The following is a 113,756-nucleotide window of genomic DNA, read 5'->3' as shown; positions in this document are numbered from 1 at the left end:
CGGCGGTTACAGCTTCCGCAACGGCATGCCCGGCCCGATCGTCAACCTGCGGGTGGTCGACCGAGGCTGGGGTTACGGTCCGGTAGACCACAGCGGCACCTGCCCGTGGGACGCGCGACTGGTCACTGTGGACAGTCAATTCCGCATCCTCAGCACAGGTGCCGCTATTCGATGCTGAACAAGGGAACCGGCGAGGTTAGTTGAGCTGCAGGGAGAACGGGCCGGCGGTGGTGATGTAGTCGCACATTCCGTTGGGGTAGCACGCCGATTCGAAGGAGACCCCGTCCACGGCCATCCAATAGGTATTGGCCGTCACCGCGTCGAACGTGACGTCGATGGCGTCGCCCTGATCGTCGGAACCAGACACGATCCGGGTGAGATCGCTGAAGGCCGGCTGCGTCAGAGCCCTTGGCGCGCTGTAGATTGCGAGGCAGGTCAGCTGTACGCCGCCGAGCCGCGCCCGCACACTTTGATCGGTGGACGGCTCCCACTTGTACCAGACCGATGCCCTCGCATACACATCACCGCAGTGAGCCTGCTCGCCGAACTGGTGCGTGGAACGCAGGTTGGATCCGCTGCGGGCCGCGCCGTTGGCGAAAATGGTGTCGGGAAACGAGACCGCGTCGGCGATGTCGTCGTTGGGCAGGTTCCAGGTCAGTTTGGCGTGGCCGGTCGCGGTGAATCCCGTGGTGGTGTCGAGCTTGCCGTCGATCGCGATCTGGATCCTCTGCCCGGCGGCGACCCCTACCGCGACCCGGCTGGTCGAGATGCCCATGGCCTCGTCGTCGTTCTCCCCCAGCACGGCGAGGTTGCCCATGGCGTCGACGGAGTAGACCGACAGCAGCGTGTCGAAGTCGCTGCCGTCAGTCGTGATGACGGCGTTGATGGCCTGACTGGCAGTCCACTCGTACCAGACAGAGGCGCCCCCGGGATCGCCGGCATGGCCGGTCTCGCCCGGCTCGCTGCCTGCGGTCCAGGTGGTTTGGGCGAAGCGGCCGCTGGATCCAATGAGGACAGTTTTGTCGGAGCGATTGTCATTGGGTACCGGTGCCGCCCTCCGCACCGCCGAAGGCAGATCCAGCCGGGGCCGGGTGAGGCCCGTGCGCGGGTCCAGGATCTGCACGCTGGAGGTGGTCAGCTGAATCTCCCGGTCCAGAGCCGACGAATTCGGGGCCGCCTGTTTCAGGAGCGCCACGGCTCCGGCGGCATGCGGGGAGGCCTGCGACGTACCCGTCATCGTGATCCCGGCCGCGGTGATGCCGGTGCCCGGCGCCAGCACGTCCACCATCGGCCCACCGGCCGTGAAGCAGGTGATCTGATCGAAGCTGATCGGGGCCTTATCGGTGCAGTTCTCCCCCGGCTGGTCGTCGGTCTCGTCGCGGGTGTGCACTGCTCCGACCGCGATCGCCCCGGCCGTACACGACGGCACCGACACCCCGGAAGTGAAGGTGGGATTGTGCATGGCGTGGTTTCCCGCCGACGCGACCGGAAGGACACCGGCCTGCCGCATCATCTGGAAGGGCGACGTATAGAGGTTGAGAAAACCTGCTCCGCCGCAAGGCGAGTTGAAGTATTGGTCGAAGCCGTAGCTCATGTTCACCGCGGCGATGTTGTAGACGTAGTGTTTGCCCAGCACCCAGCTCAATGCCGCTATCGCGTGCCGGTCCCAGATGTAACGGCCCTCGTAGACATCGATCGGGATCACGTTGGCGCCCGGGGCGACCCCGGCCACGATCGCTGCCACGTTGGTGCCATGCCCGTGATCGTCCAGCGACCTGTCGTCGGGCGCGATGTCGAACGCCACCGGCACCCTGCACCCGGCCGGAACGCCCGGCGCGGAACACATACCGAAGGCGACGTCCGTGTAGTCCGCGCCGGTGTCCAGCACGACCACCGAGGTGCCGGCCCCGGTGAGGCCGCTTCCGGTGACGACCTGCGGTTGCCTGACGCGCGGCAGGCTCTCGTCCAGGTGCAAGACGTTGGGCCGGTCCGGCGCGAGCGACAGCACATGCTTATGGTTGATCAGCCGCAATGCCAGCTCGGAGTTGAACAGCTCGGTAACGAAGGCCGGTACCAGTTCGAAGAGCTGTGTCGGTTTGACCGGCACCGTTTTGAGAACATCCGTGCGCATCTGCTTGATCAGCGCCGCCGCCCGGGCCACCCCGGCTTCGTCCCCTTTCCCGTAGGCGTCGACCACTTTGGACGGTTCGAATTGGACAATGGCGACAACTCCCTTGCCCGCACGAATCTGCTTGACCATCGTCGGCTCTATCACGCCGAACTCGGCCGCCTGATCGAGGCTGTCGAACACCTGATCCGCGGGCGGGAGTCCCTCCGCGGAAGCCGCTGATCCCACTAAACCAGCAGCTAGCAGGGTCAGCGCACTCGTCACAACGAGCGCGCGCCCCCAGTACGATCGTGAAAGCCTCGAATTCATGTCTGCACACTGGTACGCGACGATCATCCGCGCCACCTGTTGTCGGCAATACGTCGCCTGCCCTGCTAGCCGCCGGATGCCCGGAACGCGGCGTCGAGTGAGTTGGCCATGTCGTCATGGCCGGAAAGGTTCGGGTGGGGGCAGTCACCGGTGTATCGCTGCCAGATAGTGTTGCCCAACAACGACTTCTGCCACGCCAGAGGTACCAGCCGAGGCGAGACGACCAGAGCTGTCGGTCAGAGTGCGGCGGCGCCGAGCACCCACGGTGTGGTCTGGGCGATGAAGTCGGCTGGGAAGCCGAGGCTGAACCCGGTCGTCGTCTCCAGGCGGACGACCAGTTCCGGCGGCAGTGTGACCGCGGTGCAGCCGAGGTTGTCCAGCAGCTGGTCGACTGTCCGCGCACCGATGATCGGAAGCACCCCGCCGCGTTGTCGTGTCCACCCGAGAGCCACCTGGGCCGGGGTGACGCCCAGTTCGCTGGCGACCTCGTGCACGACCCGAGCTATACCGAGGTCGCGTTCATTGATCGAGTCCCGGCTCAGCCGCGTCCTGTCTTCGGGTTGGCCGGCGTTGTACTTGCCGGACAACACGCCACCGCCCAGCGGGCTCCAGGCCGTCACGGTGAGGCCGTACGCCTCGGCCATCGGCAACAGCTCCCGCTCGGCGTCGCGGTTGATCAGGCTGTACGGCACTTGCAGGCCGGCGAACGGGGTCCAGCCTCGCCATTCGGCCAGCGTGTTCGCGCGGGACACCATCCAGGCCGGGGCGTCCGACACACCGACGTAGAGCACTTTGCCGGCGGTGACCGCGTCGTCAAGCGCCCGCATGGTCTCCTCGATCGGCGTGTGCCGGTCCCAGATGTGCACCCAATAGACGTCGATGTGGTCGGTGCGCAGCCGGCGCAGGCTGGTCTCCAGCGACAGCCTGAGGTTCTTGCGGTGGTTGCCGCCGCCGTTGGGGTCGGCCGGGTCACGGGTAACCGTGTATTTCGTGGCCACGACGAACCGGTCGCGCCGTCCGGCGAGCAGCTCGCCCAGAATCTCCTCGCTGGCACCGCCGCGGTAGTTGATGGCGGTGTCGACGAAGTTTCCGCCGGCCGCGGCGTAGGCGTCGCAGATTCGTCGACATTCTTCGATCGGTGCACCGACGCCGCCCTGTTCACCGAATGTCATCGCGCCGAGCACCAGCTCGGACACCCGCAATCCGGTTCGGCCGAACGTCGTGTATCTCATGCGAACATCGCCGCCACATGCGCAGCCAACTCGTCGGCGGGGACATCGCGCAGGTGCCGGTCGATCGCCCACCGATGCCCGGACGGGTCAAGGAACTGCGCGGTGCGGTCGCCCCAGAACGCATCATGCGGCGCCTCGAACGCGGTGGCCCCGGCGGCGATCGCGCGAGCATAGGTGGCATCGACGTCGGGCACCGGCAGATGGAACGCGGCCGGGCTGCCGCCCAGCACCGCCGGCGTGCGCAGGCCACGGTCCGGCCATTGCCCCGCCACGGCCAACACAGTGTCACCCACCCGCAGCTCGACCGTCAGCGGGCGGCCGTCGGGCAGCGGAACGCGGCTGGTCTCCCGAGCATCGAGCACCTCGGCGTACCACGCGGCAGCGGTGTCGGGATCGTCCACCACGAGGTGGACAGCAATCTGTGTCATGACCGGACCATACAACCTGTCCGGTCATGCCGTCTAGATACCTCGTACGGTAGATTCGAGCCGTGACAGCCCGACGCAATGAGCCCGAACAGAGCGGGACTGGCCTGCGTGAACGCATCCTCGACACGCTTCGCGAGCTACTGCGCGAGCGCACGTTCGACACCCTCAGCGTGGCCGAGATCATCACCGCCGCCGGAGTCTCACGGGCCAGCTTCTACTTCTATTTCGCGGGCAAGCAGGCGGTGCTGGCCGAGCTGGTGCGTCGCGCAGTCGGTGCCGGCCACGAAGCTGCCCAGCCATGGGTCCAGGCCAAGGCGAGCCCGCGCGAGACACTGAGAATGGGCATCGACGCCGGCGCCGGGCTGTGGCAGTCCAATGCGGCCGTGCTACGAGCGATCGTGGAGAGCTGGGCGTCCGACCCGCAACTGCGCGAGCTATGGCTGGCCCAGATGGCGACGTTCACGGAGGCCGCGATCACGCGCATCGAGGCCGATCGGCGAGCCGACCCCACCGTCCAGGCCCGGCTCGACGGCGTCGACGTGCCTGCCCTCGCCGCATCGTTAACGTGGACCGGCGAGCGGCTGTATTACCTTGCCGCGTGCGGAGTACCACCGTTCGACGACCGGGCGGTGCTGGTCGACACATTGACCCATTTATGGGTGTCCGCACTGTACGACTAAGCAGCCGCGTGCGCCGACGGCCGCTGATAGTAGTCGATGGCGGCGCCGAACAGCCGCTCGTACCGACTGTCATGCACGTCTGCCAGCGTGTGTTATACCGGCAGCGTGTCGAATGCGTTTGTGCAGAGCATGGCTCATAACTTCGAACAGGCGCTGCGCCTGATGCAGGCGGCGCTGACCGACTGCTCCGAGGACCTGTGGCAGACCGACCTGTGGCCGGACAAGGCGCCCACGGCTGCGGCGCCGCACGGAGGATTGCACGGCTCGGCGCCCTGGTTCCTCGGCTACCACGCGCTAAGCACACTCGACTACGACCTGGCCGGCGAGTTCGAGCCATGGGCGCCGCCACCACCATTTGACGACAACACCTACGGCTTCCCCAACCGCAGCTTCACCAAGCCCGAACTCCTCGGGTACGTCGACTGGTGCCGCGATCGCGTAAGCCAGACCCTTGCCGGCCTCACCGAGCAGATGGCCGCTCGGCCACTTCCCAGCACGCATCGATACCACGGAACGCTATTCGCGGTGATCGTCGGCAGCATGCCACTGCACGTCGTTGAACACGCCTCCCAGATCCGCCAGTTCCTCACCGCCACCGGCCTCACCGTGCAACCCATGCCTGGCGACCGCGGGTACTGATTCAGCATGGCGCCATGGTGAGGGCGACGTGATCTTTGCGGATCTCACCGACCATGGCGAATTCGGACCGGTCGACATCGCAGCAGAAGCGGAGGTCCTCTGATAGGTCAACGCGTTCGGACTCGGGTAGTTGTGCACGGTTCCGGGTGTGCTCGGCGGCGCCGTCCATGATGGCCGCAACCAGGTCTGCCCGTGGCGGCGTTGACCCGCCAAGAAGGTCACCCAGGTACCTTGCACAGGCCCAGTCCTCCGCGGTCCGGCCGGTGCAGATGAGAGTCCACGGAACATCGGCGTGGTTGCTCGCGATCCATCTGGCGGTGGCACCGACGTTGCGCGCCGACACCGCGAGCAGGGCCGCTGGGTCTGGACACCGGGCGAGCCCGAGCGTGCCGTTCGTTGTCGCCTGGATCAAACTTCGGCCGTCAAGCTGAGCCGTCGACATCTCAAATGGTGAGTTCCCGAAATCGAAGTCGGCGGGCTTGAGCCCATTGGTCTCCCCGACCAGAAGGCTGTCCCGGTGTTGCCGCCGCAGCTCTCTGCCGATATCGGCCGTCGGCGCACAGGCTATCTCCATCGCGCCTCGCTCAAAGGCCACCGCTGCCGTCGTGAAGGCACGAATGACATCGATGACAACGACGACCTCGCCTGACGGGATTTGGGCATTCATTCCTACGATCGGCACAGCACTCGATCATTCGCCGCAAAGGCCCGGCCTGCAAGGCATTTCGGATCGCTGTCGTCAGGCATTGTGAACAGACCATTGACTGAACCGTGTACGGCGGATGAAAAAGTGTTGGGGCACAAGGATTCCGGCACGATCGGATCAACGACATTGAATTTTATTGGGGCGGCTTCTCGAGAATTCTGGTTCCGGCGGGTGCCGACGCTCGCCATCCACGACACGGGAGGTCACATATGTTTCGACATGCAGCCCGGGCGGCGTTCACCGTCGTTTTCGCTGCGACGTCCGCGATGGTCGCCACGGCGCCGGCGCAGGCGGCTCCGAGCGCAGGGATCGATCCGGCCACTGCCGTCTCCGACACTGGAGTCACCGCAGATCCGGCAGTGCTGGCCAGCCGCATCGACGCCACACTCGTCAAGGCGGTGGCACCCGCCCAGCATCGCCAGCCCGACGGCGCGGACCATACGGCTGCGGCCAAGGTGGAAGGCACGATCCAGCCGTTCGTCGGTGTCCAGGACATCGTCGGCGGCACCGACGAGCGTTACCAGACCACGCCCGCCAACTGGTGGCCGGCGAGCTCAACGGTGGCTATCACCCGTACCACCGGCGGGGTCACCCGCGGACACTGCACTGGCTGGATGATCGGCGATGACACCTTGGTCACCGCCGGGCACTGTGTCTATCCGCGCAACGGCACCGACTGGTACAACCGCGCGGAGTTCACCGTGTGGCCGGGACGCGACGGTGGCAGCACTCCCTTCGGTTCCTGCACCGTCGCGAGCTTGCATTCCGTGAGTGGTTGGACTAGCAGTTTCATGAACGGGTGGGACTACGGCGCCATGAAGCTCAACTGCACTGTCGGCGTCAACACCGGCACGTTCGGCTTCATGTGGACTTCGGCGAGCCAGAACGGCACCTCGACCTACAACCGCGGATACAGCGGTGACAAGCCGTTCGGCACCCAGTGGGCGAGCTTCGACTCGATTCGGGTGACCCAGGACCGGGAGCTGTTCTACCAGCACGACACCGCCGGCGGCAACAGCGGCGGGCCGGTCTACACCTACAGCAATCCCAACTGTGGCGGGCCTTGCGGCGTGGCCGTTCACGCCCACGGGTTCCACGGCTCAGGTGCACCGAACAACAATCACAACAGCGGCCCGCGCATTGTGGAGCCGGTGTTCAACAACTTCATCTTCTGGCGTGACCTTTAGCTGACGAGACGGTCCCGGCCACCGGGAACCTCCGGTGGCCGGGTGCCGTCGGACCTTGCGAGCGATGGGAGGGCTATGGGACAACTTCGCCACATCGGTGTGCCGCTCCTGCTGACAGGGCTGCTCGCAGGAGCGTGCGCCGCCAACAGCGGCACCGAGCCGAGTGCCGCGGCGACACCGGGGCCAGACACCGCAGTATCCGATGCCACAGCTGCCTCGGCCCGGCCCGGGGCGATAGCCGGGCGGGGCACTGCGGTGATTGCCGTCAAAGACAAGCTCTCCGGCCAGCCGCTGTCCCTTATGGCGGTGCAGGTGCGCACCGTCGGATGGCCGATGCCGGCAGAGCTAGCCATCGACATCGCTCGCATGACCGATTCCCGAGGCGAATATGTCTGGCCGCAGCTGCCACCCGGCGTATACGAATTCACCGTCTTAGCCCCTGCCACGCAGGCTAAGACCTCCAAACAGGCCATCATAGCGGCAGACCAGACCACCCGGATCGAGCTCGAACTTACCCAATAGACGACCGCATGCTGGCAGACTGGGCTTCAAGCAGAAGAGGGAGTCCGGGTTATGTCACTGACTCGTGTCCAGCAGATCTCAATCTCGCTCGACGGGTTCGCCACTGGCGACGGCCAGAGCCGCGACGCACCGTTCGGGCACGCCGGTGAAAGGCTGCACGAGTGGATGTTCGCCACCAGGTGGTGGCACGAGCGGGAGGGCGAGCCCGGCGGCACCGGCGGCATCGACGATACGTTCCTGCGCCAGTTCGCCACCGGGATCGGCGCTGAGCTCATGGGCGCGGGAAAGTTCGGCCCACCCGGATGGCATGAGGATCCGGATTGGAAAGGCTGGTGGGGCGCCAACCCGCCGTTCCACACACCGGTCTTCATCCTCACCCATCACCGGCGCCCACCGATCGAGATGGACGGCGGCACGACATTCCACTTCATCGACGCGCCACCGGCCAAGGCGCTGGAGGCGGCCCGCGAGGCTGCAGGCGGCCAGGATGTGCGCATCGGCGGGGGTCCCACCATAATCCGCGAGTTCCTTGCCGCCAGGCTTATCGACCACATGCACATCGCGGTGGTCCCGATCCTGCTCGGCCGAGGCGTGAGCATCTGGCAAGGGCTGGAGGGCCTCGAGAACGACTACGACATTGAAGCCACCTCGTCACCGAGCGGAGTCACCCACATCACCTTCACCCGAGCGGGTCTCTGAACCAGCCCCAGTGTTAGTCGGCGGGGAGCAGTTGTGCCGCTGGCTGCGGCAGCGGGATGTTGCCGTCGATTCTGAGGACCAGCCCGTTGTCCCATTCCAGGTGGATCGCAGGGATCTGTTGGGGGCCAAGCAAAGCGGGTTCTCCGTCGCGGATTTCGCCATCGAGGTGTCCTGACAGCCTGACGCAGTTTTCCTGCGCACGTGACTCGGACACGGTGAATCGCCACCGGCCGGTGGAGCGGCCTGCTTCACGGTGCGCGTATTCCTTACTGCCGTAGCGGTTGCGGTAGAACCTGGCGCCGAACGCCTCGTCGACATGGCGCAGTTGGTTTAGCGACATGTCCTGCACGTGTCGATAGGAGCCGGGCCCGGTACACATCCTGACTCCGTGGCGAATATGAAACTGTGCTCCGCTCAAGACGTCTGCCAGCAGCAGGTCGGCCAGTTCCGGTGCCCAGTCGCGCGGCATCACCTGCTGCAGTGCCTCCTGTAGCACCGTTTTGGCGTCGTGGGGCAATGGGCCGCCGAGCACCGGAAGGCAAAGCAGGAAACGCTGGGCATAGGTCAGCGTCTCATCTGCCATCGCGGCCACTGCGATGATTCCTTGCCAGCACATGCCCGGCCCGACAGTGTGCCCGCGGCCGGCCACCGTCGCTGCTTGGCCGCCCAGCTCCCAATCGACAAGGAAGTCCATCCCCATGTCATCGCTGAAGTTTCGGTAGACGATCCGCAGCCAGTGGCGGGCTGCCAAGCCGACCGAGATCACCGGCCATTCTTCCTCTTTGGACAGAACATCGCGATACAGCTGGTTCGCTTCAGGAATCGCGATCGCCGCCTCGTCCCAGTTCATAGTCGAGGCGAAGTACGCCGGCCAGAAACCTGGATGACTCAGCAACGATCCAGCGTCAGCAAGACGGCTACCCGGTTGCGCCGGGTATCCATGGATTCGCACATCAGCGCCTAACACGCCCCAGATCCTACTTAGACCTGCCCAGCAGCGCTGCACCAGCGACCCGGGGGCTAGCCCTACCATGGATTGGGCGGGCTCCGGGATCGCCGCGAAGCAGCCCAGTTCGTAAGCATTGAGCGCATGCGAAGTAACAGCAAGGCTCCTGCCGCCGTGCGAAAAGCGTTCGCCGCGTGGCTGGTCGCGATCGGCGCCGGTGTGTTCGAGACGATCCTGGTCGTAGTGAGCGGACGAGCCGGCGACGGTGCGGCTGCCGGTGTGGCCGTGCGAGCGGTGGTGTTCGCCGCCGCCGTTGTGGTGGCGCTGCGAATGTTGTCCGGGAGCCGATGGGCTCGGTTGACTCTCACGATTGCGCTGGGGATCGGCGGCACCCTGTCGTTGACAGTGAGCCCGATTCTGTGGCTGGCGCACGGCAATTCGCTTGCCCACCTGATGGCACAGGCTACGGCCACCGACATGGCATTCGGGGCAAGCCGCGTTGTTCACATCGCGGCTGTACTTACCGGCTGCGTGCTGATGTTCGTGCCCTCGGCGAACGAATACTTCCGAGCTGTCATAGCTCGGTCGCCGTGACCAGGCGGCGTGCCTGCTCCGGCGTACCGGTCAGCCGCTGCTGCTCCTGGGCCACAATCATCCGGGCCAGCTGGACCTCGGAGATGTCCACGGCGCCCGGGGCGGCCTGCGCGATGGTGCTGTGACGGACGTAGGCGTCGAAAAGCTGCGCCTTCGAGCCGAGGAGCTCGATCATGCGCTCGTCGACCGAGTCGGCGATCAGCAGGCGGTGTACCTGCACGGTGCGCACCTGTCCCATCCGGTGTGCCCTGGCGATCGCCTGGGCCTCGATCGACGGCTTGACCTGTGGCTCGCACAGGATCACCACCGAGGCCGCCTGGATGTTCACGCCGACCCCGGCGGCTTCGATCTGGCACACGAGCACAGCCGGGGTAGGCGAGGCGGTGAACTCGTCCACGATGCGCTGGCGGTCGGCGACCGACGTCGAGCCGGTGATCGGCCCGCAGGCGTCGGCGCCGAGCGAGGCGCCCACCATGGCCAGTACATCGCGGAAGTAAGAGAAGACCACAACTTTGCGATCGTTGGTCATCGCCTCCCGGACCAGTTCGAGCAGGCGGGTCAGCTTCGCAGACTCCTGCGGGCGGCGCACGGCGAAAGCGGCCCGGCGCATGGCCATGAAGTTGCCGTCGCGCACCGCTGCCCGGTACGCGGCCCCGTCGTGGGTGCCGAACTCCTCCCACTCATCGACCTGTACCAGCTCCGGCAGTTCGGTGAGCACATCGGGCTGGTTGCGGCGCAGGTACACCGGTGCCGCCGCGCGCCGGAACGCCTCCACGCTGATCGCCGCGTGCTCGGGCCCCATGCCTGCGGCGATCTCCGGCCGAAGATGCTCGATCAGCGCCCGGAACTCGTCGATTCGGTTCTCCATCGGCGTACCGGAAAGGAACAGCACCCGGTCGGACTGTGCCGCAACCCGATTGACCGCCTGCGACCGCTTGGCGTCGGGATTCTTTACATAGTGCGCCTCGTCGACGATTAGCAGCGCGGGCCTGGGCGGGGGAATCCCGAGCGCGCCGAGCGAGCCGAACGTGACCACACCGACGCCGCCCTCGTCGCGCCATCGGGCCGCCGCCCGCGCCCGGCCGTTGCCGTGCAAGCTGATCACCGAAAGCGTCGAGTGCCGGGCAATCTCCCGAGCCCAGTTGATCAGCACACTGGCCGGGCAGACGACCAGGAAGTGGGTGGCGCCACGGGCCGCCAGATGCGCCATCGTGGCGATGGCCTGGACCGTCTTGCCCAGCCCCATCTCGTCACCAAGCACAACCCGCCGCTGGACCAGGGCGAACCGGGCGCCGAACGACTGGTAGCCGCGTAACCGGAGGGTGTCGCGTAACCGTGAGGTGTCCAGCTGCTGCGCGCCGACCCGTTCGACGATGTCGGCCGGCAGGAAACCTTCGCTCGCGGCGACATCGCCGCCGAGGCCGACGACCTGGCTGAGCAGGCCGTAGTAGTCCGCCGAGTGCAGCTCGAAGTCACGCCAAATCTGCTCGTCGGTGGGCGGCCGGACCGCGCGTAGCTGCTGGGCGGCCCGCAGCAGGCCACTGGATTCGGCTGTTTCCACCATTTCCTGGGTACGCCGCGCCGCGCCGTCGGCAACGGCCTTGTCCCCGGCCCGCATGAACAACCGGCGCAGCCGTCCCGCCGCGGCCGGTTCGGCGATCCGCCGCTGCGTGGCCAGCTCGGCGGCCAGCTGCGGGGCGTTGGCCTCGTGTATCCCGGCTGCGCGCCACACCGCGTCCCAGTTGGTCAGTGCCCGCAGCAGCCGGGTCATGTCCGGGTTCTTCGGGTCGAACTCGATGCGGAACTGCACCGAATCCCGCGCCGCCCGCTGGAGCTGCTCGGCGGCGTGGATGGTCTTGCGTGCCGTGCCTTCGCCGATGCCGGGCACGCCGACCAGCCCGTCCGGCCCGGCCCGCAGAACATCAGCGACCGTGTAGATGCCGTGTGCCGGCAGCTCGTCCAGCCGAGCACGACCGTCCACAGTGTCCTTGACCGTCTCGATCGACATCTTTCCGATCGCAGTCCACACCTGCGGCTCGCGTGCGATCTCGTACGCCTCTAACACCTGCGCCCGGGCCGAGCCGACGATGTCGGCAATCGCCTCGGCGTCGGCCTGCGCCTCGGCCGCCCGGGCCAGCAGCGCGCGTGTCTGCCGTCGACTCGGTGCCCTCATCGCGGCGGCAAGCACAGCAGGGGGCCCGCAACGCCCAGCCGGACGGCTGGCCGCTGTAGCACCGTGGAGTACCGCACAGACATGCCGTTGAACGTACCCATAGATCGGCCGTAGCACTCGGTACGCCGCTTGGTACATAACGGACAGCTGACGGGCGGGGCGCTCAGTAAGCGAGCGGCAGGACTGAGGTGTATGACGATGCACGAATCTTCAAGACACGCGCTGTCCGCTGTGCGAATCTTGCGCCATGGCGACCGCTATGCGTGACATTGACATCAACGCTCCCGCCGCCCGGGTCTGGGAGCTGATCAGCGACTTCCACACGGCCCCAATACGCATGGCGCCAGGCTTCGTCGTCGACAGCACACCCGGCGGGCCCAACCTCCGAACGGTCACTTTCGCCAACGGCTTCGTGGCGCGGGAACTCCTGATTTCAAGCGACGAAGCCATGCGCCGCACCGTGTTTTCCATCGTCGGCGGCACCGTCACGCCGCAGCACGACAACGCGTCCATGCAGGTCTTCGACAATGAGACCGGTGGCAGCCACTTCGTCTGGGTTCACGACGTATTGCCAGACGAGCTCGCACCCCAGTTCGCCGCCGCCATGGAACACGGCCTAACCGTACTCAAACACACCGCCGAACAAGCGAACTTACTGTAGGGCGTTGACCGCGCGGGCGATGACCAGTGCTACCAGGACCAAAGAGCTGGCCGATTGCAGCAGCATCGTCATCTTGGCCCAGCGCGACAGCGGCAGCGTGTCTGTCGGGCTGAAGGCGGTGGTATTGGTGAAGGAGAGATACAGGTAGTCGACGAAGGTGGGTTCCCAGTCCGGCTTGGCCAGTTCGGGTGCGGTCATTTGTGGGAAAAGGAAATCTGGGTAGGGGTTGCGTCCGCTTGCCCTGGCGGCCGGACCGCCGCGGTCGAATTCCCAGTACCACAGCGCAGCCACGATCACGTTGGTGAACCAGACAGCCGCCGCCTTGAGCAAGACCGCGACCGGCTCGTCGCCGAGCGCCCCATCGATCAGGCCGCTGGCCAGACGCCAGCCCGACCAGAGCGTCGCTATGCTGGCGATCGCGACCAGGGCCAGGCCAAGCGGTCGTAGGTGTGCGGACTCGCGGGTGATCCGCACGGGGTTGGCGATCAGGAGCACGACGAAAATCGCCGCTTCCAGGGCTGGCAAGAGGTACCTGGGCTGGAACGCGAGATGTGTGGGCATTGCCAGCTGAAGCGCAATAAGCGCGGCGATGGCCACCGCTACCGGTAGGCGATGCTCGCCCCGGGTGCGCCGCAGCCACGCGGGCAGGTTCAATGGATCGACCTCGAAGCCCAGCAATCGCTCCAAACGCGACAGCCGAGCTCGGCTCGACGTTTCCGAAGAGCCAGCAGCATCCTCGTTCATGCCCATATGGTAGGCGCAGAAACGAAATCCGATACTCGGGCCAGGCCTCAACTGTCGCGCTGCGACGGTCGCCCGGAGGTCGTGTCGGTTATTCCCGGATCACCTCAGCCCTTGCCGTCCAGTATGGACAGTCAGTACCGCGCCATTAGGCTTGGCGGCATGATGCCAGCCCGTGCCGCCAGTGCCTTCGACTCGCTGCGCCTGGACGCCGTACCCGACCAGGAGACGCTGCGCCGGACCTACGAACTGCCCAGCGAAACGGCCGTACGCAAGCAGATGACCGAACTCACCGAACAGACCCGACAGCTGATCGGCTGCTCGTCGCTGGTCTTTGTCGCCAGCATGGACGCCGAGGGCAACTGCGACGTGACCCCGCGCGGCGGCCCGGCCGGGTTCGTCAGCGTCTTGGACCCATGGACGGTGGCGATACCGGACGCGACCGGCAACAAGCGTCTGGACACCCTGCAAAACGTCATCGCCACCGGACGGGCCGGGCTGCTGTTCGTCATCCCGGGGCGCACCACGACGCTCAGGATGAACGGCCGGGCCTGCGTCTCCACTCGCCCAGAGCTGCTCTCGCAGCTGACCGCCGTGGGCAAGCCACCGGCCAGCGCGCTGGTACTGGGGATCGATGAGGTCTACCCGCACTGCCCCAAGGCACTGCTGCGCAGCGGAGCCTGGAAGCCGGAGCAATGGCTGCCCGCCGACGCCCAGCCGACCTCGGCCGAGGTGATGCTGGCCCAGCTGCGGATGCCGGAGCTGACGATCGCCGACATCGAGCAGTCGGAGGCGGACTCGCTGAAATACCGGTACGAGTGACGAGGCCGCTGGGAGCGGCTTTCCGGCTTACAAGGCCAAGGTTAGGCGCAGGTCCCGGTCGAGGATGGCTGCCAGGCGGCGGGTTTCCTGCTCGATCGCCTTACGGGGCCGGCGTCGCTCGTCGAGCCAGCTGACCGTGATCTCGTCGTCCGCTCGGGCCCATGTTCCGCGGACGACACCGCCGGCGATCACCGGGTTGGCCTTGCGTGTCATGAGGTCTCGCCGCGCCGGCGGAGTGACGTGGACGTCTTTGGTGCCAGGACCCATCACCCACTGGTCGTGCCCGGGCAGGAACCGCACCGCCTCCGACGGACGTGTGCCAACGAGGGCGTCGATGTCCTCGCGCGCGACATACCCCACGCTCCCCTCGACGTCGACCGCCACTAGCCGGTCGGCGAGCCCTGCGAACCAGGAATCGAGCCGCTTACGCCCCGCGCTCAGGCCTTCGCCGAGCCAGTAGTGAAGATTGTCGATCGTTGCCGGCCCATACGTCCGGAAGTACGCCAAGACGGCACGCGGTCCCGCTTCCTCGAGGTCTGGGATGCCCCGCCACCTCGGATTGCTGTCCAGGCGCTGCAAGGTGCGCTTTCCGTCGCGCGGCGGGCCGAAGCTCAGGTCTCCCTGCCACGACAGCGGCTTGATCAGCGTTCCCGCGCCCTCGTCGAAGACCGGCTTCAGGTGCCGATATGCGCGGTTCCTCGACAGCGCCTGCCCCAGCTCGGCGACGGTCAACGGCCCGTCGCTCAGGGCCGCGCGCACCGCGGCCCGGAAGCCCAGCCAGTCCGAGGCGGTGAGCCGGTAGTAGTCCACCCAGCTCTTCAGCTCCCACTGCCGGCCGGCCGATCGGATGGCCAGGTACATGCCGCCTTCCTCGGGACACAGATAGTGCATGGACCCACGGAACGTGAACGCCTTAATCACCTCGCCGTCAGCCAGCGCCTGCGCCAGCTCACCCGGACGTGACGTCGAACAACGGGTCCGGACTGCCAGCTCAGCCAGCGACTCGTCCATCGAGAGCACCACGCCGAGCCGCCTTACCACCTCCGCGACCGGCCTAGCCGCTACTGGGTCCAGCAACTGCCGCTCCAACCGCCAGGCCAGCGCCTGTGACCACGTGACGGAAGCCTCGGTTTTCCTGCCCATGTAGGTAGCCTCGCATCCATTCCGGACGAACGACGTCCGGCTCCCCGAGCTGTGTTTCCCGGGTTCGACGATATTCAGATGCCTCGACGTTGTCGGCCCAGCATGCTTGCTCCATGAGCCCGCTGACTCAGGATCAGGTACACCGCTTCGCCGATGACGGCTTTCTGGTCGCCCCCGGGCTCATTGACGCCGATCGGGTCGAGGCAGCCCTGGCCGTGGTCGACGGCCTCATCGCGTCGAGCCCGCCGCCAGCCGGTCATACCGGGCACCATTTCCATTGGGACCAGGAGGCCATGGCGCTGCTGGCGACACTGACCGAGACGTCGGCATGGGACGCGGCGTGTCAGCTGACCGGTGCAGACCTTCTTGCACCGCAACAGGTCCAGGTGGCTCTGACCTATCCGCCATACCCGCACCTGCCCGGTGGAGGACACCTCGACGGCTTCCATGCGCTAACCGAGCATGGTGGGCCTTTCTCGTTCACGCTTCTGGCCGGGGTGATCCTGTCCGATCAGAGCCGCGACAACATGGGCAACCTGTTCGTGTGGCCGGGAAGCCACCGCGAGATCACCGCCTACGAACGCACCCACGGCACGGGCACCGCGGTCGAGGCCGTGATCGCCAGCGGCACGGCCCAGCCCGCAATGATCCGCAGCAACCCGGTTCAAGTACACGCCTGCCCGGGAAACGTGGTGTTCGCGCACTACTTGCTGGCCCACAACATTGGCGGCAACACCTCCGACATCATCCGAAAGACCATCTACATGCGACTGTCGCGTCCGGGCAACCGGGAGCATTGGCGGGAGATCTTCGCCGACCCGTGGTACGAGTACGACGGTGTCCGGACCGCGGCCGCCTGAAAGTCCACTGTGGACACTCGAGCCGCAGGTGCTGGAGGTCGCGGCGGTCGGTGGTCTGACGCGGCCGGCCACGGCGCGGTTGCGGTGGCCGCAGCCTGCATCGGCGCGATCAAAAATTGAAGGACCGGCGGTTGGTGGGACAGGTAGCGTGGCGGCATGGCGACGTGGCGGCAGTCCGGTGAGGATCCGCGCGGGACCGACGAGTTGTTCCGGGTTGCGCTGACCGAGCTTGATCTTTCGGACGAGGAGCTGCGGTCGGCGACGGCCGCGGTGGTCGCGCTGCAGTCTCGGCCCACCCGCGAGGTGCTCGACCGGGCGTGTGAGCTGTGTCGGTCGGCCGACGTCGACGAGCGTCGGCTCGGCGTTGCGGTGCTTGGCGAACTGCGCGATTTCGCCGACGTGGCCTCTGCCGGGCCGGCGTTCGTCGAGGAGTCTATGCAGATGCTGCTCGCCCTTGCCGCGACGGAGCCGAACACAGATGTCCTGGTCGAGGTGGCGCGGGCGTTCGGCTTCCGGATGGATCCGCGGGCCGTCGAGCCCCTGCTGGCCTGGCGGGGCCACGTTGAGCCGTCGATGCGGTTGTTCGTCGCGTGTTCCCTGCGCAGCTGCCGTACCCCGGACAACGAGGCACGGGTGGTCGATGCGCTGATCGAGCTGACCGGCGACACAGACGGCGAGGTCCGCGACTTTGCCCTGTTCGGACTGCGCGAGCTGGAGGTGGACAGCGCGCAGGTCCGCGAAGCCATGCTGCTGCGGGTAAGGGATCCGGACGTCAGCGCGGCCGGCGAGGCGCTCGTCGGCCTGGCCATGCTGGGCGATGAGCGTGCGATCGCGCCGTTGATCGAGTACCTGGAAGACCCGGATCCGCACGGCGCCATCGCCTATGGGCTGGATGCGGCCACAGCCCTTGCCGACCCACGGCTGCTGCCCACGCTTCGCGCGCTGGAACAACGCCTTGGTGATCGATCCGACCTTCGCCAGGCGATCCTGGCCTGCACCGAAGGATCTTGGCGTGCCGCAGGGTGAGGCGACGCGGCCGGAAGGGCGACCAGCAGGGAACTCGCAATTATCCGAGGCGCCGTAGCGCTGTCTCGATAGCGACCTCGACCCGGGAAGTCATGCCGGGCATATCGACGGGACGGCGCCCGGCGACCTGACTACGGATCCACTTCGGCCCGCTATCGTCATAGTGCAGCAGGGCATACAGGTCCCACCACGGATCGAGAGTCACCCCGGCGATCGACTCATAGAGCGACCGAAGCTGCTCCGACCACTCGGGCGAGTAGAGCGCCGCCAAGTATCGCCGACAGTGCCCGACGTCAATCGCGCGCGACCCCCGATGGATGGAGTTCCAGTCGGTCAGTCCAGTAATCCTCCCGCGCGACCACAGCATGTTGACAGGCAGGAGATCGCAGTGCAGAAAGACGGCGGTGTCCGTTGGCGGTGGCGCCGCCATGACACCAAACGCCGCCTTCCACACAGCCGGCTTCTGTGCGCCGGCCGGCACCTGAAACCCGTCTCGAGGAGCGATCCAAGAATCCGCCCAAGGTCTGAACATCTTCGCGGGGAGATCGAGGGAATGCAGCGACACAGCAATCTCCGCGATCCTCGTCATCCACGACCGAGGTTCCGCCGGATTGAGGTCAAGATGCCCCTGCAATCGTGTCATCAGCAACGATGGCGCGCCCCCCGTCGAAGCACCAGCAACATCGGTAGCCAGGACGATCGGAACCGGGAGCCCGCTTCCCGCCACCACACCAAGGTTGGCGATTTCCTTCTCCAAGCTGAGCCGTAGGCCAAGCCCGCCTGGGTACTGCCGCAGTACGACGAACGTTCGCATTCCACGCCGCTCGACAGTCAGCCGATTCACGGCGGAGCAGACGCCACCGGTCAATCGGCGATAGCCAACGATGCGACTGCCCCCACCCATTGACGCCGCAACCCAGGCGAGAGTCTCCGCGGAGGGCCGACGCTGCCTGAACCCGCCATCCCTCCAGTCGCCGCCGGTCATAAGCGCGAGCCTATTCGGCAGGGACCTACGGCGACACGGGTTTCTAACCCGTAACGGGATTGCGCAGAACTACGGATGTGGGACAAGCGTTGCCACACATAAGTTTCATCGACTGCAACGAGTGGTCGACACCGAAATACTCATCGGAAGGGAACTTATGAACACCAGATCGACTCCATTCGCCCGGCATGCCGGCGGAGCCGTCCGGGCCGCGGCGACACTCCTGCTGACGCTGGCCACCATGGCCGGCCTGCTGGTGGTCGCGACGCCCGCCCAAGCCGCACCTGCCGCCTCGGTCAAGCCCACCCGGATCGCCGTGCCGATGGTGGTGAAATCCAGCAAGGGCGCCGCCGTCGCGGCCGCGGAGCCCTGCGGCACCTTGTACATCACCGTCACGCCGGAAGGCCCCACCCTCCTTCAGGCGCGGCTCTCTTACGGCTTCAGTGTCACGATCGGCAGCAGAGTGATCTACCGGGACATCTTCGTCCTCTATTCCAACGCCGACAGTAACTTCCAAGGGAGCTTCACCGACAACAGCTTCATGTTCAGTTTCGTCTACGACAATTTCAGGGTCGTGAACACGGGTGTTCTCCCCGGGACGATCCTCGCCACGATCGGCGTCACGGTCACCCTTACCGATTTCTCGGTCTGCGTGGGCATTGCCACCGACGACCTCCCCTACCCGTAGTGGTCAACCGAGGTAGGTCAGGCACTACCGAAATCGAGGCGGTCAGCGCTCGGCGGCCGAGCGCTGGCCGCCTCACTCTGACGCACCCACGCGCATAGCGTCCGTCATCCATAATCGGGGCCATGACATCGCAGCTTCCCGAGTGGATGCGCAACCCCCAGCCCGGTCGCACCACCCTCAGCTGGAAGATCCGCCAGGCGTGGCGGCGTACCCCTATCTGGCGGTTCTTTTCGGCAATCAACGCCTGGAACCCGAGGCGCTTCAGGATCTCCCAACGGTTCCCCACGACCTGGGCGATCTTGACTTGGTTCTTTCTTGTCGCCGTGTCGTTGACCATTGCCTTCTGGGCGTGGATCACCTACGGGGAGATCGTCTACTGACGCACCTCGAGGCCCAAGATGCGCGGCGGATAGGCTGCGGCATGCTCATCGACATGGCACCCGAACCGATCAAGGGGGTCATCTTTGACTTCCATGCCACCCTGGTTGAGGGCCGCGACCCCGGTCGCTGGATTGAGGCCGCTTTTCGCCGTCTGGCCGAGCAGGGAAACGCGGCGCCGGATCTGAGCGCCGAGCAGATCACTGGGCTGGGTGAGCATCTTGACCAGATCTGGGAGCACGCCCACACGATCGCCCCCGGAAGCGAGCGCGATCTCAGCCAGGAGCGCCACCGGGACGTCTTCCACAGGACGGTCGCGCTTTATCCCGGCATCAAACCCGATCTGATCGCCGCCCTGTACGACGTCATGCCCGATCTGTGGGTGCTTTTCGCCGACGCCCTGCCTGTCCTTCGAGAACTCAAGTCACGCGGCGTCAGAATCGTAGTGCTGTCCAACATTGGGCTGGACATCCGTCCGCTCCTCGACCGGGTCGGTGTCAGTGGCCTGCTCGACGGCGTGGTGCTGTCCTTCGAGGAGGGTCTGGTGAAGCCCGACCCGGCGATCTTTGCCCGCGCGCTGGAGCTGCTTGCCGTTGCGGGCAGCCAAACCTTGATGGTCGGCGACAGTCCCAGAGACGACGTCGGCGGAGTTTCGCTACAGATTCGAACGTTGATCCTGCCTCGGACCGATGGCCCGGTTCACGGCCTGGGAATGGTTCTGCAGATGGTCGGCAACGACAAATGAACAACACCGAATGGATAACCGCCGACCAGCTTGGCGATGCGCTGTCTGACGCCGGTCTGCCCGCTGGCGGGATCGTCATGGTTCATGCTCGGCTGTCGGCATTCCCCTGGATCGTCGGCGGCGCCGAAAGCGTCGTGCACGCGCTGCTCAAAGCCGTCGGACCGGGCGGAACCATCACCGCATACGCCGGCTGGGAGGACAACCCCTACCATCTCGGCTCCTGGCCGCCGGAAAGGCAGGCCGCGTACCACCACGGCATGCCCGCCTTCGACCCCGCCATCTCCGAAGCCCGCCGCGGCTACGGCCGACTCCCCGAACGCATCCGCACCTGGCCACAAGCCCACCGAAGCGCCCACCCAGAAATGAATCTGGTCGCCATCGGACCCCAGGCCGACTGGCTGACCCGCAGCGACCTCGACGACGACCCCTACGGTTCCGGCTCCCCCTTGGCCCGGCTCGTGCAGGCCAACGCCACCATCCTCATGCTCGCAGCGCCATTGGATTCACTCACACTGATCCATCACGCCGAACGGATAGCCGACGCCGAACCCAAACGCTGGGCCACCTATCGGATGCCGGTCCGCCGTAACGGCGAAACGGTCTGGCATCCCTTCACTGCCATCGATACCTCCCGCGGCGCCTACGACTACGCGACGCATGTCGGCGCAGAAGGCTACATCGATACCATCGCCCGTTCCGCCCTTGACCACGGCATCGGCCGGCAAGCCACCATCTTCGGGGCCGACTGCCACATGTTTGCAGCCAAACCACTCGTCGATCACGCCACAAGCTGGATCGATCAGAGATTCAGCTCCGAGTGACCGAAGTCGACCACGCTGGGGATCGATACCTGTTTCGCGATTGGTGCCGCCGCGATGGGCGGGCTGCCCGGCAGGTCCGTTCAGCCACTTAGGATTCGCCTATCGCGAGCTACCTGCCGACGGCGGCGAGTGCCGCGGCAATCGTCAGGGAGCTGGAGGGTCAGTTGTAGGTCGGTCGGGTCGGCTCGCCGAGCTCTTCAAGCAGAGCGTTTTCGGTCAGGCCGTAGGGGTGCCTGGGGTCGAGCCGGTCGGGTGTGTGCGGGTTGTGGTCGTGGTCGATGGGAAGGCCGGTGACCACCCGCTCGAAGTTGTCCACTCCGGTATCGATGCCGTGCCCGTGGGTGCCGGTTGCTGACGTGCCGTTCATGAAGTCGTAGACGTGCCCGAATTCGTGGTAAAGGATCGTGACCGGCGGCTCCTGCATCTGGCCCCGCACGGCATTGGGGTATTGGTCATAGTGTGGGTTGTAGTCGATGGTGTTGGCGGTGCCGCTGAACGAGGCCGTCGAGTTGTCCGGGTCGGCGGGATTGTTGTATTCGTTGATGGTCAGCGTCCCATGCGAACTTGCCTGGGCAAGCTCCAACCCGGTGAGCATCTCCTGCCCGCGTGGCGACGAGCGCAGCATGTCGAGATCGGCCTGGACCCGCTCCTGAAACTCGGGTGTGCCGTTGACGGTGATGAATCTGGCCGTGTCATTGATTGCCAGGTTGGTACGCCGCTCGACATCGCCCGTGGTGGTGTCGCCCGCCTCGCCGAAGAACCGGTCACGCCCCGAGCCACCGGCGGCGCTGTCGTTGCCGAGCCCGCCGTACATCACGTCATTGCCGGCGCCGCCTCGCAGCGTGTCGTTGTCGCGCCCACCCGAAAGCATGTCGTTGCCCGCGCCGCCGTCGAGGGTGTCGTTGCCCCGGCCGCCTTCGAGATAGTCGCGGCCCTCGCCACCGACCAGACGGTCGTCGCCGCCCAGGCCGTAGGCGGTGTCGTTGCCCATGCCGCCCGAGATCCGGTCGTTGCCTGCCTGACCTTCCAGGTAGTCGCGCCCGGCGCCGCCGGAGAGACGGTCTGCGCCTGCACCGCCATAGATCTGGTCCCGGCCGTCGCCGCCGACGAGTGTCTCGTCGCCACCGCCACCGCGCAGGATGTCTCTGCCCTCGCCACCGGTGATGCTCAGATTTAGCCTGGTACCGGGATCGACCGTGACCTCGTCATTTCCCGCGCCGGCCCGGATTGTCAGCTCAGCGTTGGGCGGATAGCGGTGCTGCACTCCGTTGACGGTCAGCAGCTGCTCGTTCGTGGCCGGATCGACCGAGACCCGCACCGTGTCGTTGCCCGGCCCGGTGTTGACGACGACCCGATTTCCGTCGCGCAACACCATGGTGCCCGCGGCCTCCGCCGGCATCTTGAAGTCGTCCCGGACCCCCTCGGCGACCTTGCGCCACTTGCCGGCGATGTCTACGAATGCCTGGCGCACAGGCCCGAGCCGGGCCAGCTCGCGGGCGAGGGTCTGATCGAGCTGCTCGCGGATGCGCCGGCTGTGTGCGTGCGAGGTGCGCACCAGCCGAGCCTGCTCCTCGGTCTGCGGCTGCCACATGATGGCGTTGGCCCCGGCGGCGGTGTGGTTGACCGCAGACGCTCGGGTCCACTCGGTGCGCAGCTCGCCTTCGGCCCGGCGCAGAGCGGTGACCGCATCGGACAGGGCGTCGACCACCACCTGTGACTTGACCGAGGCGGTGTGCAGGTCCTGGGTCAGCTTGCGGCGATGCCGGTCGTAGGAGTCGGCGCATTCGCCGGCCCACGGCCCGTCGTAGGCTGCTTTGCCGAGCCGATCGACATCGTCGGCGACGGTCTGCGTCGCCTGGCAAAAAGTGCGCCAGGCAGCCGCGGCATTGGTCAGTCGATCGGCACGATCGCGCGCTGTCCAGACGTCGGCGGTGCGAAATGGCGGCGGCGGATTCGACATCGAACACTCCTCAGTGGATGCCGAGACGGTCGAGAACCAGCCGTATGAACTCGGCGGCGGCCCGCTCATCGGCCTGCTGGTAGGCGAAGGCGACCCGCAGGACACGGTCGTTGTCGCCCTCGAGAACGGCCGCCAAACGGCCGAAGGCGACGTCGGCGGCGCCGGTCGTGGTTTGGTGCCCTCGGATGAGATCGTCACCGTGCGAGGTGTTGCCCGCGTCGGTGGACTCCAGTTGCAAGGCGGCCTGCGCGGCCTGCCATGCCTCGGTGAGCTGTTGCGACGATCGCAGCAACTGTTCGGCCAACCGGGCCAGCTCGGCTGGGTCGGCGCGGACCTCAGGAACAGCCATCATGGCACCTCCGTCGCGTCCCAGTGTGCGAGCCGACCTGTCACCAACACCATGGGGAAACCCCTGCGCCACCATGGGGCATTCCCTGTCACCCGTTCGGTTGTGACGATCAGTCCAATGTGGACGGTGTTCGATCAAGCCTCGGGTCACCCGAACGGATTACCGGGCACAGAAGGCAGCGTGGCATCTCCCTATAGTCCATTTCTGACCGATTTACAACTTATATACAACTTGAGCTAGTTGGTCTATAACTGTCGGTAGCAATACGCGGACCTGCCCGCTAACGCGACCGCCGGAGCGAAAATATGACGAACTGGTCACCACCGATGCCGACCGGTATTGGCACCTCCGCCTTCCGCACCCTCCGCGCCGACCTCAGCCCGGATTCCACATCGGACAGACCGAAGACCGCAGACCCCTTCGCCGATCTGTACTGCCCCGAACCGCTCCGCATCGATGAGCCGCTCGGCGAGCGGGTCAACGAACGGGTGCTGGCCTGGGCCACAGAGATCGGGTTTCCGCCGTCGGTGCTCAAAATGTTGCGCACGGCCGGTTTCGGCCGGTTCGCGATGCTCGCCCACCCCGACAGCAACGACGTCGACCGGTTGTTCGCGACCGCGGCATGGACGGCCGCGCTGACCGTCATGGACGACTACTACTGCGACGACGAAGCCCTCGGCGCCGACCCGGACCGGCTCGGCGCGCGGCTGACCCTGGCACTGGCGGCGATCGACCGCGGCCGGCTCGTCGGTGAATACCAGACCAGGCTCGATGCGGCTGTGGCCGCCGACCCGCTGCTGGCCGCGTTGCGCTCCAGCGTTGACGAGCTTTCCCGCTATGGCACGCCGTCGCAACTGGGCCGTGCACTCTTCGAAAACGACCACTTTTTCATTGGTACCACTGGAGAAATGAGCTGGAGAACGACCGGTGAAATGCCGCCGGTCTGGCAATATCTTGCGGCCCGGCAGGTCAATAGCTTTTTGCCGTGCATCACCACCACGGACCTGGTCAGTGGCTACCTGCTACCCGCCGATCTGTATTTCGAGCCCGGGGTCCGCCGGGCCTGCAAGCTGCTTGGCCTGACCACGGTCGTCGTCAACGACCTGTACTCCATGGCCAAGGAGAGCGCCCAGGACAGTCCCGACGGCGGCCTGCCGCTGGTGGTGTCGGCCGAGCGTGGCTGCTCGCTGGAGGAAGCCGCCGCGATCAGTGTCGGCATCCACAACGATCTGATGCACGCCTTCGACGACCAATGCCGCGACCTGGCGGCCGTGCCCTCAATCGAGCTTCAGCTCTTCCTTGCCGGGATCCGCAACTGGGCCGCCGGCAGCAGGGAATGGCACCGCAGCAGTATTCGCTTCCAGCCCAACGAGTAAGGAGAGTCCCGATGACCACCACCATCCAACCCGAACTAGCGTTGAGCGACTACCAAAAGGAGGTCGCCGCCTATTGGCGGGTGCACACCACCGATCCGGTCAACGAGGAGCTCGGCAAAGTCGACGGCCTTTACCATCACCACTACGGCATAGGCGAACCTGAACGGTCGGTGCTCAAGGCCCCGTGGGCAATCCGCGATCAGGAGATCATCAAGGAGCTGCACCGGCTGGAGACCGCCCAGGCCGACTTTCTGCTCGATCAGCTCGGCCCGGTCCTGCCCAGCGATCGGCTCTTCGATGCCGGATGCGGCCGGGGTGGCACGAGCATCATGGCGAACGCCCGCTTCGGTTGTGAGGTCGACGGAATGACGATTTCGGAGGTGCAGGCCGACTTCGCCAATCAGCAGGCCTCCGAGCGGCAGATCGCCGGCAAGGTTCGCTTCCATCTGCACGACATGCTGCACACCGGTCTTCCCGACAATTCCATCCGGGCGCTGTGGACCAACGAGACGACCATGTATGTCGACCTTCAGGACCTGTACCGCGAATTCGCGCGCATCCTGCGCCCCGGGGGCCGATATGTGAACATCACCGGCTGCTACAACGACGTGCTCGGCGCCAAGTCCGCCGCCGTTCGCCAGATCGACAACCATTACATCTGCAACGTGCATGCCCGCAGCACCTACTTCAAAGCACTCGCCGCCAACGGGCTCGTCCCAGTCAAGGTCGTCGACCTGACCCCGCTGACCATCCCCTACTGGCAAATGCGTGAGCAGTCCTCGGTTCGCAGCGGGATAGAGCAGGCGTTCCTGTCTTCCTACCACGACGGCAGCTTCCAATACCTGCTGATAGTCGCCGACCGGATCTGACCCGCGTGCTGCCGGGCGTCTCGCGGGACGCCCGGCAGCACGGTGGTGGTGTGGTTTCAGGAGAAGCGGATCCAGTCGAGGTCGGCGATGTCGCTGCCGTCACCGGCGCGGAAGACCACGGCGATGCTCGCCGTTGCGGTCGGGCCGGAGTCTACGTTGTAGGTGATTTCGTGGTAGGTGCGCCAGTCCCCTGTACCCAGAAGGCCGGGAGATGCCAACAAAGCGCCTGTGGCGGAACCGGAGCGGAACTCGATGGTGAACGCCTGACTGGTGGGCCGCCCGGAAGAGTAGCGGAACGTGACTTGCACCGGGCGGCCACGCCCCGGCGGACTTCTGCTATGCCACCCTGCACCCCTAGGCTGGGTGTCTGCGGCCACCACGCGGTCTGGTTTGGACAGTTCGCTGCCGATCGCCGGGTCTGCTTTGAACCGGCCGACGGCAACATGCGTATATGTCGATGTGATACGCGGCGATGCCCACGATGGTGGCGTGGGCTAGTTTGGTCGGGGGCAACCAGACGGGATTGGCGGTGGCGAGGTGACGGGACAGGTGGGCAGCCGTGGCGGCCCGGCAGCCATGCCGCGCCAGCTTCCACTGGTACCCAGACACTTTGCCGGACGGGAAGACGAGCTTCGCCGGCTGGAGAGCATCGCGCAGGACACCGCGGCGGGCACTTCGCGCATCGTGGCCATCGAGGGCAGTGCCGGCATCGGCAAGACGACCCTCGCGCTGCATTGGGCAAGCAGCATCGCCCACCGGTTCGCCGACGGTCAGCTCTATGTGGACCTACAGGGCGCCGACCTGTCCAGCGATGTGGTCAGCGCCGATGATGCCAGCTATGGGTTCCTGATCGCCCTGGGGATCGCGCCGGACCGGATCCCGGCCTCGCTGACCGAACGGTCCGCGCTGTACCGAAGTGTCCTGGCGGACAAGGACGTTCTCATCGTGCTGGACAACGCGCGCGACTCCGAGCATGTGCGGCCGCTGCTGCCCGCCTCGGCGGGATGCCTGGTCATCGTCACCAGCCGAAGCCGGCTGACCGGCCTGGTCGCCACCGGCGGGGCACACTCCCTCGCGTTGAGCCTGCTCACCCCCGCCGATGCCAGGCAGCTGCTGGGCCACGCCATCGGCCTGGAGCGCCTGGAGCGGGAGCGGAGCGCGGCCGATGACATCATCGCGCACTGCGCCGGGCTGCCCTTGGCGCTGAGCATCGTCGCGGCCCGCGCGACCACCCGCCCGGGTTTCACACTTGCCGCGCTGTCGGAGGAGTTGCGCGACGAGAGCCGCCGGCTCGACGCCCTCGACGGTGGCGACTCAGCGACCGACCTGCGTTCGGTGCTGTCATGGTCGTACAGCAACCTGCCCGCCGACGCGGCCCGGCTGTTCCGTTTGCTGGGCTTGCATCGCGGGCCTGATGTCGACCCGCCGGCCGCGGCCAGCCTCGCCGCTGTGCCCGTGGCCCAAGCGCGCCGGATGCTGATCGAGCTGTCGCGCGAATATCTGCTCACCGAAGTCCGGCCCGGCCATTACCTGTGTCACGACCTTTTGCGGGTGTACGCGGCGGAGCTCGTCCACGCACACGACGACGAGCAACAGCGCCAAGCGGCCATCCACCGTTTGCTCGACCACTACCTGCACGCCACGGTCGCGGCCAGCCTGCAGGTCTATCAGCATCGCCGCCAGGTCGCGCCCCTTCAGCCGGCCCAGCCCGGCGTGGCCGCTGTCCAGTTCGCCGACCACGATCAGGCCCTGGACTGGCTGGCGACCCAGGCCCCGGTGCTGCTGCTGGCGATCCAGCAAGCGGCCGCCGCGGGCCTGGACGCCCACGCGCACCAGCTCGCCGACGCGGTGGCGGTGTACTTCGCCCGCCGCGGCAGATGGCGGGAAATGATTGCCGCACAACGATTCGCACTCGACGCGGCGCGGCGGCTCGACGATCCGGCGGGCCAGGCCCACGCCCACCGAAACATCGGCCTGGCCGCCGCGGAGCTGGCCGACCACGACGAGGCCGGCCGCCACTACCAACGGGCGCTCGACCTGTTCGGGACGCTTGGTGACCTGACCGGTGCCGCGCAGACCCAGCTCGGCGTGAGCCGCGCTCTGGACAAGGTCGGCCGCCACCGGGAGGCGCTCACGCACGCCAAGAAAGCCAGCGACCTTTACAAAGCGGCCGCGGACAGCATCGGTCAAGCCAACGCGCTCAACTCTGTGGGATGGTGCTACTCCCAGCTCGGCGAGGCCAAGCAGGCATTGGCCGCCTGCGAGGCAGCCCTGATCCTTGCCCAGACCAACAAGAATCGCTGGGTCGAAGGCGCCATCTGGGACAGCCTCGGCCGCGCCCACCGCCTGGTCGGCAACTACGACCGGGCCAGCCATGCCCATCACCAGGCCCTCGGCATCTGCCGCGAGATCGGCGACCGCCCACACGAGGCGGAAACCCTGATCCACATAGGCGAGCTGGAGCTGGGCGCGGGCAAAGTCGACTACGCACGCGAGGCGTGGCAGGCCGCCCTGGACATCCGCACCGAGCTCGGCCATCCCGACACGGCCGAAGTCCGATCGATGCTCGAAAGCATCCCCCGCCGCCGGTCACGCTAGCCGCCGCGGCCGCCGCGGCGGCGGGTCACGCCACCGCGACGGGTCATGGCAGGCCTGGGGTTCAGCCGAGCCGCCAGATCTGGTTGGACTGCCCATTGCCACAGGTCCAGATGATCAGCTCGGTGCCGTTGCCGGTGCCCCATCCGGCGGCATCCAGGCACTTGCCCGAGTGCGGGTTGAACAGGGTGCCGTCGGCGCGGTGCAGCCACTGCTGGGCGATCCCGCCCGGAATGCAGCTCCACAGCCACACCTCCGAGCCGTCGGCGGTGCCTGCGCCGCGCACGTCCAGACACTTGCCCGACTGCGGGTTGACGAAGGCGTTGCCGTCGCGCCGCCACTGCTGATTCCAGCGGCCGTGACAGTCCCACAGGATGATGTTGGTCCCGTCGCCGCTACCCCAGCCGGCCAAGTCCAAGCAGCGGTTGCTGCCCTGCCCGCGAATCGGGGTGCTGCCGGTGCCACCGCCGTTGACGGTGAACGCGAACTGGTTAACCGCCAAGCCGGCCCCGCCGATCCACGGCTCGAACCCGGCCTGCACGCTGGTGAGGTACCAGTTGGTGTCGATCTTTCCGCGGGCGACGGCGTCGTTGGTGAACGCCTTGACGCTGAAGTTAGTCATCGTGTTACTGGGTGTGGTGCGCACGTAGGAGATGACGTTCCAGCCGATGTTGCCGAACCAGACGTCCCAGCTGCCGCCTTCCAGGTTGACGGTGCCGACGCGGGTCCCGATCGGCTGCGGGCGGCCACGATGGCTGGCCCAGATCATGACCTCGGCACCGAAGTTCTGCCCGGCGGGAAACGGGTTCGCGTCGTACCAAAGGTCCAGCGATGCGTTCCACTCCCCCGCGTTCGGTGTGCTGATGTGGTACGTGGCGCGCGGATCGCCGAACTGGTTGACCCGCAACGGCAATCCGCTGCCGCTGGAGCAGTTGCCGTAGTGGCAGCCGGCGTAGATCGATGGATAGGCGGCCGGCGGACCGCTGGTGGAGTTGTTGTGGTCGGCCCGGGTCACCCGGAACGAGGCGCCCTCCACGCTGATGCATTGCGTCGTGCTTGCGCCCCAACGATTGTTCTGCACGATGTAGCGGTCACCGTCGACCCGCAGCGAGCCGAACTGATCGCAGATCTCGGTGGCCGCCAGCGCCGCGCCGGGAGGCGAGGCGAGCAGCCCGCCCGAGGCGAGCAGGATGGCAAGCAGCATTGGCCTGAGCTTGGGCATGAAGTCTCCAAAGGACAGACGTGATGGATGAGCGTCTGCCCTCGGCCATATCCCGCGCATTGCCCGGCTCCCGGCGGGCTGGCCCCTAACGCTTCGTTGCGCCGATTGTTCCCTGCCACCCGCTCGCCGCCCCACAGTTTTCGAAACCCGGCGAACAGCCGGCGCCGGTCGCCCACTGTTCGCTCCACATCGCAGCGAGGTATCCCGCACGCGGTGCCCACATGACACTGAGGTATCGAAAAGTGTCGACACCACGGGGAGGGTCCGGATACGTTGCGGCTCCTTGTCCCTCACCGAGAGGAGCCCTTGTCATGGCTCTGCGACGACGGCCGGCCCTGGCCGGCCTGGCCGCGCTATTACTGCTGGGCGGGCTGGCGGGGCCTGCGGGCGCGCAGCCCGCCGCGCCCGCACCCGACCCCCGGCTGCCCGCCGACGACGCCGCCCGCGGCCTGGTCTACCGCGGGCTCTCCGTGGCCGCCAACGATATGTGCCCCAGCGGAATCCGGGTGAACCTGGTCGAGCCCGTCATGTGCACGCACGGGCCGGACAGCCCGCCGCCGTATCTGGCCGTGCATCGCTCCGTGACGCCTATGCCACTCTTGTCCGGCACGGTGTCGGCTGGGCCGCAGGCGCTCGCGGTGTGCGAGGGCGATGGCACGTCGGGGCGGCGGGTGGAGGTGGTCTACGTACACGGAAATGTCAATAGGTATGGCCAATTCCTGGAGACCTTCCGCACCATCGCCGAAGGCATGGACGTCATCTACAACGAGTCGGCCCGGGAAACCGGCGGGCAGCGTCACATCCGCTTCGTCACCGAGAGCGTCAACGGCGCCTGCCGCCCGGTGGTCCGCGACGTCCAGGTAGCACAGTCTGCGCTGGCCGATCTCGGCGCGAGCGTCAACGCCATCAAGGCGCAGGGCTTCAACCGCACCGACCGCAAGTACGTCATGCTGGTCGAGGCCAACGTCTATTGTGGAATCGGCGGCTTCGCCGGTGACACCCGCAAAACCGACGCCAACCGGTCCAACTTCGGGCCCGAATACGGCCGCTCCGACAACGGCTGCTGGAACGCCAGCGTCGCCGCGCACGAGCTTGGTCACAACCTCGGCGCGGTGAACAACAACGCCCCCAACGCCTCCGGCGGCGCGCACTGCACCGACGAGTGGGACGTCATGTGCTATTCCGACGAGCCGAACCACCCGCCGATGCGATTCCTGTGCGGCGACCGGGCTCACGACGCGCGCCTGGACTGCAACCACGACGACTACTACCACACCAACCCGCCTGCGGGTTCCTACCTGGCCAACAACTTCAACGTGGCCGACAACCTGTTCCTCATCCGCGGTGGCGGTGTTGCCGCCCGCTCCATCATCAACCCAGTGTCGGGCCGCTGCTTGGACGTCTCCGGCGGCAGGACCGAAGACGGAACCAAAACCCAGCTGTGGGACTGCCTGAACAACCCCGCCCAGATGTGGCAGCAGGTGGGCAACACGCTGGTGAACCCCAACTCGGGCAAGTGTTTGGACGTGGCCGGCGCAAGCACCGCCAACGGCACGTCGGTGCGGCGGTGGCGCCACCGGCCACGTCGAGACACTTGCCCGAGTTCGGGTTGACCAGGGCGCCGTTGGGCTCGATCCGCCATTGCTGGGCGGGGTTGTTCAGGCAGTCCCACAGCTGCACCGCCGTGCCGTCGGTGGTGCGGCCGCCAGTCGAGCCGCAGGAAGAACTTGGCCTGCGGATTGGCGTTGATGAAATTGATCAGATTGGTGAACTGCCCGGCGTGCTGGCCGTTGGCGAGCTCCTGGGTCACCGCCCGTGAGCGCGCCGCCTTGGCGGACTCATCGCCGCCGGTGAAACCCGGCGGGTTGTCCTTCCAGCTGATTCCGATCTTGACCATCTTTGCTTGCTGGGCAAGGAAACCGGCGTAGTCGCGGTGGGCCGGGTTTATCCAGTTGCCGGACTTCACCTCGTAGTAGACCGAGCCACCGGCGGGCGCGGCGGCGAACGAGGTGTAGTCGTTCCACGACGATTGGGTGGACTGCCCGATGAACAGCAACCGGCCGCTGGCGGGGGCGAAGGTCGCGGCTGCCGCCGGGCCGGCGTCGAAACCGGTCGCGGCAAGGGCGGCCGCGGCCAGCACGACGCCGGTCAGGGCGCTGGCGAAACGTCTCACGGTGAGGCCTTTCGTGGGAGCGGGGACGCATAGATGGCCGCCACGTTACGAACCGGCCCGCCGAAAGCCGTCAGTTTTCGAGAATCCGAGCGTGATCAACACGGATCTGAACCGGCGCTGTCGCCTAGCGGTCAGCCTTGGGATGTATCAGACGGTCTTTCAATTCGCTCATTCCCGCGTGGCTCGGCGAGATCCGACCGGCCACTCCCACAGGGAGGAGCAAGGATTCATGTTGCCCAACAGGTTCACCAGCCGCGCCATCGCGGCTCTGACGGCACTATTCATCGGAGCGGCAGGCGGCGCGGCCGCGACCGGCATCCCGGCCATCGGCGCGCCGGGCGGGTCTGGCGTCGGCAATCCGACCCAGCCGGGCGTGGTGCCGACCGCGGCCGTGCCCGCCGGTGTGAAAGCGGCCCAACCGGTTCGGCCGAGCGGGCAGGGCATCACCGCCGCCACGTTGCCGGCGTCCACCCGGATCGCACGCGCAGGCATCGACGCCGCATGCGACACCCGGGTCAAGGGCAATTTTTCCTACCTGGACCAGAACGCGGTCTGGCACAACTTGATGAACATGCAGGTGCAGGTCTGGGATGTCGATCCGGAGACCGGCGACGATCTGCTCGCGGCCGCCGTGACCGACTACTTTGGCAACTACAACATCTGCTTCGACTCGGCGTCCGAAACCGCACCGGACACCGGCACCGCCGATGTCCGCGTCAGGTTCGTCTCCGAGGTCTCACAGTGGCGCGTGGGCTCCGACGCCGGCCCGTACATGTTTCAGACGGGCACCATCGACGACGTAAAGCCCGGCGCGGTCCTCGACATGGGCAGCCTGACCACCGGTGCGCCAGGCCTTCACCGGGCGCTGCACGCCTACGACATCGTCGACTTCACCTGGCTGTGGATCCCGAAGCCGGTCAACGGCTGCTTCGACCCGAAGGATGCGGTGTGCCGGCAGATGCGGATCCGGTGGACTGAGGATTCGGTCGACGGGCCGTACTACGCGGCCGACACCAATACGGTGCGCCTGGCCGCGACCGACCCGGACACCCCGATGGCCGTGACCCGCGAGCTCGCCAACTCGCTCATGGACGACGTCTACAACGACGCGATGCCCGCGACCCCGAACTGCGCCCCGCACACCGTCACGATCGCCACGTCCACCGGCTGTGCCTGGGTGGAGGGATTCGCCCACTGGTTCACCGCCACCATGTACAACGACCCGTTCGTGCGGCTGCCCGGCGGGACGTCTCTCAGCCTGGAGGGCCAGCGTTGGGGTGACGGCTGGGGCGAGACGGACGCGTCCGAGTTGCGGGTGGCCGGGGCGCTGCTCGACATCACCGACACCGGCAACGAGACGTTGTGGGATCGGGCCGGTGAGGGCTGGTCGAACATCTGGTACACCTTCACCCATCACGTGAGCAACACGTTCGCCGAGTTCTGGGCCCACCGGGCGACCGACGAGTTCAACGTCGCCGAGACCGGGGCGATGGCCTGCCTCTACCAGAACGCCATCGACTACCAGTTCCGCGACCCGCTGACCGACTACACCACGCTGGCCCGGCCACCCGCGGTGCCGTCGCACAACTTCCAGTACCGGACGACAAGCGTTTACTGGTCGGCGGTCGCGTTGCGGCCGGCAGCCGGTGCCGACCACGACCTCTATCTCTTCGATGACCGGGCGCAGACCGCCAGTCTGGGCGGGAGCTGGTTCGGCGGGTCCACAGTGGACATTGTCGCGGTGGACACCAACCGCCGCCCGATGGGCGACTACTACCCGCAGGTTCGGCTCTGGGGCGGTGCAGCCGATTACCAGATCCAGCTGGCCCAGGGCCCGGCTGTCCTGAACCCGGGCAACAGCAACATCCTCGCCATGAATGCTTCGAGCATCGTGCAGGTCATGGACACCTCACTGAGCGCCGGTGTCCCGGTGACCCTGCGAGTCACCCCATCCAACATCGGCCAGAACCCGGAGCTGTTCCTCTTCGGCAGCGACCCGGCCGACCCGAACACGTTCGTCCGCTCCCGGGGACAGGCCCTCGCCTCGTCGACCGCCGGCGGGCCGGGCGCCGCCGAGACGATCACCTTCACCCCACCCCGCAGCGGCTGGTACGGCGTGGTCGTGATCAACGCCGCCGGCGCGGGTAACTACACGATGACCCGAATCTAAAGACGAGCAAGTGCCGGGGACGCGCTACCCGCGCGTCCCCGGCACGATGGTTTCGCGCCATTGAGCGGTGGCGTCGGCGCTCCATTTGGCGTGTTGGCGGCGAAACAGCGCTGCCGCCCGAGCTCCGCTCCAGCGTTCGGGCAGCAGCTCGGCGGGCAGGGCCGGGTCGATTTGCGGAAACCGCCGCCAGGCGTGGACGAGCTGGATGACGCGGACCAGCCGATCCCGGGAGGGCTGGCGGGCGTACTCGACGAGGAACTCCTCGTAGCGTTCCTCAATCGCCTCGAGATCCCACGCCTGGCGGATCATCGTGGCGAGTTCTCCTCCGCCGTGCCGTTCGGCCAGGAAGATCTGGGCGTCTTTGAGAAGACCAGCCTCGTTGAGTACCCGCTGGGCCTCGGCAACCCGATCGAGGTGGGTGCTGATCCACACGCCGGGTGCGGGGCTGCCGAATCCGGCCCAGGTGAGCCGGGTGCGCAGCAGGTGACGCGCGGAGCGTTCGGTCTCGGGCACCCGGACCAGGACCAGCAGCCACCGCCCGTCCCAGCCGACCTGCCGGCCGGCGAAGGAGTAGATCCGCTCGGCGCCGTCGGTGAGCAGCTGGACCGCACTGTCGCTAAGCGACCACAGGGTGCGCCGGCCGTGTCGGGCCGAGACGAGCCAGCCGTCGGCGGCCGTACGGGCGAGGGCCTGCCGGGCGGCCTTCTCCTCGATGTCCAGCCGGCCCAGCACGTCGATGATCGCCGCGGTGGGGATGGGCCCCCGATGCGGCAGGGCGAACTCGCCGAGCACGGTGAACAGCAGGCCGCGGGCTCCGTCGGCACCGGCCGCATGCCGGCGCGACATGGTCGGGGATCCCTCGCCGACGGCGTCTGCGGTGGTCGGCGTCATGGCCCCATGCTACGGGCGCGGCATCTGCGACAAAATATTGATGTACTTGCAAATCTTTGTAGAATTTAGGGGTCACGGCCCGACCCCGGCAGGAGAGGCGATGCAGGTCGAGTTCCGCACCCACCCGTCGCGCTACCGCCACTGGCGGCTGAGCATCGACGGTCCCATCGCCACCGTGGCCATGGACGTCGACGAGCACGGTGGCCTGGTGCCCGGCTACGAGCTCATGCTCAACTCCTACGATCTGGCCGTCGACATCGAGCTCTACGATGCCGTGCAGCGGCTGCGATTCGAGCACCCCGAGGTCGGCGCGGTCGTGATGACCAGTGCCAAGGAGCGCATCTTCTCCTCCGGCGCCAACATCCGCATGCTGGCCGCCGCCCCGCACACCTGGAAAGTGAACTTCTGCAAGTTCACCAACGAGACCCGTAACGGCATCGAGGACGCCTCAGCCCACTCCGGCCAGACCTGGATCGCCGCCGTCAACGGCACCGCCTCAGGCGGCGGCTACGAGCTCGCTCTGGCCTGCGAACACATCATGCTCGTCGACGACCGCTCGTCGATGGTGTCGCTGCCGGAGCTGCCGCTGCTGGGCGTGCTGCCCGGCACCGGCGGGCTCACCCGGCTCGTCGACAAACGGCATGTGCGCCGCGATCTGGCCGACTACTTCACCACCAAGGCCGACGGTGTTGGTGGCCGCCGGGCGGTGGCCTGGCGTTTGATCGACGAGGCGGTCCCCCGCACCCAGTGGGCATCCACAGTGGACGCACGCGCAGCGCAGCTCGCCGCCCGGTCCGCCCGTCCGGCCGGGGCGGGCATCGAGCTGGCCGAGCTGGAGAAGACCCGAACCGACGACACCATCGCCTACCGCCACGTGCGGGCCGTGCTGGACCACGACCGCGGCTGCGCCGAGATCACCGTGTCGGGGCCAGCCTGTGCGCCGCCCGCCGACGCGGCCGGCCTGCACGAGCAGGGCGTCGCGTTCTGGACCCTGGCGATGACGCGGGAACTCGACGACCTCATCCTCGACCTGCGTACCAACGAGACCGAACTGGGCACCTGGCTGCTGCGCACTTCAGGCGACCCGGCGCTCGTCCTGGCCCACGACGCGCTGCTGCTCGACAACGGCGCCGATTGGCTTTCCAACGAAATCATGTTGTACCTCAAACGGACCCTCAAACGCCTGGACGTGACCAGCCGCAGCATCCTGGCGCTGATCGAGCCCGGCAGCTGCTTCGCCGGTTCGCTGCTCGAGCTGGCGCTGGCCGCCGACCGCTCCTATCACCTGTTCGGCCTCTTCGAAGACGGCCCGGCCGGCACGTCGCCGGCCGCGGTCACGGTCGGGCCGATGAACCTGGGCGCGCTGCCGATGGGCAACGATCTGACCCGGCTGCAGACCCGCTTCTTCGGCGACCCCGAGGCGCTGGCCGCAGCCGAGGCGGCCGTCGACATGCCGCTGGAAGCCGAGGCCGCCGAACGGCTCGGGCTGGTGACCTTCACGCCCGACGACATCGACTGGGCAGAAGAGGTGCGCATCGCCGTCGAGGAGCGGGCCAGCTTCAGCCCGGACGCGCTGACCGGCATGGAAGCCAACTATCGCTTCGCCGGCCCGGAGACCATCGAAACCAAGATCTTCGGCCGGCTCTCCGCGTGGCAGAACTGGATTTTCCACCGCCCCAACGCTTCCGGGCCCGATGGCGCCCTGCGCAAGTTCGGCACCGGCCAGCGCGCCGACTTCGACCGAAGGCGAGTGTGAGCATGACCGCCGGCGATTACAGCGAACGCATCCCCAACAACGTCGACCTGCGCGAGGACCGCAGGCTACAAAGGGCTTTGGAGTCGTGGCAGCCCAACTTCCTGGACTGGTGGCAGTTCATGGGACCGACCCTGCCCACCCGCGACGTCTACCTGCGCACCGCCATCAACGTCGGCCGCGAGGGCTGGGCCCACTTCGGCCACGTCGCCATGCGCGACTACCGGTGGGGAATCTTCCTGGCCGACCGCAAACCCGATCGGCGTATCGGTTTCGGCCAGCACAAGGGCGAACCCGCCTGGCAGAAGGTGCCCGGCGAGTACCGCGCCGAGCTGCAACGGCTCATCGTCATCCAGGGCGACACCGAACCGGCGTCGGTGGAACAGCAACGCAACCTCGGCGCGACCGCGCCCAGCCTCTACGACCTGCGCAACCTCTTCCAGGTCAACGTCGAGGAAGGCAGGCACCTGTGGGCCATGGTCTACCTGCTGCACGCCTACTTCGGGCGGCAGGGCCGCGAGGAGGCCGACGAACTGTTGCGCCGCAACTCCGGCAGCGAAGAGTCACCGCGAATCCTGGGCGCTTTCAACGAGGAGACACCGGACTGGCTGTCGTTTTTCATGTTCACCTATTTCACCGACCGCGATGGCAAGTATCAGCTCGGAACCCTCAAGGAGTCCGCTTTCGATCCGTTGTCGCGTACCTGTGAATTCATGCTCAAGGAAGAAGCCCACCACATGTTCGTCGGCACCACCGGCATCGACCGGATCGTCGAGCGGACCGCGCAGCTGATGGTGGAAAACGACACCGACGACGTCGGCCCCTACGGCGCGATCCCGCTGCGCACGATCCAGAAATACCTCAACTTCCACTACTCGGTCTCGCTGGACCTGTTCGGGTCCGAGACGTCTACCAACGTGGCCAACTACTTCACCGCCGGGCTCAAAGGCCGCTGGTCCGAGGAGCGACGCAGCGACGACCACCGTCTCACCAACGACTCGATCATGGTGGACACCGTCACCGACGAGGGCCAGATCGGCTACACCGAGGTCGCCGCGCTGGTGGGGCTCAACACCGATTTGCGCCGCGAGTACATCGGCGACTGCCAGATCGGCCTCCAGCGCTGGAACAGGATCCTCGCCGAAGCTGGCCTGCCGCAACGGTTACAGCTGCCGCACATCGCTTTCAACCGCCGGGTCGGAACCTTCGCCGGCATCGAGTCCACACCCGACGGTCAGCTGCTGTCCACCGAGGAATGGCAGCGGCGCATGGGCGAATGGCTGCCCACCGACGTGGACAAGACCCATGTGCGGTCGTTGATGCGGCCGGTACACGAACGAGGAAAGATCGCCGCCTGGATAGCGCCGCCGCGGCAAGGCATCAACGGCAAACCCTTCGACTACGACTTCGTCCACCTCGCCTGAGCCGGAAGACGGTGCCGCCATGACTGAACCGTTCAACGCCAGCACCTACCTGCTCGACCGCCACCTTGCCACCGGCGACGGCGACCGCGTCGCCCTGACTGGCAGCGCCGGCACGCTGACCTATGCCGAGCTGCACGATCGCACCGTGCGCACCGCAGGCGGCCTGCGCGACGCCGGCCTGCTTCCCGAGCAGCGCCTGCTGATGGTCATGGCCGACGGCCCCGACTTCGTGACCGTCTTCCTGGCGGCGCTGCGCATTGGAGCCGTGCCCGTACCGGTTTCCACCATGCTGCGCGCCGATGCGCTTACCGAGCTGCTGCTGGACTCACGGGCCGCGCTGGTGGCGGTCACCGCCGAGTTCGAGCAGCTGGCCGCCGCCACCGGCACCGAAACCCCCATCGCCGGCCCGGCTCGGCTCGCCGAGCTCGCCGCCGCAGACCCCAGCCACACCGTCTACCCGACCGATGCGGACTCCCCGGCGTTCTGGCTCTACACCTCCGGCACCACCGGCAAACCCAAAGCGGCGATGCACCGCCACGGCGCCATCCGCGTCGTGTGCGAAACCTACGGCGCGCAGGTGCTGGGCATCCATCGCGAAGACCGCTGCCTTTCCGCGGCCAAGGCATTCTTCGCCTACGGCCTGGGCAACTCCATCCTGTTCCCGCTCGCGGTGGGCGCCACGGCCGTCCTCGAACCCACACCGTCCAAACCGGACACTCTCGCCGAACGCGCCCAGCAGTTCGGCGCCACGTTGTTCTTCGCCGGACCGACCTTCTTCGCCAACATGCTGCGAGCCGACCTGGCAGCTGACGCCCTCGCCGGTGTTCGCCTGGCCGTCTCCGCCGGTGAACCCCTGCCGGCCGAGCTCTACCGCCGCTGGACCACCCGATTCGGCATCGACGTCATCGACGGCATCGGCATGACCGAGATGCTGCACATCTTCTTGTCCAACCGCCCCGGCCAGGTGCGCCCCGGCACCACCGGGGTCGCTGTACCCGGCTACGACCTGCGCATTCTCGACGACGATGGCCACGACACCCGCACCGGTGTCCCGGGCACCCTGTTCGTGCGCGGCGACTCGACAGCCACCGGCTACTGGGCCCGCTATGCAGCCTCACGCCAGGTGTTCCAAGGCGAATGGCTGCGTACCGGCGACACCTATGTCCTGGACGCGGCCGGCTACTACACCTGCCTCGGACGGACCAACGACATGCTCAAGGTCAGCGGCATCTGGGTGGCACCGGCCGAAGTCGAACACCGCCTGCTGGCCCACCCGGCGGTGGCCCAGGCCGTCGTCGTGGGCGCTCACGACAGCGATGGCCTGGAGAAACCCGTCGCCTTCGTTGTACCGTTCCCCGACGCCACCGCCACCGAGGAGGAGCTGATCGACTTCTGCCGCGACGGCATCGAGTCGTTCAAACGCCCCCGCCGCGTGGTGTTCGTCGACGCCTACCCCACCACCGCCACCGGCAAGGTCCGCCGGGTCGAGTTGCGTGACACCGCACGGCGAGTGCTCGACCCGGACACCAGCACGGTAAAGTGACCTAGTTGGCCTGTCCGTTGATCAATGGGGATACCGTGGCGAGCACAACTATGGGGCAAGTGCTGCTGAAACAGCGCGTCTTTGTGAGCCATACCGCCGACATGGCGGACTATCCCAGGGAGGTCTCGTATGTGCAGGCCGTGATTGCCGCGGCCAACCGAGCCGGGCTGGTGCCGGTGGACATGAGTCACTTCCCGGCGCGCGAAGGCAAACCCGTCGACTACTGCCTCGAGAGGGTGCGCGAGACCGAACTCTACGTCGGTGTTATCGGGTTCCGTTACGGCAGCCTGGTTCCGGGCACCACGATTTCGTTCACCGAAGCGGAGTTTGATGAAGCCGGAATCGCCGGCCGGGAACGATTCATCTTCTTGCTGGACGACAACGCCCCGATCCCGACCAGCCTGGTCGACCCGGATCGGCGCAACGTGGAGGCTTTCCGCCGAAAGCTGCGAGACAACGCCAACGTGATCGTGGCCACCTTCGATACCGTTGCCAAGCTGGAGTTGGAGGTGCTTCACGCCTTCACCAGCTATTTGCAGCGAACGGGCGCCGCCACCCTCAACGGTGGCATCTCAGCGGAAGCAAACAGCGCCGACGAGGCGTCCTACATGGACCGCGTGGCGAAGGCGACCTACTTCAGCTCACGACGGGTAGCGGACTTCCGGGCAAAGATGCTGCCCGACATCGCCGGTAATATACCGCAGTTGATGGAGGCGGAAGAGTTCCTGCAGCAGTCAAACTTGTATCGCGACGGCCACCTGACCAACGCCGGGGTTCTGCTTTTCGGCGAAGACCCCGAGGCTGTCATGCCACACGCGATGGCCCAATGCGCAAGGTTCGACGGTCTGACGAAGACGTCTCCACTGGAAGCCAGAAACATTCGCGGAACGGTGCCGGAGCTCATCGAGCAAGCCCGTGAATTCGTTGCGGCGCAATGCCTGCGGGGCCAGGCGCCGAGCAGCACCGATGCCTACGCCGGACACGTCTACGACCTTCCCATGATCGCCGTTCGGGAAATCATCGCGAATGCCTTTGTGCACCGCGACTATGAGCGGACAGACTCGTGTGTCCACATCAGAGTGTTCGCCGATCGCGTCGAGGTGGTCAACCCGGGAACTTGGGGATATCCGCAAACCGTGCCGGACGGCAAGTACAAGCTGCACCAGCTCATCCAAGAACCCAGCAGACGCAACTTCCGGCTCGCCACGGTGCTGCGCTGGTCCGCGCTGGTCGAAGGCGAGGGCACCGGCGTCATCCGGGCCATCGAAGACAGCAAACGCTCCGGGGTGCCGGAGCCATCGGCGACCTTGGCGAACAATCTGGTCACCGTGACGGTGAGCCGTCAACAGCACAAGCCACCAAACCGATGGCTGCAGTACCGCCGCCGGCTTCCGTTTGCGGTCGCCGGGCTCGCCCTGAGCGTCGTTCTGGCCCTTCTTGTTGTTCCGACGTGGTTCGCCCCCGCTCCCCCGGTCTTCGGCTCAACCGTCAACATAGGAGTTTATTCATCCTCACCCGGATGGAGCAGCCAGGATCAGGCCGGCGGCCGCAGCGGTTTCGACTACGACTTGGCCAACTGGCTTGGCCAGTATCTAGGTTTCACCCCGGTCTTCGTCGATGTCACCACCTCGTCCCGCGAGAGCAAGCTGCAGACCGGTCAGGTATCGCTGGTGATAGCGAACTACGTCATCACCGACAGCCGCCGCGAACAGGTGGACTTCGCGGGCCCTTACATGATGACCCCGCAGGGTCTCCTGACCAGGGCCAGCGACCAGGCGAATTACCGCGATCTTGCCGACGTCACCGGCAAGACGATCTGCGCTGTGGCCGGCACCGTCTCGCAGCAAATCCTGCCGGCCGGCGTCGCGGTCAAGGCCCAGTCCACTAGAGATCAATGCCTGAACGACCTGCGAGTTGGCAGGGTCGATATGGTCACCTCCGACCAGCTGCTCCTCTACGGCCTGCAGCGCACCAACGGTGACCTGTCCGTTTCGGATCTCAGCTTCGGGCCTCCGGTGCGCTACGGCGTCGGGCTGCCTAAAGGCGACATGAGGAAATGCCGGGTCATCACCGATGCACTCAAAGCCTTCATGGACAACGGTTACTGGGACGCGATCTTCGCCAAGAACCTCCCCGGTATCGCCCCACAAAACTACAAGCCCAATTCCGCGGTACTCGACGTATGCCGCTGAACACTGGGAAAGCAGCCGCCGCCGCGAGCCTGATGCTTGAGTGGCTCGCGACGGCGGGTGGGTGCCGGTTAGGCGTAGGGTGCCGCGGCCTTGCCCGCCGCGTACATCAGCATGGGTTGTAGTTTGGGCCAGAAGGTACTGGTCTGGCAGGAGTAGGCGGGAAGGAACCCGCTGCAGCTGCCGCTGTTGGGGCCGATCTCCCACGTGAAGCTGGGCGTGCCGAGCTGGTCGTAGATCCAGTCATCGCTGGTGCCCGAGGCGTTGTAGAGGACATCGCCGGGCTGGCCGGATTGCCAGCCGCTGCCGGCCAGTGTCCTGATCTGCGTCGCCATCGCGCGCAGCTTGGCGTCGTTGCCGGTACGCACGGAGTTGCTGAAGCCCCACGGGAAGAGCACCAGGTTGGCGTAGGAGTGCAAGGTCACGAAGATGCCCTTGGTGTTCGCCGATGCGGCTGCGGTGTCCCCTGTCCCACGCGTGTCCGCAAAGAGACTGCGCTGCAACGCTTCCAACGCCCGGGTCTCGGTCTCGGAGTCGGCGGCGGTGCCGCGGTAGGTCTGCGCGCAGCGGTTGGTGGAGGTGCTCGCCCCGCCGTAGTGTGAACCGGCGTTGCGGTTGAGGTCCACACCGGACTGGCTGCTGCCGGTCAGGCCGCAGTTGGTGCCGCCCACGTCGTCACCGTTCTTGCGCTGCAGGAATGGCGAGTTGCCGCCCTGCTGCACGATGTCCACACCGTCCGGGTTGGCGATCGGGATGACCCACAGCTCGGTGGTGTTGAGCAGGTTGGTGACGGCCGGTACGACACCGTAGTTGTTCACCAGATAGTCGATCCAGCGGTAGGCGACATCGCCGGTGGTGAGCTCGCGCGCGTGGATCTGCGCCATGAGCAGGAAGCGTGGTTTGGGGGCGCTGGTCGAGCGGGCACAGTCACCAGAACTGATCTTCGTGATGCAGATAACCCGCAGGTCGTAGCCGCCCCGGTTCTGGGTCTTGCGCCACGACTGGCCGTAGGTGTAGACCGTGGCCAGATCGGGCCGGGCCGCCGCCACTGCCGCCAGGTGGGCATACTGGGCGTTGACGGTGCGGTAGCCGCCGTAGAAGGTCTCCTCGGCTAGAGCGTTGAAGCCCTCGGTGAGCAGGGTCGGCTCGTCGGCTTGCCACCGGCGGGCCACCGGTGTCCACTGTGGAGTCTCAAGCACCTGCTCGATGACGGCCGGGAATCCCGCGGCGCGCATCTTGTTGCCGGCGATGCGGTCGCCCATGACGAACAGGTCCTGCCCGTCGCGGCCCTCGAGCACGTCAAGGTCGAGGGCGAGCAGCTTTTCGGTGGCCGCGCCGAGTGGGGCGTTGACGCGGTAGACGTAGGTCGGCCCCTTGGCGACCGGGCCGGCGGCGGTCACCGACGATCCGGACGCCGGGCTTAGCAGCAACGCTGCTGCAAGGAGGGCGGTGGCGGTCGTGAACGCGACCGCGTAACGATTTCGGGACATCGATGGATCTCCTTGACTGGAGGTCGGGTTCCCTTGTGGGGGTTCACGAACGCTACCATCGACATATTTCCAATTCCACTGGCGACGATCCCGTCGCATCATCTCGCGTTTTCAAGTACTTGGCGGCGCGGTACGAAAAATAGGCAACGGGCCGGCCGGCGCGGGAGCTAGACTGGAGAGTGGCTTTGACGCATAAGGAAATCTTCGAACGGTACATCTACGCCGGCGCGATCTCCCGGAACCCGGAAGCGATCGCCGCAATGTTCACTGAGGACGGCGTCTACGAAGCGCCCCTCGCCCCCGACGGTCATCCGCTGCATCGGCCTCTGGTGGGCCGCGACGCGATCCGGGCCGGAATCAGCCTGTACCACCAGCAACCGACCTATCAGGGCACGGTGAACCTGCAACGGACCACCGTCGTCCTCCACGACACCGCAGACCCTGACGTCTTCATCGCCGAGATCGACGTCGCCTTCGACGAAGCCGACGGGCGGCGCACGACCATGTCGCTCGTGCAGATCTTCCGCCTGCGCGACGGGCAGATCGCCATGCTTCGCGACTACTTCTCGGAGCTGCCGAGCTGAGTGCTACCACCCTCAAATTTCGATGCCGCTGTTAAATTCGAGCAGTTCCTTGAGGGGGATGACATCGCGAGACACGTGGTTCAGATCCTTGCCCTCCACAGTCGATGGCGGCGGAAAGACGTGTATGCCCTGATCGAGCCGGGCCGCCGCCGATTCGGCTTCCCAGCCTGTCCAGCGCAGCGAGCTGTAGAACTCTGTCATCGCACCGCTGAGCATGGCGTGAAGCCAATCGGCGTAGCCTCGCTCGAGATCCTCGTACTCCAGAGTGTCCAGGGCGAAGTAATGAATCGTGGGTGGCGCCCCAGGCTCGGCGGCCGTCCACGTGAAATGACCGCCCAACACGTCGTAGGCCACCAAAACCAGGCCCTGCTCCGGCTTGGACGCGGACACCACGTCGGTCTGCAGGTCGGTTCCGCTGCCGAGCACCCGCAGCCAGCCGTGATCGATCGTTAGCCCACCGCTGTTGAGGGTCACCGCACCCAGCCACGAGCGCTCCGAGATTTCCAGCCGCGCCAGGCATTCTCGCGCACGGCTCGGATCGGCCGGCAGCACCTGCACCGGGTAGGGCGCCGCGCCTACACACTCTATGATCTCGTCCCACGCCGACTCCGCCACGCACGGATCTTAGCGGATCATCTGATTGATTGATGCCGATCAGGCTCACACAATGTGGGAGCGATCCCACGCCGGTGTCGCCCGGAGCGCCGGGTCGATAGAAGGGGCCGAGGCGGATGTTGAGCATTGCCATGGCGGCCTACAACAATGGCTTCATCCTGGAGCTCACCCTCGAATCGCTGACCCGCCAGACTCTGCCGGTCGACGAGTTCGAAGTCATCGTCGCCGACGACGGATCGCAGCCGCCGCTTGCCCCTGTGGCGCAACGGTTCGCCGACCGGCTGCCGCTGGTGTGTCTGCGGCACGAGCCGAACCGGGGCCGGGCCTATGCCCGCAACCGGGCCATCGACGCCGCCCGGGGCGAGGCGGTGCTTTTCCTCGACGCGGACAGCTACGCCCACCCAGATTTGTTGCGGCAGCACCGGGACTTTCACCGCCAGCGCGCCGGGCGACCGGGTGTTCTGCTGGGCCGGCGGTACGAGATCGACTGGGCGGCGCTAGGAGCGCTGCGGGCGGGCCGGATCCCGCAGCCGCCGCTGGTCGGCGAATACCGCGACGATCAGCGCGACTACATCTTCGCCTCGCCGTACAGGCGCCGCGACTGGGTGAAGGTGCCCTGGGTCTATGCGTTCACGCACAATGCCTCGGCGGATGTGGCGACGCTGCGAGCTGTCTCCGGTTTCGATGAGCTGTTCGTCGGGTGGGGCGGCGAGGATCGCGAGCTGTTCTACCGGGTGTTCCATTGGTACCACCGCGATGGTGAAGTGTTCGCGATCAGCGATGACGCGCTGTGCTACCACCTGCCGCACCATCGGGCCTGGCCACAGCTGCTCGGCGAGCTGCTCGCCAATCACAAGGTCATGCTCGCCCGCCATCCCCGGTACGACATGGAGCTGGTCGGGGCGGTGCTCGGTCATTCCAGTCAGCTCACCAAGCGCATCATGTGGTACGACGGGGCGATCGAGGCCTGCCGCGAGCTGGACCTGGGCCGGCCGTCGATCCTGCCAAGCCGCTTGGCCGATGCGCTGTCGGATGACCCGGGTGTGCTGATAGCGCTGGGAGCCGCCAAGCTCGCCCGTCACCGCGATGGGGTCACCTGTGACTACGACGCCCCGCTCACCGAGTCCAACTCTCATCTCGCGCTGATGAAAACGGCATTTCCCGACCAGCGTTTCACCAGGGTGGTCAATGTGGATCTGTGGCGCTTCCTCACCCCAGACGACCTGGGGGGCCACCTCAACGAGGCGCTGCGGGTGTCGCCTCAGGTGGATCTGGTGGCGACCACCTGCTCGCTGCGGGCCGAGCAGATGCTCCCGCTGCCGTTCATCGAGGACCTGGAATACCTTCAGTGGATGCTCGCGGCGCATTTCGAGGTCGTCGTCGCGCACACCGGCGCAGCCACCGTGCTCACGGTGCGGCGCGGCCCGGCGAAGTCGTAGAAATCGCCGGGCCGCAGCCACTAGTTGCTAGTCAGCAGTCCGTCCGGGAGGCCTTCGAGCTGTGTCTCGACCGCAATGGGGCGCCAGTTCTTGATTTCGTGGTAGCGGCGCAGCTCCGCCAGGCCGGACAGCGCACCGAGCCAGCCGTCGTAAGGCGGCTTTGCCTCGTCGAATCCACTGTGGACAAACGTCAGCTGGGTGCGGCCTTCCGAATCGGCCAGTTCCCAGGTCTGGACCATCTCGCCCCAGTCGATCGACATCGAGTGCCCCGGCTGGATGTCGATGATGCGCGCGGGGTGGGGGTTGGCTTCGAAACCGCCCATCGCCCAGCGGCCGCCCGGCTTCAGCTCGGCTTCGACCATCACGCCGGACCATCGGGAGAACTGCTCCGGCTCGGTCAGCGACTCGTAGACCGCCAGCCGATCGGCGTCGATCAGCACCTCGTGGCGCAGCACCGCACTGGTGAAGTCGCACAGCGCCAAGGGTTCGCGCCCCTCGGCGTAGTCGGCCAGGTTCGCCAGGACCAACGCCCAGTAGGTGTGCATCAGGCTGCGGTCGCCCGGCGTGGTCAGCATTTCGGGCCAGCCCGGCACCTCGGTCTGGGTCAGCGTCAGCAGGGTCGATCCCGACTCGGCGATCAGTCCAATCTCGACGGCGGTGGTGACGCCGTCGAGCTCCCAGTCGAAGCGCAGCGAGTTGTCGTCGGAATGCTTCAGGTGCTGGTGCGGCGCTTTGCCGTCGGGGGTGAAGCGACCCCAGAACTGGTACCGGTCGGGCAGACTCACCTCAGCATGTTCGGCGAGCCAGACCTGCAACGCCGCCGGGTCGGTGAGCGCACGGCGTACCTCGCCCAGCGGGGCAGCGATCCGGATGCTCTTCTTCATTGTGGCCATCAGTTTTCTCCTTGCAGACTTTTGTCTTGTACGTCGTGGGGCCGGTCGGGATAACAGGCGACGGCGAGTTTGAACGCGTCGCCTTCAGCGCCGCCGTATCGGGTGAACAGGTCTTGCAGGGCAGCCTTCAGATCGGCCATGAATTCGGCGCGACGCTCAGGTCGCACCCGGATCTCGCCGGAGACGCCCAGCGAGGGCAGGTCCGGCTCGTCGGCGTGGCGCCGGGTGGCTCGGCGAGACGCTTTTTGGGCCGCTTGGCGGTGCAGGACGGCGACGTCGGATTGGACCTCCTCCATGAGGTCGAGGAGGTAGCCGAGGCTGGCCTCATCGCGTTGCTGGCGCTGGCCGATCCGGCCGACCAGGCGCGGCGAGAGCCAGTAGGCGCGCGCGCTGGCCTGGTAGACGCCCTCGTTGATGCCGCGCACCCGGCGCTCGGCGACCTGCGTGGCGAGGCCGTGCTCGACAAGCCGCTTGACGTGGTAGTAGACGCGCTGCTGGGTCTGGTCCAGGCGAGTGGCGAGCTCGGTGCAGGAGGCAGGCTCGGCCAGCTGCCGCAGCACTTCGATGCGTTGTGGTTTGAGCAGCGCCTCAGCCTGCTCGACGCGCTCCAGGTACATCAGATCGCTCATCACAAAAATAATCCTGTACGCAAAAAATGTTTTTGTCAATCGCGTACGACTTGAGTCGTACGCGAGATGCAGCCTTGAAGTGGACGCGGCCTGTCCCCCGCCCTCACTACCGTCGGCGAACATGACGTTGTCTGTGACCGGCTTGACGAAGGTGTACGGAGCGGGTGACACCGCCGTTCGCGCGCTGGACGGCGTCAGTGTCACCTTCGGGCAGGGGCGGTTCACCGCCATCATGGGCCCCTCCGGGTCGGGCAAGTCGACGCTGATGCACTGCGCCGCCGGGCTCGACACGGTCACCGGCGGTTCCGTGCTCCTCAACGATCAGGACCTCACCAAACTCAGCGACACCGCCCTGACCCGGTTGCGGCGCACCCGGATCGGGTTCGTCTTCCAGTCGTTCAACCTGCTGCCCACGTTGACGGCGAAGCAAAACATCCTGCTGCCGCTGGAATTGGCCGGGGCCAAGCCGGATCCGCGGTGGATGACAACGGTGATCGACACCCTCGGTCTGGCCGACCGGCTCGGGCATGTGCCGAGTCAGCTTTCAGGTGGGCAGCAGCAGCGGGTGGCGTGCGCGCGGGCGATGCTGCCGCGTCCGGATGTCATCTTCGCCGACGAGCCCACCGGCAACCTCGACTCCCGGACCGGGCACGAGTTGCTGGAGTTCTTGCGGCGCAGTGTTCGCGAGCTCGGCCAGACCATCGTGATGGTGACGCACGACCCCCACGCGGCCGCCTACGCCGACCGCGTCGTGCTGCTGGCCGACGGGCGGATTGTCGACGACATCGAGAACCCGACCGCCGACGCGGTGCTGGGCCGGCTGCGGACGCTGGGAGTCTGACGATGTGGCGGTTCACCTTCGCGTCCCTCACCAAGCACGCAAGGCGGCTGGTGGCCACGACGATGGCCGTGGTCCTCGGCGTCGGCTTCACCGCCGGGACGCTGATTTTCGGCGACACCGCCCAGGCGGGTTTCGACGAGACGTTCGCGCGGACAGCGAAGAACGTGGACGTGGTGGTGCTGGCCGGCGACCATCCGCTCACCGCCGAGCAGCTGCGGGCGGTGTCCGGTGTCGGCGACGTCGACCACGCCGAAGGCCGGATGGCGGCCTCGCTGCCGATGCTCGGCTCGAGCGGCAGGCCTTTGCTCAACAACGGCCGTTCTGGGTACGCGGTCTCCGTCGCCGAAGACGAGAGCCTGCGCGGTTTCGACCTCGACGGACACGCGCCCGCCGCCGGGGAAGCCTTGCTGGACTTGGAAACAGCCGCCCACGAACATCTGTCGATCGGCCAGAGGATTCAGGTGCTCGACAAGTCGGGCGCCATACAGTCGTACACCATCTCAGGCCTGGTGGATTTCGGTGTGTCGAAGAAGTACTCCGGGCTCAGCGTCGTCGGGCTCCCGCAGGCGGAGATCACGCGGCTCACCGGGGAAAGCGGGCTGGAGGAGATCGTGGTCCGGGCCCGGCCCGGCACCGATCAAAATGAGCTGGCCCAACGGGTGCGGTCGGCGCTGGCCGACGGCGTGACGGTCAAGACCGGTGCCCAGCGCCGCACTGACCTGGCGAACGAGGCGACCTCGGTGGCCACCCAGTTCACCTTCATCCTGCTCATTTTCGGCGTGATCTCCCTGGTCGTCGCCATCTTCGTCATCTACAACACCTTCGCGATCCTGCTCGCCCAACGTGTGCGCGAGACGGCTCTGCTGCGGTGCATCGGCGCGACGCGGCGGCAGATCTTCGGTGCCACCCTGCTCGAGTCGGCCGCGATCGGGCTCATCGGCGGGGCTTTCGGCGTTCTGGCCGGGATCGGGATCAGCTATGGGCTGCCGCTTCTGCTCAACAACGCGCTGCACTCCGGGGTGCCAGATCATCCGGTGGTGGTGCGTGCGGCGCCCGTCCTGATTGGACTGACGCTCGGCGTGGTGGCGACGATGGCTGCCGCGGCGATTCCGGCGCTGCGGGCCACCCGGACCAGGCCGCTGGCCGCCCTGCGGGACGTGCCGAGCGCGGCCACCACCAGCCGCCGTTCCAAAGTGGTGCGGGCCATCGTCGCGCTGGCCGCCGGGGCGGTCGGGGTGTTCATCACCGTCCGGGGTGGACAGACCGACGACTCCGAGACGGCCACGTTCATCGTGGTGGGTGGCGGTGTCGTGGTGTTCCTTGGCGTGCTTGCCGCGTCGCCGCTTTTCATCGGGCGGCTCACGGCTCTGGTCGGGCTGCCCGCCGGTCGGCTCGCCGGGCCGCCCGGGCGGGTGGCCGTCGCCAACGCCCGCCGCAATCCGGGGCGGACCGCGGTCACCACCGCTTCCCTCATGATCGGTGTGGGGCTGATGGCCATGTTCAGCATGCTGCTGGGCAGCATCAAGGAAACCGCCAAAGACCAGCTCTCAAGCCACTATCCGGCCGACTACATGGTCGCCGCGGTGCGCGACGGCAAGACCGGGGAGCCGGGCCGGATTCCGATGGCCTACGCCGACCAGCTCAAGGGGCACAAGGAACTCGCCACCGTGGCGACCATCCGGAGCGCGAAGGCGAACGTCGACGGCAAGGTGCTGCACCTGGGCGCCATCGACCATCCGGAACTGTTGCCACAGCTGCCGGGAGGGCTCACCGACGGCGCGATCGTGGTGGACGACAAGCAGCCCGACCCGAACCTGCCGTCGCTGAGGACACTGGCCGCCGCGGACACCACGATTCCCGGCGCGGGCCGCTTCGACGGCATCGTGACCTGGAGCCAGTTGGAGAAACTGGCCGGCCCCGGCGACGGCAGCCTTGTTCTGGTGAAGGCGGCCAGCGGAGTCAGCCCGGTCGAGTCCAGAGAAATCCTGGATCGTGTCGGCTTGGCGTATCCATTGACCGTAGTGAATAGTGTCGCGGATCTGTCCAGCGGCCTGGAAACTGCGGTGAACGGCTTGCTCGGGCTGTTTGCCGGCCTGCTGGGCACCACGGTTCTGATCTCCTTGTTCGGCATCGCGAACACGCTGTCGCTGTCGGTCATCGAGCGGACCCGCGAGTCGGCCACATTGCGTGCGCTGGGGCTGACCCGAGGCCAGCTGCGCGGGATGCTGCTGGCCGAGGCGCTGCTGATGGGCTTGGTCGGCGCCCTGGTCGGGATCGTTTTCGGCCTGGTGTACGCGCCACTGGTGCTCCAAGCCGCATTGCGTGACGTGGTGCCCGTCATCGTGACGCCATGGGACTGGCTGGCCGGGCTCGTCCTGCTGGCCGCCGCGGCGAGCTGCCTGGCCGCAGTGCTGCCCGCCCGCCGGGCCGCCCGCGGCGCCATCGTCGCCGCCATGGCCGACCGATAACCGCGCGGGCCATCGTCGCGGCCATGACCGACGCGGGTGGCCGCGCGGGCCACCGTCACGGCCTCGGCCGACGCGGGTGGCCGCGCGGGCCACCGTCACGGCCTCGGCCGACGCGGGTGGCCGCGCGGGCCAACGTCGCGGCCTCGGCCGACGCGGGTGGCCGCGCGGCGAGGCCTAAGCGGGCGGGCGGACGAGGCCGGATTCGTAGGCCAGGACAACGATCTGGGTGCGGTCGCGCAAACCCAGCTTGGTCAGCACCCGCCCGATGTGGGTCTTCACGGTCGCCTCGGCGACGACGAGCTTCGCCGCGATCTCCGCGTTCGACAGGCCCTGCGCGACCAGCAGCACGACCTCGCGTTCGCGTTCGGTCAACGTGGCCAGCCGCGGGTCGGCGGTCGCGACGACGAACCGTCCGGCGAAGTGGTCGAGCAGCTTGCGCGTGACCCGAGGGGCGACCACGGCGTCGCCGGCCGCGACGGCGCGGATCGCGCCCAGCAGCTCCTCCGGCGGGGCGTTCTTGAGCAGGAAGCCGCTCGCGCCCGCCTGCAGCGCGGCGAACGCATCCTCGTCGGTGTCGAACGTTGTCAGGACAAGCACTTTCGGCCCGTCCGGCAGCTCGGCGAGCTGACGTGTGGCGCTCACGCCATCGAGGATGGGCATGCGGATGTCCATCACCACGACATCGATCGGCTCGCCGCGGCGGGCAAACTCGCTTACCTGAGAAATGGCGGCCGCACCGTCTCCGGCCGATCCGGCCACCTCGATGTCGGGCTGCGAGGACAGGATCATCTCCAGCCCGGTCCGTACCAACGGCTGGTCGTCGACAATGAGCACCCTCATGCGGCCACCGCCGCCGGCAGCATGACGGGCAACGGCAGCGATGCGCGTATCTGCCAGCCACCGGCCGGCGCCGGACCGGCCAGCAGCGTGCCGCCGTGCACGCCGACGCGTTCGCGCATCCCGGTCAGGCCGTGCCCTTCGTTGTCGAGCAAGCCGCCCCGGCCGGTGTCGGTGAGGATGATCACGACCTCGTCGCCGTCGCGGCGCAGATCCAGGTTCACGGCAGCGTCCGGTCCGGCGTGCCGCAGCACATTCGTCAGCCCTTCCTGAACGATCCGGTAGACCGCAAGCTCGACCGCGGGAGCGTCCACCGCCCCGAGCCCGTTGGCCACCGTGACCTTCAGTCCCGCCGAGCGGGCTCCCTCGACCAGCGGATCCAACTCTGCCAACGTGATTGGGCGGCGGCTGGGCGACCCGTCGGCGCTACCCCGCAGCACACCCACCAGCCTGCGCATGTCTTCCAGCGCGGCGCGCCCGGTCTCGGCCACGGTCGCCAAGGCCTGCCGTGACTTCTCCAGATCGGCGTCCAGGGCATACCGGCCGCCGTCGGCCTGCACGACCATCACCGCGAGGCTATGGGCGACAACGTCATGCAGCTCACGGGCGATCGCCGCCCGCTCGTCGGCCACCACGATCCGGGCCAGGTGCTCGCGCTCGCGCTCCAGGCTCGCCGCACGTTCCTCCAAGCCCGCGACATAGATGGCGCGCTGTCGCACCGTGTAGGCCATGAGCCAGATGCCGCCGCAGACGCAGACGTAGAAGAGCGCGAGCTGCCACCAGGCGCCGCTGGCATGCCGCATGATCTCGATGGCGATCCCGATGGCCACGACGCCACCGGCGATCAGGCCGCCGCGCAAGGTCCGGGAGTACTTGACGGCGCTGTACATGCCGATGAGCACGGCAACGTCGAACGGGAGCGGCTCATAGCTCAACGGCCAGAACAGAACCTGCATCAGGGCCAGCACCGAGATGACACCCATGCTCCACAGCGGGCGGCTGCGCCGCACCAGCAGGGCGGCCGCCATGATCATGCCGAGCCACGCCAGCGAGCGAGGCGTCTGCCGAAGGAGAATCTCCAGGGTGGCCAGGCCGGCGACGCCCGCCGCGACGAGCGCGTCGAACGCGAGCGACCTCCGATTACGCATGCCCGCCAGCCTAACCGCGCCGTGGGTGGCCGCGCTTAGAATGGCGGCGTGGGTCAGCGCATCGCGATGGCGACCTCGCCCGCGGGCACGCGGATCGGGTATGCGGTGACCGGATCCGGGCCGCCTCTGGTGTATGTGTCAGGTTGGCTCAGCCATCTCGAGCTCAGCTGGGCGTTGCCGGCCGAGCGGGCCTACTACGAGGCGCTTGCCGATGGACGCACGCTGATCCGGTACGACAAGCCGGGCTGTGGGCTCTCCTCGCCAGCCAGTTCGGCGCCTTATTCGATGGCACTGGAGATCGAGGCGTTGCGGACGGTGATCACCGCGGCCAAGCTGGATCGCTTTGAACTGATGGGTGCTTCGCTCGGGGCGGCGGTCGCGGCCACGTGGGCCGCCGATCAGCCGTCGACCGTGTCGAAGCTGGTGCTCTACGGCGGCTGGGCCTACGGCCTGGAGGTCGCCAGCCCGCAGATCCAGCGGCACGTACTCGGCCTGGTGCAAGAGAATTGGGGCCTGGCCACCGACCTGCTGGCCGACATCTTCGCGCCCGACGCCGACGCTGCCACCCGGGCCGCGTTCACCCACTACCAGCGTGAATCGGCCACTCCCGAAACCGCCGTCGCGATGCTGGAGATGGCCTACGGCGTGGACCTGCGCCCGATCCTCGGCCAGATTCACGCACCGACTTTGGTGATACACCGATCCCGGGACAGGGCAGCCCCGCTCGCGCAAGGACGACGGCTGGCCGACGCGATAGTCCCGGCCCGGTTTGAGGAGATCGGTGGCCGATCGCACCTGCCCTACATCGGCGACGCGGCCACGCTGACCCGCACGATCCGCCGGTTCCTCGGCCTGCCCGCCCGGCGTCGGGGGGTGCTGCCGGCCCTGACCGCCCGGCAGCGCGAGGTGGCCGCGCTCATCGCGCAGGGCTGCACGAACCGCGAGATCGGCCAGCGGCTGGGAATCGCCGAACGTTCAGCGGAAGCTCACGTCGAGCGGATCCGGCTGCGCATGGACTTCCGGTCGCGGGCGCAGATCGCGGCCTGGTACGTCGCGACCGGTGGACCTAACTGAGGTATTTTCCGGCCTGTGCCGCGGCCGTCGCGCGACGACGATTTGGGGTATGACCAAACGCCTCGCCATCGCGACCTATGCCGTTCTCGCCTACGCGGCCTTCCTGCTCAGCGTCGTGTGGGCGGTCGGGTTCCTGGCCGGTCGCGGCGCCGTGACCTCTGTCGACGGGCCGGCCGCCATCCCGGCCGCGGCGGCGCTGGCCATCAACGGCGCGCTGTTGCTGGCCTTCGCCGCCCAGCACACGATCATGGCCAGGGCCGGTTTCAAACAGCGCCTGGCCCGGCTGCTCCCGCCGGCCGCAGAGCGCAGCACCTTCGTACTGGTTTCAAGCCTGCTGCTGTTCGCCCTGTTCGGCTGGTGGCAGCCCGTGCCGGCGACGATCTGGCATGTTGGCCCGCCATGGTCGGCGGTGATCTGGCTCGGGTACGCCATCGGCTGGGCCATCGTCGTGTGGTCGACGTTCATGATCGATCACGCGGATTTCCTTGGCCTGAAACAGGCTTACCTGAATCTGCGCCGGCGCTCCCACGGCGAGCCGGCCTTCACCGAGCGCTGGCTCTACGCCTGGTGCCGCCACCCGATGATGCTCGGCCTGGTGATCGCCTTCTGGGCCGCCCCGACCATGACCGTTGGCCACCTGTTCTTCGCGGTCTCGTCGACGGCGTACATCCTGGTCGGCATCCGCTTCGAGGAACGGGCCCTGCGAGCCCAGCTCGGCCCCGTCTACGAGGAGTACGCCGGCCGTGTCCCCGCCCTCCTGCCCCGCCCGCCGTCCAGCTAGAGCATCTGGGCAGTGGGCGATGCGGCCGCTCTGAGCCGATCGGCGAGGGCCGCGACCTCAATGCGAAGGGCGTCAGGCTTTTCGATGGTGAAAGCCCAGCCGAGGCCGGCGAGGAGTTGGGCCATGCCGTCGAGCCGGTCGGCGCGAGCGGTCAGCCGCACGCCGCCGGATACCGGGGTGAGGGCACCGACAGTCAGCGGCAGTCGCCGCCGCGCCTCGGCAAGGGTCGTGTGAAGTTGGACAACGACCTCGTGTTTCCAGCCTGCGGAACCGATCCCGGCCAGAACCTGCGCGGCCGAGTCGAATCCGGGCGGCACTTCGTAGGTGCCGTCGGCCGGCCAGGTCTGCGCGATGCGGTCCAGCCGGAACGTGCGGACTTCGCCGCGGCTGTGGTCGTGGCCGGTGACGTACCACCGTCCGGAGTGGAATACGAGACCGTAGGTGTCGAGCGCGCGCTGGCTGACGCGCCCATCCCACGCGGTGTAGTCGATGGTGACCGTGCGGCGGTGCTGGGCAGCTTCAGCCAGTTCGAGCAGGACCGGCACACCCGGCGGCACACCCGCCCGGCTGGGCGTGGTGAACTCGACCGTGGACAGCAGCGAGGCCAGCCGTTTGGCCAATGCGCTGGGCAAAACGCGTTGCAGCTTGGCCAGCGCGCTGTCGGCTGCGGCCACCTCGTTGGCGAGCAGTCCGGAGCGGCGGCCGACGGTGAGTCCGAGCACGACAGCCACGGCCTCGTCATCGGTGAGCATGAGCGGTGGGAGCTTGTAGCCGCGGGCCAGCTGGTATCCGCCATACCGGCCCCGTCGGGCCTGCACCGGAATATCGAGGTCAGCAAGGTGTTCGGCGTAGCGGCGCACGGTTCGCTCATCGACTCCGAGCCGCTTGGCAAGCTCCCCCACGGTCGACTGCCCGCCCACCTGTAACAGCTCCAGCAGGGCAAGCACGCGCGCTGTAGGCCGGGTCATAAAACTCTCCACTAAACCGGGCGGATCCTGTCCAGTATTGACCCTACGTTGAGGGCATGACAACTTACGTACTGGTTCCCGGATTCTGGCTCAGCGCCTGGGCCTGGCGCCCCGTGACCGAGACCCTGCGTGGCCGGGGGCACGACGTGCGCCCCGTGTCCTTGACCGGCATGGGTACACCCGTAAACGAGGCGCGACCCGAGATCGATCTGAACACCCATATCGACGACGTGGTAAACCTGCTGCAAACCGAGGACCTCAACGACGTGGTGCTGGTCGGGCACAGCTACGCCGGCCTGGTAATCACTGGTGTGGCCGATCGGGTCACCGAACGTATCGCGCAGCTGGTCTATGTCGACACCGGCCCCCTGCCAAACGGTATGTCGCAGAACGACTTCACGCCTCCGGAGCAGCAACGCGCCAACGCCGGGCTCGTCGCGGAACACGGCGACGGCTGGCAGTTGCCACCACCGCCCTGGGCTGCCCTGGCCGCAGACTTCCCCGATGTCGACGACGTAGCGATCGAGGCGCTCACCACCCATGCGGTCCCTCAGCCCTGGGCGACGGCTACCACGCCGACCGACCTGACGGGACGTTGGGAAAAGCTGCCCCGACTCGGCATCTTCTGCAGCTTCACCGTCGAGCAGGTACGGAGCATGGCCGCGATCGTGCCGGCCTTCCGGCACATGGCCGACGACGGTTGGCGGTACGTGGAGCTGCCCACGTGGCACTGGCCGATGTTCAGCCGGCCGGCCGAGCTGGCGGACATCCTCGACAATGCCGTCAGCCGACCTGGACTTGGGTTGGGCTCCCGTTCACAGGCGTAGTGTCTGCCGCCCCTTGTGCCCGTGACTCGGGGCCATGCCTTGCCCCCAGTCGCGGCGCGTTGGGCTCGGCCAGGGTGCGAAACAATAGCCAGCTCAATACGGGCATCACCACGAGCGGGGCCAGCGCGGTGCGCAGGGAGGTCGCGTCGGCGAGGCTGCCGACCAGGGGGCTGGCCAGGCCGCCGATGCTGACGGTGAGCCCGAGGGTGATCCCGCTTGCGGTGCCGATCCGCGACGGCAGATAGTCCTGGCCGAGCGTGACCTGAAGCGAGAACGGCACGTACAGACCCGCCGAGGTCATGGCCACGAACACGTACAGGGCCGGGCCCGGGGCGACCAGCACGCCGGCCACCGCCGCGATCGTGATCAGGTATGACCAGCGGGAGACTGCCACCCGGCCCCAGCGACCCGCCAGCGCGCCGCCCAGGACGGAGCCGACCGCGCCGCCGAGATAGAGCACGAACAGCGCGGCGGTGCCCGCCGCGGTGCTGCCGCCCATCCGCTGCGTGGCATAAAGCGAGATGAAGGTGCTCAGTCCCACGAACACCACGGAGCGGCACACCACGGCCAGTGACAGCCGCACGAATGACGCGGTGTCATCCGGCCCGGCCGGGGCGACCGCAGCGGATCCGGCGACCTGCCGCTTGCCCAGCTCGCGCAGCACCGGCAGGCACAGAACGCAGGCCGCGAGCGCCGGCAGCACCAGCACTGGCGTCAGGCGCAGCCCGCCGGTGGCCACCACCGCGCCGACCATGAGCGGGGCCACCGCGAAGCCGAGGTTGCCGCCCGTGGAGAACCAGCTCATGGCGCTGTGGCTGCCCTGGCTGGCGATCCGGGCGATCCGCGCGGACTCGGGATGGTAGGCGGCCACACCGATCCCGGAGATCGCGACGAACAGCAGGGTGAGCCCGTAGGAGCCGCTGACCCCGGCCAATGCGATGCCCACGCCGCCCAGAAGCGTGCTGACCGGCAACAGCCAAGGCATCGCCCAGCGGTCGGTCAGCGCTCCGAACAACGGCTGCACCACCGAGGACAGCAGGGACGCGGCCAGCACTATGCCCGAGACGGCGGCATAGCTGTAGGCGCGTTCAGCGACGAAAAATGGGACCAGCGACGCCACCGCGCCCTGATAGACGTCGACGCAGGCGTGCCCGACCGCGAGCAAGGTGATCGATATTCTCCTTCGCACCCCCTCATGGTTGGGGACTGCCGCCGTGTCGCGCTTCCGATAAACTGACGGGTGATGACGCAAATCCGCCACATGTCGGTCGCTCCCACCCGCACCCAGCGGCTGGTTTCCGGCGGCGCGATCGATGCGCATCGCCACGACGATCACCAGATCGTCTACGCCGCAAGCGGAGTGCTGACCGTCACGACCAGCGCGGGCACCTGGGTCGCGCCGGCCACCCGAGCCATCTGGATACCGGCCGGAATCGTTCACGCCCACAAAGCCCACGGAGAGCTCGACCTGCATCTGGTCGGGCTGCCCACGATCGACAACCCGCTCGGGCTGGCGGCCCCCACCGTGCTCGCGGTCGGCCCGCTGCTACGTGAGCTGATCATCGCCTACACCGGCGCCCCCGACGACGACAGCGCCGAACGGACCCGGTTGCGCGCGGTGCTGCTCGACCGGCTGCGCGCCTCCCCCCAGCAGCCATTGCACCTGCCCACACCGGCCTCGCCCCTGCTGCGCACACTGTGCGAAATCCTGCAGGCAGACCCGGCCGACACCCGAACCCTTGCCCAGATGGGCCATCAGGTCGGCGCGAGCGATCGGACCCTGTCCCGGCTGTTCCGCAGCGACCTCGGCATGACCTTCCCCCAGTGGCGCACCCAGTTGCGGCTTCAGCGCGCTCTGGTCCTGCTGGCCGAGAAGACCCCGGTGACCACGGTGGCCCACCGCTGCGGCTGGTCCTCGACCAGCGCGTTCATCGACGTCTTCCACCGCACCTTCGGCCACACCCCGGGCTCGCACCCCACCGCCTCCACATAGGAGCCGGTCGCGGCGCGTCATCGCGCGGGCCCCCGGGGGGCTCGCGGCACAGCTTCCGCGAGACGCATGGCCTGCACGCCTAATCGCCCAGGACACCCCGACGGCTCGCGGCACAGCTTCCGCGGGAGACTCATGGCCTGTATCGGGCAAGCCGACGGGAGACACGGGTGTGGCGACGGTTCGGGTTGAAGCGACCATTAGCGTTGCCGCACATCGGGTTTGGGATGCCGTCGCCGATGTCGGGGCGGTCCATCGCCGGCTGCTGCCGGGACGGGTCGCCAACGCGCGGATCGAGGGCGACATCCGGATCCTGACCATGCCGGACGGTTCGCAGATCCGTGAGCTGATCGTGTCGATCGACCATTCCTTGCGCCGCATGGCCTACACGGTCGTCGAGGGGCAACGGCTGCCGCTCGCCTACCATCATGCGGCCTTCCAGGTTTTCGACGATGGTGAGCGCTGCCGTCTGGTCTGGCTGACCGATGTGCTGCCGCACGCCATGGAAGCCGCGGTTCGCGCCCGCGTCGAGCGTGGCATAGCGGAGATCGCGCAGACCCTCGAAGCCGGCGACGCCTGACCCACCCGCCCGGCCCTTGCTTCCGGAAATGTTTCGCTCCATACTGCGAAATGTTTCTTTCGATCGCGGCTTATCGATGCTGTGGCAGGTGGTGGAGGCATGGCCCACGCCCTGGGCCACATTGCACCGCTCGGCATCGGACGGCCGCCGCTCCCACTGAAAGGGCCACCCAATGTTCGGAAACCTCCGTCCTCAATGGTCTAGCCGCACCGCCAGGCTGGCCGTCCTCGCCGTCACCGTGGCGATGGGCGGCGTCGCCATGGCGCTCACCGCCACCCCGTCCAGCGCCGCGACCTGCAACGGTTACGTCGGACTCACCTACGACGACGGGCCCACCGGCAGCACCAGCGCCCTGCTGAATGTGTTGCGCGCCAACGGCGTGAGGGCCACCATGTTCAACGTCGGGCAGAACGTCCAGAACAACCGGTCAGCGGCTCAGGCGCAGGTCGCGGCCGGCATGTGGGTCGGCAACCACAGCTGGAACCACTCCCACATGACCTCGTTCAGCCAGAGCCAGATGCAGTCCGACCTGTCCCAGACCAACCAGGCCATCCCAGTCGGCCACCGGCTCGGCGCCGCGACTGTTCCGGCCGCCTTACGGGGAGACCAACTCCACCCTGCAGTCGGTCGCGTCGTCGCTGGGCATGCGGCAGATCATCTGGGATGTGGACTCCCAGGACTGGAACGGCGCCAGCGTCAGCGCGATCGTGTCGGCCGCCGGCCGGCTCCAGAACGGGCAGATCATCCTGATGCACGACGGGATCCAGAACACCCGTGACGCGGTACCGCAGATCATGGCCAACCTCACCAGCCGCAACCTGTGCCCGGGCATGATCTCGCCGACCACCGGCCGCGCGGTCGCCCCCGACGGAACCACCCCGCCCACCGGCGGCCCCACCACCCCGCCGCCCGGCGGCGGCAGCTGCACCGCGACCATCACCCCCGGCACCGTCTTCGGTGACCGCTACAACACCTCGGTGACCGTCACCGGCGCCAACACCTGGGCCGTCGTGGTGGCCATCACCGCGCCGCAGAAGATCGTCACCACCTGGAACGGCAACCCGACCTGGGACAGCAGCGGCAATGTCATGACGATGCGGTCCAACGGCAGCGGCAACACGTTCGGCTTCACCACCATGTTCAACGGCAACAGCAGCGCCCGACCACAGATCCGGTCCTGCACGGCCGGCTAACCCGCTGTGCCATGCGCGGTCATCCTGTTTGGTGGCCGCGCATGGATCTTGCGATTTGTGCGCCTCCACGTACCGTGTAGCGAATGACGATCGTCCGTCCCTATCGCGCCGAGGATCGCGAGGCGGTGTACGACATCTGCGTCAGCACCGCGCACCACGGCGGCGACGCCCGCGGCCACTACCGCGACCCCGGCATTCTGCCCGAGATCTTCGCAGGCCCCTACCTGTTCTTCGAGCCGCAGTTCGCCTTTCTCCTGGCTGACGAGAGCGACCGCCCGGTCGGCTACGTCCTGGGTACCGGCGACACCGCGAAGTTCGTCAAACGTTTCCGCGACGAGTGGCTGCCCATGGTCAGCGACCGATATCCGCCACCGCAGGACGAACCCGCCGACGCCGACGGCGCGATGCGCCACGAGCTGCACCTGCCCGAGCGGATGATCGTGCCCGAGCTGGCGGCCTACCCGGCGCACCTGCACATCGACCTGCTGCCCGGCTACCGCCGCCAGGGCCACGGGCAGGCGCTCATGCGAAGACTTGTCCAGGCTCTGGCCGATGCCCGGGTTCCCGCGCTGCACCTGGCCTTGGTCACCGCGAACACGGGGGCGCGCGCCTTCTACGACAGCATCGGCATGCATGTCATCAACGTGGCCAGCCCCGGTCGGCTGACCTACCTAGGGCTTTCCATTGGCCCGGCTACTGTTTGAGCTCACTTTCCAGGCGGGGCTTGAGCCAGGCGAGGAAACGATTGAGCATCTCGGGTGTGCGCGGCCAGGTGCGCCTTCGCTGATCGGTGCCGGGACTGAGCGCCAGGTGGGCAGTCCGTTCGCCGGCGTTGTACAGGTCGTTGAAATTGTCGATCCTCTTGATCATCGCTGGTTTCCAGTCTTCCAGCCAGGTAACGGTTTTGGCGGCGTCAACCTGATACGTGATGCCGTATGCCGAGCAGAAGGTCTGGAACCGCTTGCGCACCCCACCGGTCTTGGGATCGTAGAAGGAACTCAGCGCCTGTGACAGCTTCATGTTCTTGCCCGGCTTGAGGTTCTCGGTGAAGCCGTGGGTGTCCACATCGCCCAGCAGATCCTCCGGAGACGCCGAGATGTTCCAGTAGTCGTCACCGGTCAACCGCTGGCTTGACTTGGGCGCCTGCGGGTGCGGGCTCAGATTCTGTTCGGTCCGTTGCGGATCGGCCGCCTCCTCGGCTCTGGTCTGCCACACCGAGGCGATGCCGACATCGGCTATCCAGCCGGTGATGTCCAGGCCGGACACCCCGTAAGAGGTATAGGGATCCTCGATGCGCGGGTGCAGGATCGCTTCTGCCCCAAGCACAAGATGCCCGAAGTCGATGCGTTCCCCGCCGGGCAGCAGGATGAACGGCGACGGGTTCTTGATGTTGAGCGGTTTGTACTCCACAGCCTGGCTCTTGAGCCGGGTCTGAGCGTCCTGCGGCGCCTGGTCGATGGTCATCATCGAGGGGTACACATCCCGCGCCCGCTGCTCGGGAAAGGCGCTGTTCCAGCGGACGCCGCTGTAGTAGAGGCTGCGGATCCGGGTCAGGATGCGGTGCGGGTCATCGACCGGATAGGCCGCTTCCACGGCGGCGATGTCCTTCACCAGCTGGTCGAGGGGGATGACGCCCTCCTCGGCGGCGGGATCCGGAGCGCACTGGATCATGGCCGTGGACCTGTCGTGCTGTTCCACGACGTGGGCCAGCTCATGGGCGAGCAGCTGCGCCCCCTGCGCGCTGTGTGGCGAGTAGCGGTCACGGGCGAAGGCCACCTCGGAACCCATCGTGAAGGCCTGGGCCCCAAGGGTTCTAGCGCTCGCCTGCGCCCGGGCGTCGGTGTGGATGCGCACGCCGGAGAAGTCGAAACCCAGCCGCGCACCCATCTCCTGGGCAACGTCTGTCTCCATGGGACGGCCGGGGTCCTGCTCCAAATCGTTGATCAGTTTGGAATGGACCGGCGCGGAAACAGGGGTCTTAGGAGCATGGACCGCCTCATCACCCATCTCTTGACGATAGTGCCTAGGTGGTGGGGGTTCCCCCGACGGAAACCCGACCGAGCTACCTAGGCCGTATCCACACGAAGCAGAACCACGCCAGCAGCAGGCTGACTATCGCGAAGATGACTGTCTCGTAAGCCTGAAACAGCCAGAACCGCTCCGCCGGATGGTAGGTCACGGACTGCCGGTAGCCCTCGGCCGCGAGCCGTTGCAGGCACTGCTGTTGGACGGCTTCCCCCATCGGCGAATCCGGCGGCGCGCACCCGGCGGCCCAGGCCGGCAGGGCGACGACGGCGTGCCCGGTGGCGTCCACGGTTTCGTTGCCGAGCATCCAGGCGCCCGGCGGGCCCAGATCCACCAGCAGCCCACGAATGGTGCCGTCCTCGGCGAGGTCGAGGCCGCCGACGCGCTCGTTGGTGGTGATGGCGGATTCGAGGCGCTCCGGTGCGGCCAGATGGGGCCGGACAAACGTCGGCACGAGGATCAGCACTGCCACAAGGACGGCGAAGGTGACGGCCATAGCGGGCAGGGTGCGGCGCAACAGCAACCCAGCGGCGGCGCCGAGGGTCAGGGCGAAGGCCGAGTGCCCGATCACGACAATCCCCCGGGCGTCGAACACGATCGGTGTCATGCGGTTGAGGCCGGTGATGGCCGTGGCGTCGAGCGGATGTGACCACCAGCTCACCGCCACCACGGTCAAGGCCGCGGCCGCGATCGTGGCCAGGCCGACCAGGCCGAGCTTGACGGCCAGCCAGCGGCGGCGCGAAACGCTTTGCTGCCACACCAGATCGTGCGTGCCGGTCTCGAACTCGCGGCCGATCAGGGGCGCTCCCCAGAACATGCCCACCACCACGGGCAGGACGGTCACGAGCAGGATGAGCCCGAAGTAGGCGCCGACGTGGGGGAAGAAGAAGTGGTCGTAGGCATCCCCGATGCAGGTTCTTGCACACCGGGTGAGCAGGGCGTCGTACTCGCGGTACAGGTTGGGGCCGGTGATTGCGAGGGCGAGGGCCACCGCGCCCAGCACGCCGAACACCGCTGACGCCGAGGCCCGGAACTGTCGCCAGGTGAGCCAGATCATCGGGCCATCTCCATCGGGGAAAGGTTCGCCGCATCCGCCTTCATGTACGCCAGGACCAGGTCTTCCAGGCCGACCTCGGAAACGGTCCAGGCCGGGTCGACCGGCTGATGCGCGCGTACCAGCAAAGTGGTCTGCCGCTCGGTGTGGCGCTCGGTGATCACCTCGGCGCCCGGCAGCGTGGCGGGGTCACGGCGTGGCCCGACCAGCTGGCGGTGGGATGCGAGCAGCTCGTCGATGCCGCCCGCGAGGCGCACCCGCGACGCGACGAGGATGACGAGGTGGTCGCAGATCCGCTCGAGATCGCTGATCACGTGTGAGGAGACGATGACGCTGACGCCCGCATCGACGGTGGACTCCATCAGGCCCTGCAGGAACTCGCGGCGCACCAGCGGGTCGAGGGCGGACAGGGGCTCGTCGAGAACCAGCAGATCCGGACGCTTGGCGACGGCCAGGGTGAGGGACAGCTGCGCCCGTTGCCCGCCGGAGAGCCGCCCGGCGCGCTGCCGGGGATCGAGGCCGGCGCTGTCGAGGCGAGCCCGTGCGGTCTTCCAGCACCAGCGCGGGTTGAGCCGGTCTCCCAGCATCAGATGCTCCTCGACGGTCAGGCGTGAGTAGACCGGTGTGGACTGCGCGACGTAGCCGACCCGGCTCAGCTGCGCCGCGCTCGCGGCGGGCCGCCCGCCGAGCACCTCGATGCCGCCGGTGGTCGGCTGCAGCTGGCCCACTGCCAGCCGCAGCAGGGTGGTCTTGCCCGCGCCGTTGGGGCCTACCAGCCCCACCACCCGGCCGGCCGGAATGTCCACTGTGCACTCCGACAGCGCCCATCGGCGCCCAAATCGCTTGCCCAGCCCGGCGGCCCGCATCACCGCGGTCATGTCATGTCCTCCTTGCTGGCGGCTTCTCGATGGGCTGCCCGGAATGTCGTCCAGAACAGCGCCTCGATGCTGTCGTCGTCGAGGCCCTCCCCGCGTGCCCGATGCAGCCAGGCGCGCAGGTCCACCCGCAGCGGCTCGTGCGCGGCGACCGTGTCGTCGGCGAGGCTGCGCAGCACAAAGGTCCCGGCCCCGGGCCTGGGTTGCACCAGACCTTCGTGTTCGAGCTCCCGATAGGCCTTGAGCACCGTGTTGGGGTTGATCGCCAGCTGGGCCACCACCGCCTTGATGGTGGGCAGCTGATCGCCCTCGCGCAGCACGCCCAGCCGAAGCGCCTGGCGCACCTGCTGAACGATCTGCAGGTAGGGCGCGACGCCAGAGCCGGGGTGCAGCAGGAACTCGATCACCGATTACTCCATTGTCTTAACCTGTTAGCACTTTAAGGAAACTGACCGATCGACGTCAAGGGGCAGTTCGCGGCCCGAGCGGAGGTGTATAACTTCCAGATGGCTCAGAAGATCTGCATCGTCGGTACGGGATACGTCGGCCTCACCACGGGAATCTGTCTGGCGTTCCTCGGTCACGAGGTCACCTGCGTCGACGTGGACCAGGCGAAGATAAGCGCGCTGCACGCCGGCGACGTCCCGATCTACGAGCCCCACCTGCGCGAGCTGATGGCCCTCGCCGCCGAGAACCTCAGCTTCACCACCTCATATGCCGACGGCGTCGCAGATGCCGACGTGGTCTTCATCGCGGTCAACACGCCCACGGCCGCCGACGGCAGTCCCGACCTTCGCTACCTGCGCGCCGCCGCGCAAAGCATCGGCGAAACCCTCGGCGACAGGTTCACGGTGGTGGTGAACAAGTCCACCGTGCCGATCGGCAGCGGCAACTGGGTCGGCGCCATCGTGCGCGACTTTTTCGAGGCCACGCACCCCGGCACGCCCGGCAACTTCCAGCTCGCCTCCAATCCCGAGTTCCTGCGCGAGGGCACCGCGATCGGCGACACCCTCTACGCCGACCGGGTGGTGGTCGGCTCCGACGATCCCCGGGCGCTGGAGGTGCTGTCGAACGTCTACCGGCCGATCCTCGACCAGACCTTCACCCCGCCGGCGTTCCTGCCGCGGCCGGAGAACTTCGGCGTGGTCCCCCTTGTCTCCACCGATCTGGCCTCCGCGGAGCTGATCAAGTACGCGGCAAACTCGTTCCTGGCCTTGAAAATCAGCTACATCAACGAGATCGCGCAGCTCGCCGAGCGGGTGGGCGCGGACATCGCCCAGGTCGCGCTCGGCACCGGCCTGGACACCCGCATCGGGCGGCGATTCCTCGGGGCCGGCATCGGATGGGGCGGCTCCTGCTTCGGCAAGGACACCGCGGCGCTGATCACGACCGCCCGCGAGTACAAGCTCGACATGCCGATCGTCGCGGCAGCGCGGGAAACCAATCAGCGCCAGCGCGAGCTGGTGGTGGAAAAGCTGCTGGAAGAACTGCGCATCATCAAGGGCTGCACCATCGGCATCCTCGGGCTGGCCTTCAAGCCCGACACCGACGACCTGCGCGACGCCCCCGCGATCGACATCGCGCAGCGGCTCATCAGCCGCGGCGCCCGGGTGCGCTTGCACGATCCGGTGGCGATGGGCCGGCTCGCCCGCGAGTTCCCGGAGCTGGCCGACTGCTTGCGCGACGAACCGGCAGAAGTGGTCACCGGCGCGGACGCGGTGGTCCTGGCCACCGAGTGGGCGCAATACCGCCAGCTGGACTGGAAGGCGCTGGCGCCGCTGATGCGCTCGCCGATCCTGCTCGACGGCCGGCACACCCTGGACAGGCAACGCTTGACGGCGGCCGGCTTCCGCTACATCGCGGTCGCCGCGTGGAATCCGCCGCGCTGACCCGGGCGGGCTATGGCGCTCGGAACTGACTGATCAGCCGCTCAGTTCCGAGCCCGCTGATGGCCAGTCGCTCCTTGCGGTTGTTGAGCAGCTGCGCGGTCCAGTCGGTCAGGCCGCCGTCGGTGAGCAGAAACCGTTGCCGCTGAGGCGTTGTGGCGTGGATGAAGAAGCAGGCGTCGCGGTAGTAGCCGCGCCCGGCCTGCCGCGAGTCGTCGAATTCGAACGTCACCGCAGGGAACTCATCCGCAAGCGGCGCAACGACTTCCCGCTGCAGCAACGGCTGGCGCGCACCGCCGGTCAGGTCCGTCAACGACACCGCCACCGCGTCGATGGCGAGCCCTTGCCCGGTTGCCGCCTCCAGCAGCCGCAGATGGGCCAGCACATGCTCGCGCAAGGCCCGCACCTCGAATCCGAAGGAGTCCTCGGCGCGGCCCGCGGTGGTCAAGGCCATCAACCGGAAATGCGGCAGCATCCCGGGCCCGTGGAAGAGCTGGCCGCGTACCAGCCGATGCGAGGCACACAGCCGCACCAGCTCCCGGCTGCGCGGGTCGCGGCGCAGCAGCGCCCGGCGCCGTGACGCCGCTTCCAGCGCCAGCACATTGGTGGAGTCGGCCAGCACCTCGCTGTTGCGGCTCGTGGTCAGCACCTTGTTCTGGTCGACGGTCGACACCGCCGCGACCGTGCCCAGCGGGCTGACCGGGGACAGCTCGAGGCCGTCAAAACCCAGCTGCGCCAACAGCGACAGCCATCCGGCGTCGAAAGCCGACATGGCCGCCGCATCCACCACCGCCACCCCGGCGAACCGGCTGCTCTCGAACGCCTCCAGCACTTTCGCCGGCGTCAGGCCGGCGGCTCTGCGCCGGTAGACCTCCAGCAGCAGCGAGGTCAGGTCGGCCGGTGCCAGCCGCTGCGCGAGCACATCGACAAGGTCGGCTATGCCGCTCTCGCGAGCCAGCCGCTCCAGATGGCCCTCATTCACCCGGCCATCGTGCCAGAACCCCACATCGGTGATAGTGGGTGGTATGCGTCTGGGGATAGCCGATCATTTCGGGTGGGCTGTGGCGGTGACGGCGTCGGCCCAGCATCGGGTGGTGGACCGCCGCCGGCTCGAGCTGATCGAGCCCGGATTGCCTGCGGCGCCAATACATTACGAGGGCTCACGCCTTGACGCCGCGGCAACGGCCACTCTGGTGGCGAAGGTGCGGGCCTCGGTCGTGCGGGCGGCTTCGGCGGCTTTCGATGAGCTCGCCCATGCTCTGCCGGGGCCGGTGGTGTCGATTCATCTGCGGTCGTGGCCGATGGACTTTCCCGCCGACATCGCCGTGCAGCGCCGCGCGCCCTACGAGAGCCGCGCCGACGCCATCATGTACCGCCATGTGCTCGCCGAACTGGCTCACGGCCGCGGCTGGCAGGTCCACTTCTACGAGGCCAAAGACGTGGAAAGCCAGGCGGCCGGCCTGCTGGCGGGCCGGGCCGACGAGATCCTGCGGGGCCCTCGGGCAGCGCTGGGGCCACCGTGGACGAAGGATCATCGGGTCGCGCTCGCCGCGACGATCGTGGGCGGCTGACCCTTGTATCAAGGGGTTGACACAAGCGGTACCCTTGTATCAACCTCTCGATACAAGGAGCATCTCTCATGCTGATTCGCCTCCTGGGCATCGTCTTGGGCGCGGTCGCTGCTTGGCAGTTTGCGCAAAGGCTTCCCCTCGGGCGTGGCTATGCGCTGGCCGGGCCGGTGTTCGCCGCGGTGCTGCTGTGCACCGCCTTGCTGGCGCAGCGATTCGCGCCGCGGCCCGCAGCGGCCGGCCCCAGGTCCGCGTCGCTGACGATCCGCAGAATTCGCGACTATCTGCCCCGCTTCCCGGCCTACGTGGCGGGCATCAGCACCGTGCTGCTCGTTCTTCTTCTGGTGGGTACCACCACAGCAGGCGGCCCCGACTCAGAAGGCCGTCTCGGGCGCGCCTTCACTCGGGTGTGCGGCGAATTCTCCACCACCAACGGCCCTTGGCCCGGCAGCTACTACTCGATCCCGATCCTCACCGCGACCGGCGTTTGCCTTGTCCTGACGCTCATCGCGCTTCAGGCGGTCGCCCGGCGGCCACGGCTGCCAGGCGATGAAGGCACCCGCCGCCGCGCCGCGGAAGTGATCGTCAGCGGGTACGGGATCGCCGTGCTCACCCCGCTGGCCGGATGCGCCGCGCTTACCGTCAACGTCATCAGCGCCGGCCAATGCGGCCTGCACCGCCTCGACGCGCTGGCCGTCGCCGCGGGCACGGGTGTCGTCCTGGTGGGGCTGTTCTGGATCTACGTCGTTTCGGTGTTGCTGTTCGGCCGCAAGGCGCCGTCGTGACCGAGCCCTTGGAGATCACGGTCGATCCGGGCCTGCACGTGCCGCCCTACGAGCAGATCCGCCAGCAGCTGGCCGATCTGATCACCGGCGGTGTCCTCAAGACCGGTCACCGCCTGCCCCCGATCCGGCAGCTGGCCGCCGATCTGCAGCTGGCCGCGGGCACCGTCGCCCGCGCCTACCAGGAGCTGGAGACCGAAGGCCTGGTCCAAACGCGACGCGCCGCCGGAACGGTGGTCGCCCCGCGGCATCCGCCGACGACCGAACACCGCACAGAAACCGTTGCCCGCCAATATGTTGAGGCCGCTCAGCGACTGGGGCTGACCCTCAGCGAGGCGACCGAGGCGGTCAAACGCCACTGGCACCCACCGCGCTGAGTCGCCGTGCCGTGAAAAGCCGGTGGCGCGATCCGGCTCGGACGGCAAGGATGGGGGTATGTCTGCTGTCAGCTCCATCGACGTGACCGTCGACCTGGTGATCAAACGTCGACCTATCCGTTGGAGCGCCAGGAGAGACAGTGAAGAATACGCAAACGTCAATCGAGCATGCCCTCGAGATCGCGTGTGACGAGTCGGGCTGGGAAGGTAGCAACCTCGCAGCCGCAAACTCCGACGTCATCGCGCACGCCAGCATCCGGCTGGACATCGATGCGGCGGCGGAGTGGATCCGCGCGCTGCGTCACCGATCCGGGCATGACAGCTACGAATACAAGGCCTCACACCTATTGCGGGCCAGGGGCGGGCCGCGCCTTGCCGAGTTCCTCGGCCCGTCCGGCCCGGTGCACGGCCAGGCCCGGGTCCATCTGACCCACAAGTTCTGCTTCATCCTCGGCCGGGTGCTCGACCTGTTCCTCGGCGGCTTCGCCGACACGGCGAGCCTCGGTCTGCGCCCGGACCCGAGCCTGGCCGACGCGGCGGCCAGGCTGTGCCGGGCCGGCCCCGGCACCTTCGGCCCCGAACCCTGGCAGGCGTTCCTGGCAGCGACCAACGTGGTCCTGCGCGCAGACCGCGGCTGGAAGGTGCGTCCTCCGGTCGACGCCTTCTTCGGCCAGGTCGAGGTGCTGCGGACCAGCAACGCCGACAGCCCGGTCGGGCAGGTCCTCGATGACCTGCGCGAGCTGCGGCGCAGGGATGCCTATTCCGCTCGCGAACGGCTGCTTGAGGGTCATGTCCTACAACCCGTTCTGGAGCCGCTGCTGCCCGCCCTGGCCGGCACCGTGCTGCACTGGAGCCGGGGACTGCATCCGGTCGCGGTGGTGCACGACGAACAGTCCGCGCTGACCGAGCGGCGGATGCGGCTTCTCGAACAGATCCTGGCCGCGCCGCCGCTGGAACTGATCCAGCTGCCGGCTCACGGTCACTTCCTGCACTTCCGTCAGACGGATTCGCGAACCGACCCTCGGGTCCAGGTCGCCGACCTGCTCGCCGGGGTGGCCCGCAAGATCGCGTCCGACGAGCTCGCCGGCCGAAGCGATCCGCAGCTGACCGCGTTGCTACGGCCCTACCTGGATCCGGCGTCGCGCTGGTGCGCCGAGCTCACCGATCCAAGCCTGCGGGCCGCGGGCTAGCACGAGCTGAGGGCGCCCCAGCCGCGGGCGCCCTCAGCTGCCGAGCACCAGGGTCAGCTCGCGAGCGGCACCGTTGTTGCGCGGGTAGACGTCGTACTCGTAGTAGGTCGCGCCGGCGGGGAGCTGTCCCTCGCGGTTGTAGAAGCGGCCGCCGGCGAAGTTGTAGAGCCCGTTGCTCCACCTGTACCACGCCCGCGTGGTCGGGTAACCCTTGGCGGACCAGCCCGACCTGGCCGTGCGCGCATCGGCGCAGCGCGAAATCGTGCAGCTGGTCGCACAGATCACCCCAATCCATCGACATATATGACTTGAATTTGCCGTGACACCCCGGCATCCAAAAAGGATCGCCGTCGAGGTGACGGGCGCATAGCAGACGCAAAGCATCCGCAAAGCACAAACCACGATGCTCGAACCCAGCCGGGACAAGCAATCCCGGCCGACGACCCACGACCAGTGGACCAAGTGGACAGGGAGAGGCTAACTATGCGTGCCATCCGCTCAACCATCGCCACCTTGGGCATCCTCGCCGGGATGCTCGTGGCCGTTTCCGTGGCCGGCCCGGCGTCGGCGGTACCCGCCAAAGATGCCCGTGGCGGACAGGTTCTCACCGCTCCGGCGGCACCGCCTGGTGCCCTGGCCAAGGGGGACATGGCGATTGCCGTGGTCGAGCCGACCACCTACCCGTCCGTGACGACACACCCGGTCGCGCCGGGCGCGATCTACACCTGTGGGGCCGGCTATTTCTGTGCCCTGGTCTGGAATCCGGTGACCAACCTGTGGAAGGTCTTCTTCTTCTACTACTGCCAGACCCAGTATGTGTACAACTGGCTCGGCGGCGGCGCCTACCTCAACAACCAGAACCCGCCGGTCCAGCCGACGCAGATCTACGGCCAGTACGGCGAGCTGCTGGCCGCTCTCGTGGTGGAAAACCCGCGGCGGCAGCGTGACTTCGACTGGAACCCGGTCTGGTCGCTCAAGCCCTGCTGACATCGCGCGGATCGGCCGCGGTCAGCAACGACCGCGGCCGATCCGGTTGCTACTTGAGCAGGTCGCGGGTGGCCTTGGCGACCGCCGCGGCCTGACGGATGCTGGAGCGCACGGCGAGCAGCTTGGCCTTGGCCCCTGCCACGGCCGAGCGGATCCCTGCGGCATCAGGCCCCGGCTTGACAGCCAGCAACCCGTCGGCCACGCCGGCCAATCCTTTTGCGGCGGCATCTATCTGGGTACGAAGCACAGCCAGCTGTGCCTTGGCGGCGCTGACATCCTTGCCGGCCTGCTGCGCCGCCTCGATGGCGGAAGAGAGCGTGGCATAGGCGTCCTCCAGGGCCGCGATCGCGGAGCCCTCCACATCGGCGACGATGGTCAGGCGCACCTGTGGAGTCACCAGAAGGTAGACCCGGTAGCCGTCGACCATCACCCTGGTGTCGTCCTTGACCGCCGCCAGTGTCGTTTCGCCCTGCACCTTGGAGCGCAACGCATTGAGCCCTTCGGTGCTGCCGGCGAGGATGCCCTCCAGAGTCGACTTGTGACCGGCGCTGAGCCGCGTCGCCGCCCGCACGGCCACACCTTCGGCCTTGAGCGTGGCGAGGCGTCCGTCGATGCGCGCGACGGTGACCTTCTTCGCGGCATCCAGCGCGCCGTCGGTGGCCGCGGACGCCGCCGCGGCCGGGCTCGCGGGTGCGAGCAGCAACACGGCCGCAACGGCGGCCAGAATCCGTGTCATCATGTGCCTCACTCGTCTGCATCCGGGGTTTTGTCCGCCTCGGTGAGCTGCTTCTCCAGCTCGGCGAGCATGCCGTCCACTTCGGACAGATTCACGGCCACCTTGCTGGAAGCCACCTGCGGAGCCAGACCCGCAGCCGGGGTCGGGCTGACCACCGCGGCGGGCCTGTCGGCGGGAGTGGCTCTGTCCTCGCGCGCCCGGCAGCCCGCGGCCGCGAATGTGGTCAGCAGCACCGTGACGATCACCAACGTGCGTTTCATGCCCGCACTCTGACCCGCTCGGGTGAGCGGCATGCTGGCCTTGTGTAAGGGTCACGCAAATTGGATCCGGGCCGCCGATCCTGTCACCATGCCTGGGTGACTTCCTTCATCTCCCACACCAGCGTGGACTGTGCCGACGCCTACAAGCTGTCGCGCTGGTGGCAGACCGTCCTGGACTACGTCGAGAACCCCGATGATCCCAACGAGCCGGGGCACGAAGAGTGCATGATCTACTCGCGCGACGGGTCGCATCGCCTGCTGTTCATCGAGGTGCCCGAGTCCAAGCAGGTCAAGAACAGAATCCATTTCGACCTGCGCCCGGCCGAGGGTTCACGCGACGCCGAGCTGGCCCGGCTGACCGAGCTGGGGGCAAGCATGGTCGCGGATCGGCGCAACCCCGACGGAACAGGCTGGGTCGTGCTCGCCGATCCCGAGGGAAACGAGTTCTGCATCCTTCGCAGCAAATCCGAGGTGGCCGCGACGCAATCCTGAATTGCCCGAAAGATCGAGGTCAACCAGGTTAATGTGGCTGGTGCGCGGCAACGAAGAGGAGAGCACCATGCCAGCCCTGATTGACCTCGACACTCAAACGACCTTCGTGACCGATCCGGTCAGCCCCTGCGCGAATGCCGACTTCACCGTCTCGTGGCGGGAGAAGAACGTCGGCGACGAGGCGTCAACGGCTTACGAAGACATCTTCGACATGAACGATCAGGGCACTGGTGCCAGCCAGAAACTCCCGTGTGAGGCGTTGCAGCCCGGCGATGCCGCGATGCGGTCGCTGACTTTCAACCTGCAAGCGGGCAACTACGACATGAACCTGGTAATCAACGGCCGGGGTCCGGTCTTCCTCGGCAACGTCAGAATCGGCGAGTGCGTCTGACATGGCCGGTCAATTGGAGTTCGCCGAAGACTTTCCACAGCTCCTGCCCGACCCGCCGCAAGCTCACGTCCAATTCTCGGTGAAGTGGAAATGTGAGAACACCGGCGACGAACCGACTCCCGAGGCCGGCGTACAGATCGATGTCCTTGACTCAAGCGGCAATCCGCTACTCACCTCCATCGGGAGGAACGTTGCGGCACTGTCGCCGGGCCAGACCGACGAGGACACCGTTGGTGTCGGCGCGGTCGGCAGTGGCAGCGGCACGGTAAGGGTGACGATCAACGGCCTGGTAGCCACCATTCCGATAACGGTCAACTGAGCGCTACTACACGGGCGCCCATGTTCCTGCCTGTGCGGTCATATCCACCAGCGCGCCTTCGATGAGGCGTGCGTGGTTGTAGACGCCGGTGACGCCCAGGCAGCACATGGCCTGCAGCTGGGCGCGGGCCGATTCGCGGTCGCGGTGCCCGAGGAACGCCAGATGCAACAAAGTCACCGCGTCGGCGGCGGACCCGTCCGCGACGCTGGCCGGCCCGTTGGCCGGCTCGAACCCGGCAGCGAAACGCTTGACAGTGCTGGCGTTGGGCAGTGTCTCCGGCATCGCTGACGGCGCTGCCAGCCAGGGCAATGGTGCGATGATCCCGTCTGCGGCGGCACCGGCGACACGGTGCAGCTGCGGGCCGACCGCCTCGGGAAGGACGAACACCGGGCCGGTCCATCCCGCCGTCCGCGCGTCACGCGCCGCGGGCCCCGCGAAAGGGCTCGGCGCGTTGACGATGAGGGCTTGCGGGTTCTGCGCCACCAAGGCTTTCACCGCGTCGACGAAGGAGGTGGCGGTCGCCGCGAACGTCTCGATCCCGGTGATGGTCACCCCCCGCGCGGCCGCCTCGCTTTCCGGCGTTGGCTGGCCTTCCAGCGACAGCACAGCGACTTTGTCATGCTGAGCGTTCTTCACCGCGAGCATCAGCGCCCGGTCCACCTGCTCACGGGTCGGGCCGGCCTGGAAAAGGTAGGGCATGGCCGCGCCTGGCACGGGCACCGTGCTCACCAGCGGGGTACAGGCGGCCTGCGCCTGGGACAGCACAGCCAGCCCGGCAAGTGTGGTGCTCACCAGCGCATGGACGCCCGCGTCGAGCAGCGCTGCGGCGGCCTCCCGCGGATCGGTGATTTCTTCGCGAGTCAACAGCTCCGCCGCCGGTCCATGTTCCGCGCTCGCTTCGAGGGTCCCTACGCGGTAACGGATACCCTGCAGCTCATTTCCGATCACGCCGATGCGCAGCGGCCCGGATGAAGCCATCGCTCGGCCAGCCAGCACGGATGTCGCGAGAGCCGCGACGCCTCCAGCAAGTGCGGCTCGCCTGGTCAATGAGTTATTCATGCCACCAATATGTCGGCATTAGCCCGATTTTCACCTAAATAGTCTGATAGCAGACACAGGTCAAGGCCTTGCTCGCACCTTCCACTGAGCTTCAGCCTCCACGGACACCACGACCATGCCCGGCTCCAGATCGCCGAGGGTCAAGCAGCGCTCCCCATACTCTGAAAGGCTGAGATGGGAAAGGATTCCCGTCACCGGCTGACATTGCTCGGCCCAGCCTCGCGAGCGCAGCATCTCGCGTAGCTCTGCGGCTGTGCGGTCGGTGCGAAGAGTCACTTCGCGGACGCACGTCGCGCCGTCCACACCGCAGCTCGGTTCACCGGCCTCCACGACAGACACTCCGGCCGATAGCAGCGCGGCGTCGTTGGCGGGGATATAGACGCCCTCGCCTTCCATCGCGATCGTCAGCGTTGCCAGGCCGGAGACCACAAGCGTCACCACGGCGAGGGCGACCGCGGGTCCAAGCCGCCAACGGCGAGCGGCCACCATCGCCACGACGCAGATCACGATGGCCCCCGCGGTGTAAGGCAGTAGCCAGTCGATCGGCGAGGCGACGGGTCCCTGGCTGAACACCACTCGCGACAGCCACATGCAGGTGACCAGCAATGCCACCAGCAGCCCGGAAACCCACCAGCCGCCGGTCGGTCCGGGCGCCGCGAACGCCCATGCGGCCAGCGGGGTCAGCACGATGACCGCCGTCATCAACGCTGACACCGCTTCGGAAGATGGCGGCCAGCTGTCTAGCAGGACCAACAAGACGACGACGATGACATCGACCGCAATGACAATCCGGCGCCAGGTCATCCCCGGATGCTAGCGGGCTCTCCGGTTTCGGGTGGCCCGCTGCACCCCTGGCTGGATGTTCTTGACAGTCTTGGGATCCGCCGCAATACTTAGGTATGTGCCTAAGTATCAGGAGGGCCTCGACCGGCTGTTCCACGCCCTGGGCGACGCCAGCCGCCGGGCGATGGTCGAAAGGCTGGTTCGCGGCCCGGCATCGGTGAGCGAACTGGCCCGCCCGTTCGACATGGCGATGCCCAGCGTGGTTCAGCACCTCGGTGTGCTGGAGGCCGCCGGGATCGTGGTATCCACCAAAGTCGGCCGGGTCCGCACCTACCAGCTGGCACCCAACGCGCTCAACCCGGCCGCCGAATGGATCGGCAGGCAACGCCTGCCCGCCGAGCGCCGCCTCGACCGGCTCGGCGCCTTCCTCGACCCAAGTACTGACAAGGAGAAATAGTCATGAACGACATCACCGAACGCAGCCAGACGCACGCCACGTTCGTCGTCGAGCGCACCTTCCACGCACCGCTCGACGCCGTCTGGCACGCTCTGTCCGACAACGACGCCCGCGATCAATGGTTCGGCGGCGGGCCCGCATTCGACGTCGCCAACAAGGCGCACGACTTCCGCGTCGGCGGGGGCGGCATCGAGGAAGGGCAATGGCACGGCGGCCCGCGTTCGCGGTTCTTGTCGACCTATACCGACATCGTCGATCGGTGCCGCATCGTGTTCACCTATGACATGTGGGTCGACGACAAGCATCTGTCCACCTCACTGACCACCATCGCGGTCGAGCCAGACGGCGACGCCACCCTCCTGACCTACACCGAACAGGCCGTCCATTTCGACGGCTTGGACAGCGTCGAAGGCCGCGAAGAAGGCACTCGGGGCATCCTTGACGGCCTCGGGGCCTTCCTGAGTAAAGACGCTGCGCATGACTGACACCGAAATCGAGCCGGCCACGACACCAACCACCGCCGGCCGGCTCGCTGTCGTCTCCGCTGCGCTCACCGGCCTGCTCATCGCGAACCTGGCCATCTACGCGGCAGGGCGCGCATTTGGCGGCACGTTCGTCTACCTGCAGAACGCCACCCCGGTCGAGGTCGGCCCGCTCGCGATCACGATCATGTCACTCGTGCCGCTGGCAACCGGGCTCGCTGTGATCGCGGCACTGTCGCGCTTGTGGCCGGCCGCTATCCGCGTTGCCCGCATCGCCGGCCCCACACTCGCCGTGGCCACCATCGGCCTGATGACTGTCCCGGCCGGATTCGATACCACAAGCGCGGTGTCGCTTGCCGTCATGCATCTGACGACCATCCCGGCGACGCTTATCGCGCTCAATGCCCTTGCCCGCCAATAGCCGGAGTCAGGCCTGCTGCTCGAGCCGTTCGTAAAGGTCGATGACGTCCTGCACGGATGCTCCGCTGGGTACCGGTTCCAGCTCGGGATTGTCCTCCGCCATCGCCAACGCGGGGGTGCCCGGCGGCAGCAGCTGCAGGAACCAGACAATCGTCTCGGCCCAGTCCTGCGGGCTGCCCTGGGACAGGGTCAGGTGGCTGCGGCTGACGTAGGTGCCGTAGCGGGGCATCCCGCCGACCACCACATCGAAGCTGAGGTAGGAGCCGCCGGTGACCGCCGAGGACGGACGCTCGAAGCGGGCATTGGGCCACCGCCGCCGGATGCTGGCTTCCGCGTCGTCCAGATCGATCGGCCAGGTCTGGCCCTCCGGAGCGGCCACGTACAGCTTGCCCATCAATGTTCCCTTCGTCGGCCGCAGCCTACTCGACGACCCGCACGTTGGACGGCAGGTGGTTCTTGGCCGCCAGGAATTGCCAGTACCCAACGGTGGAGGCGTCGTTCGTGTCGATCTCCACGTACTGCGCGTGGTTGTCCGGATTGGAGATACCGGCCGCGTACTTGCGCATCTCGTTGTCGTCGTCGGCCAGCATGAGGCCGGTCCGGAAACTGTTGGAGGTCAACCCTTCCAACGTTCGCGGGCTGCAGTCGAGCTGGCGGACGTGCTTGGCGTCGACCAGCGCGCCGTCCTCGGGCCGGAATCCGTCGGCCCAAATGGTGGTGCCGTTGGCTCCGGTGACGAGGCGTTCGGGTGATCCGGCCACCCGCAGCTGGTATGCCCGGTCCTCGGGCGTTCCGTAGTTGGGGTCACGCGAAGGCAGGGTCTGCGCCCAGGTATTGGCCTCGGCGGCCTCCAGCGGGCTGTACATCCGGAGGTTGGGTGGCATGACGAGGGGCGGCGCGATCGGATCCCGTGCCGGAGTCAGCGCGGCCGCTTCGGCATCGCTGGGCGTCAGCAGCGTGCCCGCCCCCGCTACCAGCGTGACCCCGGCCGCTATCTGCGTGATCGTGGCCGCGGTCTCGGCGGCCGCTCCCCTGGCCGCGAGGGCGATGATCTGACCCTCGATCACCGGTACCGATTCGGCTGCGGCGATCGCCACCGTGTCAGTGACCACGGCCGCCTCCAGCGCGGTGACGGTCGCGGCCGCCTCGGCCACCGCGGCGGCATCCGCGGCCGCGGCGGCCGCATCGGATCCGCCCAGGGTGAAGACGGTCAGCGCGATTCCGGCCGCGGTACACACCGCGATGACGACCCCGATCTCGATGAGCTGCCTGCGCACGCTTTCGGTGTGCTGCGCGAAGTTGTCGCACATCTCGGCGAGCCGGCGGGCCTCCGCCGAGAGGTTCTCCAATATCGGCCGGCCGTCGTTGACTTCTGTTGCGCCCGAAGGAAAGTCGGTATACAGCGACTTTCCGAACTGCTCGAAGGCGTCGATCGCAGGTCCGTCGCAGTTGACGGTGACGATCTCCTCGGCCTTGAAGGCATTGCGCTGGGCGTCGTCGATGAGTTCGGCGACCTTCTTCCAAACCCGTTCGGCCACCCGCAGTTTCTCGACGTTGGCCTCCGGCCAGTACTCGCCGATGAGCCACATGTCGTGCACCTGACGCGAGCCCGTCACCATTTCCAGAGCCCTGTACGACTCCTCCGGCTCACAATTGACCTTCGACTTGGCCAGCGGCGAGGCGGCGTTGACCCCCTGCATGAACATCCGGCTGATTTCGTCTTCTATATAGAGGTAGTTAAACGCCATGTCCAGAAGCCGGCTAGCGATCGCGGCCATCGCCTCGCCCGCCTTGCCGATTCCCTTGACCACCTCCGTGGCCGCCGGCTCGTACCGGCGCGCGAACTGGTGCGCGGCCGTGTTGTCCCCGGCCATGCCCTTCGTCTGCGCCAAGTCGCCGGCCAGACCTGCCGCGATGGCGAACAGATAATTCTTGACGTCGAGGTACTTCGTCGACCCCGTATAGAGCACGTCCGAGTCAGCTTCGAAGCCACCGCCGGTGTACTGCCGGCTCTGCAGCGACGGAGTGGGTAGATACGACATGTTTTCGGCCGAGTCAATCGACATGCACCAACGTTAGCGCCACGCGCAAACCTGCGGAACATGCCCATGCCGCGTTCCCAGCGGGGTTCGGCGACGCGCTCGGGCTTCGCAGCCGACCGATGGCTATCTGTGCGTCAATGTCGGTACATGGCAAGCGCTCGCTGCTGCTGCCTCCTGCCGTGTTCGCGGAGGTGATTGAGCTCGAGCGGACAGACGCCCTTACGGCGACCGTTTCCCGGGGGCAGCGATGATGCCGTCTGTTCCGTTGACGCCGAGGATGCCCGAAACGATGCTGAGCGTCCCCGCGTCGAGGTCCGCAACATCCGCGTAGGTCTTGGTGATGCCGTACTTCCGCAGAATGCCTTCTGCGATCGCGACGAGCTCGCTAAGCCCCGGGCCTAGCGGCCCTCCGTTGGCGATTTTGATGTCCTGGTCGTCAGCCCCCTTCAGAAGGTCGGAGATGATGTCGAGCCCGAGCTCCTTGCGGGGCTCCGGTCCGGCGCCCTGAGCCGGGGTCGCCAGGAGCAGGGGCATGGCCGCGAAGGCAACGGCTCCTAGTACCGCGCGTGGCTTCATGTCGTGATCAACGATCAAGGCGATCGCGAGATACACCTAGCCGTTACGCGAACACCGTCTTGCCTGCACCTAGCGGCGGTGACGAAGGATCGGCCAGGTCCTGGGGACCGAGCCGATGGCGCAGCGTCAGTCTCCGCGAACTAGTGCGCCACCGGTTGCGGCTATGGCGTGGAGCACGGCGGCGGAACGGTGCCCGTGACGTGGTTGGACGCCGACGGCGTGCTTGTCGAGCTTGGTTTCATCACCAGGTCGTAGGGCTGTCCGATGGGTGTTCCGGTGTCGAACCGGCTGCCCACATCGACGGACACCGTCCTGGATTGGCCGGGCGCAAGTGGCGAGCCGCCGATCGGCTGGGGGTTCTTCGTGAGCTGAGCTCCTCCGGTGACGGTGAACTGGCCGTATACGGTGGCGCCGACGAAATCGGCGGTGTTGGCCCAGCCGCTGAAGACCGTGGCGGTGCCATGGAACTCGGCAATGGTGCCGCCGGAACAGCGCACGGTGCCGGAGACGGTGAAGAACAGCCCGGTGCCGCAATGCGGGATGCCGTTCCAGGATCTGCTTGCCTGCATGGAATTCGGCGCGGTGGACCTGACCGTCGCGCTGCCGTTGCTGACCGAGCTGGTGCTCGACAGCTGAATCGTCTTCTGGCCCGCCTCGGTGAACGACAGGGTCTTCGTGCCGTCCGAACCACCGTTGATCTCGGTTTGCAGGCGAACCTCGGCCGGGCCGGAGACGGTCACCCTGGCGCTGATGGTGGCCTTGCACGAGGGCCCGTCGGCGACGTTGGACAGTACCTGGATCGCGGTGACCTCGCCGACCACCGGCGCGGCCGATCCCGACGCGGCCGGGCTGGGGGAAGCACTGGCGCTTGGGCTTGGGGTGTCGGAAGGGCTCGGTGACGTGCTCGGGCTTTGGCTCTGAAGCGGCGCGGCCGTGCCGTTCGCGCCTTTCCCTCCATCTAGGACCTGGGTCAGCACAACCGAACCCACCAGCAGCAACACCACGGCCAGGGCGACGGCCAGCACGATGCGGCGGCGATCCAGCTCCTTGGGCGGTAACGGTTCCAGCTCAGCATTGTCTTCGATGATCGCGGGCGCCCAGGCCGACCCCAGCGGTATTTCCATCGGTGGCGGCAGCGGCACCGCGATCGGCGTCGCACGCGGCGGCGGCGGCACCGCGACCGGCGCCGGAGCGTCGGAACCCGGGAAGTGTTGCTGCACATGCGCTTGGAGGTCGGCCAGGGTGGCCCGTTCGCGCGGATCCTTGATCAGCAGGCGATCGATGATGCTCGCCATCTCGCCGGCCCGCTGCGGCGGGTCATGCTGCCTGATCGCCGGCGCGAAGGCGCCGGTGACCGGATCGTCCGACGCGAACGGGCTGACTCCTTCGGCCGCGAAATACAGGGTCGCGCCCAGCGCGAACAGATCGGCTTCCATGCCCACGACCCCGTTGAGGATCCGCTCGGGGGCGATGAAGCCGGGCGTACCCAGCAACATCCCGGTGTTGGTCATGGTGCCGCTGCCCAGCACCTTGGCAACCGAGAAGTCCGTGAGCAGCGCCCCACCGGAATCCGGAATGAGCACATTGGACGGTTTCACGTCGCGGTGGATCAGGCCCGCAGCATGCGCGGCGGACAGGGCACCGATCATCCACGACGCCAATTGCGCCACCCGCTCGGGCGCCCAGGCTCCTTCCGCATTGATGATCTGTTCCAGAGATCGGCCCTCGACCAGCTGCATGACGATCCACGGCCGCTCGTTGTCGGTCACCACGTCCTGGACCCGCACCACGTTGGGGTGATCGATCCGGCCGGCGTGCGACGCCTCGGCGACGGCACGCTGCACCACCTCGGCATGCTGCTCGTCGGTGAGGCCCTGCGAGAACCGCAACTCCTTGATGGCGACAACCCGATCCAGCAGCATGTCCTGGGCACGCCACACCGTGCCCATCCCACCGGCCCCGAGTCTGGCCTCCAAACGGTACCGGCCCGCGACGATTTGCCCGATCTCACCCATCGATGCTCTCCCCTGGCACGAATCCAGCCAAAGGCACTGTGCCATCGACCAAGCCCGCTGGGAAGGCACCGGTTCGTTTTCCGCCGTCGGTGGTCTACATGGTGACAGCGCAAACCGAACAAAGGAGCCCATCCATGCCGAGCATCCAGTCTGAAGCGGTCCGAAGGCATTGGACAGCGTCCCGCTACGCGATGCAGCGGCGGGGCAGCCCGCAGCCGGACGGCTCGCAGCCCGACGGCGAGTCGTGGGGTGACCTGACAGCCGAGCCGCGTGAGGTCGACTATCTGGAAGTCGACGCGGGCGGTGTGCCCGCCATGTGGGCGACGCCGAAACGTTGCGCGCCCGACCGTGTCCTGCTGTGTATGCACGGCGGCGGGTTCATCAGCGGCTCGATCTACACGCACCGCAAGATGTTCGCCCATCTCGCCAAGGCCGCCGGGGTACGAGCGCTGATCTTCGACTATCGGCTGGCTCCCGCGCACACCCATCCGGTTCAGGTACAAGACGCGACCACCGTCTACCAGTGGTTGCTGGACCAAGGTTTGCGCGCCGACCGGATCGCGTTCACCGGCGATTCCGCGGGCGGCGCACTGGCCATCACCACTCAGCTGGCCGCCCGGAAGCGGGGCCTGCCGTTACCGGCTGCGGCGATGCCCTTCTCGCCCTGGGTCGACCTGGAGGTGCGGGGAAAGTCGTACGACACCAACCGGGACCGGGATCCGTTCTTCGATCGCGAGACCGTCCGCCAGATCGCGGCCACGTTCCTGGGCGAGCGCGGCGACCCGCGAGATCCCCTGGCCAGTCCGCTCTACGCCGAGCTTTCCGGCCTGGGGCCGATCTACATTCAGGTCGGCGGGGACGAGACGCTGCTCGACGATGCCCGAAGCCTGCACGCGCACGCGAGCCGGTGCGGAGTCGAGGTGCGGCTGGACGTCGTACCCGCCATGTTGCACACGTTTCAGATGGCCGCGGGCCGAGCACCCGAGGCTGACGAGGCGATCCGGCAGATGGCAGGCTGGGTCCGGACCAAACTGGACCTTCACCACGAGGGACAATGCGAGCGGTGAAAGCGACTTCCCAGGCCGACGAGTTCGCCAGCCGCGCCGAGCCGTTTCGGCGCGAGCTGATCGCGCACTGCTACCGCATGCTCGGATCGGCCGACGAAGCCGAAGACCTGGTCCAGGAAACGTATCTGCGGGCGTGGCGGTCCTACGCCACCTTCGAGGGGCGCTCCTCGCTGCGGGTCTGGCTGTATAGCATCGCCACCAACGCCTGCCTGACCGCGCTGGACCAGCGCAAGCGACGGGCACTGCCGTCCGGGCTGGCCGGTCCCACCGGCGATCCCGATGCGCCGCCGGTGGCGGCCCCCGACATCGCCTGGCTGCAGCCGATTCCCGATTCCGCTGCGGATTGGCAGTCGGCTGATCCGGCGGCGATCGTCGCCGGGCGGGAGAGCCTGCGCCTGGCCGTCATTGCCAGTCTCCAATATCTGCCGCCGCGCCAGCGGGCCGTACTGATGCTGCGGGAGGTGCTTGCCTTTCCCACAGCGGAAGTCGCCGCCATGCTGGACACGACGACGGCAGCGGTCAAAGGCATGCTGCAACGGGCACGCCTGCGTCTCGACGAGGTCGCCCCCCAGCGCGAAAAGCTCTGCGAGCCGACCGAGCCACGCGCCAAGGAGCTACTCGACCAGTACATCGCGGGCTTCGAAAACGCCGACATCGCCGCGCTGGAGCGAGCGCTGCGCGCTGACGCCGCCATCGAGCTCGTCGGCACCAGCACCTGGTTCTCGGGTCGTGGCACATGTCTGCGTTTCCTCACCCACGTCATCGGAACCGCCGGAGATTGGCGGATGATCCCGATCGCCGCCAATGGGCAGCCTGCCGCGGCGGCCTACCGGCGCGACGGCGACGGAGTCCACCGCGCGTTCGGCATCGGCGCCCTCACCACCACGGACACCGGCATCACCCGCATTGTCGTCTTCGGTGGAGGGGCGGACCTGGTGGCGAAGTTCGGCCTGCCGCCCGCGGCCTAGCCCGGGACCACGCATCCGCGGCGGCTGGGGCACGATTGTGGCATGCGTCCCTTCCGTTTCTTCGGCCTCGCGGCCGCCGGTCCGGTCGGCATCGGCGAGATCGCGGAGACTGCCCGCCGGGCCGAGGCGGCCGGGTTCACCGGACTGGTCCTGCCGGATCATCTGCTTAAACAGCACGCCCCGATACCTGTTCTGGCCACGGTGGCCGCCGTGACCCAACAGTTGCGGATCATGCCTTTCGTGCTCAACGCCGCGCTGCGCCACCCGGCCGTGCTGGCGCAGGACCTTGCCAGCCTCGACGTGCTCTCCGGCGGCCGCCTCGAAGTCGGCATCGGCGCCGGGTGGAATCGCCTGGAACACGAGGCTGTCGGCATACCTTTCGAGCCGGCCGCCCGCCGCGTCGACCGGCTCGCCGAGGCGGTCGACGTGCTCAAGGGCTGTTTCGGCCCGGATCCCTTTTCGTACCAAGGAAAGTTCTACGCCTTGGACCACCATGACGGGTACCCGAAACCGGTGCAGCAGCCCCATCCCCCGCTGTTCATCGGTGGCGGCGCGCGCCGGCTGCTCACGCTGGCGGCCCGGCACGCCGACACGGTCGGCTTGGCCCCGCGTGTGCTGCCCGGCGGCAACGGAGTCCCCGCACCCGATCCGGGCAGCCTCACCCTTGCCGCGGCGCAGGAGAAGGTCGCCTGGATCCGTGCTGCGGCGGGTGAACGCTTCGAAAGCCTTGAGCTGAACCTCTACCCCAGCGGCGGGCCGCTGGTCGTCACCGCGAAGGCCGCTGAGCCGGCGCAGCAGCACGTCGACAATTTGCGCCGGGTCACCGGGGTCGAGCTGACCACCGCCGACGTTTTGCAGTCCCCACACGTGTTCATCGGAACGGTCGCCGAACTGGTCGACAAAATCCGCTCGCTTCGCGCACTGCTGGGCGTCAGCTCGTTCATGCTCGGCGAGGTCGACGCGGCCATCCCCATTGTCGAACAGCTCGCCGGTCAGTGACCGCACCGGTCAGGGCGCCGCGCGCAGCTGCAAGCCCTTTCCGTTGGCGTTGCGCAGCTCCAGCAGGTCGCCGTCAATCTTCGCGGTCACCTGCCCGCTGAGCGCGCCGAGCATCGCCGCCTCCACTGCCGCGCCGTCCCCGGCACACGCCTTTTTGGTGGTCTTGAGGTCGGAGAAGGTTATGGCGCCCGGGGTCTGGACGGCCTTGCCGCTCAGCTGGTTGCAGCCGGCGTCGCCGGTGACCGTCTCCCCGTCGAAACGCAGGAACGCCGGTGTGCCCTGCGGAACGGACCCCGCCGACTGGCCGTCGACCAGTGACTGCACCATCCATTTCGTCCCCTGCAACGGCTTGTCCGGCTGGCTCGCCGACTTGTCGACGAGCTTGATCGTCTCTGTCTCGCCGGTGAGGACCAGCTCGTCGCCGTTGACGGTGAATTTGGGGCCTGCCTTCAGAAACGCCGACAGCCAGGCGTCCTGCTTGTGCCGGGCCTCGTCGCAGCCCAGCGTGGTGCTGCCCATCTCGGCGACCTTCATGTGGTCGCCGTCGAAGCTGACATCGCCGAACAGGTGGTTACATCCGGCCTGCGCGGTCAGCTTGCCCGCTTCGGGGAAGGCGAGCTGCAGCCGGGTGCTGTCGGCCAGGGTGTGGCCGGTGACCTCGGTCGACAGGAACGTGCGCCCGACGAACTGCGAGCCCGCACCGCCACCCAGGCCGCTGCACGCCGACAGCACCAGCAGGGTCACGGCCAGCCCGGAACGCATAATCATGATGACTTTGACCTCCTCGAAGCACTGCGAGTTCCCTTGGTACCGCGATATAAAGTGGCCAAGGCGGAAAGCCAACCTTGGCCACCGTTGCTTCCTGCGAAAGGCTATGCGGGTGAAGCGCTCTCAGCCGAGTTCACCAGGGACTGAGTGTCGCCGTCGAGCCGAGGTCGCGCGCACGTGGCAAAGCGCTTCGCGGCCTACCTGAGCACCGCGCATGAGGAATGAGTTGGCGTTGCTCGCGTTCGGAGTACATTGGCTGGCGGACAGGAGGCGGTGAAACACATGGAAGATCATCTGAATCCGTTTGTCATGCAGATCAAGGCAAGCCGCAAGGAACGCCACGGCACAGTGGACCTCTACCTGCCGGAGGCGGATGAACCCCGGCCGGCGATCGTGTTTGTCCACGGCGGCCCGCTGCCCGCAGCGGTGACACCGAGGCCACATGAATGGCCAGTCTTTGCCGGGTACGGGGCCATGGCGGCCGCGGCTGGCGTGCTCGGAGCCGTTGTGGCCCATCGGCTGCACACCCCGGCCGACTACCCGCTCGTCGCGGCGCAGGTGCAGCAGGCCATCGACACCGTCCGGGCCGATCCCCGGGCCGACGCAGACCGCGTGGCGCTATGGTTCTTCTCCGGCGGCGCGTTGCTGATGGCCGATTGGGTGAACCGGCCGCCGGACTGGCTGCGTTGTGTCGCCGCCACCTACCCGGTGCTGGCTCCCCTGCCCGGCTGGCCCGTCGAGCCGCGTTTCCACCCCACCACCACGGTCGGCGACTGCGGCAAGATGCCTATCGTGCTGACCCGGGCCGGACGCGAACATGAGCTCATCGCCGCCGGGGTGCAGGCCTTCGTCGACGCCGCCGACGCCGCGAACTGTCGTCTTGAGATCATCGACGTGCCGAACGGCCGACACGGATTCGACTACCTCGATCCCGGTGAAGAGTCACGCGACGCCGTCGAAACAGCCCTGGGCACCGTGCTTTCCAGCTTGGCGTGACCGGCTGGGAAAGGCCGAGCCTTTCCCAGCCAGATGTGGCTAGACGGACGGCCGGATGGGCGACCACCGGACCCACACCGCGCCGGCCACCACACCGAGCCCGAGCAGCACGGTGACCAGTGGGCTGGCCAGCGGAACCACTCCGAGAAGGACGAGGGCCAAGCCGAGGAACAGCCCCAAGGGCAAGCCCAGCAAGGCGCCGGAGACGATGCGGCCGGCGCCCGGTGGTGTGCGCGACCGGCCGAGCAGGGCCAGCGCGGCCGCGAAGAGGACGAGCCCGGCAAGCGCGACCCAGATGAGCGGACTGTCGAAGGCCCCGCCGGCGATGACCACACCGACCTGCGCGGTGCAGTGCCGCTGACCGTTCTCGTCGTGGGTGGCCCGCAGGTCCAAGACCACCCCGGCTGGTACCACCGATGGAAGGTCGTAGGTGTAGGTTCCCGACCGTTGCGCCTCGGCCGCGTTTCCTTGCCACCGGCCCAGATCGATTGAGCCGAACGGAGGCGGCAACGCCAGCGCCACATGCCCGGCCACCTCCCGCGAAGCCGCGGCCGGCCCCACCACAGTGCCCTGCCACGACACCGTGTCGGCGCGCGGGATCTCGATGATGTCCTCGCCGGTCAGCGCGGTCGAGGTCTTGCTCACCCCGCCCGTCTTCCAGGTCGCGCTCGCCACACAAGCCCCCGCCGGGCTCACGATGTCGGCCGCGTGGGCCGTCGTCGCCGCACCCACCGCCAGCACGCAACCAGCCGCGACCGTCAACGCCACGCCCACGGGTCTGCGCATGGCGCTCACCGCTCGATCGGGACGCCGACGAGCGACCCCCACTCGGTCCACGAGCCGTCATAGTTGCGCACGCTCGGGTAGCCCAAAAGCTCGTGCAGCACAAACCAGGTGTGCGCCGAACGCTCTCCGATGCGGCAGTAGGCGACGATGTCGCGTTCGGAGGTGACGCCGTGACCCGCATAAAGCGACCGGAGCTGGTCACCGGCAAGGAATCTGCCCGACTCCGGGTCGACCGCCTTGGCCCACGGAATGTTGACGGCACCGGGAATGTGGCCCGGTCGTTGCGCCGCCTCGTTGGGCAGGTGATCGGGGGCGAGCCTCTCGCCGCGGTACTCCTCCGGCGAGCGGACGTCCACCATCGCCGCCGCGCTGTTCCCGACGTAATCGGCCCGCACCTGGTCGCGGAACGCCCGAATGCTCAGGTCGGGCTGGGCGGCCCGGTATCCGCTGGTGGCGGCGGCGACAGGCGCTTCGGTGACCAGCTTGCGTCCCTCCAGCTCCCACGCCTTGCGCCCTCCGTCCACAATGCGCACGTCATCGTGGCCGTAAACCTTGTAGTACCAATAGGCGTAGGCGGCGAACCAATTGTTGTTGCCGCCGTAAAGGATTACCGTGGTCGAGTTGGTGATCCCGAGCCGGTCCTGCAAGGCGGCGAACGCGTCGGCGGAGACGAAATCGCGCCGGATCGGATCCTGAAGATCGGTGGTCCAGTTGACCGCCGCGGCGTTGGGCACGTGGCCGCGATAGTAGGCCTCGGTGTCCTCATCCACCTCCACGATCCGCACGAGCGGATCGTCCAGATGTTCGGCCAGCCATTGGGTTGTCACAAGTTTGCCTGTCACCATTCGCTCCTTACCACGGCATTAGAACGTTGCGACGGTACTGAGCTGGGCGTGATCCGCACATCAGAAGATCTCCCTATTCGAGCCCTGAGTCGCTTCGCCGACAGATCGAGACGGCCAATGTCACGAATAATGAGTTGTGCGCCAGCGCGTGACTTGCCCGGAAATGGTCGGCCGCTCAGCGGAGCTTGACCGGCTGCGCGACGGCCTCGCGCGCGCGCAAAAGGGCTCACCCGCCGCCGTGATAGTCACCGGCGAGGCCGGAATCGGCAAGACCCGCCTGCTCAACGAGTTCCTGGCCGGTGTCGGCGACAAGGTCAGGGTGGTCCGCGGCGGGTGCGTCCCCCTGGCCGAGGGCCTGCAGCCCCTGGCTCCCGTCGGCGAGATGCTGCGCTCCCTGGCACGCGATCTGCCAGAACTACCCCAATCCGAAGCCACCGTCCTAGCCGCGCTGCTATCCGGCCAGCCCCCACCCAATCCCGCCCCCACCACGCAAAGCCAGGAGGTTCTGCCCACGCCGCGCCCACCGATGCCCATGCCGCAGCGCCTCACCCCTGCCACGCCGCGTGAGGCGTCTACCGGCGAGGCGCACGAAGCGGTTTCTGGTGTGGCGCTGGAAGGGCACGCTGATCAGGCGCGTTTGTTTGCGACGTTGCGGCGTCTGTTGTTCGCGGCGGCGGAGAACGCCACGATGGTGGTGGTGCTGGAGGACCTGCATTGGGCCGACGCTTCCTCCCGATCGCTGCTTTCCTATCTGGTACACGGAATGCGTCACCAGGAAGGCAGGATGCTGCTCATCGGCACATGCCGCAGCGACGAGCTGCCCGATCAGCATCCGCTGCGGGCGTTGCTGGCTGAGCTGAGCCGGGCCGGAGCTGAGCGGATAGAGCTCGGGGGGCTCGGGCCGGGGCAGGTCGCTGATCAGATGGCCGGCATCCTCAGTGCGCCGGTCGCTGACGAGCTCGCCGCGAGGATGCACGCCCGATGCGGTGGAAATCCTTTTCTCGTGGAAGAGGTTCTGGCTGCGGGTGCGTCGACCGGCCCGCTCCCGCAGGGTACCCGCGACATTCTGCTGCAACGCGTGCGGCGCCTCAATTCCGCGCAGCGCCACCTGCTGCTGGCCGTCGCGGTGGCGGGCCGCACCGCCCAGCACGAGCTGTTGGCTGCCGTCCTCGGCACTGCCGAGGAAATGTTGTTGAGCCAGCTGCGAACCGTCGTCGACGAACATCTTCTGATCGCCGTCGAGCGGGGCTACGCTTTCCGGCACGCGCTGGTGGCCGAAGCCCTGGTGGCCGAGGCGCTGCCGCAGGAACGGGTCAGGCTGCACCGGGCATACGCCGAAGCCTTGACCGGGCGGGCATCCGACGCGGCCGAGACCGCCTACCACTGGTGTGAGGCTGGGGATCCGGTGCGCGGGCTGATCGCCTGTGTCGAGGCCGGGCTGGCGGCGGAGGGTTTGTTCGCCCAATCCGAAGCGTGCCGCCATTTCGATCGCGCCATCCAGCTGTGGGACGAGGCGCCGCCGGCGCATTCGCTGTCGCCACTGGATTTTGTCGAGCTGTGCCGGCACGCCGCCGAGGCGGCATTCCTGGACGGCGACACCGGCTACGCCATCGCGGCCACCCGAAACGCTTTGCGGCGGTGCGCGGCGGACACGGTGCGGGCCGGGACGCTGTATGAGCGGCTCGGCCGGTACCTGTGGGCCAACGGGAACGCCGAGACCGAGTCGATCGGCGCCTACGAGTCCGCGGTGCAGCTCGCTCCGGCGGGCGCTTCGGCGCAGCGGGCCCGCGCGCTCACCGGGTTGGCCGGGGCGCTCACCTACGCCGACCGGCCTGACGCCGCAGCGTGGTGCGAGGAGGCGTTGCAGGTGGCGCGTTCCGCTGGCGCGCAACGCGAGGAAGGCCGGGCGTTGCAGTCGTTGGGCTACTGCGAGGCGATGGCGGGCAATGTCGAAAGTGGACTGTCCGCATGCCGAGACGCGCTCGGCATCGCCACCCGGCTCGGGCACAGCGAAGACCTGTACCGGGCCTACACCAACCTCGCGGGCGTGCTGCGGATGGCGGGCCGAACGGCCGAGGCGGCCGCGACCGCCATGGAGGGCGCCCACGTCGCGCGCAGGCACGGCGCGGACCGCACCTATGGAAACCTTCTGCTGGGTGACGCCGTCGACGCTCTGATCCTGTTAGGACGGTGGGACGAAGCCGACGCCGCGCTTCCCGACGAGCCCGACATCGCCGCGCACGGCACGCCGGTGATCGCGACCAATCTGTGGCTGTCTGCGGCCGGCCTGCACACGTGGCGGGGCAGGTTCGATCGCACCCGGGTGTTCCTCGACGCGTGCATGCAGGCCTACGCGACGCACGGGCACGGCCACGTGCGCAGCATGTTGCACGCCAACCATTCCGAGCTGTGCCTGTGGCAGGGCCAGTACGAGCAGGCCAGCCGATGGATCAGCACAGAGCTGGACCTGTTGGGGCCCACCGAGTTCACGTCGCTGCTGAGCCGGCTGGTGTTGCAAGGGCTTCGGGCCGAGGCTGGGCTGACCCGCCCCGCCGACCTGACCCGCCTGGTGGGCCTGCTTGAGGAGATGTCCCGGCGACCCGATCCCCCGCCCGACGCGGCGGCGCTGATCGCGATGTCGTGGGCGGAGCTGGGGCGCATCCGCGGCGACTGCGATCCTCGGTTGTGGTCGGTCGCGGCGCAACAGTGGGTCAAGCTGGACATGCCGTGGCCGCTGGCCTATTCACGATGGCGTCTGGCTGAGGTGCTGCTGGCGCGCAGGCCGGATCAGGTCCGGCGGCGGGCAGGCGCGGACGCGCTCGCGGAGGCCAACGCGATCGCCGCGCGGCTGGGCGCGGAACCGTTGCGGCTGGGGATCGTGGCGCTGGCGCGCCGTACCAGGCTGCTGTCGGCCGTGACCGATCGCGGGACCGCCGCGGCTCACCCGCTGCTGACCGACCGGGAAAGGGAGGTCGCCGCGCTGCTGCGCTCGGGCGCCACCAACCGCCGCATCGCCCAGCAGCTGTTCATCAGCGAGAAGACGGTGAGCGTGCACGTGTCGAACATCCTGGCCAAACTGGGCGCGGCCAACCGCGGCGAGGCCGCCGCCATCGTGCATCGCGACGGCCTATAGCCCCGCACCGTAGGGCCGCGTGATGATCTCCAGGTTGTGCCCGTTGGGATCGCTCCAGTAGAGCCCTCGCCCGCCGTCGTGGGTGTTGATCTGTCCCGGATGCTGGTGGAGCGGATCGGCCCAGAAGGTAAGCCCGCGCTGCTTGATCCGTTCCCAGATCTGGTCAAACTCCGCCTCGCTGACCAGAAACGCGTAGTGCTGTGGCTTTACCGGGCCACCGACCTGCATGACGTCGAGCGACACCTCGTTGCCGAGCTCGACCACCCGGAACATCCCATAGCTGCCGGCCGGCGCGAGCCCGAGGAGTTCGACGAGGAAATCGGCGGTGAGGTCCCGGTCGTCGGCCTCGACGAGGGTGTGATTGAAGTGCACTGCCATGACAGCCTCCTCACGGTCTTCCCCTCAGGCTAACCCGTCAGGCGGCACCGGGGCCAAGCGATGTGTCCGATGTGGACGGACCTGGCTCCTTGAGCTCGACGAAGATGGCGTGCGTGTCGGTGGTCCCGATGTTGTGCCCCATATGGTCTTGTGCGCCCACCCACCGGACCTGCCCGGGCGTGAGATCGACGTCGACGAAGCGGTCTCCGCTGGAAACGCGCCGCTGGAAGGAGCTCAGCGTGTACATGACGCTGTCCGGGTGACGGTGCGGATGGGTCTTGTCGCCGGGTGTGTCGCGGTATTCCAGGACGCGCACCCGATCGTTCTCAAAGACCACCCGATACAGCTCCGGATCGGTGATCGTGGGATCTTCGCCGCTCATGCCTTTACCCCTGCCTCGGTCTATAGTCGCCGCTTCGTGGGACTCCAGTCCCATGGGACTACGGTACCATGACGGTGATGCCGATACCATATGAGGCGAGTGGCCGTACCCAGCAGAAGCTGCGCACGCGGCAAGCCCTCGTCGAAGCCACCCGGGAGCTGCTGGCACAGGGCGCGACCCCGAAGGTGGAGGACGCGGCCGAGCACGCGGGGATTTCCCGGACCACCGCGTACAGATATTTCCCCAATCAGCGCCTGCTGTTGCTGGCCGCGCAGCCGCAGCTCGAGCCCAAGACCTTGCTCGATGCCGACGCGCCCACCGAGCCCATGGCCCGCCTCGATGCCTTCATGACGGCGTTCACGCAGTACAACTTCGACTGGGAGCCGCAACTGCGTGCCGCGCTGCGGCTATCGCTGGAGCCCGACGCCGAAAAGCCGTTGCTACGCCGGGGACGCGCCATCGGCTGGATCGAGGACGCCCTGGCCCCGTTGCGCGACAGCCACCCACACCTCGACATTGGACAGCTCGCCGTTGCCATCCGCTCGGCAACCGGCATTGAGACATTGGTATGGCTGCTCGACATCGCTCAGCTCAGCCATAGCCGCGCGGCAAAGACCGTGCGTGGCACCGCACAGGCACTGCTCGCAGCGGCACTCGACCGCCCGGCTACCGGTCAGCCGTCCAGATGATGGGTAGCGCGTCGATTATCGCGATCATCGCTTTTCTGTTGCGCGACCAGCGGATTTCGTGCGGTTCGATGGCCAGCTGAAGGTCGTGCAGGTGTGGCAGGAGACTGGTCGCGGCGATCGTGGCTTCCAGGCGAGCCAGAGTGGCGCCCGGGCAATAGCGGTGACCGTGGCCGAAGGCGAGATGGTGCTTGTCGGTTCGGCTGAAGTCGACGAGGTTGGGCTGCGAGAACTGCGCCGGGTCACGATTGGCGGCACCGAGCTGGACATCGATCACGGCACCTTCCGGAATGGATACCTCGCCCACCGTGACCGGGATAGGGGTTCGTCGCAGCGCCGCGTGGAAGTCAGGAGTGCTGTAGCGCAGCATCTCCTCCACCGCCGCCGGCACCCTGTCCGGATGTTGCTGCAGATAGCCGCGTTTGTCTGGGTCGATCAACAGGGCCAGCAGGAGATCGCTGATCAGGCGGGTGGTCGCCGGGTAGCCCTGGATCAGCGTGATGCCGGCACCGCGGATGGCCTGATCGAAGGTGAGCTCGCCGCTGGCGATGGCGGCCGCCAGCTGGGCGCACAGGCTCGTGCTGCCTTCAGGGTGGGTGGAGTGCAGTAGCCCGTGCAGATGGGCGCGCAACGCCTCCCAATGCGGACCGGGCGCGGAGTAGACCTCCGGCTCACGCGGGATGCTGTCGCACCACTGGCGTATCGCGTCGCGCTGGCCGACGGGAATCCCGACGATGGTGAACAGCGCGGTGTAGACGATCGGCGAGACAAACTCGTCGATAAGGTCTGCACGGCCCTGGGTGCGGAGGTCCTCGATTAGGTTTTGGGCGGTGTCTTCAAGCTCGGAGCGCAGAGCTTGGCACGGGCGCTTGCCGGACGCGACGCCGATGAATCGGGGCAGCTCGTCGGCGACCATCGGATCATGTTCCGGGCGGCTCTCCAGCAGCCGCCTGATCCGGGAGTCACCCAGAATGTGAAGGGCCCCTTCGTAAGTCGAGACGACGCAAACCCCCGGTTCTGCCTGGCTGTCCCCTTGACGGGCAGCCAGCGACGCGGCCTCACGCGAGCTGTCATCCGAGGTAGAGATACGAGTCATTCTCAAGGTCTCCAGACGCATTGCCGGTGGGGAGTTGCCAACCAGCTGGGGAAACCCCCCACGACAGGTTGCCGATTACCAGGGCCAGATCCAGCGACCTTCCTGGATCTCCTCTTCACTCCCGGCGAAGATCTGCTCGAACATGAAATCACCCCCTGCCCCATCCGACTAGGCGTGTGTTCGCGGAATGCTATCAGACACATTAGCGCATGTGAATGTATAATAATGTTTGTTTAGCGTAATGGAGGCCGGTCGTTCATCCTATGGCGACTCGGCGCCGGATCCGTTGCCGTCGCAGCAAAAAGCCGCAAACGTCACCGTCTGACCGGGCAGCAAGTAGTCGAGCACACAGCTGAAGCCTCCTTTCGTCGGCAGCGTGCGCGCGAAACATTTCACACCGTCGAGCAACGGGCGGATGAGCTCGGTGCCTGAAGGAACAACGACGTGCAGACTGTGCTTTCAAGACACGTTCCGCATTGCCCGGGCGTAGCGCCAGGGCCGTTGTTGCGCACGCTAAAGCTGATCTCCACCTTCTCGCCCACTTTGGCCTTGCGGGTGGAGCCGAACACCTCAGCGTCCCAGGCGAAAGGATCGGCCGGGGGTGGGGAGGGCGACGGCGGCGACAGAGTGGATCAGCCAGGACGCGAGCATGGCTCACCCTCTCACGATTTGGTTGATCAGGTAATTTCAGTCGATCTATACCCAAGACCTGCACTGCCAGCAACATCGCCAACCACAAGCGCATCGAGCGCGCTGAGGGCTGATAGCCTCCCGAATATGTTGATCATCGTTCACCCCGCTGCCGCGTCCGGCAAACCATGACGCCGAACATGCGCCGTTCCGTCCGTGCGATCGTGCTCGACGACGAAGACCGCATACTGTTGTGCCGGTTCGTCTTCCCTCACCCGGCAGTGCCAGGCCACGCGGAGGGCGTGTGGGCGGCACCAGGCGGCGGCATCGAACCCGGCGAGGACCCGCTGACGGCCTTGCGCCGCGAACTTCGCGAAGAGACAGGTCTCACGATCACCGTGAACCCACCGCACGTCTGGCACCAGGAAGTCGTCACCGATCACGCGCCCGGCTTCGACGGCATCATCAATGACTACTTCCTCATCCGCGCGAGCCACTTCCAGCCCCGCGGCGAAATGAGCGACGACCAACTCGCCGCCGAGGAGAATCTGACCGCGTTCCGCTGGTGGCAGCTCTCGGAGATCGTCAGCTACACCGGTCATGATCTGTTTTCTCCCCGCGATCTCGCCACACCGTTGACGGCGCTTCTCACCACAGGCACGCCGCCGCATCCGGTCCAACTCGGCATCTAGCAGGCCTGGGCAGCAACCACCAGCACCTGTGTCCAAGCTGGACTCGAGGTTTAAGACCAGATCGGCGTGGCTGTAGACGATCACACCCCGAGGGCGCCGATGGGCCGGCCTGGAGGCGGGCAGCTCCATTAATGAGGATCACTGGTTCGGCCGTATGGACAATGTTCACCGTGTCATGAATCCGTCTAATGTCGGCGATGACCATGGCCTTCGAAGGGGATGAATCTCATGACGGCTCGGATGAGGATCAGCAAGAAGGTAAACATGGTCGCGGTGGCCGTGCTGTGCTTGGCGATGCTGCCGGTGACCTCCGCGGCGGCTGCCTCGTCGCAGCAGGACGAGCTGTGGCAGAAGATCGTCGGGGCGCAGGCGCGCAGCAAGGACAGCCGTCAGCCCGACATCGACGCCAAACGCTACGGCGCCTACACCCTCGACCGCACGGCGATGGAGGCGTTGCTGGACAGCGCGCCCAGCGAGGCCACCTCGCGCAGCCGCGCCGCGGTGGCGCCGGCCACGATGTCGCTGCCCGTGCCGGACGGCGGATTCGAGCGGTTCGCGATGACCAACTCGCCGATTATGGAGCCCGGGCTGGCGGCCCGGCATCCGGAGATCCAGACCTACTCCGGCAGGGGGATCGACGACCCGACTGCCACCATTCGCGCGGACCTGACGCCGCTTGGCTTTCACGCTTCGGTGCGCTCCTCGCGCGGCTCCTGGTACATCGATCCGTACTATCACCTGGATCAGAGTGTCTATGCCAGCTACTTCGGCCGGGATCTGACAAACGCGCACGATCAGTTCGTAGAGCGCGAAGACGTCGAGTCGACCGCGCAGGAGCTGCAGGGCGCGATCGCCGACGTCCCGCCCGGCCCCGTGGTGACACTGCGCACCTACCGGCTCGCGCTGGTGACCGACCCGTCCTACGCCACGTTCTTCGGGGCCGCCAACGTCACCGCCGCCAAGGTCACGCTGATCAACCGCGTCACGCAGGTCTACGAGGACGAGACCGCCATCCGCCTGGTCCTGATCGACCGCACCGATGAGACCAACCTCAACACGGCGGCGATGGCGACCGAGCCCAACGGGCCGTGCGGTGCCGCGGCCTGCTTCACCCCGGCTCAGCTCGCGGGATGTGGCGGCGGAACCCTCAACCGCAACCGGATCGTGCTAGGACAACTGGTCGGCGCCAGCAGCTACGACGTCGGGCATCTGGGCCTCGGTGTCAACGGTGGCGGCGTCGCCGGGCTCGCGGTCGTCGGCGGCGACGGCAAAGCGCGCGGCTGCACCGGCCTGCCCACGCCGGTGGGCGATTTCTATGCCGTGGACTATGTGGCTCACGAGATGGGGCACCAGTTCGGCGGCAACCACACTTTTAACGGTACCCAGTCAAACTGCTCCGGAGGCAACCGCAGCGCAGCCAATTCGGTGGAGCCGGGCAGCGGCTCGTCCATCATGGCCTACGCCGGGATCTGCCGGCAGGACGACCTGCAGCCGCACAGCGACCCCTATTGGTCGCAGCGCAGCTACACCGAGATCACGACCTTCGCGACCTCCAGCCGTCCGGCCATCAACGAGGTGCAAACGGTGTCGTTGCGCGACTTCGACGCCAATGGCGACCAATTCACCATCGCCTACAACGATGTGGACTCGACGCCGATCGTGCGGGGAACCAACTTCACCACGGCCGACATCAAAGCCGCCATCGAGTCGATCGCCGGCTGGCCCGCGGGCGCGACGGTCACCGTTGCTGCGTTCGGCGGCGCAGGGGCGCTGACAGATACCGGATTCCAGGTCACCTTCAACGGCGGCCCGCTCGCCGCCGTCAACGTCTCCGCCCTGGGTCTGACCAATCCCGTTGGCGCATCAGGCTTTGTCGGCGAGACGGCCAAGGGCGGCCCGATCGACAACGGCGGAAACCTGATCGAGGTCACCACGAATCACGCCCCCGTGGTCACCGTGCCCGAGGCCGTGACCATCCCGGTGCGCACCCCGTTCGCACTGACCGGGTCGGCCACCGACTCCGACGGCGACACGGTGACCTATATGTGGGAGCAGAACGACCGAGGCGGGATCTCCGGCGGCAGCACCGCCGGCACCGCTCTGGTGAGCAACACCAAGACAAGCGGGCCGCTGTTCCGCCAGTTCGGCACGGCCGCGATCGTCAGCCCCACCGACACGCTGAAGTACTACTCGCCCGGCGAGAACGCGGTGTCGACCGACCCGACACGGGTCTTCCCCGACCTGGCGCAGATCGCCGCCGGCAACACCAACGCCAAGACGGGCACCTGCCCCATCGCCCCACCGGCTCCCGATCCCGTTCCCGCCGCTGTGGTCGACTGCTACTCCGAGTTCCTGCCCACTAGCGACTGGGTCGGGTTCGCCGGAGACCGCACGATGCATCTGCGGCTCACCGCCCGCGACGGGCACCCCGGCGCCGGTGGCGTCGGCAACGCCGAGGTGGCCCTCACCCTCTCCCCCACCGCTGGACCGTTCCTGGTCACCTCGCAAGCGGTTGCCGAGACGATCGAAGGCGGGACCCCGCAGGCGATCACCTGGGATGTGGCCGGGACCGATGCCGCGCCGGTCAGCACCGGCAATGTCCGCGTACGGCTTTCCGTCGACGGCGGCGCGTCCTTCCCCTACGTTCTGGCGGAGAGCACTGCCAACGACGGCGCCGAGACGCTGACCTTCCCCAATGTCGCGACCACCAAGGGCCGGATCCGGATCGAAGCCGTGGGCAACATCTTCTTCGACCTCAACGACTCCGACCTCACCATCCAGGCCGCGCCGCAGGTCACCAGCGACGCGCCGGGTGGCATCGCCAAAGTCCAGTACAGCGACGCTTTCTCCCCGGCCGTGACGATCACCGCCAGCGACGCCGACACCGATGGCTCCGCGCTTACTGCGGCGGCAACGGGTCTGCCCGCCGGCATGGTGCTCACGCTGGACCAGACCTCGCCCGCGGACACCCGCCCCGGCACCAGAAGCTGGACGGTAACGGGCGCCACCGTGGCAGCGCCGGGCGACTATCCCGTCGTGGTGACGGTGACCGACGACAAGGGCATCGCCCGCGCCACATCGTTCACCATCGCGGTGTCCAAAGAGGACGCTGAGGCTTCGTACACAGGAGATAGCCTGGTCTTCAAACCCAGCGGTGGCACGGCAGCGGTTCAGCTCAGAGCGACTGTCCGCGACAGCGCCGATGGCGCTGCGGGCGAGGTCACCAACGCGACCGTCACCTTCAAGGAAGGCGGCACGACCCTGTGCACCGCCCCAGTCGGCCTGCTTGGCAGCGCTGCCACCACCGGCTCCGCCAACTGCTCCGCGGCACTGCCGATCGGCTCGCACACCATCACCGTCGAAGTCGGCAACTACTACACCGCAAGCACTTCGGCCCAGGTGTCGGTGGCAAGCCCCGAAGCCGGATTCTTCACCGCGGCCGGTTTCCTCTTGCCAACCTCTTCGGCGGGTACCTATCCAGCCACCCCCGGCTCGAAGGTCGACTTCGCCATCCTCGCCGCGCAAAGCAGGAACAGCACAAGCCCGTCGGGCATCGTCGCCGCCAACTTCACCTCCGGCGGCCGGGCCTACCTGGTCGTCGGCACGGCCGTGAAGTCGCTGGGCGTGAGTTCCTCAGGCAGCACAGCCAAGGCTGACCTGCGTGCCACGGCAAGCCTGGTCGACGTCACCGACCCGTTCCATCCGGCCACCGTGGCCACGGGCTTGACGTTGCAGGTGACCGGCACCGACCGCAGCCTGCTGGGCTCGCGCGACGCGCTGGCGATCACGCTGTGGAACGGCAACACCCTGCTCTTCTCCTCAGACTGGACAGGTGCCAGGACCCAAGAGCTCACTCTCGCTGGAGGAAACGTCTTGGCCCATCAATGATGACCCGGGACCGGCTCGCCCCTTCGTGAATCTGCACTCATGGCATGAGATGTAGTCATGCGTAAATCGACTACGGCAATAATGGCGGTCATGATCGCAATGGCCGTGACGGGGATCGATTCCCGACCGGCAACCGGCAATCCGGCGCGCCCTCGGATCACCTTTGTTGATCTGGGCCACCTGGGGGACAACTACGCACTGGCCACGGCAATGAACGAGCGAGGCGATGCCGTCGGGCTGGCCTCCGTCCCCACTGACACCCTCGTGCATCTATTTCGATCGCGCGATGGGGTCATGATTGATATCGGCGTCAAGGGTCCTTTCGGCCCGACCTTCGCCGCCGGCATCGACAACGATGGCCGCGTCATCGGCACCTACGGCACCCAACATGGTGATATCGGATTCCTCTGGGAGGAAGGCCAACTCACCGTGATGCCCTCTTCGCCGCGAATCATCAACAACCGGCGTCAGATCGTCGGTGGCGAGGGTTCATACGTCTGGATATGGGACCACGGCACCGTAACCGACATCACGCCGCCTCTGGGCAATGCGCGTGTCCGAGGGTTCAACGACCGGGGTCAGGTCCTTCTTAACGCCGCGGCACCGGATCCCGGCGATCCTAACTCCCCAGTGGTCTCGCGCGGCATGCTCTGGGACCACGGCGTGCTCACCGACATAGGCGACCTCGGTGGTGCCAACACCGAAGTCACCGACCTCAACGACCACGGCTGGGTCACCGGCAGCAGCGAAACCGCCGACGGCCGATTTCACGCCTTCGTTTGGCAAAACGGCATCATGCGCGACATCGGCCTCCGCCAAGCACCCGGCTCCCTGGGTTCCGCGATCAACAATCGTGGGCAGGTCGCCGGCCGGGCCACCTTCGACGGAGCTACGTGGCGGCCCGCGGTCTGGCTCCACGGCAAGATGATCGACCTTGGTGTGGACGGGATGTACGGCGACGCCCACTCCATCAGCGAGCACGGCGACACCGCAGGCGTGAACACCCACCTCGAGCTTGTCTACAGTGAACCGTTTCTGTCGCGGCACGGCGCGTATACCGCGCTACCCCGCCCGGCCGGTGCCGACAGAGGCCAGCTTGTCGGCATCAACCGCGCGGGCACGAAGATAGTCGGCACCATGTACGTGAACGACCGCGCAAAAGCGATCCTTTGGCTTATCGGATAGCAGCGCTGGGCAGATCCGCCCGCGCGGGGTCTGCCCACCGCCGCACTGCCGAGTTCATGTGTACTTCGCGGCGCTGCCGATCGCTCGGTTACCACCACCGTCGAGGTCGGCAACTATTACACCGCAAACACTTCGGGCCAGGTGTCGGTGGCAAGCCCCGAAGCCGGCTTCTTCACCGCGGCGGAGGAACCTGATTGCCCATCAGTGAGCCCGGTCCCAGCTTGGGGCGTGATCGCCCTCGGCGTTGACCTTGAGGCGGTGACGCCAGGTGCGCGACACGGCCCACTCGGGCGAGACGAGCAGGACGAAGGCGCGGGCCACGCTGCCCATCGCGGTGCGCGGCCAGTCCATCTCGAATAGCGCTTGGGAGGCTCGCTCGTTCACCTTGCCGTTGACGCGCACCTCCGCCTCCTCGTGTCCTTCTCGCCCACCGAGGAAGAGCTTGATGCCGTTGAAGCTGCGTCTGTCCAACTCGGGCTTGATCAGCGGCGCCAGCCAGCCCAGCAGCGGCCGGTGCATCGCCCACATCTGCACCGCGGCGTAATCGTCGCCGCCGCCCCAGCCAACGACACCACCGGTGACCGATCGCCAGCCGGGGAAGGCGAGGGTGAACTCGTCGTGCTGGCCGCCGAGCCCGTGCCGCACATACTCCATCACCGACATGGCCGTGGTGTCGGCCCACGCGTGCAGGCCGGTGGCCATCGCGCAGTCGCTGATGACGACGCCGTTGTCGAGCACAAAGTCGATGTCGAGATGGCCCGGCCCGTCCGAGCCGCACGCCGATCCGTGCCGGATCGCCACCCCCGGCCCGCGTACCTCGTCCGCGTCGACCTCCCACGGACCGGCGAAACGGCACATGTGTTCGGCGATGAGTTCAAGCGACACCGGAGCACGGTAGCGTGGACCAGCGGTTTGCCGCGGCCCCTTTTCGGTAACGGCGCACAGGCCACCCGGGTGATGTGATCATGACGCTGGGTTGAGAACACTTGCCGACAGTCCCTTGAGTGTCCGCTTGGGCGACACCGGGTGCCTACGAAAGGGAAACGGCATATGCGCGTTCTGACGCTTTCTGCTGTGGCAATGGCCCTGATAATCGGTGCGGCGTGCTCCAGCGGGGAACAGACACCGCAGCCGGTCCGCTCCTCCAGCCGCCCCAACCCGGTCGTCACCACCCAAAGCGTCGCCTCCGGCTGCCATCCGCTTTACCCCGTGGGCCTGAACGTCAGCACGCGAGACCCAGCCGAGCTGCCCTACCTGCGTCAGGTGACCGCCTGCACCAACCACGCCGGCTCCGCCGTGCTGCTGCGTAACACCGGCGACGTCATCTGGACTCCCCGCACGACGACCACCCAGCGGGTGACCGTGACAATGATGAAGGACACCTTGCGGGCGCAGTCGTTTCGCACGATCTTCGACCAGACAGCCCTTCTTGTTCCCCTGACCGACCTGGTTGTCCCGGTGGCGCCGAACCTCGTCGAGTGGACCCTGGAACCGGCGCTCACCGCGGCCTGGCAAGCCCACGACCACGTCGCCGACCTGATTCAAAAGCATGGCGAGCAACAACTCTCGGACGCGCTGGCCGGCAATTCCAAGCGGCGCCAAGCCTTCGCCACCTGCACCCTGTCCGGATATCACGCCTACGAGCAGGCCGGCAACATCAGGACAGGCAGCCCGACCGAGGCGATGCTGGCCGGCTGGGGTCTGGCCACCGGCACCGGCGAATGTGCCCTGGCCTGGCGCGCCGCCGACCAGGCCGACGCCGCACGCAACATCCGCACCGCGACCTTCGCCGACGACCTGGCCCGCATGCGTACCAACGTCGCTTGGATGAGTAAAACCGACGACCTGCTCACCATCCTGGGACGCCTCGGCAAAGCCATCGTGCTGGTGCGCTGAGGCGTCTCACTCAGCTTCGAAGCCACCGCGTTCTCGGGCCAGCGCAAGCCATTCCAGCCAGCTGGCCCACCGCGCGTTGGTCTCCAGAATCGCTTTCTGTTCAGCCGGCACTTCGGCATACGCGGCCAGCGCCTCATCGATCTCGTAAGCCGTCACCAGCCAGCGATCGTTGGACAGGAGCTTGAACGAGGGGATCCCAGTCTTCCCAGGCACAGTTTGCATTCGCCACCGCAGAAAGACCTGATGCCGTGACGGCTCGCCGGCGTCGCGCAGAAAGTCAAGCCACGGCACGGGTTCGGCGTCGTATCCCATGCCGGTCAACTGCATTGTCTCGTTGATGTCGTAGAAACGGCGCACCGGGAACTCCGATGGACCAAGACTGAGCAGGCGCCACAGGTGCGCTTCGCAGTCGGGCTCATGGCCGCACCAACCGCCCGCAGCCTGACAGTCGCGAAGCTGGTACTTGGCGGCGGCGACATCGGCCAGCTCGAGGTCGATCCCCACGCGGCCATAATCGAGGGCTGGCCCCTGCCCGCGCAAACGGCTTTCTGCGCGAGGCTACGGAAAAATGAGCTCGACACCGTTCTCGCGAAGCGAAGACACCGCGATGTCCACACACGGCATCGGGCCGTCGCCGGTCTGCACCACACGGGTCATCGACTGGCGCGCCACCTCAAAGTCGTGCCAGATGAGGGTGAGCGCTCCCTCGACGCCGTGGCCACCGAGCAGGCAGTCGGTCACGGCCGCGAAGTTCGCCCCGAAGTAGCCGCCAGGGCCGTTGACCGCTTCGCCGAGCGCCAGGAAGTAGCCTGCCAGATCGGTTACCTGCCGGCCGTCGAGGTGGATGACTCGATCTCGCGAGTCGGAAGCGACGGGGGAAGCGCCGACTCGAACCACTTCGAGCCATGCTTCCCTGCCCTCCTCAGGCAACGCGGCCCACGAGTTGTTTTCGGTCGGCAGGCCCAGCCGCCTGCTGTCCCACATGGCCTCCGCCAGCCTGTGCGCCAAGAGTTGCGCATAGGCCGTGACGACGACCAATCCCGGCTCCTGGTAACGCATCCGGACACCCCAGATCGGATACGCACCGACAACCTCACCGGAGTGATCCAGAATCTGGACCGAAGCGTCGCCGGCCGAGGTGTCGACCGCATCAGCGGTGGAGATAGCGGGTCGAAGGGCACCGATCGTGAACTCGATGCGTAGCGGCGCGTCGTCGCCGGTGTCATCCCACCACTCGTAGGAACTGTAGGCGCCGGTGAAAAACCCGCGAAGGTCGTCGAACTCTATACGCCGCCATGGTTCCTGTTCGAAATCCAACGCGTATGTCGGGCCCAACAAAGTCTCCTCAGCCAAAACCGGGTGTGCGCAGGTTTCCAGCCTGCACACACCCGGGTGATGCCGGTGCTACGGCGTGTCGCAGAGCTCCGGGGGAAGTGTAGTGATTTTTACGTACTTGTTCGAGGTGTATCCGTACGAGTCGTACTTGGGATTGTGCAAGATCCGGAACTCGTCGGCGTTCACCCGCTGGCGCATCGCCGGGACTTCCCACTCCGTAGATTGACCCCAGCGTGCCGCATGAGCAGGCGACTCATGGCCCTGATAGATCTTTTGAACGGTGCTGGGTGGGGCATGTGTCCGTGGCGTTCCGTTGCCCGCCTTGATCCTTCTGATCTCGTCGACAGCCCAGTTCGGGTGGACATTGCCGGCGTCGTCAACGGGCATGTTGTGAACGAGGACGGCGGCGTCGCCGACCATGACATAGAAGCTGTGCGCCCCATTCACCGTGAGGTCGCTCATCCACTTCTCGCCCAGGTAGTTGTGCACCGCGACAACCTTGACCGTCGCCGCGCCCGGGTTGTGCAGAAGGTGACCCGGCTCCAACGACCCCGCATAGGTCCAGGCGCCCACGGTGAGGTCCAGGATCAGGTGATGCTGGGTCGTGCTGATGGTGTCGGTGTACTCGTCGCCGGTCTGGAAGAGATCCGGATCCACGCGCACCATCAAATCGGTCAACTTGACGTCAAGGTTGAGGAACCGGGCGGTGACATCGTATGAGCCGTTGATGCCGGTCTTCGGGTCCATCGCCAGGACCTGCTCGCCCTCGATGATGTCGCCGATGGCCTTCTGGGCACCGTTGGCCATGAGCACAGGCGTCTTCGGGTCAAAGCTGCGGCAGCCGCCGCCCTTGGGTTTGGCGGGCGGGCCGTCGCCGGCGTCGACGTCGGGACGCCTTGGCCTGCCCGGTGCGAGCTTGTTGGCCTTGGCCAGGTCGGCTGCCTCATCGGCGTACTTGGCTGCCTTGCCCAGCGCGCCCAGAGCCCGGCCGCCCGGGATGAGATCGGTGATGCCCATCGCGCAGTCCAGCGACATGCCTTCCTTGCATGTCTTGAAGGTTTCGATGGCCCCGATCGCCGTCGACGCCGCACCGAGGAACGGTGCGACCGCCTGAAGCGGTGGAACCACCGCACAGACCATCGCGGCCACACCCAGCACCGTGGAGATGGTGCCGGCGTTGTCGTAGACCCAGGTGCCGGCCGCCTTGACCGCGCTGGCCACGGAACTGACCTGCTGCTGCACCACGTTGTTGACAGCACTGAGCGCCTTGTCGGCCCACTTCGGCCACAAACCGTCCGGATCGGAGGCCGTCACCGGAGAGTTGTTGGCGTAGGAATAGCCGTGCATCTGCTGCGGGTCTTTGCTGTCGATCACCGGGTCGACCGAGATGAACCGGCCGATCAGCGGGTCGTACTCGCGGGCGCCCAGATGGGTCAGCCCGGTGTTGTCCTTCGTGCCACCGACGAAACCCTTGTCCATCGCCGACGGCCAGGTGCCGGTGGTCGACCGCAGCTCACCGAAGGGGGTTTGCCGCCGGATCGACGTGGCCTGGCCGACCGCGTTGACGCTCAGGTTCGCGGTGCCGTGGTGGTCGGCCGCCAGCCACACCAGCCCGCTGGAGGTGCGGGTCGCGATGGTGCGCTCGGCGTGGGTGTAGTAGCGGGTGCATTTCTTGACACCTGACTGGTAGCGCAGCTCCTGACCCGGAAGGTAGAGCGTCTTTCCGGTCGGGTCCTTGCGGATCAGCCGGGAGCCGTCCACGTCGTAGAGGTAGCTGGTGGTGCCGGTGGTATCGATCGACGTGGCCAGGTGACCCTCGACGTCCCAGCTGAGAGTCTGGGTGCCGGCCGTTGCCGTAGGACGCTTTTCGGTGTTGCCGGAGGCGTCGTATTGGTAGGTGCCCGCCTTGGTGCCGGTGTCGTCCACTGTGGACGTCGCGGTCAGCTTGTGGGCGCCGCCGGGCACGGTGTAGGTGGTGGTCTTCTCGCCGGTGGCGGTGGTGTGCTCGATGAGCTTGCTACGGGTCCCCGTCGTGTCATATTCATACGAGTGCCAGTACTTGGCCGGCCCGCCCAGCGCACCGGCCGTCGGGTCGAGCACACAGTTGTCGGTGTCGGGTGTCCACGCCTCGGTGAGCCGGCGCAGGTGGTCGGTACGGAAGCACTGGCGGTCGCCGACCGCCTGATCGACGATCTTCGTGACATTGCCCATGCCGTCATAGCTGAACCGAACATCGATGTCGGCGACGGAACCCTGCTGGCGCTTGGTGATGATCTGAGCCAGCCGCCGGGTTTCGGTCTCATACGTGTTGCCGACATCGACCCAGTCACCGGCGTTGTTGCGCAGGTGCAGCGCGGCGATCTCCCCGAAGCTGGTGTATTCGGTCTCGGGGGTGTTCGGATCCGGCTTGTCCAGATAGGTTCCGCCCACCAGTGAGGTGTTCAACGTGAGCGGCTTGCCCAAACTGTTGTAGCCGTAGGTGAGCGTCTCCTGGCCCAGGCTCAGGTCACCGAGGGCCGGCATCCGCAGGGTTTCCGGTGAGCCGTCCTGATAGTAGGTGTAGACGTAGGAGTAGGCGCCGTTGAGCCCGGTGGCGAAGGCGCTGTTCGGGATCGTGTACTTGACGCTGGTCGGTTTGTAGTCCTGCGTGTAGCCGACGTGTTCCTTGATGTACTGATCGGTGCCGTCCCAGCGGATCGTCTTGGTGACCTGCCCGTAGACGAAGGTGCCGTTGGACAACCGGTCGTAGACCCACTCGGCGCGCTTGGGGCCGGTGTCCGAACCCGAGCGCAGAGTTGTCTTACGCCCCACCGCGTCATAGGTGTAGGCGAGGACCTCGTTCTTGCCGTTCTTCGTGGTCAGCACGTCGCTGGAGTCGTTGAACGTGGTGGTCGTGGTGCCCTTGTCCGGGTCGATGCTCACGGTCTGGCGGCCGGCGAGGTCGTACTGGTACTCCCACTTGATGTTCGCCGCATCGGTGACCTTGGTCAGCTGGTTCTTGCGGTTGAAGTCGTACGTGGTCTTGTCATAGCCCGTCGTGCCGCCGACCGGATAACCCGGCCGGTACTGGCGCAGCTCGACGACGTTGCCGCGGGCGTCAGTGAGGCTGGAGGTCGATGTGCCGCCCTGCGGTGGCGTGACATCGGTGCGGTCCCCGCCGTAGACAGTGGTCGTCTTCCACATTTCGGTGCCGCCGGGGCTGCCCGGAGCACCGTCCTTCTGCTGGATCTGGGCGACATCGCGGCCCGCGCCGTCGTACTGGGTGACCTTCAGCGAGGGGATGTTTCCGGTCGCCACATACAGTTCCGTGCTCGGGGCGACCCCGGCGACGTACTGGTCGTGTGTTTTGAAGGTCCGCCCGGCCGAGTCGTAGAAGGTCTCGGTGACGACCGTCTTGTTGGGGTTGCCGGCATGGTCCGGGTCTTGCGTCTGGCGCATCCGCAACAGGTTGTCGTAGAGCTTGTACGACGTGATGTAGCCACCGGCCGGGTTGAGGCGCTTGGTGGTGACCACGGTGGGAGCGGCGTTGCGGATCAGGTAGTCGTAGACCACGTTGGCCGGCTGCGGCGCCTCGCGACCCGGATACCACACCGACGTCAGGCGTCCCAGGCCGTCGTAGGCGAAGGTCACCTTGCGGCCGTTGACATCTGTCGTCGACGTCGGCACACCCCAGGCGGGCTCGTTGACCGTGGACTTCACCCAGCCGAGGTGGCTGGTCTCGGTCCGCGAAATCTCCGGTCCGCCTGAAGCCGGCGTGTAGGTCGTGGTCGTCTTGGCGCCGCGGGTGTCCCACGACTCATGAACGCGGCCGTGAAGGTCGTAATTGGTGATGCTCGCGGTGAAGTAGGTCGGGCTGCCACCGTTGAAGGTCTTCATCGTCTCCGTTTTGGTGACGTTGCCGACGGTCGGTGCGACGTTCCAGGCCAGGCCGTCATACGAGGTCAGATCGTCGCTGACGGCGTCGTCGTCGGTGAGGCCGCCTAGCCCGACCTTGGTGCAGTCGACGGCGTAGGTGCGCGACCGCGCCACCCGATCCACCAGGTTGATGGCGGTGTTGCGGATGTAGTCAGTCAGGGTGCACTTCTCGTCATCGGCCTTGGCGGTGTCGCCGAAGTCCTCCACCTTCGTGGGCATGGCATAGGCGTCGAAGGTGGTGACCGTCTTGGTCAGCCGGGGCGCACGCCCGCCATCCATCGCAGTGCGTGAATGCGACACGGCGAGGTTGATGATCCGGGCGTACACGGTGGTGCCGTCGAGGGTGCGGGTCGCGGTGGGCGCCGACATCCAGGGCTCGCCCGCCGTCGCCGACACCTCGGCGCCGGCGGGGCCGTTGTAGGTGATGGTCTCGCGCACCAGGCCGTTGTAGGGGTCTTCGTCGTTGACCGCGGGCACATTGCCGATGGCGATCGCCGGCATGACGATGTTTCGGGTCCCCGACGGCAGGTGATCGCCATGCATACCCCGGAAGTAGCGGGTCTCCACCTTGGTCTGCACGTCGGTGCCGTCGCCCTTGGTCGTGACGACAGCGCCATAGCCGCGCCATCCGGCCCAGGTTTTCATCTCCTTCTTGGTCATGCCGTCTTCGTCGCTGTAGTGCCAGGACGGGGTACCCACATAGTCGTAGTGGGTGATCGCACGCCCCGATGATCCGGTCAGATCCGACTCGGTCACGTCTTTGACCACATACTTGTGGAAGTAGTCGTTGATCGGATCGGTGTAGCCGGGAGGCGCCCACTTCACCGGATAGCAGCGCAGGTTGTTGTCCTGCAACGCATCCTTGTTCGGTATCCGGCCGGAGTTCTTGTCGCAATCCGCCGGGTAGTAGGTGACCCCGAGCTTGCCGCCCGACTCGGAGTTGACGGTGGTGACCCGGAATTTGTTCATGGCCGGGAACTGGTCGCCGTTGGTGTCGACCCGGTTCGGCCGCAGCTCACCGACGAAGGTCACGTCGGGAAGGTTCTTCTCGCCGCCGACCAGGCCCACGTGGGAAATCTTCTCCAGCCACAGCGCCGGAGTGATGCCCACGCCGCCGTCGAGCGGGTCTGGGAACGTGTGGGTGAAGCCCCACCGCTCCACCGGCCGGTAGGCCGAAACGCCGTCCCACACCTCGGTCTGGATCGAGGAGATCCGCTTGGTCATCCAGAAGGTGGGCGAGAAGTTGTTGCAGGGGCTCGCCGCGCAGTCCTTGTCGGTCGGCACGTCCGGGAAGTTCGTCGCCGTCCTCGGTGCGGCACAGTTTGCCAGGCAGCGGTCGGCGAGGTTGAACAGCACCCGCATCGGGGCGCTGCCGGTGACCGCGGTGTGCGTGCCGTATTCGATCTTCTCGAGGTAACCGGCCCGGTCGTAGGAAACCAGGTTGGTGGTCGAGTTGTTCATGCCGTACTTGTTGGTGTCCTTGGTGTACGTGTACGACATCGTGTTGCCGTGCAGGTCGACCACGTAGTCCAGATACCAGCGGTAGGTCTGCGTGCAGTGCGACGCCGCGAAGGTGCTCAGGTGGCACGGCTCGTTGACGTGGTTGCCGAAAACCTCGGTGTTCAGCGTCGAATTCGCACCGGCCCGGCCACCGAACCAGTACTGGGTGCCGTCGGTCGTGGTGGCGACCCACCACTCACCGTCGTTGTCCCCGTTGGAGGCGCTGTACTTGCGCTCGATGACAGTGCCGTCGTCGTTGCGCAGATGCCATTTGTTCTCCACGGCATTGTCCTTGATCAGCTCACCGGCGTGGCCGGAAAGCGAGATCATGGCGTTGTCGGTGTCCCAGCACTGGTCGCCGGTTTTGGTGCTGTTGTTGGCTCCGGCGCCCATGTCCTCGGCGCAGCTGTTGTAGCGCCGCTCGATCGAGCCCGGCTGCCAGTCGAAACCCTCACCGAACCAGGAGGGCTGGCTGTTCGAGGCGGCCATCCGGCCGTCCACACTGGCCGAGGAGTAGTTGACGCTGATTTTCGGCGTCGGGCCGCCCAGGCCCGGGGGTGTGCGCAGCGGGTAGCTCCATGAGAAGTCACCCGAGTTGGAGCCGCCGGTCCAAGTGGCCGAAGGCGCAAGCGACGTGGCGCTGTAGTCGCCCGCCGCGCCGGACGCTCCGGCGGTCAGCGCCACCAGCGTGCCGCCCGAGCCGCCCAGGCTGGTCGCGAACCGGTTGGAGGTCTGCGTGCCGGACGCCGCCACACTGACCTCGCCCGAAATCACGCCGCTTCGCACATCGTTGCGCGACTTGACTTCATACCCTTGGCATTGGGCCGCCGCCGGTGAGGTCAGGAAGCAGTCCGGCAGCACCCGCAGCTGAAGGCGAGTGGCCCAGTCGCCGCCGTAGGCGTACCGGAAGGCGCTGTAGTCCAAGCCGAACTCGGCCGAGCCCGCCGAAGCCACCCCGTCGGCCCGTGAGAGCCGCACCAGCAGGCCGTCGACTCCCAGCGACTTGCTGACAGCTCGATCGTAGGACTGCACCTGAATCTTCTCAGGCCCGTTGGTGCTGCCCTTTCCCAGCCGCACAGGCAAGCCTGCCGCCGCGACCATGGGCACCGAGGCCGACCCCTGAATCCGCGGCGACGGCAGCGCCACCTCCGCGTTGGTGGCGGTGGGCCACACCGGCGCCGGCGGGCTGAACGGCTGTCCCGTCTTGACGCGCTCGATGAGCTTCGACTTCACCGTGTAGCCGTCGACTACGGATTCGGCCTGTGGCTTGAGGTGTTCGGCCGGCTTGGCCGATGCCGGCGGCACATGGAAGGTGGATGCCAGCAGGACACAGCTGGCGAAGGTCGCCAATCGCCGGGTCCACCGGCTGCCCCGTGTGTGTGTCATCAATAAACCTCGACCTCGTAGATGCGAGCGGCAGGGTTGCCGCTCTGAGCGGGGGTTTGCACCGCAAGGCGGACATAGCGTTTGGTGACAGTCGCGAATGGATGGTCGGTCAGGCCGCGCGTGTTGCCGGTCACGGTGGCCACCGTGGTCCAGACGGCGCCATCGTCAGACACCTCGATGGTGAAGTCGCGCGTATTGGAGTCGGTGGACTCTCCGCCCTGCTCGGCATGACGGATCGTGATCGCGCGGAACGGCCGGGCCGTACCCAGGTCGATGCGCAGCCACTTGGAGGCGCCCAACGAGCACCACTTGTCCACCGAGGAGGCCCACCTGCCGTCGACGGCTTTGGCCGCGCTCTCGTCGGCGTTACAGGTTGAGTCCGCGGTCGCGGTCCTGTTCAGGGCGATGTTGGGTACGAAAAGCCCCTGGTAGGCAACAACTTCATCGATGTTGCCTGCCCAGTGGTCCACCTCGTGCGCGAAGTCGCCGGGTGCCGCGCTGGTCCACCAGGCGCGTCCCACGCTCAGCGATCCGGTGGCGTCCCAGCCGGCCAAGGCCCGGGTCGCGGTCGCCACCAAGGCGTCGTTGACATGCAGCGTCATGGCGCCGGTGGAGGCGTTGTAGCTTGCCGTGAGCTTGGTCCACACGCCCTGATCGGCGACGGTCAACGGGGTGGGCGAGCTGGCCGCGGCCCATGCCGCCGTTACCTCGTCGGTCTCCTTCATGGCGAACGACCACCGGGGTGTGCCCGAGACATTGCGGTAGCCCAGATAGAACCCGCTGAAGAGCTGACCGTCCTGCCCCAGCACCTGATGGTTGCCGGTCATGTCCGCACCGTTCGCGATCTTGGCCCACGCCGACACGGTGAACGACTGATCCGTGTGCAGCACCTGGCCATCGGTGACCATCGAGTCATCGACGCCGTCGAGTTGCACGCCTGTCCCGGTCTGGCCCGACTGTCCCAGCGGAATCGTGACACCGTTCTGGTAGTTCAAGTCGTGTCCGTAGGCCGACGAATCCGCTGACGGATCATAGCCGGCGTCGAAGTGCCACAGGCCGACCTTCGAACCCCAAGCCGCGTCGTCGGGATTGACCAGCGCCCGCACCTCGTCGGAGGTGATGGCCCTATCCCAGGCCTGTACCTCGGCCAGGTTGCCGACCCAGCGCTGCGGCGAGCTGCCGCCGAGCAGGGTGGGGCCGTTGGCGTCCCACATCACCACGTTCGGCTCGGCCCGCTCCAGCACGCCGTTGACGTAGATGCGCAGCTCTCGTGCGGCCGAGTCGTACTGGCCCACCAGATGGGTCCAGACATCCTTGCGTGGCAAGGTGCGGGCGATCGCCGCCGCATAGCCGGGAGTGGAGCTGTCAGCCGAGGTCGCGGTGAACTTCCATTGCCCCGCCCGCTCGTATTCGAGCAGGAACGCGCTGGTGCTGGTGCCACCCTGGCTGATCACCGTGTGCGAAGTGGCCAGATCGCCCAGCTTCACCCACGCGGCGACGCTGAAGCTCTTGCTGGTGTCCGCGATCGCCGATGAGGCCGTCGCCGCGTTGTCGTCGCCGTCGAAGCCCGCCGAAGGCTGACCGCCCACGATGCGGCCCGGCTGCTGAAGCGTGGCCCCGGCGACGGTGGCGGTCCGGCCGTTGCCGGTGTCGTCCACGAAAACCGTCGGTGTGGGTGGGTCGGCCGGCACGTCGTTCATTCGCCAGCGGGCGATCGCGTTGGTGGGCGCGGCCACGAAGAACTGGAATATCTTGGATTCCTCGTTGCCGGCTCGATCGATCGCTTTGACGTAAAGCGTTTTGAGACCACCGGACTGCGGAGTCCAGTCAATCGACACGCTGCCGCCCAACGTGCCGGGGGTGAGCGTGTTGCCCGGCGGGTCCGACCAGCCCCACTTGAACGTCTTCGTGTCCGATGAACTGGAGAAGGTGAATCTGCCGGTCTTGCCGACTGACCCGCGGGTCTGGCCTTCCACATAGATGTCCGGGATCACCGTCGGCACCGCGGGTTTGGTGGTGTCCACTTCGAACTCGCACAGCGCCGAGGTGCCGCTCCAGGCGTAACCGTCGTGGCTGCGCGCTGTCCAGACGTAGCGCACCGCGTCCGACAGACCGAGGGTCGCGATCGTCGACCTGGCCCCGCCGGAGGTCCGGGCGCCAGAGCCGGGATAGGAATACCACGTGCGCTCGCTCAGATATTGCGCGATCAGGTCGGCATTGCCGTCGCCGTTGAAGTCCGGCATCACCTTCGCGGTGTACTCGGCCCAGCCAGCGCCGATCTCGTATCGGTAAGGGCTGCCGGAATAGTAGCTGCGGGTGCCGCTGCCGAGGTAAAGCCACAGCTGACCGGTGGACGGGTCGCGGGCGATGACATCGGGTGAGCCGTCCTTGTCCCAGTCGATGGTGCCGAACGAGGTGTAGCCGCCCCAGCCGGCGCCGATCAGCGCCCGCGCCTGCCCCGACACGGTGCGCTTGCTCTCACCGGGATAGAGCCACTCGTCCCCGTTCGGGTCGCGCGCGAGGATGTCCTGGTGGCCGTCGCGATCCCAGTCGGCCAGGCCGAAGAACGTATAGCCACCCCAGCCGCCGCCGATCACGTAGTAGCTGCCGGTCCAGCCGCTCGGCCCGCCGACGTAGAGGCGAAGCTCGCCCGTGGTGTCGATGCGCCCGACTGCATCCAGATAGCCGTCCTTGTCCCAGTCGACCCAGCCCGCGAACGTGAATCCGCCCATGCCGGTGGCGATCTGCTGGCGTGGCTTGAGCACCGTGCGGTCACCGGGCAGCACGTACAGGACGCCACCGGTGTCACGCACCAAGACGTCGGTCTTGCCGTCGCGGGTCCAGTCCGCCGCGCCCACGATCTCGTCGCCGCCTTCGATCACCCCGGCGGTGGCGTTGATCGGCTCGGAGTGTCCCGGATCGACCAGCGTTTTGGTGAAGGCGCCGAACGAACCGTAGCTGCCGTCGTTGCGGATCCGGGCCCACTCATAGCTCGCGGTCAGCTTCTGACCCTCGTAATCGGACAGATAGGCGCTCAGCGCCGGCGTCGCAGTCTTGACGAAGGGGCGGTTGCTGCCTGTGACGCAAGCCTGGTTGTCGGTAGTCAAAGACGTGGGGACACCCGGAACGTGGTTCACCCCGACGATGAGCCGTGCCGTTTTCGCGTCGAACTTCTTCCAGTCGCCCGAGTCGGTCTCCGACTCGCCTTTGAGGCCCCACGTCACCGACGCCCAGCTGTCCCGGGCGGCGATCTCGATGATTTCCTGCAGCCGGCTTCCGGCGAACTCGGTTCCCTTGCGGGCCTGGTTGCAGGTGTCGGCGTTGCTTGAGCCGGCGTCGATGGAGTCCCAGCTGCCGCTGTTGTTGGCCCAGGTGGTGCCCGACCCCAGCCCGGCGTTCACCCAGCGCAGCTGGGTCCAGGCGGTGCCGTTGTTGCACAGCGACGAGTGCAGCAGGTCGATGGTGAATTTGGTGCTCGTGATCTGCAGCCCGACGAAGTCGGCGGTGGAGAACTGCCACATCGACCGGTAGTCCATGGTGTAGCCCACCGCTTGCCCGACCTTGGCGCAGTCGGTCTGATAGACCGCACCGCCCTTGCCTGGCTCGGGTGGACAGTCCTGCTTGTCGTAGCTCCAATACGACTGCGTGGTGAACTGACTGTTGATCATCGTCCAGGTGGGGGTGCTGATGGTCGGGTCGAGGAACAGCGGGAACACCGCGCTCGGATTGTCCAAGAGCGATACATCGGGCGTCAGCGTCAGGTGATCGCCTGAACGCGACACCGCGATGGGCGCGGTCTTGGCCTGCTTGCTCGGTTTGGCCGCCGTGCTGCGCTCACCCGGCTCTGCCGCCGAATCCCACATCCGAGGCGCATCCGCCACCAGCATCGCCCGGCCTTGGGCGTCGACGGCAGCCAGCGCGCCGTCGTGCTCTGTCCAATGCAGACCTTTCAGCTGGGTACCAAGGGAAAGCTTGCGCAAGGCCGGATTCCTTGCCGCAGCGCGATCCCTGACCACCAGCACCTCGCCGAAGCCGGTCTCCGTGGCGGTCACCACGAGGTCGACGCCGGGCAAGACGTTCGGATAGGTGGCCGTGTTGCCCGACAGCTCGGGCGCCGGCAACGCGGAAGGCCAGCTCAGCGACACCTCATTGCCGCCGCGTTTGCCGACCACCAGCGGTGCGGCGCCGCCGCCGGAGAAGGTGCTGTCCACCACCGACGCGCGGGGCGATATCGAGCCGTCCGCACGGCGTTGCAGGGTGGCGTCCAAAGAGGACCATTGTCCGTCGCGAAGCTTGACGCGCTGCGGATACGCATAGGTTTCCATCGTCCCACTCCCGTCGGGGTGGACGAAAACCTGCGAGGTTTCGGTGCGCCTGTCCAGCGCCTCCACCCGGCCCAGACAACGGCGCGCGTGCGCGAGTGCCGCCGGAGTGCTTGCGGCCGTGGGCTCGCAGGGCATCGAGG

The 113,756-nt window shown here is 67.1% G+C and carries 104 protein-coding genes and 2 pseudogenes (2 of these 106 running past the window's edge); 58 read left to right on the top strand and 48 right to left on the bottom strand.

Features of this window, described 5'->3' with window-relative positions:
• Positions 1-178, top strand: the final stretch of a protein-coding gene (locus Rhe02_RS10425; RefSeq protein ID WP_203907926.1) for a hypothetical protein. The gene continues 833 nt to the left of window position 1, outside the view; 178 of the gene's 1,011 nt are visible here — the last part of the coding sequence; the start codon falls outside the window, past its left edge; the stop codon is at positions 176-178.
• 18 nt (positions 179-196) lie between these two features.
• On the opposite strand, the gene Rhe02_RS10420 is transcribed toward Rhe02_RS10425, so the two are convergent.
• The 3 genes from Rhe02_RS10420 to Rhe02_RS10410 all read right to left on the bottom strand — a co-directional run bounded on the left by Rhe02_RS10420 (position 197) and on the right by Rhe02_RS10410 (position 4,097).
• Entirely contained in the window at positions 197-2,311 is a 2,115-nt protein-coding gene (locus Rhe02_RS10420) for a S8 family peptidase (RefSeq protein WP_203907925.1), read from the bottom strand.
• Positions 2,312-2,673: 362 nt separating this feature from the next.
• Positions 2,674-3,669, bottom strand: a complete 996-nt coding sequence (locus Rhe02_RS10415; RefSeq protein WP_203907924.1) for an aldo/keto reductase — start codon at positions 3,667-3,669, stop codon at positions 2,674-2,676.
• Positions 3,666-4,097 carry a VOC family protein gene (locus Rhe02_RS10410; protein WP_203907923.1) on the bottom strand — a complete coding sequence of 144 codons (432 nt, stop codon included), beginning with the start codon at positions 4,095-4,097 and terminating at the stop codon, positions 3,666-3,668. The genes Rhe02_RS10415 and Rhe02_RS10410 overlap by 4 nt, the downstream gene beginning before the upstream one ends.
• Before the next feature lie 62 nt (positions 4,098-4,159).
• Between Rhe02_RS10410 and Rhe02_RS10405 the strand changes: the two genes are divergently transcribed.
• Positions 4,160-4,777: a TetR/AcrR family transcriptional regulator gene (locus Rhe02_RS10405; RefSeq protein ID WP_203907922.1), complete on the top strand. Its 618-nt coding sequence runs from the start codon at positions 4,160-4,162 to the stop codon at positions 4,775-4,777.
• 105 nt (positions 4,778-4,882) lie between these two features.
• Complete coding sequence (locus tag Rhe02_RS10400; RefSeq protein ID WP_203907921.1) at positions 4,883-5,416, top strand: DinB family protein; 534 nt, start codon at positions 4,883-4,885, stop codon at positions 5,414-5,416.
• Position 5,417: 1 nt separating this feature from the next.
• Here Rhe02_RS10400 and Rhe02_RS10395 read toward each other — a convergent pair whose 3' ends face one another.
• Positions 5,418-6,098 (bottom strand): 2-phosphosulfolactate phosphatase, encoded by a 681-nt coding sequence (locus Rhe02_RS10395; RefSeq protein ID WP_203907920.1) that lies wholly within the window; start codon positions 6,096-6,098, stop codon positions 5,418-5,420.
• Positions 6,099-6,331: 233 nt separating this feature from the next.
• On the opposite strand from Rhe02_RS10395, the gene Rhe02_RS10390 reads away from it, so the two are divergent.
• The 3 genes from Rhe02_RS10390 (at position 6,332) to Rhe02_RS10380 (ending at position 8,530) form a co-directional block, all read left to right on the top strand.
• Positions 6,332-7,309, top strand: coding sequence for a trypsin-like serine peptidase (locus tag Rhe02_RS10390; RefSeq protein WP_203907919.1), 978 nt, complete (start codon positions 6,332-6,334; stop codon positions 7,307-7,309).
• 75 nt (positions 7,310-7,384) lie between these two features.
• Positions 7,385-7,831, top strand: a complete 447-nt coding sequence (locus tag Rhe02_RS10385) for a carboxypeptidase-like regulatory domain-containing protein (RefSeq protein ID WP_203907918.1) — start codon at positions 7,385-7,387, stop codon at positions 7,829-7,831.
• A 51-nt stretch (positions 7,832-7,882) separates the two neighbouring features.
• The gene (locus Rhe02_RS10380; protein WP_203907917.1) at positions 7,883-8,530 is read left to right on the top strand and encodes a dihydrofolate reductase family protein; all 648 of its coding nucleotides are present in this window, start codon (positions 7,883-7,885) and stop codon (positions 8,528-8,530) included.
• A gap of 13 nt (positions 8,531-8,543) precedes the next feature.
• On the opposite strand, the gene Rhe02_RS10375 is transcribed toward Rhe02_RS10380, so the two are convergent.
• The gene (locus Rhe02_RS10375; RefSeq protein ID WP_203907916.1) at positions 8,544-9,926 is read right to left on the bottom strand and encodes a hypothetical protein; all 1,383 of its coding nucleotides are present in this window, start codon (positions 9,924-9,926) and stop codon (positions 8,544-8,546) included.
• A 124-nt stretch (positions 9,927-10,050) separates the two neighbouring features.
• Positions 10,051-12,243 carry a DEAD/DEAH box helicase gene (locus Rhe02_RS10370; RefSeq protein ID WP_203907915.1) on the bottom strand — a complete coding sequence of 731 codons (2,193 nt, stop codon included), beginning with the start codon at positions 12,241-12,243 and terminating at the stop codon, positions 10,051-10,053.
• Positions 12,244-12,502: 259 nt separating this feature from the next.
• Here Rhe02_RS10370 and Rhe02_RS10365 point away from each other — a divergent pair, with 259 nt between their 5' ends.
• Positions 12,503-12,904 carry an SRPBCC family protein gene (locus Rhe02_RS10365; protein ID WP_203907914.1) on the top strand — a complete coding sequence of 134 codons (402 nt, stop codon included), beginning with the start codon at positions 12,503-12,505 and terminating at the stop codon, positions 12,902-12,904.
• Here Rhe02_RS10365 and Rhe02_RS10360 read toward each other — a convergent pair.
• Entirely contained in the window at positions 12,896-13,648 is a 753-nt protein-coding gene (locus Rhe02_RS10360) for a DUF1345 domain-containing protein (RefSeq protein ID WP_239123633.1), read from the bottom strand. The two genes, Rhe02_RS10365 and Rhe02_RS10360, sit on opposite strands and share 9 nt — an antisense overlap.
• A 159-nt stretch (positions 13,649-13,807) precedes the next feature.
• Between Rhe02_RS10360 and Rhe02_RS10355 the strand changes: the two genes are divergently transcribed.
• Complete coding sequence (locus tag Rhe02_RS10355) at positions 13,808-14,467, top strand: MSMEG_1061 family FMN-dependent PPOX-type flavoprotein (protein WP_203907913.1); 660 nt, start codon at positions 13,808-13,810, stop codon at positions 14,465-14,467.
• Between the two features lie 27 nt (positions 14,468-14,494).
• Here the strand turns inward: Rhe02_RS10355 and Rhe02_RS10350 are convergent, their stop codons facing one another.
• On the bottom strand, positions 14,495-15,610 hold the full coding sequence (locus Rhe02_RS10350) for a DNA glycosylase AlkZ-like family protein (RefSeq protein ID WP_203907912.1): 1,116 nt from the start codon (positions 15,608-15,610) through the stop codon (positions 14,495-14,497).
• Between the two features lie 113 nt (positions 15,611-15,723).
• Here Rhe02_RS10350 and Rhe02_RS10345 point away from each other — a divergent pair, with 113 nt between their 5' ends.
• Both Rhe02_RS10345 and Rhe02_RS10340 read left to right on the top strand, forming a co-directional pair.
• Positions 15,724-16,470, top strand: coding sequence for a phytanoyl-CoA dioxygenase family protein (locus tag Rhe02_RS10345; RefSeq protein WP_203907911.1), 747 nt, complete (start codon positions 15,724-15,726; stop codon positions 16,468-16,470).
• 156 nt (positions 16,471-16,626) lie between these two features.
• Positions 16,627-17,496: a HEAT repeat domain-containing protein gene (locus Rhe02_RS10340; protein ID WP_203907910.1), complete on the top strand. Its 870-nt coding sequence runs from the start codon at positions 16,627-16,629 to the stop codon at positions 17,494-17,496.
• 40 nt (positions 17,497-17,536) lie between these two features.
• On the opposite strand, the gene Rhe02_RS10335 is transcribed toward Rhe02_RS10340, so the two are convergent.
• A complete protein-coding gene (locus tag Rhe02_RS10335; RefSeq protein ID WP_373320617.1) occupies positions 17,537-18,400 on the bottom strand; it encodes a phosphotransferase family protein in 864 nt (287 codons plus the stop codon).
• Between the two features lie 202 nt (positions 18,401-18,602).
• On the opposite strand from Rhe02_RS10335, the gene Rhe02_RS10330 reads away from it, so the two are divergent.
• The 4 genes from Rhe02_RS10330 to aac(3) all read left to right on the top strand — a co-directional run bounded on the left by Rhe02_RS10330 (position 18,603) and on the right by aac(3) (position 21,113).
• Positions 18,603-19,169 (top strand): hypothetical protein, encoded by a 567-nt coding sequence (locus Rhe02_RS10330; RefSeq protein ID WP_203907908.1) that lies wholly within the window; start codon positions 18,603-18,605, stop codon positions 19,167-19,169.
• A 122-nt stretch (positions 19,170-19,291) separates the two neighbouring features.
• Positions 19,292-19,549, top strand: a complete 258-nt coding sequence (locus tag Rhe02_RS10325; protein WP_203907907.1) for a hypothetical protein — start codon at positions 19,292-19,294, stop codon at positions 19,547-19,549.
• Positions 19,550-19,602: 53 nt separating this feature from the next.
• Positions 19,603-20,292: an HAD family hydrolase gene (locus Rhe02_RS10320; protein ID WP_239123632.1), complete on the top strand. Its 690-nt coding sequence runs from the start codon at positions 19,603-19,605 to the stop codon at positions 20,290-20,292.
• Positions 20,289-21,113, top strand: coding sequence for an aminoglycoside 3-N-acetyltransferase (gene aac(3) / locus Rhe02_RS10315; protein WP_203907905.1), 825 nt, complete (start codon positions 20,289-20,291; stop codon positions 21,111-21,113). The genes Rhe02_RS10320 and aac(3) overlap by 4 nt, the downstream gene beginning before the upstream one ends.
• 160 nt (positions 21,114-21,273) lie before the next feature.
• Here aac(3) and Rhe02_RS50505 read toward each other — a convergent pair whose 3' ends face one another.
• Positions 21,274-23,073: a M91 family zinc metallopeptidase gene (locus Rhe02_RS50505; RefSeq protein WP_203907904.1), complete on the bottom strand. Its 1,800-nt coding sequence runs from the start codon at positions 23,071-23,073 to the stop codon at positions 21,274-21,276.
• A 10-nt stretch (positions 23,074-23,083) separates the two neighbouring features.
• Positions 23,084-23,425: a hypothetical protein gene (locus tag Rhe02_RS10305; protein ID WP_203907903.1), complete on the bottom strand. Its 342-nt coding sequence runs from the start codon at positions 23,423-23,425 to the stop codon at positions 23,084-23,086.
• Positions 23,426-23,748: 323 nt separating this feature from the next.
• Here Rhe02_RS10305 and Rhe02_RS10300 point away from each other — a divergent pair, with 323 nt between their 5' ends.
• Positions 23,749-24,798 carry a terpene synthase family protein gene (locus tag Rhe02_RS10300; protein WP_203907902.1) on the top strand — a complete coding sequence of 350 codons (1,050 nt, stop codon included), beginning with the start codon at positions 23,749-23,751 and terminating at the stop codon, positions 24,796-24,798.
• Positions 24,799-24,809: 11 nt separating this feature from the next.
• The gene (locus Rhe02_RS10295; protein ID WP_203907901.1) at positions 24,810-25,667 is read left to right on the top strand and encodes a geranyl diphosphate 2-C-methyltransferase; all 858 of its coding nucleotides are present in this window, start codon (positions 24,810-24,812) and stop codon (positions 25,665-25,667) included.
• Positions 25,668-25,723: 56 nt separating this feature from the next.
• Here the strand turns inward: Rhe02_RS10295 and Rhe02_RS10290 are convergent, their stop codons facing one another.
• Complete coding sequence (locus tag Rhe02_RS10290; RefSeq protein WP_203907900.1) at positions 25,724-25,975, bottom strand: carbohydrate-binding protein; 252 nt, start codon at positions 25,973-25,975, stop codon at positions 25,724-25,726.
• 229 nt (positions 25,976-26,204) lie between these two features.
• On the opposite strand from Rhe02_RS10290, the gene Rhe02_RS10285 reads away from it, so the two are divergent.
• On the top strand, positions 26,205-28,265 hold the full coding sequence (locus Rhe02_RS10285; protein ID WP_203907899.1) for a tetratricopeptide repeat protein: 2,061 nt from the start codon (positions 26,205-26,207) through the stop codon (positions 28,263-28,265).
• A 61-nt stretch (positions 28,266-28,326) separates the two neighbouring features.
• Here Rhe02_RS10285 and Rhe02_RS10280 read toward each other — a convergent pair whose 3' ends face one another.
• On the bottom strand, positions 28,327-29,484 hold the full coding sequence (locus Rhe02_RS10280; RefSeq protein WP_203907898.1) for a GH12 family glycosyl hydrolase domain-containing protein: 1,158 nt from the start codon (positions 29,482-29,484) through the stop codon (positions 28,327-28,329).
• 221 nt (positions 29,485-29,705) lie between these two features.
• On the opposite strand from Rhe02_RS10280, the gene Rhe02_RS50760 reads away from it, so the two are divergent.
• Positions 29,706-31,097, top strand: coding sequence for an RICIN domain-containing protein (locus tag Rhe02_RS50760; RefSeq protein WP_308441989.1), 1,392 nt, complete (start codon positions 29,706-29,708; stop codon positions 31,095-31,097).
• Here the strand turns inward: Rhe02_RS50760 and Rhe02_RS49755 are convergent.
• Positions 31,084-31,164, bottom strand: a pseudogene (locus Rhe02_RS49755) (hypothetical protein); the annotation flags it as partial. The gene Rhe02_RS50760 and the pseudogene Rhe02_RS49755 sit on opposite strands and share 14 nt — an antisense overlap.
• 4 nt (positions 31,165-31,168) lie before the next feature.
• On the opposite strand from Rhe02_RS49755, the gene Rhe02_RS50500 reads away from it, so the two are divergent.
• Positions 31,169-31,303, top strand: coding sequence for a hypothetical protein (locus tag Rhe02_RS50500; protein WP_275412606.1), 135 nt, complete (start codon positions 31,169-31,171; stop codon positions 31,301-31,303).
• A 583-nt stretch (positions 31,304-31,886) separates the two neighbouring features.
• Positions 31,887-33,827 carry a transthyretin-like family protein gene (locus tag Rhe02_RS10270; protein ID WP_203907897.1) on the top strand — a complete coding sequence of 647 codons (1,941 nt, stop codon included), beginning with the start codon at positions 31,887-31,889 and terminating at the stop codon, positions 33,825-33,827.
• A 24-nt stretch (positions 33,828-33,851) separates the two neighbouring features.
• On the opposite strand, the gene Rhe02_RS10265 is transcribed toward Rhe02_RS10270, so the two are convergent.
• Positions 33,852-34,718 carry a PaaX family transcriptional regulator gene (locus Rhe02_RS10265; RefSeq protein ID WP_203907896.1) on the bottom strand — a complete coding sequence of 289 codons (867 nt, stop codon included), beginning with the start codon at positions 34,716-34,718 and terminating at the stop codon, positions 33,852-33,854.
• Between the two features lie 100 nt (positions 34,719-34,818).
• Here Rhe02_RS10265 and boxC point away from each other — a divergent pair, with 100 nt between their 5' ends.
• The 4 genes from boxC to Rhe02_RS10245 are packed head-to-tail and all read left to right on the top strand — an operon-like array spanning position 34,819 to position 41,630.
• Positions 34,819-36,474, top strand: coding sequence for a 2,3-epoxybenzoyl-CoA dihydrolase (gene boxC / locus Rhe02_RS10260; protein ID WP_203907895.1), 1,656 nt, complete (start codon positions 34,819-34,821; stop codon positions 36,472-36,474).
• Between the two features lie 2 nt (positions 36,475-36,476).
• Complete coding sequence (gene boxB / locus Rhe02_RS10255; protein ID WP_203907894.1) at positions 36,477-37,895, top strand: benzoyl-CoA 2,3-epoxidase subunit BoxB; 1,419 nt, start codon at positions 36,477-36,479, stop codon at positions 37,893-37,895.
• 19 nt (positions 37,896-37,914) lie between these two features.
• On the top strand, positions 37,915-39,438 hold the full coding sequence (locus tag Rhe02_RS10250) for a benzoate-CoA ligase family protein (RefSeq protein ID WP_203907893.1): 1,524 nt from the start codon (positions 37,915-37,917) through the stop codon (positions 39,436-39,438).
• Positions 39,439-39,488: 50 nt separating this feature from the next.
• The gene (locus Rhe02_RS10245) at positions 39,489-41,630 is read left to right on the top strand and encodes a transporter substrate-binding domain-containing protein (RefSeq protein WP_203907892.1); all 2,142 of its coding nucleotides are present in this window, start codon (positions 39,489-39,491) and stop codon (positions 41,628-41,630) included.
• Positions 41,631-41,698: 68 nt separating this feature from the next.
• Here the strand turns inward: Rhe02_RS10245 and Rhe02_RS10240 are convergent, their stop codons facing one another.
• The gene (locus tag Rhe02_RS10240) at positions 41,699-43,117 is read right to left on the bottom strand and encodes a M14 family zinc carboxypeptidase (protein WP_203907891.1); all 1,419 of its coding nucleotides are present in this window, start codon (positions 43,115-43,117) and stop codon (positions 41,699-41,701) included.
• A gap of 179 nt (positions 43,118-43,296) precedes the next feature.
• On the opposite strand from Rhe02_RS10240, the gene Rhe02_RS10235 reads away from it, so the two are divergent.
• Entirely contained in the window at positions 43,297-43,701 is a 405-nt protein-coding gene (locus Rhe02_RS10235) for a nuclear transport factor 2 family protein (RefSeq protein ID WP_203907890.1), read from the top strand.
• 12 nt (positions 43,702-43,713) lie between these two features.
• Here Rhe02_RS10235 and Rhe02_RS10230 read toward each other — a convergent pair whose 3' ends face one another.
• Positions 43,714-44,316: a DUF2625 family protein gene (locus Rhe02_RS10230; RefSeq protein ID WP_203907889.1), complete on the bottom strand. Its 603-nt coding sequence runs from the start codon at positions 44,314-44,316 to the stop codon at positions 43,714-43,716.
• 116 nt (positions 44,317-44,432) lie between these two features.
• Here Rhe02_RS10230 and Rhe02_RS10225 point away from each other — a divergent pair, with 116 nt between their 5' ends.
• Positions 44,433-45,755, top strand: a complete 1,323-nt coding sequence (locus Rhe02_RS10225; RefSeq protein WP_203907888.1) for a glycosyltransferase family 2 protein — start codon at positions 44,433-44,435, stop codon at positions 45,753-45,755.
• A gap of 20 nt (positions 45,756-45,775) precedes the next feature.
• Here the strand turns inward: Rhe02_RS10225 and Rhe02_RS10220 are convergent, their stop codons facing one another.
• Both Rhe02_RS10220 and Rhe02_RS10215 read right to left on the bottom strand, forming a co-directional pair.
• The gene (locus tag Rhe02_RS10220; RefSeq protein WP_203907887.1) at positions 45,776-46,648 is read right to left on the bottom strand and encodes an SRPBCC family protein; all 873 of its coding nucleotides are present in this window, start codon (positions 46,646-46,648) and stop codon (positions 45,776-45,778) included.
• Complete coding sequence (locus Rhe02_RS10215) at positions 46,648-47,277, bottom strand: ArsR/SmtB family transcription factor (protein WP_203907886.1); 630 nt, start codon at positions 47,275-47,277, stop codon at positions 46,648-46,650. Before Rhe02_RS10215 ends, Rhe02_RS10220 begins: the two co-directional genes overlap by 1 nt.
• A gap of 121 nt (positions 47,278-47,398) precedes the next feature.
• Between Rhe02_RS10215 and Rhe02_RS10210 the strand changes: the two genes are divergently transcribed.
• Positions 47,399-48,118: an ABC transporter ATP-binding protein gene (locus Rhe02_RS10210; protein WP_203907885.1), complete on the top strand. Its 720-nt coding sequence runs from the start codon at positions 47,399-47,401 to the stop codon at positions 48,116-48,118.
• A 2-nt stretch (positions 48,119-48,120) separates the two neighbouring features.
• Positions 48,121-50,586 (top strand): ABC transporter permease, encoded by a 2,466-nt coding sequence (locus Rhe02_RS10205; protein WP_203907884.1) that lies wholly within the window; start codon positions 48,121-48,123, stop codon positions 50,584-50,586.
• Positions 50,587-50,760: 174 nt separating this feature from the next.
• On the opposite strand, the gene Rhe02_RS10200 is transcribed toward Rhe02_RS10205, so the two are convergent.
• Positions 50,761-51,426, bottom strand: a complete 666-nt coding sequence (locus Rhe02_RS10200; RefSeq protein ID WP_203907883.1) for a response regulator — start codon at positions 51,424-51,426, stop codon at positions 50,761-50,763.
• Positions 51,423-52,571 carry a sensor histidine kinase gene (locus Rhe02_RS10195; protein WP_203907882.1) on the bottom strand — a complete coding sequence of 383 codons (1,149 nt, stop codon included), beginning with the start codon at positions 52,569-52,571 and terminating at the stop codon, positions 51,423-51,425. The genes Rhe02_RS10200 and Rhe02_RS10195 overlap by 4 nt, the downstream gene beginning before the upstream one ends.
• Before the next feature lie 48 nt (positions 52,572-52,619).
• Between Rhe02_RS10195 and Rhe02_RS10190 the strand changes: the two genes are divergently transcribed.
• Complete coding sequence (locus Rhe02_RS10190) at positions 52,620-53,645, top strand: alpha/beta fold hydrolase (protein ID WP_239123631.1); 1,026 nt, start codon at positions 52,620-52,622, stop codon at positions 53,643-53,645.
• A gap of 49 nt (positions 53,646-53,694) precedes the next feature.
• Entirely contained in the window at positions 53,695-54,426 is a 732-nt protein-coding gene (locus Rhe02_RS10185; protein WP_203907881.1) for a methyltransferase family protein, read from the top strand.
• On the opposite strand, the gene Rhe02_RS10180 is transcribed toward Rhe02_RS10185, so the two are convergent.
• Entirely contained in the window at positions 54,423-55,394 is a 972-nt protein-coding gene (locus tag Rhe02_RS10180) for a helix-turn-helix transcriptional regulator (protein WP_203907880.1), read from the bottom strand. The two genes, Rhe02_RS10185 and Rhe02_RS10180, sit on opposite strands and share 4 nt — an antisense overlap.
• A gap of 56 nt (positions 55,395-55,450) precedes the next feature.
• Between Rhe02_RS10180 and Rhe02_RS10175 the strand changes: the two genes are divergently transcribed.
• Positions 55,451-56,221, top strand: coding sequence for an alpha/beta fold hydrolase (locus Rhe02_RS10175; protein ID WP_203907879.1), 771 nt, complete (start codon positions 55,451-55,453; stop codon positions 56,219-56,221).
• Here the strand turns inward: Rhe02_RS10175 and Rhe02_RS10170 are convergent.
• The gene (locus tag Rhe02_RS10170; protein WP_203907878.1) at positions 56,178-57,410 is read right to left on the bottom strand and encodes an MFS transporter; all 1,233 of its coding nucleotides are present in this window, start codon (positions 57,408-57,410) and stop codon (positions 56,178-56,180) included. The two genes, Rhe02_RS10175 and Rhe02_RS10170, sit on opposite strands and share 44 nt — an antisense overlap.
• 54 nt (positions 57,411-57,464) lie before the next feature.
• On the opposite strand from Rhe02_RS10170, the gene Rhe02_RS10165 reads away from it, so the two are divergent.
• The 5 genes and pseudogenes from Rhe02_RS10165 (at position 57,465) to Rhe02_RS10150 (ending at position 60,688) form a co-directional block, all read left to right on the top strand.
• Entirely contained in the window at positions 57,465-58,214 is a 750-nt protein-coding gene (locus Rhe02_RS10165) for an AraC family transcriptional regulator (protein ID WP_203907877.1), read from the top strand.
• A gap of 169 nt (positions 58,215-58,383) precedes the next feature.
• Positions 58,384-58,791 carry an SRPBCC family protein gene (locus tag Rhe02_RS10160; protein ID WP_203907876.1) on the top strand — a complete coding sequence of 136 codons (408 nt, stop codon included), beginning with the start codon at positions 58,384-58,386 and terminating at the stop codon, positions 58,789-58,791.
• Between the two features lie 172 nt (positions 58,792-58,963).
• Positions 58,964-59,284: pseudogene (locus tag Rhe02_RS50875) on the top strand (polysaccharide deacetylase family protein); the annotation flags it as partial.
• Positions 59,285-59,540: 256 nt separating this feature from the next.
• A complete protein-coding gene (locus tag Rhe02_RS49745; RefSeq protein WP_239123628.1) occupies positions 59,541-59,984 on the top strand; it encodes a hypothetical protein in 444 nt (147 codons plus the stop codon).
• Between the two features lie 83 nt (positions 59,985-60,067).
• Positions 60,068-60,688, top strand: coding sequence for a GNAT family N-acetyltransferase (locus tag Rhe02_RS10150; RefSeq protein WP_203907875.1), 621 nt, complete (start codon positions 60,068-60,070; stop codon positions 60,686-60,688).
• Here the strand turns inward: Rhe02_RS10150 and Rhe02_RS10145 are convergent.
• From Rhe02_RS10145 to Rhe02_RS10130, 4 genes are read right to left on the bottom strand one after another with little or no spacing between them, the layout of a single operon-like run.
• On the bottom strand, positions 60,678-61,991 hold the full coding sequence (locus Rhe02_RS10145; protein WP_203907874.1) for an eCIS core domain-containing protein: 1,314 nt from the start codon (positions 61,989-61,991) through the stop codon (positions 60,678-60,680). The genes Rhe02_RS10150 and Rhe02_RS10145 overlap by 11 nt on opposite strands.
• A 55-nt stretch (positions 61,992-62,046) precedes the next feature.
• Positions 62,047-63,066: an ABC-2 membrane transporter-related protein gene (locus tag Rhe02_RS10140; protein ID WP_203907873.1), complete on the bottom strand. Its 1,020-nt coding sequence runs from the start codon at positions 63,064-63,066 to the stop codon at positions 62,047-62,049.
• A complete protein-coding gene (locus Rhe02_RS10135; protein ID WP_203907872.1) occupies positions 63,063-63,941 on the bottom strand; it encodes an ABC transporter ATP-binding protein in 879 nt (292 codons plus the stop codon). The genes Rhe02_RS10140 and Rhe02_RS10135 overlap by 4 nt, the downstream gene beginning before the upstream one ends.
• Complete coding sequence (locus Rhe02_RS10130) at positions 63,938-64,345, bottom strand: GntR family transcriptional regulator (protein ID WP_203907871.1); 408 nt, start codon at positions 64,343-64,345, stop codon at positions 63,938-63,940. The genes Rhe02_RS10135 and Rhe02_RS10130 overlap by 4 nt, the downstream gene beginning before the upstream one ends.
• A gap of 99 nt (positions 64,346-64,444) precedes the next feature.
• Here Rhe02_RS10130 and Rhe02_RS10125 point away from each other — a divergent pair, with 99 nt between their 5' ends.
• Positions 64,445-65,827 (top strand): UDP-glucose dehydrogenase family protein, encoded by a 1,383-nt coding sequence (locus tag Rhe02_RS10125; protein ID WP_203907870.1) that lies wholly within the window; start codon positions 64,445-64,447, stop codon positions 65,825-65,827.
• A gap of 10 nt (positions 65,828-65,837) precedes the next feature.
• On the opposite strand, the gene Rhe02_RS10120 is transcribed toward Rhe02_RS10125, so the two are convergent.
• Positions 65,838-66,806 (bottom strand): hypothetical protein, encoded by a 969-nt coding sequence (locus Rhe02_RS10120; RefSeq protein WP_203907869.1) that lies wholly within the window; start codon positions 66,804-66,806, stop codon positions 65,838-65,840.
• 43 nt (positions 66,807-66,849) lie between these two features.
• On the opposite strand from Rhe02_RS10120, the gene Rhe02_RS10115 reads away from it, so the two are divergent.
• The 4 genes from Rhe02_RS10115 (at position 66,850) to Rhe02_RS10105 (ending at position 69,741) form a co-directional block, all read left to right on the top strand.
• Complete coding sequence (locus Rhe02_RS10115; protein WP_203907868.1) at positions 66,850-67,395, top strand: hypothetical protein; 546 nt, start codon at positions 66,850-66,852, stop codon at positions 67,393-67,395.
• Positions 67,396-67,463: 68 nt separating this feature from the next.
• Positions 67,464-68,177: a hypothetical protein gene (locus Rhe02_RS49740; RefSeq protein WP_239123627.1), complete on the top strand. Its 714-nt coding sequence runs from the start codon at positions 67,464-67,466 to the stop codon at positions 68,175-68,177.
• Entirely contained in the window at positions 68,174-68,551 is a 378-nt protein-coding gene (locus Rhe02_RS10110) for a GntR family transcriptional regulator (RefSeq protein ID WP_239123626.1), read from the top strand. Before Rhe02_RS49740 ends, Rhe02_RS10110 begins: the two co-directional genes overlap by 4 nt.
• A gap of 140 nt (positions 68,552-68,691) precedes the next feature.
• The gene (locus Rhe02_RS10105; protein ID WP_203907866.1) at positions 68,692-69,741 is read left to right on the top strand and encodes a hypothetical protein; all 1,050 of its coding nucleotides are present in this window, start codon (positions 68,692-68,694) and stop codon (positions 69,739-69,741) included.
• Between the two features lie 33 nt (positions 69,742-69,774).
• Here Rhe02_RS10105 and Rhe02_RS10100 read toward each other — a convergent pair whose 3' ends face one another.
• The gene (locus Rhe02_RS10100) at positions 69,775-70,026 is read right to left on the bottom strand and encodes a ribonuclease domain-containing protein (RefSeq protein ID WP_239123619.1); all 252 of its coding nucleotides are present in this window, start codon (positions 70,024-70,026) and stop codon (positions 69,775-69,777) included.
• 198 nt (positions 70,027-70,224) lie between these two features.
• On the opposite strand from Rhe02_RS10100, the gene Rhe02_RS10095 reads away from it, so the two are divergent.
• Positions 70,225-70,728 carry a hypothetical protein gene (locus tag Rhe02_RS10095; protein ID WP_203907865.1) on the top strand — a complete coding sequence of 168 codons (504 nt, stop codon included), beginning with the start codon at positions 70,225-70,227 and terminating at the stop codon, positions 70,726-70,728.
• Positions 70,729-70,777: 49 nt separating this feature from the next.
• Here Rhe02_RS10095 and Rhe02_RS10090 read toward each other — a convergent pair whose 3' ends face one another.
• Together Rhe02_RS10090 and Rhe02_RS10085 are read right to left on the bottom strand one after the other, a co-directional pair.
• Positions 70,778-71,467 (bottom strand): hypothetical protein, encoded by a 690-nt coding sequence (locus tag Rhe02_RS10090; RefSeq protein ID WP_203907864.1) that lies wholly within the window; start codon positions 71,465-71,467, stop codon positions 70,778-70,780.
• A 5-nt stretch (positions 71,468-71,472) separates the two neighbouring features.
• A complete protein-coding gene (locus Rhe02_RS10085) occupies positions 71,473-71,724 on the bottom strand; it encodes a hypothetical protein (RefSeq protein WP_203907863.1) in 252 nt (83 codons plus the stop codon).
• A gap of 96 nt (positions 71,725-71,820) precedes the next feature.
• Between Rhe02_RS10085 and Rhe02_RS10080 the strand changes: the two genes are divergently transcribed.
• The 3 genes from Rhe02_RS10080 to Rhe02_RS10070 all read left to right on the top strand — a co-directional run bounded on the left by Rhe02_RS10080 (position 71,821) and on the right by Rhe02_RS10070 (position 72,926).
• On the top strand, positions 71,821-72,216 hold the full coding sequence (locus Rhe02_RS10080; RefSeq protein ID WP_203907862.1) for a VOC family protein: 396 nt from the start codon (positions 71,821-71,823) through the stop codon (positions 72,214-72,216).
• Between the two features lie 67 nt (positions 72,217-72,283).
• Positions 72,284-72,607, top strand: a complete 324-nt coding sequence (locus Rhe02_RS10075; protein WP_203907861.1) for a hypothetical protein — start codon at positions 72,284-72,286, stop codon at positions 72,605-72,607.
• A gap of 1 nt (position 72,608) precedes the next feature.
• The gene (locus Rhe02_RS10070) at positions 72,609-72,926 is read left to right on the top strand and encodes a hypothetical protein (RefSeq protein ID WP_203907860.1); all 318 of its coding nucleotides are present in this window, start codon (positions 72,609-72,611) and stop codon (positions 72,924-72,926) included.
• 6 nt (positions 72,927-72,932) lie between these two features.
• Here the strand turns inward: Rhe02_RS10070 and Rhe02_RS10065 are convergent, their stop codons facing one another.
• Both Rhe02_RS10065 and Rhe02_RS10060 read right to left on the bottom strand, forming a co-directional pair.
• On the bottom strand, positions 72,933-73,985 hold the full coding sequence (locus Rhe02_RS10065; protein ID WP_203907859.1) for an ABC transporter substrate-binding protein: 1,053 nt from the start codon (positions 73,983-73,985) through the stop codon (positions 72,933-72,935).
• Positions 73,986-74,045: 60 nt separating this feature from the next.
• Positions 74,046-74,789, bottom strand: coding sequence for a hypothetical protein (locus Rhe02_RS10060; RefSeq protein ID WP_203907858.1), 744 nt, complete (start codon positions 74,787-74,789; stop codon positions 74,046-74,048).
• Positions 74,790-74,886: 97 nt separating this feature from the next.
• On the opposite strand from Rhe02_RS10060, the gene Rhe02_RS10055 reads away from it, so the two are divergent.
• Genes Rhe02_RS10055 through Rhe02_RS10045 form a run of 3 tightly spaced genes read left to right on the top strand, consistent with a single transcriptional unit; the run spans position 74,887 to position 76,128 of the window.
• Positions 74,887-75,225: an ArsR/SmtB family transcription factor gene (locus tag Rhe02_RS10055; RefSeq protein ID WP_239123618.1), complete on the top strand. Its 339-nt coding sequence runs from the start codon at positions 74,887-74,889 to the stop codon at positions 75,223-75,225.
• Positions 75,226-75,227: 2 nt separating this feature from the next.
• Positions 75,228-75,710: an SRPBCC family protein gene (locus Rhe02_RS10050; protein WP_203907857.1), complete on the top strand. Its 483-nt coding sequence runs from the start codon at positions 75,228-75,230 to the stop codon at positions 75,708-75,710.
• Positions 75,703-76,128: a DUF6069 family protein gene (locus Rhe02_RS10045; RefSeq protein ID WP_203907856.1), complete on the top strand. Its 426-nt coding sequence runs from the start codon at positions 75,703-75,705 to the stop codon at positions 76,126-76,128. The genes Rhe02_RS10050 and Rhe02_RS10045 overlap by 8 nt, the downstream gene beginning before the upstream one ends.
• Positions 76,129-76,134: 6 nt before the next feature.
• Here the strand turns inward: Rhe02_RS10045 and Rhe02_RS10040 are convergent, their stop codons facing one another.
• The 4 genes from Rhe02_RS10040 to Rhe02_RS10025 form a co-directional block, all read right to left on the bottom strand.
• The gene (locus tag Rhe02_RS10040) at positions 76,135-76,521 is read right to left on the bottom strand and encodes a hypothetical protein (protein WP_203907855.1); all 387 of its coding nucleotides are present in this window, start codon (positions 76,519-76,521) and stop codon (positions 76,135-76,137) included.
• Positions 76,522-76,546: 25 nt separating this feature from the next.
• Complete coding sequence (locus Rhe02_RS10035) at positions 76,547-78,193, bottom strand: restriction endonuclease fold toxin-2 domain-containing protein (protein ID WP_203907854.1); 1,647 nt, start codon at positions 78,191-78,193, stop codon at positions 76,547-76,549.
• A 195-nt stretch (positions 78,194-78,388) separates the two neighbouring features.
• Entirely contained in the window at positions 78,389-78,703 is a 315-nt protein-coding gene (locus Rhe02_RS10030) for a hypothetical protein (protein WP_203907853.1), read from the bottom strand.
• Positions 78,704-78,906: 203 nt separating this feature from the next.
• Entirely contained in the window at positions 78,907-80,760 is a 1,854-nt protein-coding gene (locus Rhe02_RS10025; RefSeq protein ID WP_203907852.1) for a serine/threonine-protein kinase, read from the bottom strand.
• A 134-nt stretch (positions 80,761-80,894) separates the two neighbouring features.
• Here Rhe02_RS10025 and Rhe02_RS10020 point away from each other — a divergent pair, with 134 nt between their 5' ends.
• From Rhe02_RS10020 to Rhe02_RS10010, 3 genes are read left to right on the top strand one after another with little or no spacing between them, the layout of a single operon-like run.
• Positions 80,895-81,827 carry an alpha/beta hydrolase gene (locus Rhe02_RS10020; RefSeq protein ID WP_203907851.1) on the top strand — a complete coding sequence of 311 codons (933 nt, stop codon included), beginning with the start codon at positions 80,895-80,897 and terminating at the stop codon, positions 81,825-81,827.
• A complete protein-coding gene (locus Rhe02_RS10015; RefSeq protein WP_239123611.1) occupies positions 81,824-82,795 on the top strand; it encodes an RNA polymerase subunit sigma-70 in 972 nt (323 codons plus the stop codon). Before Rhe02_RS10020 ends, Rhe02_RS10015 begins: the two co-directional genes overlap by 4 nt.
• Positions 82,796-82,837: 42 nt before the next feature.
• Positions 82,838-83,794 (top strand): TIGR03621 family F420-dependent LLM class oxidoreductase, encoded by a 957-nt coding sequence (locus tag Rhe02_RS10010; protein WP_203907849.1) that lies wholly within the window; start codon positions 82,838-82,840, stop codon positions 83,792-83,794.
• 9 nt (positions 83,795-83,803) lie between these two features.
• Here the strand turns inward: Rhe02_RS10010 and Rhe02_RS10005 are convergent, their stop codons facing one another.
• The gene (locus Rhe02_RS10005; RefSeq protein ID WP_203907848.1) at positions 83,804-84,562 is read right to left on the bottom strand and encodes an META domain-containing protein; all 759 of its coding nucleotides are present in this window, start codon (positions 84,560-84,562) and stop codon (positions 83,804-83,806) included.
• A 282-nt stretch (positions 84,563-84,844) separates the two neighbouring features.
• Here Rhe02_RS10005 and Rhe02_RS10000 point away from each other — a divergent pair, with 282 nt between their 5' ends.
• A complete protein-coding gene (locus Rhe02_RS10000; protein ID WP_203907847.1) occupies positions 84,845-85,558 on the top strand; it encodes a dienelactone hydrolase family protein in 714 nt (237 codons plus the stop codon).
• 39 nt (positions 85,559-85,597) lie between these two features.
• Here the strand turns inward: Rhe02_RS10000 and Rhe02_RS09995 are convergent, their stop codons facing one another.
• Positions 85,598-86,344, bottom strand: coding sequence for a hypothetical protein (locus tag Rhe02_RS09995; RefSeq protein WP_203907846.1), 747 nt, complete (start codon positions 86,342-86,344; stop codon positions 85,598-85,600).
• Positions 86,345-86,349: 5 nt separating this feature from the next.
• Positions 86,350-87,186: a sulfurtransferase gene (locus Rhe02_RS09990; RefSeq protein WP_239123610.1), complete on the bottom strand. Its 837-nt coding sequence runs from the start codon at positions 87,184-87,186 to the stop codon at positions 86,350-86,352.
• 151 nt (positions 87,187-87,337) lie between these two features.
• On the opposite strand from Rhe02_RS09990, the gene Rhe02_RS50495 reads away from it, so the two are divergent.
• A complete protein-coding gene (locus Rhe02_RS50495) occupies positions 87,338-90,322 on the top strand; it encodes an ATP-binding protein (protein WP_203907844.1) in 2,985 nt (994 codons plus the stop codon).
• Here the strand turns inward: Rhe02_RS50495 and Rhe02_RS09980 are convergent.
• Both Rhe02_RS09980 and Rhe02_RS09975 read right to left on the bottom strand, forming a co-directional pair.
• Positions 90,317-90,700: a VOC family protein gene (locus Rhe02_RS09980; RefSeq protein WP_203907843.1), complete on the bottom strand. Its 384-nt coding sequence runs from the start codon at positions 90,698-90,700 to the stop codon at positions 90,317-90,319. The genes Rhe02_RS50495 and Rhe02_RS09980 overlap by 6 nt on opposite strands.
• A 37-nt stretch (positions 90,701-90,737) precedes the next feature.
• Positions 90,738-91,082: a cupin domain-containing protein gene (locus Rhe02_RS09975; RefSeq protein ID WP_203907842.1), complete on the bottom strand. Its 345-nt coding sequence runs from the start codon at positions 91,080-91,082 to the stop codon at positions 90,738-90,740.
• Positions 91,083-91,159: 77 nt separating this feature from the next.
• Between Rhe02_RS09975 and Rhe02_RS09970 the strand changes: the two genes are divergently transcribed.
• A complete protein-coding gene (locus tag Rhe02_RS09970; RefSeq protein ID WP_203907841.1) occupies positions 91,160-91,771 on the top strand; it encodes a TetR/AcrR family transcriptional regulator in 612 nt (203 codons plus the stop codon).
• Here Rhe02_RS09970 and Rhe02_RS09965 read toward each other — a convergent pair.
• Positions 91,749-92,864, bottom strand: a complete 1,116-nt coding sequence (locus tag Rhe02_RS09965) for a cytochrome P450 (RefSeq protein ID WP_203907840.1) — start codon at positions 92,862-92,864, stop codon at positions 91,749-91,751. The two genes, Rhe02_RS09970 and Rhe02_RS09965, sit on opposite strands and share 23 nt — an antisense overlap.
• A gap of 830 nt (positions 92,865-93,694) precedes the next feature.
• On the opposite strand from Rhe02_RS09965, the gene Rhe02_RS09960 reads away from it, so the two are divergent.
• The 3 genes from Rhe02_RS09960 to Rhe02_RS09950 all read left to right on the top strand — a co-directional run bounded on the left by Rhe02_RS09960 (position 93,695) and on the right by Rhe02_RS09950 (position 99,259).
• Positions 93,695-94,186, top strand: a complete 492-nt coding sequence (locus Rhe02_RS09960) for an NUDIX hydrolase (protein ID WP_239123608.1) — start codon at positions 93,695-93,697, stop codon at positions 94,184-94,186.
• A gap of 228 nt (positions 94,187-94,414) precedes the next feature.
• The gene (locus Rhe02_RS09955; RefSeq protein ID WP_239123606.1) at positions 94,415-98,074 is read left to right on the top strand and encodes a reprolysin-like metallopeptidase; all 3,660 of its coding nucleotides are present in this window, start codon (positions 94,415-94,417) and stop codon (positions 98,072-98,074) included.
• A gap of 90 nt (positions 98,075-98,164) precedes the next feature.
• Complete coding sequence (locus Rhe02_RS09950; protein ID WP_203907838.1) at positions 98,165-99,259, top strand: hypothetical protein; 1,095 nt, start codon at positions 98,165-98,167, stop codon at positions 99,257-99,259.
• Positions 99,260-99,460: 201 nt separating this feature from the next.
• On the opposite strand, the gene Rhe02_RS09945 is transcribed toward Rhe02_RS09950, so the two are convergent.
• The gene (locus Rhe02_RS09945; protein WP_203907837.1) at positions 99,461-100,144 is read right to left on the bottom strand and encodes a DUF6348 family protein; all 684 of its coding nucleotides are present in this window, start codon (positions 100,142-100,144) and stop codon (positions 99,461-99,463) included.
• A 195-nt stretch (positions 100,145-100,339) separates the two neighbouring features.
• Here Rhe02_RS09945 and Rhe02_RS09940 point away from each other — a divergent pair, with 195 nt between their 5' ends.
• Positions 100,340-101,155 carry a hypothetical protein gene (locus Rhe02_RS09940; protein ID WP_203907836.1) on the top strand — a complete coding sequence of 272 codons (816 nt, stop codon included), beginning with the start codon at positions 100,340-100,342 and terminating at the stop codon, positions 101,153-101,155.
• A gap of 6 nt (positions 101,156-101,161) precedes the next feature.
• Here the strand turns inward: Rhe02_RS09940 and Rhe02_RS09935 are convergent, their stop codons facing one another.
• The 4 genes from Rhe02_RS09935 to Rhe02_RS09920 all read right to left on the bottom strand — a co-directional run.
• On the bottom strand, positions 101,162-101,659 hold the full coding sequence (locus Rhe02_RS09935; protein WP_203907835.1) for a hypothetical protein: 498 nt from the start codon (positions 101,657-101,659) through the stop codon (positions 101,162-101,164).
• 54 nt (positions 101,660-101,713) lie between these two features.
• A complete protein-coding gene (locus Rhe02_RS09930; RefSeq protein WP_203907834.1) occupies positions 101,714-102,490 on the bottom strand; it encodes a barstar family protein in 777 nt (258 codons plus the stop codon).
• A gap of 69 nt (positions 102,491-102,559) precedes the next feature.
• Positions 102,560-109,291: an RHS repeat-associated core domain-containing protein gene (locus Rhe02_RS09925; RefSeq protein WP_203907833.1), complete on the bottom strand. Its 6,732-nt coding sequence runs from the start codon at positions 109,289-109,291 to the stop codon at positions 102,560-102,562.
• Positions 109,291-113,756, bottom strand: the 3' portion of a protein-coding gene (locus Rhe02_RS09920) for a LamG-like jellyroll fold domain-containing protein (RefSeq protein WP_203907832.1). The gene runs 88 nt beyond the window's last position; only the last 4,466 of its 4,554 coding nucleotides appear in the window; its start codon lies off the right edge, out of view — the gene reads right to left on this strand; it ends in the stop codon at positions 109,291-109,293. Before Rhe02_RS09920 ends, Rhe02_RS09925 begins: the two co-directional genes overlap by 1 nt.

Source organism: Rhizocola hellebori (assembly GCF_016862955.1).
GTDB lineage: Bacteria > Actinomycetota > Actinomycetes > Mycobacteriales > Micromonosporaceae > Rhizocola > Rhizocola hellebori.
The sequence above is the reverse complement of the archived record's forward strand: the minus strand, read 5'-3'. Positions and strand labels throughout refer to the sequence as shown.

Excerpts from the sequence above, each read along its gene's own strand:
- Rhe02_RS10415 (WP_203907924.1), bottom strand. The coding sequence starts at position 3,669 with ATGAGATACACGACGTTCGGCCGAACCGGATTGCGGGTGTCCGAGCTG.
- Rhe02_RS10410 (WP_203907923.1), bottom strand. The coding sequence starts at position 4,097 with ATGACACAGATTGCTGTCCACCTCGTGGTGGACGATCCCGACACCGCT.
- Rhe02_RS10390 (WP_203907919.1), top strand. The coding sequence starts at position 6,332 with ATGTTTCGACATGCAGCCCGGGCGGCGTTCACCGTCGTTTTCGCTGCG.
- Rhe02_RS10385 (WP_203907918.1), top strand. The coding sequence starts at position 7,385 with ATGGGACAACTTCGCCACATCGGTGTGCCGCTCCTGCTGACAGGGCTG.
- Rhe02_RS10380 (WP_203907917.1), top strand. The coding sequence starts at position 7,883 with ATGTCACTGACTCGTGTCCAGCAGATCTCAATCTCGCTCGACGGGTTC.
- Rhe02_RS10370 (WP_203907915.1), bottom strand. The coding sequence starts at position 12,243 with ATGAGGGCACCGAGTCGACGGCAGACACGCGCGCTGCTGGCCCGGGCG.
- Rhe02_RS10365 (WP_203907914.1), top strand. The coding sequence starts at position 12,503 with ATGCGTGACATTGACATCAACGCTCCCGCCGCCCGGGTCTGGGAGCTG.
- Rhe02_RS10360 (WP_239123633.1), bottom strand. The coding sequence starts at position 13,648 with ATGAACGAGGATGCTGCTGGCTCTTCGGAAACGTCGAGCCGAGCTCGG.
- Rhe02_RS10355 (WP_203907913.1), top strand. The coding sequence starts at position 13,808 with ATGATGCCAGCCCGTGCCGCCAGTGCCTTCGACTCGCTGCGCCTGGAC.
- Rhe02_RS10350 (WP_203907912.1), bottom strand. The coding sequence starts at position 15,610 with ATGGGCAGGAAAACCGAGGCTTCCGTCACGTGGTCACAGGCGCTGGCC.
- Rhe02_RS10345 (WP_203907911.1), top strand. The coding sequence starts at position 15,724 with ATGAGCCCGCTGACTCAGGATCAGGTACACCGCTTCGCCGATGACGGC.
- Rhe02_RS10340 (WP_203907910.1), top strand. The coding sequence starts at position 16,627 with ATGGCGACGTGGCGGCAGTCCGGTGAGGATCCGCGCGGGACCGACGAG.
- Rhe02_RS10335 (WP_373320617.1), bottom strand. The coding sequence starts at position 18,400 with ATGGGTGGGGGCAGTCGCATCGTTGGCTATCGCCGATTGACCGGTGGC.
- Rhe02_RS10325 (WP_203907907.1), top strand. The coding sequence starts at position 19,292 with ATGACATCGCAGCTTCCCGAGTGGATGCGCAACCCCCAGCCCGGTCGC.
- Rhe02_RS10320 (WP_239123632.1), top strand. The coding sequence starts at position 19,603 with ATGGCACCCGAACCGATCAAGGGGGTCATCTTTGACTTCCATGCCACC.
- Rhe02_RS50505 (WP_203907904.1), bottom strand. The coding sequence starts at position 23,073 with ATGTCGAATCCGCCGCCGCCATTTCGCACCGCCGACGTCTGGACAGCG.
- Rhe02_RS10305 (WP_203907903.1), bottom strand. The coding sequence starts at position 23,425 with ATGATGGCTGTTCCTGAGGTCCGCGCCGACCCAGCCGAGCTGGCCCGG.
- Rhe02_RS10300 (WP_203907902.1), top strand. The coding sequence starts at position 23,749 with ATGCCGACCGGTATTGGCACCTCCGCCTTCCGCACCCTCCGCGCCGAC.
- Rhe02_RS10295 (WP_203907901.1), top strand. The coding sequence starts at position 24,810 with ATGACCACCACCATCCAACCCGAACTAGCGTTGAGCGACTACCAAAAG.
- Rhe02_RS10280 (WP_203907898.1), bottom strand. The coding sequence starts at position 29,484 with ATGCCCAAGCTCAGGCCAATGCTGCTTGCCATCCTGCTCGCCTCGGGC.
- Rhe02_RS50760 (WP_308441989.1), top strand. The coding sequence starts at position 29,706 with ATGACACTGAGGTATCGAAAAGTGTCGACACCACGGGGAGGGTCCGGA.
- Rhe02_RS10270 (WP_203907897.1), top strand. The coding sequence starts at position 31,887 with ATGTTGCCCAACAGGTTCACCAGCCGCGCCATCGCGGCTCTGACGGCA.
- Rhe02_RS10265 (WP_203907896.1), bottom strand. The coding sequence starts at position 34,718 with ATGACGCCGACCACCGCAGACGCCGTCGGCGAGGGATCCCCGACCATG.
- boxC (WP_203907895.1), top strand. The coding sequence starts at position 34,819 with ATGCAGGTCGAGTTCCGCACCCACCCGTCGCGCTACCGCCACTGGCGG.
- boxB (WP_203907894.1), top strand. The coding sequence starts at position 36,477 with ATGACCGCCGGCGATTACAGCGAACGCATCCCCAACAACGTCGACCTG.
- Rhe02_RS10250 (WP_203907893.1), top strand. The coding sequence starts at position 37,915 with ATGACTGAACCGTTCAACGCCAGCACCTACCTGCTCGACCGCCACCTT.
- Rhe02_RS10245 (WP_203907892.1), top strand. The coding sequence starts at position 39,489 with ATGGGGCAAGTGCTGCTGAAACAGCGCGTCTTTGTGAGCCATACCGCC.
- Rhe02_RS10240 (WP_203907891.1), bottom strand. The coding sequence starts at position 43,117 with ATGTCCCGAAATCGTTACGCGGTCGCGTTCACGACCGCCACCGCCCTC.
- Rhe02_RS10225 (WP_203907888.1), top strand. The coding sequence starts at position 44,433 with ATGTTGAGCATTGCCATGGCGGCCTACAACAATGGCTTCATCCTGGAG.
- Rhe02_RS10220 (WP_203907887.1), bottom strand. The coding sequence starts at position 46,648 with ATGGCCACAATGAAGAAGAGCATCCGGATCGCTGCCCCGCTGGGCGAG.
- Rhe02_RS10215 (WP_203907886.1), bottom strand. The coding sequence starts at position 47,277 with ATGAGCGATCTGATGTACCTGGAGCGCGTCGAGCAGGCTGAGGCGCTG.
- Rhe02_RS10210 (WP_203907885.1), top strand. The coding sequence starts at position 47,399 with ATGACGTTGTCTGTGACCGGCTTGACGAAGGTGTACGGAGCGGGTGAC.
- Rhe02_RS10205 (WP_203907884.1), top strand. The coding sequence starts at position 48,121 with ATGTGGCGGTTCACCTTCGCGTCCCTCACCAAGCACGCAAGGCGGCTG.
- Rhe02_RS10200 (WP_203907883.1), bottom strand. The coding sequence starts at position 51,426 with ATGAGGGTGCTCATTGTCGACGACCAGCCGTTGGTACGGACCGGGCTG.
- Rhe02_RS10195 (WP_203907882.1), bottom strand. The coding sequence starts at position 52,571 with ATGCGTAATCGGAGGTCGCTCGCGTTCGACGCGCTCGTCGCGGCGGGC.
- Rhe02_RS10185 (WP_203907881.1), top strand. The coding sequence starts at position 53,695 with ATGACCAAACGCCTCGCCATCGCGACCTATGCCGTTCTCGCCTACGCG.
- Rhe02_RS10180 (WP_203907880.1), bottom strand. The coding sequence starts at position 55,394 with ATGACCCGGCCTACAGCGCGCGTGCTTGCCCTGCTGGAGCTGTTACAG.
- Rhe02_RS10175 (WP_203907879.1), top strand. The coding sequence starts at position 55,451 with ATGACAACTTACGTACTGGTTCCCGGATTCTGGCTCAGCGCCTGGGCC.
- Rhe02_RS10165 (WP_203907877.1), top strand. The coding sequence starts at position 57,465 with ATGACGCAAATCCGCCACATGTCGGTCGCTCCCACCCGCACCCAGCGG.
- Rhe02_RS49745 (WP_239123628.1), top strand. The coding sequence starts at position 59,541 with ATGCACGACGGGATCCAGAACACCCGTGACGCGGTACCGCAGATCATG.
- Rhe02_RS10150 (WP_203907875.1), top strand. The coding sequence starts at position 60,068 with ATGACGATCGTCCGTCCCTATCGCGCCGAGGATCGCGAGGCGGTGTAC.
- Rhe02_RS10145 (WP_203907874.1), bottom strand. The coding sequence starts at position 61,991 with ATGGGTGATGAGGCGGTCCATGCTCCTAAGACCCCTGTTTCCGCGCCG.
- Rhe02_RS10140 (WP_203907873.1), bottom strand. The coding sequence starts at position 63,066 with ATGATCTGGCTCACCTGGCGACAGTTCCGGGCCTCGGCGTCAGCGGTG.
- Rhe02_RS10135 (WP_203907872.1), bottom strand. The coding sequence starts at position 63,941 with ATGACCGCGGTGATGCGGGCCGCCGGGCTGGGCAAGCGATTTGGGCGC.
- Rhe02_RS10125 (WP_203907870.1), top strand. The coding sequence starts at position 64,445 with ATGGCTCAGAAGATCTGCATCGTCGGTACGGGATACGTCGGCCTCACC.
- Rhe02_RS10115 (WP_203907868.1), top strand. The coding sequence starts at position 66,850 with ATGCGTCTGGGGATAGCCGATCATTTCGGGTGGGCTGTGGCGGTGACG.
- Rhe02_RS49740 (WP_239123627.1), top strand. The coding sequence starts at position 67,464 with ATGCTGATTCGCCTCCTGGGCATCGTCTTGGGCGCGGTCGCTGCTTGG.
- Rhe02_RS10095 (WP_203907865.1), top strand. The coding sequence starts at position 70,225 with ATGCGTGCCATCCGCTCAACCATCGCCACCTTGGGCATCCTCGCCGGG.
- Rhe02_RS10090 (WP_203907864.1), bottom strand. The coding sequence starts at position 71,467 with ATGATGACACGGATTCTGGCCGCCGTTGCGGCCGTGTTGCTGCTCGCA.
- Rhe02_RS10085 (WP_203907863.1), bottom strand. The coding sequence starts at position 71,724 with ATGAAACGCACGTTGGTGATCGTCACGGTGCTGCTGACCACATTCGCG.
- Rhe02_RS10075 (WP_203907861.1), top strand. The coding sequence starts at position 72,284 with ATGCCAGCCCTGATTGACCTCGACACTCAAACGACCTTCGTGACCGAT.
- Rhe02_RS10070 (WP_203907860.1), top strand. The coding sequence starts at position 72,609 with ATGGCCGGTCAATTGGAGTTCGCCGAAGACTTTCCACAGCTCCTGCCC.
- Rhe02_RS10065 (WP_203907859.1), bottom strand. The coding sequence starts at position 73,985 with ATGAATAACTCATTGACCAGGCGAGCCGCACTTGCTGGAGGCGTCGCG.
- Rhe02_RS10060 (WP_203907858.1), bottom strand. The coding sequence starts at position 74,789 with ATGACCTGGCGCCGGATTGTCATTGCGGTCGATGTCATCGTCGTCGTC.
- Rhe02_RS10050 (WP_203907857.1), top strand. The coding sequence starts at position 75,228 with ATGAACGACATCACCGAACGCAGCCAGACGCACGCCACGTTCGTCGTC.
- Rhe02_RS10045 (WP_203907856.1), top strand. The coding sequence starts at position 75,703 with ATGACTGACACCGAAATCGAGCCGGCCACGACACCAACCACCGCCGGC.
- Rhe02_RS10040 (WP_203907855.1), bottom strand. The coding sequence starts at position 76,521 with ATGGGCAAGCTGTACGTGGCCGCTCCGGAGGGCCAGACCTGGCCGATC.
- Rhe02_RS10035 (WP_203907854.1), bottom strand. The coding sequence starts at position 78,193 with ATGTCGATTGACTCGGCCGAAAACATGTCGTATCTACCCACTCCGTCG.
- Rhe02_RS10030 (WP_203907853.1), bottom strand. The coding sequence starts at position 78,703 with ATGCCCCTGCTCCTGGCGACCCCGGCTCAGGGCGCCGGACCGGAGCCC.
- Rhe02_RS10025 (WP_203907852.1), bottom strand. The coding sequence starts at position 80,760 with ATGGGTGAGATCGGGCAAATCGTCGCGGGCCGGTACCGTTTGGAGGCC.
- Rhe02_RS10020 (WP_203907851.1), top strand. The coding sequence starts at position 80,895 with ATGCCGAGCATCCAGTCTGAAGCGGTCCGAAGGCATTGGACAGCGTCC.
- Rhe02_RS10010 (WP_203907849.1), top strand. The coding sequence starts at position 82,838 with ATGCGTCCCTTCCGTTTCTTCGGCCTCGCGGCCGCCGGTCCGGTCGGC.
- Rhe02_RS10005 (WP_203907848.1), bottom strand. The coding sequence starts at position 84,562 with ATGATTATGCGTTCCGGGCTGGCCGTGACCCTGCTGGTGCTGTCGGCG.
- Rhe02_RS10000 (WP_203907847.1), top strand. The coding sequence starts at position 84,845 with ATGGAAGATCATCTGAATCCGTTTGTCATGCAGATCAAGGCAAGCCGC.
- Rhe02_RS09995 (WP_203907846.1), bottom strand. The coding sequence starts at position 86,344 with ATGCGCAGACCCGTGGGCGTGGCGTTGACGGTCGCGGCTGGTTGCGTG.
- Rhe02_RS09980 (WP_203907843.1), bottom strand. The coding sequence starts at position 90,700 with ATGGCAGTGCACTTCAATCACACCCTCGTCGAGGCCGACGACCGGGAC.
- Rhe02_RS09975 (WP_203907842.1), bottom strand. The coding sequence starts at position 91,082 with ATGAGCGGCGAAGATCCCACGATCACCGATCCGGAGCTGTATCGGGTG.
- Rhe02_RS09970 (WP_203907841.1), top strand. The coding sequence starts at position 91,160 with ATGCCGATACCATATGAGGCGAGTGGCCGTACCCAGCAGAAGCTGCGC.
- Rhe02_RS09965 (WP_203907840.1), bottom strand. The coding sequence starts at position 92,864 with ATGACTCGTATCTCTACCTCGGATGACAGCTCGCGTGAGGCCGCGTCG.
- Rhe02_RS09960 (WP_239123608.1), top strand. The coding sequence starts at position 93,695 with ATGCGCCGTTCCGTCCGTGCGATCGTGCTCGACGACGAAGACCGCATA.
- Rhe02_RS09955 (WP_239123606.1), top strand. The coding sequence starts at position 94,415 with ATGACGGCTCGGATGAGGATCAGCAAGAAGGTAAACATGGTCGCGGTG.
- Rhe02_RS09950 (WP_203907838.1), top strand. The coding sequence starts at position 98,165 with ATGATCGCAATGGCCGTGACGGGGATCGATTCCCGACCGGCAACCGGC.
- Rhe02_RS09940 (WP_203907836.1), top strand. The coding sequence starts at position 100,340 with ATGGCCCTGATAATCGGTGCGGCGTGCTCCAGCGGGGAACAGACACCG.
- Rhe02_RS09925 (WP_203907833.1), bottom strand. The coding sequence starts at position 109,291 with ATGACACACACACGGGGCAGCCGGTGGACCCGGCGATTGGCGACCTTC.